Consider the following 115,343-nt stretch of genomic DNA (forward strand, 5'->3'; position numbering starts at 1 on the left):
TTTGGCACTTAATCGAGCTTAGGGAGCCGTGTTTTCTTACCATGATATAACCCCCGCTAATTCTGATGTGCTTAGATATAGGGGCTGGTTATTTTCGGTGGCGCGCTAGCGAAAAAATGGACGTAAAGTTGGCTTCAATTCTTCTCGCTCTGATGAATCGATAACAGCGTAAGTGGTAGAATATTGCTGTCCTAAACCGATGTAGATTGAGCTGAGAAATAACATGAGTGAATTCGAAAAGATGCTTGCAGGCGAATGCTTTGATGGAGGCGATACGAGTATTATCCAAGTCCGCCAGAATGCTTCAAATTTATTGCAGGTCATTAACCAAAACACAGATGATTCTCAACGCTGTGAACTACTGAAGCAGCTAATGGGCGAGATATCTGATTCAAGTATCGTTCGCTCGCCATTCTATTGTGAGTTCGGTAAAACCATTTCGATTGGCGACAATACGTTTATCAATATGAATGTGACGATGCTAGATGGCGCTAAAATTTGCATCGGCAATAACGTGTTGATTGGCCCGAACACGCAGCTCTACTGCGCAAGTCATGATTTGAATTATCTTAAACGCCGTAATTGGGAAACAATTTGTGGGCCGATAACCATTGAAGATGATGTCTGGATTGGTGGCAATGTTGTGATTAACCAAGGTGTCACTGTTGGAACCCGCTCGGTTATTGCTGCTAATTCAGTCGTGAATACAGATGTGCCGCCAGATTCATTGTATGGCGGTACACCCGCCAAGTTAATCAGGGTGATTCATGAAAATGAGTTGGAGAAAGGGCAGGAGACTGAGTCATAAAATCCGGTAGTCCGTAGTGCTGTTTACGGCAGTGATAGCGCTATGTAAGGCTCACATTTACGTGATGTGGTAAATCACTGCAGAATAGCTTCGCTATTCTGTCATTGATGCAATACGTTACGAGCGTGTTTGATGAGCCATTACGATAGGTTTAGTTCCATATCGATTCGATGCATCCCTGGTCCCCATCCATTTTCGATCTTACAAATTTCAATTGCTCCGTATTTCGCGAAAAATGGGGCAGATAAATGACTCGCTGCAATTTTTATTTGTTCTATGTTCAAGCGTTCAGCAGTATTAATTGCTCGGGTCATGAACTTGCTACCAACTCCCATGCCTTGAACGTTTTGGTCAATTAGAATCCAATTTAAATCTCGAAACCTTTGAGCACTTCCGCATAGGCCAAAAGCCCCAACTATATCCCCATTTCCGATACAGACCTCATATCCAACAGGATTGCCGTCCAGAAAGTCTTCGTAGTCCTTTCTTTCATTTTCAGCAAAGTATAAAGGGCAATTGTTGTCAAAAATGCGAAGGCAGGATTCTTTGTCGCTTGGTGAATAGGCTCTGAAACGAATAGAGTTCGGCATTGTTTTTCCCTACAAATTTTAGCGGTTGTTAAAGATGACTCGATACTAACAAATCTATTCTCGTTTCCTGCTTAACATATGTTAACCCTTACTAAAGTTCGTAAAGAAGGTAATTCCCACTCTCTCGTTTACATTATCTCATGCTGAATTTCGTCTACTTGTTAGCTTGGTTAGATAGTAATTGTTATGTTATAACATCTCATAAATGAGTTGCCATCGAATACTGTAACCGTCAAACCTCCTATTCGTGGGTTTGAGAATCGGTGGTAAGAAGCAAGGTTTCCGTTATTAGCAAGGAGAGTAGATATGAGTGAAGTGTTAACTGAATCGTTGGAAGTAAATGTTGATAAAGAGATTGATTTAGATCGATCGATTAGTTCCGGTAGTGAGCCGACAGCTCTTGCGGATATATATGAAAACAATGTCAATATCGCTATCTGGCACCGGACTTTTAGCGAAGCACTCACGAATGAAATAAGCCAGTTTATTGCCTTGAATCCGACTTTCAGTAAGTCAGTGACGGTTACACCGGAAACGACATACCAAAAATTGGAGTACTCTACCGATGGAACGGCGTCGAAAGCATTATTAGAGAGCATGGCGGAGCTTGTTGACATGTTTTGCTGTCTCTTCGACCTTGAGGAGGTCGGATTACGGTTAGCGGTATTAGAAGATGGAATGTGTCCTCGTTTTCATTGCGACCAAGTCCCTTGCCGTTTAGTCACGACTTACCAGGGGGGGGCAACACAGTGGCTACCTAATTATGCGGTCGATCGTTCTAAACTAGGGCATGGAAGTAATGGGCAACCAGACTCAACTTCTGGCTTGTATAGTCATGAGAGTGACGTGCAGCAGCTCGCCGCTGGTGATGTTGCATTGCTTAAAGGCGGCCGCTGGGATGGAAATGAGAATAGGGCGCTTGTCCATCGTTCACCTGTCACTTCAAACAATGAACCACGGCTGTTACTGACATTAGATTTTGCCTAAAAACTTTCTTTCTAAACTTACTCTGATACGGGAAAACAGCAGAAAATACTTAGCCGTGATTAGGGCCGGGTTTTGGCCTGCGACGGCTTTGCTGCTTTTGCTACTTACTTAGTGATTGATAAGCAATTAATACAATAATCTAAGTTGAGCAGTAATGACTCATTGTTGAGAATAATATTAAACCAAGTGACTGATTTGATTGAAAATGGTGGCCGATATCTAAATTACTGCAAAAATAGTCATTTAGACTATTATCTCAATAGTGAGACTGTATTTGGTTTTATGTTCTGTTTACTGCCTAATTGTTAGTGGTTCTTTAGATAAACGAGCAGTTTATACTCATAGTTATCTATCTGATTATTAAGATTTTTGTACTTGGTTAAATAAAAAAGTTGGCGAAAATCAGAAGCTTGGCATACACTTTCTGTGTTAGAGCCGATATGTTGTTGAATTGGCTAGGCGAAATGCTTTGGCGCTACTGTTTTGGTAGCAATAATAAACTAGCTTTGAGGAAAGTTTTATGGCGCTCACAAAGGCCGATTTGGCTGAGAACCTGTTTGAAAAGCTCGGATACAGCAAACGGGATGCCAAGGAAACGGTTGAAGTGTTTTTTGAAGAAGTTCGTAAAGCACTCGAAAACGGTGAACAGGTTAAACTGTCTGGTTTCGGTAACTTTGATCTTCGTGAGAAAAACGAAAGACCAGGCCGCAACCCGAAAACCGGTGAAGACATTCCAATTACTGCACGTCGTGTAGTGACCTTTAGGCCAGGGCAAAAATTGAAAGCCCGTGTCGAGAATATTAAAGTCGACAAATAAGCCAAGCAATAGACCACGCTAAGCGTGGTCTTTTCATTTTTGGCTTGCATGCAATACTGCTAGCGGTATTGTTATCTCTATCTCTATCTCTATCTCTATCTCTATCTCTATCTCTATCTCTATCTCTATCTCTATCTCTATCTCTATCTCTATCTCTATCTCTATCTCTATCTCTATCTCTATCTCCCAAAACTAACAACTTCCATCTTTCGTTCAGATTTTCTTAACGGCAGTTAATTCTAATTGAATTTTATTTATCCAATTAATTTGCTGTAATTCGCGCAATTAATAATCGAACTAACTGGTTTGTTGTTCCAGAACTAAGGAGAAGCTGTGCGGAAAACTGCGCTAGTTTTGGCATTACTATTGATACCAACACTCGGCTATACAGCCGAATACGAGCAAATTGCCAACATGTGTGTTGCTTGTCATGGCAGTACTAACGACACCGCGTTCCCTTCTATTCCCAACTTGAAGTGGCAGAACAAAGTCTACTTAACGGAGCAGCTCTCAGATTTCAAAAGCGGAAAGCGTACTGATAAAACGATGTCAAAAGTCGCTCAGTTACTTTCGGAAGATGATATAGAAAAACTCGCCAGCTACTTTTACAAATTGAATCATAAGGGGTCATCTCAATGAGCTTAGATAGAAGACAATTTCTTAAGGCTGCCTTATCGGCTACCGCAGTGTCGGCGTTACCTGTTTCTTGGGTGTTTGCAGCAAACCGCCCTGAAGGGCTGACCGCCTTAGATATCAATGCGCTGACTTGGGCCAAAGCAGAAGATCTTCCAGACTACTACACGGTTTTAAATACGAACCCGCTTAACGCGTATCCGCCGGAAAGTATGTTGGCTCCAGCGGTCACTCCTGCTGATGTCCCGTTTGTTCGTTGGAATGGCTTAATGCCTGATTTTACTAAAATGGACCCTGATAGCTGGGTGTTTGAGGTTAAAGGGGAATCCGTTAAGCAAAGTAAGTCTTATACCATCGCAGAGTTAAAATCGAAGTTTAAACACCATACCCAAAGCTTAGTGCTGGAGTGTGGTGGTAACAGCCGTAACAACTTTTATCCAAGTACTAAAGGGAATCAGTGGAACAATGCTGGTGTGTACTGCTCTGAATGGACAGGGGTTTTACTTAGCGATGTTCTAAAAGATTGCGGGATTAAAGATGATGCAGTCTACGTTGGTAACCACGGCTTTGATAAGCATTTAAGTGGTAAAGGTGAAGCGATTTCACGCGGTGTACCAATTGAAGCCGCGATGACAGATAACGCCTTAATTGCGTGGGAAATGAATGGCGAACCCATTCCATACTTACATGGTTATCCGCTGCGCACTGTTTTTGGTGGCAGACCAGCCTCTGTCTCACAGAAGTGTACGACTGGGATCAGTGTTCGTAACAAAATTCACGATGGCCACAAAATGGCGGCTCCGGCGTACCAAGTACCAATCCACCCGATAGCACCCGGCGAGAAGGTGGATAATAAAGATTTTAGAATCATTGAAGAAATGATCGTTAAATCACTCATCACTTCTCCAAAAAGTGGTACTGAATTTACGCTTGGCAAAAAAGTGATAGTGAGCGGCCACGCTTGGGCGGGGCTAAGAAGTGTCGAAAAGCTTCAAGTGAGTTATGACTACGGGACCACTTGGCATGATGCAAACCTAAAAAAACCAGTTAACCAAGGCGCATGGCAACAGTGGGAAGTTGAATTAGCGCTTCCAATGACAGGCTACTACGAGATCTGGGCGAAAGCGACAGACAGTGAAGGGGATAGCCAACCTGTCGTTCAGCCGCAATGGAACCCTAAAGGGTACTTGTTTAATGGCTGTCATCGTATTGCAATCCGAGTGTCGTGAGGGGCTAGATGTCAGGTAAAACCCTAATTAGCCAATTATATTTGGCGCAAGGCAAGCGTATTAAGCCAAGGCTTACCACTTTATACACTAAGCACACTCGCTCTATTCAACATTTAACAACTTGCAGCATTTTAAGGGCGGTGTTGGTAGTTAGCTTACTTATTTCCACAATGGCTCATGCTGATGAGGTGCCAAGTAACCCGAAAGAATATTATGGCGTCGACAAAGCGTCGGGTTTGATTATGGCTCCGGGTTGGGAGTTAGTGAAAGGCCAGTGTAATGCTTGTCACACTAGCTTGATTGTCGCCCAGAACAGTGGCAACCGAGAGCAATGGCGAGAAACCATTCAATGGATGGTTGATACCCAAGGCCTGTGGGATCTTAACGATACGTGGGATCCAGTACTGAATTATTTGAGTACTTATTATCAAGATAAAGGCATTGATATGAATAAGTATCGCCGTAAGCCGATCGATAGTGCGTTAATGCCGCCGATGCCCGGAGGTGACTCATGATGATCAAGCCGGTAATGAAGATTTGCGGGTTCGGTATGATTGCTGCGGTAGTTTTGTCATTGTCGGCTTGCTCTGATGAAGTGTCTCCTTCTGAAGAACGGAAAATAGCCTTAGCAGCCCCGACATTGAGCGTGGATGGTACGCAAGACGGACAGCTGAGAGAAGAAGAGTACATGCCAAGCTTGGCTGGTGGAGAACGTTTGGTAAACAATTTATGTAGCCAGTGCCATGGCGATAAAGTCATTCCGTTTGTGCAGTCGTATCCGAATATCAAAGGGCAAAAGGCGAGTTATATTCTCAAGCAGCTACGTGATTTTAAAAGTGATCAGAGACAAGATCTGTACATGCAGTCGGTAGTAAAGCCGCTAACTGATCAAGATTTACAAGATGCCGCGGCGTATTACAGTACATTAACGCCGCTAGACTTATATCAACGTAATAAAGAGTACTACCACCCATAGCCACAGCTACAAAAAGTATGGCTTGCTCTAAAGGTATTGGTGATAGAGAAGATGTAAAAAAGGCTGCGACTGCAGCCTTTTTTGTGTTTGTTGATTGGCAATTACGCCGCTTTAATATGGGTTGTGATGTAGGGTTGCCATGCATCCTGATATAGCTCTAGAGATTGTCTGCGTAAGCTAGTGATTTGAGCAGATTCAATATCATTTAACTCGCGGTTTTCTGCAATCGCATGTCGCTCAATGCCTTGGATGATTTCATACAGTTCATGCTCTGGGCCGCTTTTCACATCTGCAATTGCTCTCAAGTGAAGTTGTACTTCCGCAACTACGTTGGTTTTGGGTAATCGAACCAACAAGTTTAGGTCACGATAGCCAGATGCTGCTGGTGTCTTGAACTTATTTTTCACCTTAACCACGTCTGCTTCGCGGCTAATCGCTTCGTATACTTCTACCAAGCTTTCAACATCTTCAGCGATGATGGTTGCGCGCGCTAAGTCGGTAATACGAGTAACGTCACCATCTAGCTCTAAGTTGATTTTTTCCTGTGCTCGTTTTTCAGATTTCACTCCGGCGAATAAAGCATTGGATTGGGTAAGTAGGGCAGTACTTTTACAGATAGTTTCTAGCTCAGCCTGAGCTTGGTGAGCTTTGCTGTAAAGGATATCGAAGTCGCTGTAAGGTTGTTGAGGTTCTGAATCGAAAGCTTTAATACCGTAAAGGCCGCTTAAGCTATGTTTGAAGACTTTTGATGAAACTTGATTTTGAGCAGGGCTTCGAGATTGCTCTGTTGAACTCGTTGATACAGTGGCTGCAAACGCAGGCGCACGGCTTAATACCAATAGCATTAAGGCTGTTGTACGAAGAAAAAGACTCATTCACACTCCCTTTATACAAGGTTACTAAAAGATGAACTTAAAGGTGGTAACCAAATAATTTAACTAGAGTAAAATGTCCTGCTTAATAAGATATTGGGTCTGATTTAGCAGAAAACAACCATAGCTTTTTGCCTTTGAGTAAAACGTGAACCGTTAGACACTTTAAGCACTATGGCCGCAGACAAATTGTATAGCTTTGTTACTTACATGGTTTTGTCTGCTTTTACGATCATGTACCCTTGCATTATGACTAGTTAAGATGAATTAGAGATGAACGATCCTGAATTTTGGCACAATAAATGGGCTGCTAACCAAATTGGGTTTCATTTAGAAGATGTAAACCCACTACTTACAACCTACTGGAAACATACTAAGCCAACTTATGAGAGCAAAGTTTTTGTTCCTCTGTGTGGTAAAAGTGAAGATTTAGTCTGGTTGGCTTCCAAACACGAAGATGTGCAAGGTGTCGAGCTGAGTAAGATTGCGGTTCGCTCGTTTTTTGCTGAGCACTTTTACACGCCATTAGTGACGCCTGTGAGTGGCCAACACGAATTGTATCAGTTCGATGAGCTGAGCATTTATGCGGGAGACTATTTCACTGCGCCAATTCAAGCGGTAGACATTATTTACGACAGAGCTTCTCTTGTCGCGCTACCAAGTGATATGCGCTTATCTTATGTAGAAAGACTCAAGTCACTGCTAAAGCCTGGCGGACGGATTCTTCTGGTGACGTTGGATTACATTCAAGAAGAGATGTCTGGTCCTCCTTTCAGTATTCCGCCAAGTGAGGTTCACCAGCTATTTGAAGGTTATAAAATTACCCTGTTGAATCGAGACGATGCTGGCGATGATCACCCTAAGATCACGAAGAAAGGACTATCGCGCTTTGCTGAAGAAGTGTATTTGATAGAACAGATGTAGAGTCGTCTATGACGTATTTGTGCTCAAGGTGATGTATTTAGCCAAGTACGGCGAGAACGAAAAAGGCAGCGAGTGCTGCCTTTTGTGTATCTAGCGATCAGTTGCGTCAAATGATTAGTAAATCACTTTTATCTTGCTCGCACTTTCAATCGCGTCTTCAATCGCCGTTTCAACGGTGTCACGGCGAGTTAACGCGACACCTAATCGGCGGCGGCCGTCAATATCCGGTTTACCGAATAAGCGGACCTGTGTTTGAGGCGAACTTAGCGCTTCACCAAGGCCTTCAAATCGGATGTTAGTCGATGTACCTTGGCCAAGTACCACTGCAGATGCACAAGCGCCATATTGTGTGATTGACTGAATTGGCATGCCCGTGAATGCTCGAACATGCAGCGCAAACTCAGAGTTATCTTGAGACACAAGTGTGACTAAACCCGTATCGTGAGGGCGAGGGGAAACCTCATTGAAGATCACTTTATCGCCTTTGATGAATAGTTCTACGCCAAAAATGCCGTAACCACCAAGCGCATTTACAACTTGGCCTGCTGCGTGCTGTGCTGCTTTTAATGCATCATCAGACATCACTTGAGGCTGCCAAGACTCACGGTAGTCACCATCTTCCTGACGGTGTCCAATTGGAGCGCAGAAGTGAACGCCATCAACAGCGCGGACGGTCAGAAGAGTGATTTCATAATCGAAATCGATAAAGCCTTCAACGATAACTCGCCCAGCGCCAGTGCGGCCACCTTCTTGTGCGTAGCCCCATGCTTGTTGAATGGCTTCAGGAGTTTTGATAACGCTTTGCCCTTTACCTGATGAGCTCATAACTGGCTTAACCACACAAGGCAGACCGACAAATTCAACCGCAGCAGCAAAGTCTTCATAGGTATCAGCGAAGCGGTATGGAGAGGTGTTTAATCCAAGCTCTTCTGCGGCTAAGCGGCGAATACCTTCTCGATTCATGGTCAGCTTAGTCGCCTTTGCCGTTGGTACCACATTTAAGCCTTTGGCTTCTAATTCAACAAGTTTGTCTGTCGCAATTGCTTCAATTTCTGGTACCACATAGTCTGGCTTTTCAAGCTCAATAATCGCTTGTAATGCATCACCATCTAGCATATCTAATACGTGACTACGATGAGCGACTTGCATGGCAGGAGCGTCTGCGTAGCGGTCACAGGCAATGACTTCTAATCCAAGGCGCTGACATTCAATAGCGACTTCTTTACCTAGTTCACCAGAGCCGAGAAGTAGAACGCGTGTAGCATTTTCACGAGTAGCGGTACCAAACATAAGAATTCCTTTAGAGGGTTTGAACAGTAAACGCAGCGGATCATACCGCTTTTTAGTACTAAAGCAAACGTTTGCGTAGGGCGGCTAGGTAATATTAGATACAAAAAAGAGCAGTGATAAATAACTATCGCTGCTCTTTAAATCTATGTTAATTCGATGTTTTTAGATTGCTAAGTAAGACACTGGAATGTCTGGGTTGATAGCTTCAAGTGTCGATTGTGTATCTGCAAGGTGGCTAATCGAACCTTCAGACATTTCCACTAGTGCTGCACTTTCGATTTCCGAGAAATCATGGCCAGATAGCTTAAGTTGAATTAACGCTACTTGTAGCGGAGGTAGGCTTGGGTTAAATGCTGCATTTTCAGCATAAGAGCCAATGAAGCTTCTACCGTTGGAAAGTTGTAGCGCAACACCGCTTAGGTTTTTAGTGTAAGGCGCATGGCTGATGTTCAAACCAGAAAGCGCTTTAATTACCAGTGGGTTGTTGTCATCAGAGTGATATTGGTGATCCAATTTTGACATCAAGCCAATATCAATTCCAAGGTCAGCAGGGCCAAAAGACTCTGGTAGGTATTCTTGTAGCGTTTTTTCAGCTCGCTCTGGTAACTGAACTTTCAGCTCTTTAGCTGTAGTCAACTCGTTCATGAACTGACGGCAGTGACCACAAGGGCTGAAGTTGATCGTAATATCAGAAATGCCTTCTTCGCCTTTCATCCATGCGTGGCTAATAGCGGATTGCTCTGCGTGAACGGTTTGACCGAGTTGAGCACCAGATACCTCTAGGTTTGCACCAAAGTATAGGCGGCCACTTAAACCTCGAACGATGGCACCCACATAAAAGTTAGAAATTGGCGCATATGAGTAGGCCGCAGCAAAAGGTAGGAGTGCTACACGAAGTTCATTGTCAGATAAACCACTTTCATTCAGTAACTGTTCAAATTGCTCTGGGGAAAGAGTGGCGTCAAAGTCTTCATCAAGAATGATCTTGCGAAGAGATGCTTGGATCGTTTGCGGTGCACTTTCTAGCGCTTGCTCAATATGGCTGTTCATTTCGAATCCTTGTTTAACCTTGGAATTCAATTCTAGGCACTCACACAAACATTACTGAGACTTTGATCACGCAAATGAATTGTTTGTTTCATTCCATTTCATAATTAGAGTGAGCTCACACATGCAATCGATTTCAACTTCGAATTCGGTTATAAGGCTCGCAAATATTTTGGGGGAATCAAAGATTCTCTGGGTCAATAGAGGCTAAACGCCCATTAGTTGGTATACCCAAACTACGGCTGCGAACACGCTCGGTGCGATTATTGAGGTGATTACACCGCAAAGCACAAGCGCTAATGAGCTAAATGCTGCGTCCTGTGGTTTCTTTTCAGCGCTAGTCGCTGTGCCTAGTGCATGAGACACGGTACCCATTGCGAGGCCGCGTGCAATTGGGCTCTTTATCCCGATCAAATTATAGATAGGGTAGGCGCATATCGCTCCAAATAGACCCACAATTAGGACCAAGATGGCAGCGATGGCCGCTTCTCCCCCAAGGTGGCTAGAGATTTCCATTGCGATTGGAGTCGTAACAGACTTGCCTAGCAGACTAGCGATTAGGCTTAGCTCAGCCTTGAATAGCACGGCGATAATCGAGGCAGTAAGCATCGACATAACGCTGCCTAACGAGCAGGCTAGGGTGATGATTTTCCAGTTGGCTCGGATCTGAGGTAGCTGTTCATACAACGGGTAGGCAAGCGCGACTACTGCTGGTTGCAACAAGAAGCTGATCCATTGGTTGTCTGCGTAATAGGTTTCGAACGGTACCTTTAAGTACGTTAACACTGGAATCAGGATAGCGATGCTGATCAATAACGGGTTAAACAGTGGGGAGTTGATTTTTTGGCTAACCCAGCGCGCAAATAAGAAAACGACTATTGTGACGAGTAACCACATTATGACTCCCCTTTAGTAGAGTGTTCTTTTGAAAGGCGGCGATCAAGGAACCAAGATAGAGACACAAGCACGATCAATGAACCACCGACGGCACTTGCCATAATTGGTAACGCATTTTCTATGAGCATATCAGCGTGTTCCATCAAACCTACACTGATAGGAACAAACAGTAAGATCATGTATCGAATGATTAGATTGGCGCTGGGTTTTACCCACTCGACCGGGATGACGCGTAGGCAAAGCAAGCCAAATAAAATGAGCATGCCGAAAATACTGCCTGGAATTGAAGTTCCTAACAGATGTTGAATGCCATTACCGATCCAGAGGGCTGCCAAAATGAGCCCAAAAGAGACCAAGTAACGTAACGCTGTCATTAAAGATTGTTTCAAGTATACCTACCCAAAAGTGGTTGGGCTCTGACAGAGCCCAGATAAGACTATTCGATATAAATAAAAAGTAACACTGTCACTTTTGTTATGACGCTAACTTCTCCACGTATTGATAAACGGCTTTGAGAATCGCCATTTTCTTTTCGTCCGCTTCATGTTCGTGAGCCAAATTCTCTAGATTAAGCATGTACTCTTCGAGTTGTGATTCATACGTTTCGCGACAATGGTTTGCCCAGCGTAGTTGTTCTTGTTCGTCTAGCGTCCACGGGAAGTGACGAGCACGATAGCGGAATAGAAGCGGCTTAATGCGGTCGTCGCTAAAGCTAATATCTAGTGCGGCAAGATTATTTGGATCAGTTTGGCGAATAATATCCATCGCCGTTTTATCTGATGGAGAGAAGAAGCCATCGTAAAGCATGGTGTCTACGTTATCACTTTTCTCGTATTCACGTTCAACAGAATACAAACCAATGAGTTTCTCTCTGATTTCAGGGTTCTCGCGTAGTTTGGCTAAGTTCTCCAAACATTGTTCGCGGTTTATGCCTATGGTTTGTGCATTCTCAGCGGTCAGCGTTTTGGCTGGTGCAAGAATAGGGCACTTATTGAGGTGAACCAGCTTAATTGGAACGGGAAGTTCATCTTCTGAAAGTTCAGAACGTTTAGTGTATAGACGAGTGTGTAGTTGCTCGGCATCTAAATCGAAGAGCGGACTAGGATCCTTCGCTAAGTCGACTACGATAACTGCATTTTGGTTGGTCGGGTGCCAAGCGACAGGAACAATCCAGCTCGTGTAATTGCAATCTCTACCGAACATGCCTGAAACGTGCATAAGTGGTGTCATGTTGACGATATCGACCAAATCATTAAGTTTGCGCTTATGGCGCATGTTATACAGGTAGTCGAACATTTTTGGCTGAGCAGCCTTAAGTTTCTTAGCAATTTCAATGGTGGCAATTACATCGGCCATCGCATCGTGCGCGTTTTCGTGTTCAATACCGTTGGCTACAGAAAGGTGCTCTAACTTAAAGCTTGGGAAGCCTTCGTCGTTTTCTGGCCATACAATGCCATCTGGGCGCAGTGCGTGGACAGCACGCATCACATCTAATAGATCCCAACGAGAGTTACCGTTTTGCCAGCTCCATGCGTATGGGTCGATAAAGTTACGGTAACAAGTATAACGCGTGACTTCATCATCAAAGCGAATGCTGTTATAGCCTAAGCTTGTTGTATTTGGTTTTGCGAGCTCAGCGTGGATCTTCGCAATAAACTCTGGTTCTGGTAGGCCTTGGCTTGCGGCTTTTTGTGGCGTAATGCCGGTAATCAACGCAGCTTCAGGTGAAGGCAGGTAATCTGCTGGTGGCTGGCAATAAATCACCAAAGGTTCGCCGATGATATTGAAATCTTGATCCGTTCTGACACCTGCAAATTGACTAGGTCGGTCTTTTGCTGGGCTGGTTCCCCAAGTCTCGTAATCGAAGAAAAAAAAGGTCGGCTGTGTATTTGAACTCATTGATGATTCCTGATCAGTGCATGAACATGCACCGCTTATCTATATGGATAGGCTAAGTATCTGATAGGAGGCAGGTGCCACGCAAGCAAGCAACGAAAATAATTGGAAATATTAATCGCTTGATTAAGGTCTATACACAATTACAAGTGAACTTTGGCAGTAACGGGCTCTAGTCAGTGGGCACCAATTGCTGTAGCCACAATTTGACTGTGGAATAATTGATTTTATAAATGCAATCCTAGAAACTAAGGCGGTTAATTATACTATTGTTATTAATAACTCTCATAAGAAAGGACTTGAGAATGAAAGTGTTACTTCCGTTAATCGCTTGCCTCTTTTCTGCACCTATTTTTGCAGCATCGATTACTGTTTCTTGGGACGGTTCAGACAAAGAACCGATTGTTTTTGAGTTTGATGAAATTTCGGCTTTGCCACAAGTGACCTATAAAACCACGTTACCTTGGATAGAGGGGAAGGGCGAGTTTACTGGTGTTACCCTGCAAGCGTTACTGGGATCTAGAAATATTGAAATGACCGAAGAAATAACGGTTCGAGCACTCAATGACTATTCTGTTGAGGTGTCTAAGGCGGATATTGAAGCCTATAAGCCAATCATTGCGTACCTGCAAAATGGAGAGAGGATGCGCGTGCGAGACAAAGGGCCGTTTTGGCTTATTTTTTCATTAAGTGATCACCCAAAGCTTAATAACAATGTGTACCACTCCCAAATGGTTTGGCAGTTAGATAGGATTCAGATGATCCCGAATGAAAAGTAAATCGGTTCATACCCAATACCCGCACCTGAGACTAGCAAAAGTGTTATTGCTGGCGACTTCGGCTGTGTTGTTGATTGCCAATATTGTGTTAATGAAAGACACACGAACCTTGGCAGAATCTTATACAGAACAACAAAATCAAGCCACTTGGTTTTTGTTTCAATTGACCAAAGAGCTCTCTGAGTTGGTGTCGGAGTCGAGCCATATCGGTGATGGCGATGATCACCTTAGCTCAGTGTTGCTTAAATATGACTTAGCATGGAGCCGCTTTGACTTAATTCTATCGAGTAAAGAATCTGATAGCTTTATGACAATCCCGGATGCGCGACGATTTTTTGAAAGCTTGTTTAAAGACTTCCAAGCTCTTGAGCCCATAGTTAATCAGATAAAAGGGAATGAAGCCGTTAAGGGAGAAGAGTTTCATGGAGCGATCCAAGGCTTATATCTAGACATGATCGATTACGTGAACCGTAATTTTCGAGTGAAAAGTCCGTTGTATGAAGCCAGGCAAACCAAAGCGCGAACTTTGCAATCACTTCAGCTGCAATTGTTAGTAGGTTTTATGTTCTGCTTGGTGCTTATCAGCGTTGTGTTCTACAAAGAATCACGTTATCACCAAAAGCTTGCCATGACAGATACCTTAACCGATTTAGGTAATCGCCTCGCTATGTTCACTAAAATGGAACGCTACCACCAAACTAATAAGCCGTTCACTTTGTATTTGCTGGATTTAGATGGCTTTAAAGCCATCAATGATAAGTTTGGTCACCAAGAAGGGGACAGAGTGTTAGTGGACTTCGCCCACCATATAAAAGGGTTTGAATGCGAAGATTATAAAGCCTATCGTATGGGCGGTGATGAGTTCGCTATTTTACACAGCGATTGCTCTTTAGAAAGTGAACATCAAGTGTTGGACTACATTGACTTACTGTATTCAAATGAAGAGCTCTGTTTCAAAGTAGAAGAGCATTTAGGCGTTAGTGTTGGTGTTGCGAATTACCCTGACGATGCTACAGATATCGATGAGCTGGTAGGCGTAGCAGACAAACGCATGTATCAGATGAAGTTTTGTAATAAGCAGGATAAACAGGAAGTAAAAAAACAGGTATGATACGGCAGTTTTTAAATCCTGAGTTGGAAAGGTCATGGCAAAGTTAACATTACAAGAGCAAATGCTAAAAGCTGGCTTGGTAAATGAAAAGAAATTAAAGAAGGCGAAAAAAGGCTCTAAAAAGTCTCGCGTTCAAGCAAGAGAAGCAAAAGCCGCTGCTGAAGCGAATAAAGCAGCACAGCAGGAGCGCGATAAAGAATTGAATAATCAGCTGAAAGAGAAGCAACTGAGCAAAGAGATCAAAGCTCAAGTAAAACAGCTGATTCAGATGAACAAAATTGACCAGAAGAACGGCGAAATTAAATACAACTTCACTGACGGTACTTTAGTTAAATACCTATACGTTGAAGAGATGACTCAAAAACAATTGAGTAACGGTATTTTAAGCATTGCTCGTCAAGATGACGGTTATGTTGTAATCCCAACAAGCGTAGCGAATAAGATCGCAATGCGTGATGAAGAATCAATTGTGGATACCCAAACTTCTACAAGCGATGAGCTTGATGAAGATGATCCGTACAAAGATTTCGTGATCCCTGATGACCTAATGTGGTAATCAAATTTAATTACAGTCTATATAAAAAAACCGATGCTATTGGCATCGGTTTTTTGTTTTGAGTCTTTCAGAAACTTAAGCGTTCGCGCTTTCCAATTCGACTTGATCTTCTTTCTTCTTACCTAAGATGCGGCTAGTTATAGTACCGGCCGTCATTGCGCCAGAAACGTTCAATGCGGTACGTGCCATGTCGATAAGAGGCTCGATTGAAATCAATAGCGCTGCAATCGTGACAGGAAGCCCCATAGCAGGTAGTACGATTAGCGCTGCAAACGTTGCGCCGCCACCAACCCCTGCAATACCGAATGAACTTACAGTGATAATTGCAATTAGCGAAAGGATAAAGTTGATGTCCATTGGGTCAATACCCACCGTCGGCGCTACCATTACAGCAAGCATTGCTGGGTAGATACCTGCGCAGCCGTTTTGACCGATAGTTGCGCCAAATGATGCAGAAAGGTTTGCGATTGCTGGTGGTACATTCAACTTAGTGATCTGTGCTTCTACGTTCAATGGAATAGTGGCAGCAGAGCTACGAGACGTGAACGCAAAAGTCAGTACTGGCCAAATCTTTGTGAAGTATTCTTTCGGGTTTACGCCAACAAAAGACACAAGCACGCCGTGAACAACAAACATCAATAAGATTGCAACATAAGAAGCGACGATGAAACCTAGTAAGCTTAAGATGTCTGACGCGCTAGAAGTCGCAACCACTTTTGCCATTAACGCTGCGATACCAAATGGAGTCAGTGCCATGATCATTTTAACAAGGCGCATCACAACCGATTGTGTCGCTTCAACGAAAGTACGAATTGGAGATTCTAGTTCTTCTTTTTCGGCCATCACTTTACGGGCAGCGATACCCAGTAATACACCAAAAATGACCACCGCAATGATAGACGTTGAACGTGCGCCTGTTAGATCGGCAAATGGGTTTGTCGGAATAAAGCTAACTAACATCTGAGGAATAGTGAGATCGGAAACATGATCGATACGACTTTCTAGTACCGAGATTCGGGCTGTTTCGCGAGCGCCTTCGACTAAACCTTCAGCTGACAAACCAAACGCTTGAGTTACTGCAATACCAACAATCGCAGAAATTGCAGTAGTCGCTAATAAAACAGAAATGGTTAGGCCAGAAATCTTACCTAGTGAACCGCCTTTTTCTAGCTTAACAACGGCAGCAATCATTGAAACTAGAACCAATGGCATGATGACCATTTTAAGTAAGCCGACATAGCCGCGACCTACCACATTAACCCAATCGAGTGTTTCTTTGATAACCGGACTACCTTCACCAAAGATAAGTTGAAGGCCAAGGCCAAAGGCACTACCAAAAACTAAACCGAGTAAAACTAGGCGAGAAAGCGTGTTTTCTTTTTTCTGCTGTCCGTAGAGGAAAAAGAGAATACCGGCGAATACCGCTAACGAAGCGATAGCTGAGAATGACATTATACATCCTTATGGATCGTGATTAATTAATAAAACTTCATGATATATGGGCATGAATACTGTTAGATAAAGTAACGTTCTGTATGAAAACGTAAAATAAGTAAAAGGAATTTATTAGAACGAATTGATATAGGATTGTGGTGGTATGGAGAGTATTTAGACGAGTTGCTTCAAAGGTGAGCAGACTTACTGATATTTCGATAGCAAAGCCAGCATTTTAGGAGAATCGAAAACTTCAGTCGGATGATATTTTTTAGTAAATAATTTGAATAGCGCTGCTTTGGCAACGTCTGAAGCTTGAATTGGAATCAAGCTTTTGAGTTTTCCAAACATAAGTGGACGTGCAACTTTCAGAATCGACTGGAGCCATTTTTCATCAGTTCGGGGAATGTTTCTCACGCCAACTAAAGGACCAGGCCTTAAAATCAATAATTGTTCAAACCCCATACGAGTTAAAGTTTGTTCCATATGACCTTTACATCTGAGGTAATGAGAAGGGGACTGCGGATCGGCTCCATAGCTAGAGACTACCGCAAGGCGTTGAACTCCAAGTAGTTGCATCGTTTGTGCAGCGTGACACACCAGCTCAAAATCAACTTTTTCTAGGGCTTCTTTTGAACCCGCTTGCTTGATAGTCGTACCTAAACAGATCAAACCTAAAGTGGGTGTAGGAAGAGCCTCATTCCATTCGTTCACTTGTAGATCTTGATTTACTAGGTTGGTGATTTTATCTGCGTTTCCATGTTCTAAGGTCAGTGGCCGGCGCCCTAACGCGTAAATGCGAGAAACGGCAGCTTCATCTAACATGAGGTTGATGGCATGCGATCCAACTAGCCCTGTGCCACCTGCAATCATTACAACGGTATTGTCACCTGCAATATTCATGTTAGTCCTTAATCATTCACCTTCTTTAAAGCTTACCCTTTGTTTACGAAGCAGTCTGCTAGTTAGATCAACTATGTTTATGATGAGCTACCTTTATCAGAAGCCTGAAACATACGGAGTACTAAAATGTAGCAGGCTAGGTCGCACTTAATTGGCGTCTTATTGTGGTCTCGCGGCCAGCATGATACACAATGTAATCCTGCCCTTTATAGGTGAATGGAATAGGATTTTCTGCGCTGTGTTCTGTTGGTTGTTAGCCTTTTAAGCAAAGCATGCAATTTTGAATGCTGATAGGGGACAGGGGAAATCACGAAAAATAATACACTTGATTCATGTTATACCGCTGAATAAAGCACGTAATTCCTTCACATGCGCGCGATATTTGCTATTACAGATTCGCACAAGCGTTTCCTATAAGCTGCAAAATTTGGTGTTTGGCCGTATCCCTACCACAATCTATTAATGAACTTGTTGATAAGTCATGCGCATTCTCTAGTGGGGGGATGTGCAAAAGGTTTATGAATGGTGACATTAATATTTATAGGGACAAAAAGAGATGAGAAACCTAGGTTTTAAAAAATTATTGCTCATTTCCATTATTGCGCTGGTGGTTGTATCAGTATCTGTTTCTAGTTACGTAGCTTATGTGAAACAGGAAGCGACGCTGGTCGAATTGATTACTGCTTCAAACCAGGGCTACGTGAAAGGGCAGGCACAAAAGATTGCTGATCAGCTAGCGGAAAAAGTGGGTGGTTTGGAGAAACTGGGTAAGCACTTTGAAAATAAAGAAATCACGGGGACATCCGATGATTTTATTGAGCTCACACATATAATCGCCAATGCGACCAACTTAAATAGCTCTGTGGTTGCATTTACTAACGGTGATGCGTATTGGAACCAAGAAGCAAGCACTTGGCCTAATCACAAGCTCGATGGGGATGTAACGACTCGTGGCTGGTATCAGGCTGGGCGACAAAGCATAACGACGTCGGTGACTGAGCCCTATGAGGGGAGCGAAGGTACTGAATACTGGGTATCGATTGTACGTAAAACTATGAGCGGCATGATTTCTGTTGATATGCAGTTAGGCTTCCTCAACGAGATTGCTAAGAGCGCGAATAATATTCCAGGGGCAGTTGCGGTGATATTGAACAGCGATACCACAATTTTAGCTTCTTCAATGGACGAAGTAGAGGCTGGAAACAAGACTGATAAATATCCTTGGCTCAATACAGTTGCCAACCAGGCCATCGGCCAAGTTGATGTTGTCTATGATGATAACGAAAGTGCCACTAAAAAATTGTTCTTTTCTCATGAAATCAATATTGCAGATAAGAAGTGGTACTTTGTTGTTGGGTTAGACAAAGATATCGCGTTTGCCGACCTGGCTTCAGCTAAGCAAGCTGCCATTCTAACCGCGGTGATTGCCACCATCATCAGTATCATTGTCGCTCTGATTGTAATGCAAGCACTTTACCGACCAATTTTGGTGCTTAAAGATACCATTGCAGGCCTGAGTGAAGGTAATGGTGACTTAACTCAGCGCATCACTGTCACGACTAACGATGATTTAGGCCAAATATCGGAAGGCGTGAACAAATTCATCGCTAGCTTACAATCAATGATGTTGGAAATCAGTGAGGCGACCAATCAGCTGAATGGGAATGTTGATCGAATGCGTGACCAGAGCCAGAGAAACTCATCAATCCTTCAAAACCACGTGCAGGAAACGGAACAAGTTGTAACAGCGATCGAAGAAATGAACTCAACCGCTGAAGCAATGGCGACAGACGCCGCGAATACCGCTCAGCTGACGCATAAAGCTAACGAAGCTGGCACAGCGTCAAAAGTAACGGTGACACAGGCGCAGGCGAATGTGCAGGATCTAGTGGATGATGTCAGTGTCGCTTCTGAAAACGTTAACAAGATGGCTGCAGAAACGGACGGTATTAATACCATTTTGGGCGTCATTGGTGATATCGCAGAGCAAACAAACCTGCTGGCACTAAACGCTGCCATTGAAGCTGCTCGCGCTGGTGAACAGGGGCGAGGATTTGCGGTAGTGGCGGACGAAGTTCGTAACTTGGCAAGTCGTACTAAAGACAGTACCGAAGAGATTGAATCTGCTTTGGCAAGCTTGCTTCGAGGTAGTCAATCTGTAGTGGATTCGATGGACTCTACAAAAGACAAATGTGGTCAGACGGCTCAAGGGGCTGGTGAAGTCGCTGAAAGCCTTGATGTTATGACGGACTTTGTCATGCAGATTAATGATTTGAGTACACAAATAGCTACCGCAGCGGAAGAACAAAGTAGTGTTACTCAGGAGCTGAGCCGTAATATGAGTGCGATTAATGATATAGTGGGAGAACTTGACGGGAATGGCAGGCAAGCTCTCGAAGAAGCTCATAATATAGCTGATGTAAATGTTCATCTATCAAGTATCGTGAATCGGTTCAAGCTTTCCTAATTAAAGCAAGTCAGCAGGGTTACCTGCACAACCAGTTTTGGATGCCAATAAGTGAGCTGTTCAAAATGGCGTAGAAAAGCTGAATATTACGAAGGCCTAGCAAGAGCTAGGCCTTTTAGTCATTAAAGTTACTTAATACGAAGTATATTGTTGTCTGTTTACTATCAAATTCGATGTGCGCGTATACAATAGAATGACTTAAATGAATAAAATCTGTTGAATAGTATGAATGCTTATAAATTGTTTTTGTTGAGTTTTACACTTGTTGCTCTAACACTTCCAGCAAGCGCCAATGACGAGTCCATTGAAAGGTGTACTCGCTTTTTACCGGAAGGACAGAAGTTCGAAATTACGATTACTGGCATCTCAGATAGCACCAAAGGTGAGCCAAATTTTGAAGGCTCGTTTTCTGTTGATGGGGGAACGGAAGACATCAACAGTTTCGATATTGGTGACTTTGTTGAATGCGTCGGGCCTTTGATAAAAATGCCAGAACCAACGAATGCTAATTAAATGCTCTAAACATGTAAGAGGCCCCTTTATTGGGGCCTTTTCGTAGAGAGAAATGAGGTTAATGCCTTGTGGCTATTGAAAGTCAGGTAAATGAGAGTGGCACTTTCTTAGTACTTTTTTGAGAGTTACGTTTTTTGTCCTGGTTTTTTCTTTTACTTTGATTAGCAAACATAGTCACCTCCAAGTGATACTGCTACGTCCGTACCATTGAGTTGAAGCATTAACGATGCCAATTTATAAGCATATGATTACTAAAGAGACAAATGAGTACGGAATGGTTTACTCGCGAAATGATTCTTTTTTTGACGCTTTTCTGCTAAGAATTGGTTAAATGTTTTTCACCTAACTCCAAATTTGTCAGTTAGGGATAGATAGCATATAGCTTAGCGAGTAGACTGCTGTCATAAGCATAGACCAAGGAAGCGCTATGAACCTAAAACTTGATACACTTTCTCCTACACACATCTACCACTTGATGACTCAAACCATTGTTCCTCGCCCCGTTGCATGGGCATTAACGGACTCTGGTGAGCAGAATTTTAACCTCGCGCCTTTCTCTTATTTTACGCCAGTTTCCAGTAATCCACCTTTGCTCATGTTATCGGTGGGAAAAAAGCCATCGGGTGAAATAAAAGATACCACTCGCAATGTTCTGGAAACGGGTGAAATGGTTATTCATATTGCGGGCACTCGCTCCGCTGAAGTGATGACTCAATCAGCCGCGACGCTCGACCACGGTGAATCTGAAGTGTTAGCGAACAATATTGAATTGACCGATTTTGAAGGCTTTTCGCTGCCAAGGCTTTCTGAATGTGACATAGCGTTTGGATGTTCATTGTTTGAAGTAAAAGAAATCGGCGAGACACCACAAAGCCTAATTTTTGCGCAAGTCGAGCAGGTATATATTTCACCTAATGTTATCGATGGTTCCAGTGAACGACTGAAAATCGACGCCAAATCGCTAGACCCTATTTCCCGTTTAGGTGGTGGAGAGTTCGCGTCATTAGGAGGCGTGTTTTCTGTAGCAAGACCTAAGTAATATTTTCATGCCGGTAGCTCATCTGGTGGCTGGCTTTTCAGAACTCTATCGAAATATAGCATTATGTTAGACACAAAATACTCTCAAGAAATTCAGCATCGTATCGATCAAAAAACTAAGCCATTGGGCGCTCTTGGCCAATTAGAGAATGTCGCACATCAACTTGCATTGATTCAAAGCCAAGGCCTCAACAAAGCCACTCAGAAGATTGAATTAAAGCAGCCGAGTATTGTCATTTTCGCTGGCGATCACGGTATTGCCGATGAAGGTGTCAGCATTGCACCGAGTGCCGTTACCCAACAGATGGTATTGAACTTCTTACATGGCGGCGCTGCTATTAATTGTTTTTGCGACATTAATGATATAGACCTCACGGTAGTGGATACCGGTATCTTGCTTGAAGTAGAGACAGACAATGCCAAATTGGTTCGACAGCGCTTAGGAACGAGAACGGAAAATTTCGCTAAGCAAGCCGCAATGCAAATCGCGCAAGTTGATGAAGGCATTAAGTTGGGTAAACACATCGTGTCTCAGCGCATCGAACAGGGGTCAAATATCGTCATGTTTGGCGAAATGGGAATCGGCAATACAAGCAGTGCCGCAGCATTGCTGGCTGCTTTATCGAAGCGAAGTGTTGAGGAGTGTGTCGGTTTAGGTACCGGAATTACCTCTGAACAGTTGGCATTGAAAACTGAGTTGATTCAGCAAGGTGTTGGTCGCTGCCAAGGGCACGACACGTTGGAAATACTGGCTGAAGTTGGCGGTTTTGAGATCGTACAAATGGTCGGCGGCTTCCTTGCATGCTTGGAACAGAAAACTCCCGTTGTTGTCGACGGGTTTATCGTTTCTGTGGCGGCGTACATCGCGACGTTGATTGAACCTGAGGCTCGTGAGTACATGATCTTTGCTCATAAATCGGAAGAGTCTGGGCACCAGATCCTACTTGAGCTATTAGAAGCTAAACCGTTACTTGACCTTGGCTTACGCTTAGGAGAGGGCACGGGCGCTGCCCTAGCATTGCCTATGATCAAAGCTGCCGCGCAGTTCTACAACCATATGGCGAGCTTTGAAAGCGCTGGAGTAACGGTGTAATGATCGCTTGGGTTAAATACCAGCTGGAACTTTTTGCACTCGCAGTAAGCTTTTTCTCACGATTGCCGGTACCAGAAAAAACGCCTTACTCAGATGATCGGATGAATCGCGCAGGGCGTTATTTTTCTCTAGTTGGCGTTGTGTTAGCGGGCTTGTGCAGTGGTGTTTATTGGCTCTTCTCACAAGTTTTCTCACCCGAGATTTCTGTGTTTGTCATGATGGTATTTAGCCTAATGCTCACTGGAGCATTTCATGAGGATGGCCTAACGGATATGGCTGATGGTATTGGCGGTGGAATGACAAACGAACGCCGCCTGACCATTATGAAAGACAGCCGTATTGGAACATATGGCGCATCAGCATTAATGATGGCGTTACTTGGAAAGTGGTTGCTTCTTACTGAACTGAGCTCACTTTCTTCAATGGCTTACGTTCTATTTGTGGGCTACGCGTTAAGTCGCGCGGTAGCAGCGTCACTAATTTATGACATGCCTTACGTCAGTGATATTGATACCAGTAAAAGTAAACCTCTCGCAAATAAACAAACCTTACCTGAACTGATTACGCTCATGGTCGTTGGCTTAGTGCCAGCGCTGATGATGGGGTTAGGCGTATTTTTCGTTTTGGTACTGCTATCGCTTGTATTTCGAATCGCCTTTAAACGTTGGCTAATGTCGCGCCTCGGTGGATTCACGGGAGATTGTTTAGGCGCAGCTCAACAGTTGATGGAGCTTCTGATTTATTTGGCTCTAATAGCCATATTCGAGCATCATTTTATTACGACAAGCTTTGATAAATGGTAACCATGACGATTAAGCATCATTTGATTTTGGGAGGCGCCCGTTCAGGAAAGTCTTCTTTCGCAGAGCAGCAAGCTAAGCACTTTGCTGAACACCACTCTAGCTCTACGCTGAATTACGTTGCGACCGCCATTTGTTTTGATGAAGAAATGCACGAGCGAGTTGCTCATCACCAAGCGAGACGTGGAGAGGAGTGGTGCGAGCATGAAGTACCGACTCGATTACCAGAAGCGTTAGCCAAGTTTGGCGACAATGATGTCGTGTTGGTTGATTGTTTAACGTTGTGGCTGAACAACATCATTTTTGAACTTGGTGACGATGCAACAAATAGTCAAGTTGAAGAGGCCATAGATAATCTAGCTCGCGCCCTGCAGGGCTGTAAGGCTCATGTTGTTATGGTCTCGAACGAAGTTGGGCTTGGCGTAGTTCCTATGGGAAAGGTGTCACGCTTATTTGTCGATAACGCAGGTAGAATGAATCAAGTGCTTGCACGTCTTTGTGCAAGGGTCACTTTTGTCACTGCGGGGTTACCAATGGAATTGAAAAACATCGGCAATGAAGGGTGACACAGGGCCGATGAAAACCAAAAATATTTATTTGCTACGCCACGGACAAACGTTGGGGCGCGCAGCGTTAAACGGCAAAACCAATGTGCTGGTGGATGAAACTATCCAACAGTCTATTTCTGATGCCTTGCAATCAAGATTAATAGTGGACGCTGTTGTTACATCACCTTTACGACGTTGTTCTGATTTAGCCGAGCTTTACGCTAATCAACGGAGCTTACCGTGTACTTCCGTTTCTGAACTGCAAGAAATGGATTTTGGTGAAGTCGATGGCATCGCGTTTGACGATCTTAAAACACAGTGGTCGATGCTCGAATCATTTTGGCAAGATCCTGCAAACCATCAGCTATCTGGTGCAGAAAGTTTACACTCGTTCAAAAATCGAGTTATTAGTGGTTGGTCGCACGTTGTGAAATCTGACCATGACAATTTATTAGTGGTTACGCATGGTGGCGTGATCAGAGTGCTGTTAGCGCACCTCTTGAATGTGGATTGGCGAAACCCTAGCTGGTACTCCAATTTAGCGATTGCGAACGCGTCTATCTCACACATACAAATAACCCAAGCGAATCAAGATTTCGTTAGCGTGAAATCTATTGGGTCGACAATTATTTAAAAGGTCAGCAGCGATCAAAGCTGGCTCAGAAGGAATTCACATGACTGCTCCTAGTTGGGATTTAAGTATCGCTTACAGCGATTTAGGTGATAGCAAAATTGAGCAAGACATTGCGCTTATTCAACAATGCATCGATTTACTGCACCTACATACAGAAAAACGTGCAACGATTATTGCTATGCAAAATGCTATTCAAACCTCTGAAGCTGCAGGTACTTTGTTAGCCACAATTAACACGTACGCGACTTGTCATGCCTCTGTAGACGCAACTCATCAAGAAGCGAAAGCGTTAATTGGCCGTGTTGCTAAATTGAGTTCTGAAATGTCTCAAGCGTTTAGCCCTTATGAAAATACGCTTATTCACGCTGAACAAGAATTCATTGATGCCGTGTTAAAGCACGATAGCCCAGATGTTGCTGGACAAGGCTTCCTCATTGATAGCTCTAGAAAACTTGCCGATACACGGCTCAGTGTTGCTGAAGAGCAGTTGCTTTCGGCAATGGAAGTGGATGGGCGTGATGCGTGGGGACGTTTATATGACAACCTGACAGGTTCTTTAAAACTAACGCTTAAGTTTGAAGATAGTGATGAAGAGCTAGGTTTCTCGCAGGCAGCGAGCCTACTTTACGGCAGCGACTTTGATAAGCAAGAGCCAGCTTGGCGCGCGATACAAGCGGCAATGAAAACTCACCAAGAGTCATTCGCTGCGATTCTGAATGCGATAGCGGGTTGGCGATTAACGGAGAACCAAAAGCGTTCAACGCTAAAAGATGTACATTTCTTAGAACCGAGTTTGCATGGCAGCCGCATTGTACCTGAAACGTTAGACGCAATGATGAAGGTAGCGAAAGCAAACCGCAGCGTTGGTCAAAAAGCCGGGAAGCTGATGGCACGTGTTCATGGTTTAGAGGAAATGAAGCCTTGGAATCACTTGGCAGCGATGCCTCCATTTGGAGATGCGGAAGCAAAAGTTTACCCGTTTGATGAAGCCATTGACCTCATTAAAACAGCGTTTGCGGAAGTTGACGAAGAAATGGCTCAGTTTGTTGAGCTAATGGTAGAAAATGGATGGATAGATGCTGCGCCTACCGCGAACAAGCGTCTTGGTGCTTACTGCACTAAATTTGCGGCAACCCGAACTCCGTTGGTATTCATGACGTGGAGCGGCAGCCGTTCAGATCTTATGACACTGGCTCACGAACTAGGGCACGCTTTCCACAACTGGGTGATGCGCGACATGCCTTTATGTCAAACGCGCTACCCGATGACATTGGCTGAAACTGCCTCTATTTTTGCCGAGAACATCGTTCGTGATTACTTGCTCAAGCAAGCGACGACCAAAACTGAGAAATTAGAAATGCTGTGGGAAGAGTTATCTTCATCCCTTGCGCTAATGGTGAACATCCCAGTTCGTTTTGAATTTGAAAAAGCATTTTATGAGCAGCGTCAGCAGGGCGAATTGTCCGCAGAGCAGTTGTGCTCCTTGATGGAAACGACATGGAAAGATTGGTACGGCGAAGCGATGACTGAAGCCGACCCTTATTTTTGGGCGAGTAAACTTCACTTCAGTATTTCAGAAGTAAGCTTTTATAACTATCCATATTTGTTTGGATATTTATTCAGTAAAGGGGTTTACGCTCAGCGTGATGCCAAAGGCGATCAGTTCTATTCTGATTATGTTTCCCTTCTTCGTGATACGGGTAGCATGATGGCAGAAGAGGTCGTAGCCAAGCACTTAGGCATGGATTTAACTCAGGTCGATTTCTGGCAACAAAGCATCGATATGGTCAAAGCGCAGGTGGATGAATTCGAAAGATTGCTGGATCAATAGCTTTCATTGATCTTGCTCGGATAAGCGGGATTTGGAGCTGTGTTAGTTTACATGGCTTCAAAATCATCCTGAAAACTCAAAGAGTTGTAGAGTACAATGCACACCGCCAAAGCCAATGGAGAGATATTTGTGATTGAAAATGGTATTTCTATCGATAAGTGCGATCCTTGCTGCAAAAATAACATGTACAATTTATTAACATACGGCCGTGCAATTAAGGAGTAGCGCATGACGAAATCCCTCTTTCGCCAATCATTTCTTTTTGACAGCCTAGATCTTGAACAGGAAATGCTTGCAGGACAACGTGTCCTTTCCAATGGAGTCCAACTCACGGTTCACCAACGCGGTGTATTAGAGGTTGTTCCTGCAAATTACACAGAGAAAAGTAAGAATGTCATTTTCTCTTGTGGTATCCATGGTGATGAAACTTCGCCAATGGAGTTAGTCGATAAACTTATCGAAGATATTGAAACTGGTTTCCAAAAAGTAGAAGCCCGTTGTTTATTCATTATTGCTCACCCAGAAGCAACGATTGCGCATACTCGATTTTTAGACGAAAACTTGAACCGTCTGTTTGACGATAAGCCACGTGAATCAAACCGCGAAGTAGTTATTGCCGATCAGCTTAAAACGATTGTGACTGATTTCTATAAAGAGACGGCAGCTGAGACTCGCTGGCACTTAGATCTTCACTGTGCAATTCGTCTGTCGAAGCACTATTCGTTTGCCGTAAGCCCGAAAGTAAGACATGCCGTCCGTAGTAAAGAACTGATCGAGTTCATTAATAGCGGGCATGTTGAAGCTGTACTGCTATCTAATTCTCCGACTAGCACTTTCAGCTGGTACAGCGCAGAGCATTTTGGAGCACAGGCTTTAACTATGGAGCTTGGCCAAGTTGCGCGCATTGGTGACAACCAATTAGATAAGTTAACAGCATTTGATTTGGCAATGCGTAATTTGGTCGCAGAAGCTAAACCGGAACATTTGCCGAAAAAGTCTATCATTTACCGTGTTAGCCGAACTATCGTGCGTTTGCACGACGACTTTGACTTTATGTTTGCCGATAACGTGGAAAACTTCACGAGCTTCAAGCATGGTGAAGTGTTTGGGCACGATGGTGACAAGCCATTAATGGCCAAGAATGAGAATGAAGCGGTGGTTTTCCCGAATCGTCATGTCGCAATAGGTCAACGAGCTGCGTTAATGGTATGCGAAGTTGAAACCCGTTTCGAGCATGATCAACTCGTATACGATTAATCGTAATCGAATCATCTCAAGCCCCTGATTTTCAAGGTTTGCAGCTTGCTGTGAACCTTGAAGTTGTTTTGGGATACAGGTAAGGTTACGCCATCATCGTTAAAGTAGCCTGATATGGATTTCCAACAACTCATTGTTAAGAAACAAACTCGCTGGAAGCATGCTATCTATGCCATGAGTGCAACACTTGTGGTGCTAAGTGGCATATATCTAATGGTCGGTGATTTGTTTATTTCCCCTTTCAATACGCTTTCCACATTAGAAGAAAAGCTACTGCTTGATTTACGTCTTCCTAGATTACTTGCAGCGATTGCAATTGGTTCGGCTTTGGCTGTCTCTGGCGCAAGTTTGCAAGTATTACTCGGTAACGTACTCGCAGAACCGGGCGTACTTGGTATTTCTGGCGGAGCAAGCTTGGCAATGGTTATCGTCTTGTTCTTCTTGCCGTTCGCGCCAACCCCAGAGTTGTTCATGGTCGCTTCTGTCATCGGTTCACTCTGTTTTACCTTAATACTCGTTAGCATGGCGCGGGCAATGCGCTTAACCACGACTCGATTACTGTTGGTTGGGGTCGCATTAGGAATTTTGTCGGGCGCTATGGTGACGTGGGCATTTTATTTCAGCGACGACTTAAGCTTACGTTTACTTATGTATTGGCTGATGGGGAGCTTAGGTGGCGTAACTTGGTATCAGCACTCTTTGACTTTAGTGATGCTGCCAGTTGTGATTTGGTTGTGTTTACAAGGCAGTAAACTCGATAAGTTAATGATAGGGGAGACACATGCAGCGCAGCTTGGCGTCGATGTAGCTTCTTTACGTTGGAAACTTATTTTTGCGGTTTCTATTCTTGTTGGTTGTGCGGTTGCGCTTGGTGGCGTTATTAGCTTTGTCGGGCTTGTTGTTCCTCATCTTTTACGCTTAGCCATTGGCACTGATAATCGATTTCTATTGCCGTTATCGGCGATTGCAGGAGCAGCGCTATTAGTGTTCTCTGATATTTTTGCTCGCACATTGTTAGATTCTGCCGAATTACCTTTAGGTGTGATGACGACCAGTATCGGTGCGCCGATCTTTATTTGGATGTTGGTGAAAAGCCATGATACGCGTTAAAAGTATTCACGTTGGTGAGCGATTATTACCTTTGTCATTCAATTTGGCACCCGGCACCATTACGCATGTGATTGGGCCTAATGGAAGCGGAAAAAGCACATTGTTGTCTTCGCTGTCTGGGGTAGGGGCTGAATACAAAGGCCAGGTACAATTTGATGACGTTGACTTGGCTAATATTAGTGTGACCGATTTAGCTCTTTACCGAGCTTACCTAAGTCAAAATGCGCGGCCAGCTTTTAATCTAGAAGTCTTCCAATTTCTATCTTTGTCGATTCCTGCATGTGCGAAAGAAAACGACCCTGCGATTCAACAAGCGCTTGATGACATTACCAGTATGCTAGAGATTTCCGACAAGCTTCATCGTTCGATTCAAGCTTTGTCTGGGGGAGAGTGGCAGCGAGTGAGGTTGGCGGCAATGTGTTTGCAAGTTTGGCCTTCGTTAAATCCTTATGCGCAGTTATTGATCTTAGATGAACCTGGTGCACCGCTGGATATCGCACAGGAAGCATTGCTTTATCAGCTCATTGATCGGGTCTCAGAACTTGGGATCACGGTGATCATGGCAAACCACGATCTTAACAAAACTCTAAGGCATGCAGACCAAGTGCTCTTGTTAGACAAGGGCGTACTACAAAGCTGTGGCAATGCAGCAGACGTTCTGACTCCTGATAACTTAGAAAAAGTATTCAAGACCAAAGTGAGAAGCGTGTCTGTAGAAGGCGATGACTATTTATTGTTTGGTTAGCCACCAAGGCTCTAAACTAAGGGCACTGAGATGGTGTTAAGTGCTGTGTCATTCATGGCATTTTTAGCCTGAAAAAACCAACAATAGAATTGTTGCGACCGCAAATACGAGAACAATAGATTCAATGATCCACTCTTTGTCTTCTTCCCAGCCGAGGTGTTTGATTTCGGTTTGTGATAGATCGAAGTCAACTTGATCGCAGTAGTGCTTGATTTCATTCATAAACGCTTCTCCTTAATTTGATAACTTTATTTTAATTGGAGAAGGGCGTTCAGAATATCTAGTCCTTTTTAACCTACGTTAAGTCAATCTAAACAAAGCGAGCAATATTAATTTGGGCGTTATTTCGAAATCAGTGGGTCTAAAAAAAGAGGCGCTGAATTTTCATTCAGCGCCTTCTGATTTGACATATTTAATTAAGGATTAGCTAGCTTCAACTTTACCGAGTTTCAACCAAGTATCGACTACCGTATCTGGGTTTAGCGATACTGAGCTGATCCCTTGTTCCATCAACCATTCAGCGAAGTCGTCGTGATCTGATGGGCCTTGGCCACAAATACCGACGTATTTGCCTGCGCTCGTTGCTGCGTCAATCGCCATTTTAAGCATGGCTTTCACTGCAGGGTTACGCTCGTCAAACAGATGGGCGACATCGCCAGAGTCTCGGTCTAAACCAAGTGTTAGCTGTGTCATGTCGTTTGAGCCAATTGAGAAGCCGTCGAAGTACTTCAAGAACTCTTCGGCTAGAACCGCGTTGGACGGAAGCTCACACATCATGATGACTTTGAGGCCATCTTGACCACGTCGTAGATCGAACTTAGCAAGCAAATCGATAACCGATGCCGCTTCGCTAGGAGTGCGAACAAATGGGATCATAATTTCAACGTTCTTCAAGCCCATCTCATTACGTACACGTTTGATAGCTTGAGTTTCCAGTTCGAAACAATCTTCAAATGTACTAGAGATATAACGAGAAGCACCACGGAAGCCTAACATTGGGTTTTCTTCGTGTGGTTCGAACTCTTGGCCGCCTACAAGGTTGCTGTATTCGTTCGATTTGAAATCAGACATGCGCACGATAACGCGTTTTGGCCAGAAGGCCGCTCCAATGGTAGCAATGCCTTCTGTCAGTTTGCTTACGTAGAAATCGATAGGATCTTTGTAGCCCTTGATTCGTTCTGTGATTTCAGCTTTCAGCTCATCCGATTGAGCGTCGAAGTTGAGCAAAGCTTTCGGGTGAATACCGATCATCTTGTTGATGATGAATTCTAAACGCGCTAGGCCAACCCCTTCATTTGGAAGCTGAGCGAAATCGAAAGCACGATCCGGGTTACCCACGTTCATCATGACTTTTGTTGGAAGCAAAGGCAGTTCATCAACAGCTGATTGACGAATTTCAAAGTTCAGTTCACCTTCGTAAACAAAACCGGTTTCACCTTCAGCACAAGACACCGTTACAGTCTGGTCAGAAGTCAGTTTTGCTGTTGCATCACCACAGCCGACAATTGCAGGAATACCCAGTTCACGAGCAATGATAGCGGCGTGACAGGTACGGCCGCCGCGGTTTGTTACAATCGCAGAGGCTTTCTTCATGACTGGTTCCCAATCTGGGTCGGTCATGTCTGTAACAAGTACATCGCCTTCTTTTACTAAAGACATTTCATCAAGAGACGACACTAAGCGTACGGGGCCTGTACCTATACGCTGACCGATAGCGCGGCCTTCAATCAGCACATCTGCTTTAGAGTTCAACTGGAAGCGTTCTACAACGTTTTTGTCGCTTTGAGAACATACAGTTTCTGGACGAGCTTGAACGATGTATAGCTTGCCATCGATGCCGTCTTTAGCCCACTCAATGTCCATCGGACGTTGGTAGTGACGTTCAATGATCAGCGCTTGGTGTGCCAATTGCTCGATCTCTGAATCCGTTAGAGAGAATTGGTTTCTTTCTTCAGTATCAGTATCGATGATCTCAACTTGTTTACCGATTTCTTGGCTGTTCGCATAAATCATCTTGATTTGCTTTGAACCAAAAGTGCGTTTCACAATTGAGTGATTACCAGCTTCAAGAGATGGCTTATGTACGTAGAACTCATCTGGGTTTACTGCGCCTTGCACAACCATTTCGCCCAGACCCCATGAAGAGGTAATGAATACGACTTGGTCAAAACCTGACTCTGTATCCAGGGTAAACATAACACCCGATGACGCCTTATCAGAGCGAACCATGCGCTGGATGCCAGCTGAAAGTGCAATACCTTCATGGTCAAACCCTTGGTGTACACGGTAAGAAATAGCGCGGTCGTTAAACAAAGAAGCGTAAACATGCTTGGTCGCTTCTAACACGGCATCAATACCTTTCACGTTCAAGAACGTTTCTTGCTGGCCAGCAAATGAAGCATCTGGTAAGTCTTCCGCTGTTGCAGATGAGCGAACTGCAACAGATAGCTCTTCGTTATCTTCAACAAGCGTTGAATATAGAGAACGAATATCTTCTTCTAGTTCTGCTGGGAAAGGGGCGTCTAAGATCCATTGGCGAATAGTCGCGCCAGTTTCACGAAGTGCATCGATATCTTCGACGTCTAGTTTATTTAGCAGGGCGTAAATGCGATCGTTTAACTGTTCAAATTCTAGGAATTGGTGAAAAGCAAACGAAGTTGTCGCGAATCCATTAGGAACAGAAACACCAGCGTTAGATAGATTTGAAACCATCTCGCCTAGTGAAGCATTCTTTCCGCCGACTTTGTCGACATCGTTCATGGACAGGGTGTTGAACCAAAGGGTGTACTTTTGCATGTTAATCTCCGGAAACATTGCAGCAAGTTTGTAGGGTTGAGCAAACGTTTACGTATCAACTTAAAAAAAACGAAAGTATTTTTTAAAGCTGTGGGGAACGTAGTGGAATGCCCTAGTAGGTTATCGGTATTATTGTTTAGCTATCCTACTCAAAAAAATTTTAAAAATTAAATAATATATGCAAACTAATATTCAAAGTCGTGATGTATTCTACGTTTCTGACGGAACAGCCATCACCTGTGAGACTCTCGGCCATACGGTATTGGCGCAATTTCCGTTTCGAGCCAACGAAAAGACCTTTCCATTTATTGAAAGCGAAGACAAGCTTGATGAATTGATCAAACAAATAGAAGCTTCCTACATTGCAACGGGAATTTTACCGTTAGTATTTTTTTCGATCGTTATTCCTGAGATCAAAGCGAGATTGCTGCAAGCCAATGGACACTTTTACGACGTTCTCGAAAGCTTAGTGAAGTCGGTTCAAGATGATTTGAAGTTAGAGGCTAAACCTCAACTACAACGCTCTCATAGCGTTGGTAAGGATTCTGAAGGGTATTTCGACCGTATTGCTGCTATCGAGTACACGTTGGCTCATGATGATGGTGTGTCACTAAAAGATTTAGATAAGGCCGACGTCATTTTATTGGGTGTTTCTCGTAGTGGTAAAACACCTACAAGTTTGTATATGGCGATGCAATTTGGCTTGCGAGTCGTCAACTATCCGTTTATCGATGACGATATTAAGAAACTTCGCTTACTTCCTGAGTTTGAAATCCATCGCCATAAACTATTTGGTTTGACGATCGATCCCGAGCGATTGACCGAAATCCGCAGTAACCGCTTAGCCGACAGTGACTACGCGAGCTCAGAGCAGTGCATTACAGAACTCGTGAGCGTGGAAGCGCTATTTAGGCGTGAAGCGATTCCCTATATCAATACTTCTCGCATGTCGGTGGAAGAGATTTCGACTCGTATTCTAGAAAGAACCGGACTGAAACGTCGTTTGTTCTAGTTTTTATTGACGAGGTTGAAGTTAGCCCCGTGCAATGAAAAACGCCCTTTGATTGTGAGAATCAAAGGGCGTTTTACTATTCTTATTTCGCTAATGGTAAGCGAATGAGACTTAAAGCACTAAGCACTAAGCACTAAGTATTAAGCGTTAAGTGCAGCCAAATCTGCAGGGCGGTAGTAAACCGACTTCAATACTTTACCTTGGCGGATCGTTTTGCCTTGGTCTACAACATCTTCTGCACATTTAGCGATGATGTAGTCGCCTTTTTGAACCGCCATTAGCTTGATATTTTGCTTAGCGTAGTGTGCTTCAGTGTCGGCGTATTCTTGTTCGTTACGACATACTTTACTCATGTTACTTGAGTGTACTTCGTCCCAGCACGGTAGGAAGTCAATGGCACGATTTTTGGCAACGTTTAACAGAAGATCGATCAAGTAGCTAATCGCTAGGTTGTCTTCTACCTTGCTGTGACCTAGGTGCACTAAACGTCCCATCAGCACATAAACAGTATCAACAATAGCGTCTGCTTGTTCGGTTTTGCAGTCTGCTTCGGCTAGCTCAGTTAATTCTTCAATCGCAAGCGATGTGTGCAGCGTATCGGCTTTTTCGTCTAAGGTTTCTGGCGACGCGACTGGAAGGTCAAACGTGCTACGAAACTCTTCGATATCTTTGTATAGGTGATTGAAAATTTCTTGATTTAACTGAGACAGGTTCATGAAAGTGTCCATTAATAATTGTTAGGTCGCTATTTTATCAAAGCTACGTAGGTGTTGAAAGCTGCGCTTTAAATGCGTTTTTAGCTAAACAGGTAAGGAAAAAGCTTGCGGCGTTCTTCAGATGTTAAAGATTCTACACGAGCGATATTCGTATCTGGAATAGCCTCTGGGTTTGGATAGTGCTTAAGCACTTTTTCCATACTCGCTTCACGAATTAGGTGATAGACAGGATAAGGAGAACGATTGGTGAGGTTTTCGTCATCTTCAGGCTCTGCGCCGCCGAAACAGTAATCTGGATGAAAGGTAGCGACTTGGTAAACACCCTCCCAGTCCTGTTGCTTGATCAATGCATCGATCCAGTCGATAAACATATTGTAATCGAAGAAGTCTTCCAACATGTTTGGTACTACGACTAGGGTGGTTTCAAGTTCAGCCACTGGCGTGTTATCCAACTCAACAAAATGAGCCATGATATCTTCGAGCAATGTTTCCTCTGTTTCCGCTAGGCTTACAAAAATTTTGATTTGTTTATTGCGCTGAGGCTTAGCAGCAAACGGGCAAAGGTTAAGCCCAATCACCACATCATCAAGCCATTGTTTAACTTGATCGTGAATTTCTTGAATGTCGGTCGAGTGTTGAGAAGCCATGAAAAGTTCCAATATCAAAATTTCGCGTAAGGATATCAGAATGCTCGCAAATCGAAACTGATTAATGGCTACTCGTCGCGGTTTCCAAAGATATATTGGTCAGACGATAAAGAGAGTGGAGTAATAGGAATATTGCAGTATAGAACAGCATTCCTCCCCAAATAACGCCTTCCCATTGAAATGCCTGCCAGCAATAGAGCAGAACAAAGCCACCGAGACTGCCGCCGACATAATAATGCACTAAGTATAAGGCGGTTGCCGTTGCTTTAGCGGTGGTTGCTTTTTGGCTAACCCAAGCATAAGCGAGCGTATGAGTAAAAAAAGCGCCGAAGCTGATTAAAATTAAGCCGAGTAACATGGTTGGCATGTACTCAAAGGCAGACACCCACATACCAAACATACTGATCACACTGCCAAGTGCCATTCCCAATAATGGATTGTGTTTTTTAGCCCAGAAGCCACTGAGCTTCGAACTCAATGTTCCCGCCAAGTAACAAAGAAATATCAATGAAGCGAGCGCAACCGGAAGATTATGTGGTTGTGCAACGAGCCTGAATCCCATAACCGAATACAAGTTCACAAATAACGCAAAGTTGGCTCCACCTATCAGCATCGCGAGCCAAATGTTTTTGTTGGCAATGTGTTTGAGCACGGCGCGGTTATGGTGGAAGAAAAGTCCTTTTTGAGGTTTGAAATGGCGCTGTTCTGGCAACTTGAAAAGAACAAATAGTGCGCCAGAAAAAGAGAATAAGACAAAGAATAACACCGCAGCTTTCCAGCTAAAATAATCGGTTAATATCCCTCCCGCGACTCGGCCGAAAATACCACCTAGTGAGTTAGCCGCAATATAGCCTCCGATCGCCATAGAAAAAGCTTGAGGTGTCAATTCTTCAACCATATAAGCCACAGCGACGGCAGCAAAAGCGGCAATCGCAACGCCCATTACTGCTCGAGCAGCGACGAGCATCAAGAGTGAATCTGTTAATAGCATGGTTATGCCGACCACGGGAATGGCAAACATACCGAACAAAATGACAGGTTTTCTTCCAAAGCTTTCAGAAGAGACGGCCCACGGGACTAGGCTTAATGAAAGTGCGAGTGTAGTGCTCGCAAATAACCAGTTGATTTGAGTTTCGCTTACTTGAAAGTGCTCTGCCATATGAGGAAGAATTGGCTGAAATAAATACAAGTTACAGAAAATGATAAATGAGCCTATGGCAAGAGAGTAAGTGACTTGTTTGTACTTTGATGAGCCTAGTTCAATCATGTTGGGTGTCCGTGCTAATTTGTGAACAAAGTATCAATATCCTCGAAATATAAGAAATATATTAAAGCTATCATCGTGATATTTTTTTTATATGGCTAGCTATGCTTGAATCGAAACCCTTAAGACATTTTTTGGCGGTCGCCGAACATGGCAATTTTACACAGGCTGCAAAGGCGTTACACATTGCTCAACCTGCATTAAGCATTTCAATCAAAAAGCTGGAACAAAGCTTAGAGCTGACGTTATTTCGGCGTGGAGAAAAACAGGTCACGTTAACTAACGAGGGGCAGGTGCTGTTCGCTCACGCTAAGCGCATTGCCCAGCAATTCCACGATACTCAACTGGCGATGAATGAGCTGAAAGGGTTAGAGAAGGGCGAAGTGCGTTTAGGTGCGCCTAGTATGATGGGCAGTTATTTCTTCCCGCAGGTTCTGATGGCTTTTAAAAGTCAGTATCCGAATTTGAAGTTGACTCTAATTGATGCGGGTACCGAGTCAATCAGAGAAATGTTGTTGAATGGAGAGCTAGATATCGGCGTTATTAATGATGCCGACGTTCCAGACGATCTTGAAACGGACCATCTGTTGGATTCTGAAATGATGGCTGTCGTCGGTACGACCCATGAGTTTTCCAAGAAAACATCGTTAACGTTTGAAGAATTTTTTCAAGAAGAGCTCATTTTATTCAAGCCAGGTTATTTTCATCGAGACTTCATTGATAGCGTTCATCAAGAACATGGGTTCGATATGAACATCGCATTTGAGAGTAACCTATTACCAATGATTCTTTCGATTTTAAAACAAGAGTTCGCTATCACTGCATTGTTAGAGTTAGTGACCCAGCATGAAAAGGATGTGGTTGGCGTACCGTTCGACCCACCAGTAAAGCTTAAACTTGCCTTGGCTTGGAGAAAAGAAGGCTATTTGTCTAAAGCAGACCGAACGTTCATTGATTTTGTGAAGCGGTATGTGTGATTCCGTTATGAAGAGCGAGTCTACAGGAGCTGTATTATTGAGGGTTGTTTTTCTCAAACTCGACTTTGAGCTGCTCAGCCTCTGAATATAGATTATTAACGGCTTTTTCTACTTTCGAACAATAGCTGTTGCCGTGTTGGTCAAAAAGGGCACCTGTTCTTGATTCAATTTCTCCTACGATCACTTCTTGTGGAATATAAAACATCAAGCCGACCATTGATTGGCCAACTTTAGCCTTAACTGCATCATTATTAACGTCGCAGTGTTCTAGCCCATAATTGGCGATACCAGCCATACGAAAGGAGATATCGGTGACAGAGTCCATATAATCTAGGAAGTCACTTGGCACTTTATCTTGGTAGTAAGGGCGCAGATGATCAATATTTGCCGACGCGGTGAAGCTAACTAGCGCGAATAGTCCTAGAAGGGAAGCTTTGTTCATGGCTAACTCTCATTATACGGTTCGGTGTTTTGATTGTTATTGTGAGAGGAAGAAGGTTCGAAGTCAAATTTTAAACAGGAAGGTATTCTTTTATGAGTAGCTGTTCACTGCTTAATCGAAAAGGATCAAGCAGTGAAAAGAAAAGGGGGATTAGGTGTTTTTCGAATTGTACATTTTATCGAAGTTTTTCTGATTCCAACCAACCATCACTTGATCGCCGATTTTCAATACTGGAATAGAACGCGCGCCCATTGCTTGCAATTCTTTGCGGCCACGTTGCATCTTTGCATTAGTAAGGCGGTAAGCAATCTTTTTTGAATCTAAGTATTTTTGGGCATCTTTACAGTGGGGGCATTTATCTGCCACGTATAGTACTACACGTTTCATTGTCTTATATCTCTTGGTGTATCTTGCGCGAAGTGTAACGAATCTTTGATGATTAGAAAAGCGTGATCAGGTACACTGTGCGCCTTTAAAATTTCCTCATTTTCGAAATGCACCCATCATTACGTTACATCCAAGGCTACCCTGAACATATTGTTAGCCAAGTGAATCAACTTGTTGAAAGCGGAAAGCTTCTCCCGTGGTTTGAATCGCGCTATCCAGAAAACCACAATATCAAAAACGAGAAAGCGTTGTTTGACTATGCGATTGAAATTAAAAATCGCTATATGAAGAAAACACCCCCTATCAGCAAAGTTATCTACGATAATAAAATTCACTTAATTAATAATGCGCTTGGGCTCCACAGTTATGTAGCGAAAAATCATGGTGGGAAGATCAAATCGAAAAATGAAATTCGCATAGCGAGCATTTTCAAGAATGCGCCAGAACCTTTGCTACGCATGTTAGTGGTTCATGAATTAGCGCATATCAAAGAGAAAGAGCATGACAAATCTTTCTACCAGCTTTGTTGCCATATGGAACCGGATTATCACCAACTTGAACTGGATGCTCGATTATTCATGATTTATTTAGAATTAAAGAAGTAACTGATGAGCCAAGAACAGAACCCAAAAAAGAAAACGCTCACGTTGGCGAAGAAGAAATCTAAGCCTAGTTCAAAGAAAACAGCACGAACTACAAGTTCTGTTGTGCGTTCAAACAAAGCGACTAAAAAAAATCAAAATAACAAGTCAGATAAAGCATCGCCAAAAACCAAGAAGAGTGGGCTGCATCCTCGCAATCAACATTCTGGCCGTTATGATTTCGAATTGTTAACTAAAGCGCTACCTGAGCTGTCGCAATTAGTTATTAAAAACCCTGTTGGAGAAAGTACTGTTAACTTCTCTGATCCTGAAGCCGTAAAGGTTCTTAATAGAGCATTGCTCGCACACCATTACGGAGTGAAGCACTGGGATATTCCACCTGGCTATTTGTGCCCGCCAATTCCTGGCCGCGCGGATTACATTCACAGGGTTGCGGATTTGCTGAACGCAGAATCTCAAGGTCAACCATATAATCATAAGGCGGTGAACGCGTTAGATATTGGCGTCGGCGCAAACTGTATTTATCCGATTATCGGTGCCACGGAGTATGGCTGGAAAGTCCAAGGTAGTGATGTTGATCCGCTGTCTATTAAAGCGGCTAACTTCATCGCGCAAGCGAACCCAGTCCTTAAAGGCAAGATTCGTTGTAAGCTACAAAGTAACGCCGACTTCATTTTTAAGGGGATCATTGGTGACAATGAACGTTACGATGTCACAACATGTAACCCACCTTTCCATAAGTCTCTTGAAGAAGCGCAAAAAGGTACGCAGCGTAAACTAGATAACTTAGCCGCTAATAGAAACAAGAAACAGGGTAAGTCAAAGGCTGCTGCATCTGCGGCTTCTAAAGAGCCAACTCTGAATTTTGGTGGGCAAAAGGCTGAACTTTGGTGTGATGGTGGTGAAGCTGCGTTTGTCTCTAAAATGGCGAAAGAGAGCAAAGCATTCTCGACTCAGGTTCTGTGGTTCACGACTTTGCTTTCTAAGAAAGAAAACGTTCCAACGTTGCGTCAGTCTTTGGAGAAGTTGGGAGCCAAACAGATCAAAGTGGTCGAAATGAGCCAAGGCCAAAAGATTAGTCGTTTTGTCGCTTGGAGCTTTATGGACAAAGCGGAGCGCGCGAGTTGGGTTGCGCTTAAGTAAGCTAAACTTAACAATATGTAACGCGCATATTGAACAAATGAGATAGGGGAGGTGATATGGAAATTGAGATATACCTCCCTTGTCGCCCGGACATTGTCTGCGAAGGGTTAGAGGTTATCTTCGCGACACTATTCGTAATTGGTATATTGGTGTTTATCGTTGTCTTATACCGAGAGCATAAGCAGATCAATAAGCCTCTGTCTAAGCGGAAAAACCCTTCAAAAAAGAGAACTCACAAGCCCTAGAGTGTTCGTACTTTTTTGTGAGCTTTTTACTTAACTGCTAACTGATATTTCTCAAACTTTTCCTAATAGTCCATCGAGTTTCGACTGGTACTTTTCCTCAAGCGCGCTATTCCCAGCTTTGGACTCTAGTTCTATCAGTATTTTTAAAGAAGGGATCTGGTAGCCATACATTTGGTGGAATTTCATTAAGCGAATTCGAGCATTAGTAAATTGCTCTTTCTGAACTTCTAATTGAGACAGTTGAAGTATAGAGCGAGCCCTGATTGGGTCGTGATCTAATGCGCGGGTGAAATAGTACTGAGCTTTATCATCGTCACCTGCTTTGAGTGCGCAGAGCGCTGCGTTTTCATAACTGGCAGAAACCAAATAATAGTAGGGCTGCTCAATTGCTTTGTTAAAGTATTGGTCTGCTTTTTTGTACTCACCTTGTTTACATAGAAAGGTCCCGTAATTGTTAAGCACGTTGCCGTTTCGAGGATCTTGTCTTAATGCTTTTTGGTAAGTCTTTCGCGCTTCTTCACTTTCACCCACTTGCTCGTAATAATGCGCCATTGAGATTTGGGCGCGGTAGTAATTTGGGGCATGCTGAATCGCTAACTCAAGATTTTCTCTGGCGCGTACCATATTGCCTTTTTCTAAATATCCTAACCCCAGAGCAATTCTGGACTCTGCCATTTCTTTGGGCTTGGCTTCGACTTTAGGTGGTCCATCGGTCACAGTAACGCAGGCTGAAAGCGTCGCAATTGCTGCGAGGTTAATGAGTATGTGTGTGGGTTTTATTGGCATGATTCGATTCCTTGATAGTGTGGCTCTATCATATGAAATCGTGTTGTATCAGCGGGTTACAGAAAGAATAGAATGCGAGTGAGGATGCACAAAAAACGCCTGTATTTCATTGATGAATACAGGCGTTGAGAAAGGTATTGGGCTAGTCGTCTTTAGTGAAATTCTCTTCACTGAATTTGTCTAAGTCGTACGGCGTTTGTTGGTAAACGCAGTAGTTCAGCCAATTTGAAAATAGTAGATGACCATGGCTGCGCCAACTTGCGACTGGCTTGTTGTCTGGATTGTTGTTTGGATAGTAATTAATTGGAATGACTGGCTCCATTCCTTCGCCCAAATCACGAATGTACTCATTGTGTAATGTGTGTGAATCGTATTCAGGGTGCCCAGTAACAAACACATTTCGCTTGTCTTTGGTCGCCGCTAAGTACACGCCTGCTACATCGGAAGTGGCAAGAATATCGAGGTCAGTATGCTCAGTAAGATATTCAGAAGAAAAATCAGCGTAACGAGAGTGAGGCGCTAAGAAAGTATCATCGAAGCCGCGCAGAATTGGGTTATATGGCTGGTGTATTTCATGATTATACACCCCAGATAGCTTCTCTTTACGGGTACGTTTTGGTAAATCGTAAAGCAGCTTTAAACCGGCTTGTGCAGCCCAACACACGTAAAGTGTTGAGGTTACATGTTTATTTGCCCAGTTCATGATGGTTTGTAGGTGATCCCAGTAGATCACATCTTCAAACTGAACCAGACCAAGTGGCGCACCTGTGATAATAAGGCCATCGAAGTTGCGGTCTTTGACCATCTCAAATTGGCGGTAGAAATTATCTAAATGCTCTGTTGGTGTGTTTTTACTTGGACGATCATCAATGCGCAATAGTTCAACGTCGACTTGCAACGGACTATTGGAAAGTAAGCGTAAAAACTGAGTTTCCGTCTCAATCTTTTTTGGCATGAGGTTGAGGATCAACACACGTAGCGGACGAATCTCCTGCGTGGAGGCTCTTGATAACGGCATGATGAAAATGTTTTCTTCGCGAAGAACATTGGATGCTGGCAGTTGATCTGGAATACGAATAGGCACAGCTTTCTCCCTAAGCTAGATATTTAGACGTCTATACATCTGAACTTAACTTATAATGATACGGTTGTCGATACAGAATGTGACTCTGGGATAAAATTCCTTGTCCTCGTCGCCTAAGTAAGAAAAGTCGCGGCAAATGTTATAGCATGTGGCGAGAACCATCTTAAGTAGCAAATAATTTGAAATTAATACTCATTCGAGGGCTACCTGGCTCAGGGAAGTCCACGAAAGCAAAAACCTATGATGCGCAGCATCTTGAAGCGGATATGTACTTCGTCGATTCCGTGGGTAAATATCGGTTTGATCCAAGCAAATTGCCATCAGCGCACGCTTGGTGTCAGCAGCAAACGGAAGATTGGCTGAAGCAAGGTAAAGATGTTGTGGTATCAAACACCTTTATTAAGCAGTGGGAAATGGATTTCTATCGTAAGTTAGCGGTTCAATATCAAGCTGAGTTGATCATCGAAGTATGTCGAGAGCAGTACCAAAATATTCATGGTGTTGGGGTGGCGACGCTTAAGCGCATGAAGCGAGATTGGCAAGAAGAATAAGAAGCAATCATTATGGCAAAACGTTCAGTTGTCGTGGATATGACCTCTTACGGTATCTACTCCACGTGGGATTCAAAGTCGAAACAACTACCCAAAATACAAGAGTTTACCACGCAGGTTCCTGCGGATATCGATATAGAGTTTGGTTATATCGTAAACATAAAAAAGGCCAAGGGAGAGAAGATTCGTTATTGTATCTATCACCCGAATATTACAACGGACAAAGGTGAAGTCCTTGAACCTTTCGATGGCGAAGAATATGTAGGCAGCAACGATTGGGATTTTTATTTAGGCGACACGATTTGGGAACCTGCAGATAATAAAACCGGAAAGTGGCGTATGACTATCGAGTTAAAGGGGCAAATTATCGCAGATAAGACTTTTGACCTGTTTGCCCGTGATGAAGGTCAATTTTGGAAGCGTAGGGGATTTTAATTACTTTCTTATTGTTGTTTTTCAAGCATTTGTGATCTCCGACCCAGAAAATACATTACGGCGTTCTATTCTGTAATTATTGTGGTGAAAGGAGTATGCTTATGTTGACATCGACTGAGAAAATAAACATCACGACGCGCATTGTCGAGCTTGAGAAAGAGTTATCAAGGCCTGTAGACGACGAAAGACGAGCGAAACTGGAATCTGAGGCTCTGAGCCTTGAAAGTTGGCTGTACGCCAGCAGTGAGAATAAAAGAACTAAGCCGGAACATCCTAATTAAATCAGGTGTGCCGGCTTTTTGTTATCAGCGAAGCGCTGCTATGTGATTAATCTGCAGTGACGTATTGCATGACAAATTCAGTGATAGTAACCATGTCTTTAACAGCAATGAATTCTTCCGTAGTGTGAACTTTAGCCATTCCGGTTGATAGGTTAACCGTTGTTAACCCTTTTGCGTTGAAGTTGTTTGCATCACTGCCACCGCCCGTACGTTTGGTATTGGCGGTTACTCCTAGTTTTTCAAACGCAGATTTGATCGAATTGATGTGTGGGTGGTCATCAGCGATAACGAATGCGTTGTACGCTCGTGTCGATTCGATTTCTACTTCAGCGCCAAATTGCTCTGCACTTGTTTTGAATGTATCGATCATGTGCTCAACCTGCTTAGCCAGCTTCTCATCATTTAGAGAGCGCGCTTCAGCGACCACTTTAAGCTCAGGCATAACAATGTTTGTTGCTTGTCCGCCTTCTACAATACCAATGTTTGCCGTGGTTTCTTCGTCGATACGTAGTAGGTTCATTTTAGTGATTGCGTCGGCAGCTACTTGAATAGCGCTAATGCCTTCTTGCGGAGCTAAACCTGCATGAGCTGGTCGGCCTTTAATTGTAGCGACGATCTTTTGTTGGCCAGGTGCAGCATTGACGATCGTGCCGATAGGACCACCTGTATCAAGAACGATAGCGTGCTCAGATTGAATATAAGACATATCAAAGTTTAAAGAACCGAAAAGCCCACCTTCTTCATATACCGTGAAAGCAATTTCAATTGTTTGGTGTGCAAGTTCTTGTGCTTGAATGCAGCGCACCGCTTCTAGAATCGCGGCGATCCCTGATTTGTCGTCACCGCCTAGAATGGTATTTCCTTTTGAGCGGATAATGCCATCTTCGATTATTGGCTCAATACCGATACCTGGGGTAACTGTGTCCATATGGCAGCTAAATACCGTGCTTCCTTCGAGTGTACCTTCCAGTTTCGCGTAGATATTAAAACCGTTAGACACTTCTTCTGGCACTGGCAGTTTATGCACTTCGAAACCTAACTCACCGAGCTGCTCAGCAAGAGTTTCAGCAATCACTTTTTCGTTACGAGATTCACTGTCGATTTTGACAAGTTGGCAAAAGTGTTCGACTAAACGTTGTTCATTAATTGTGGTCATTTATAACTTCTCATTATTGGTTGAAGCGCTGAATGTTCTGCGTTCAACAGTAGGAACAGGAAAGACACTATAGCCTTGGGTGGTAGATAGATTGTCTGAGCTAAATCAAAATATCGTTCGGATTCAGGGTAAAAATCTCAAAATCTATATTGATATGAATATGAACAAACGTAGCAATTCAAAATTCTTATGGTATGATGTTCTGATTTGAGTTGCATATGTTGAAGCTTTGGTCTGAATGTTAAATTGGTTGTATATAAATGAACAAAAACAATAATCTGCGATCGATTTTACTTTTGTTGTTGGGAAGTACTTTACTGTTCTTTTATATATTCAGGCCGTTACATTTGACGGATGCTGAACCGACAGAGCTCCCCAAGTTGGAAGTTTTCGACCCTGAAATTCAACTGACTAAAACAGCGTATGGTACTCAGCTATTAAGAATTCTAAACGAATCGCGTAGCGATCCTTCTCAAGCAGAACACTCCTTATCATTGCTTCATGGGAAGCAACCTTTAGCGGTCAAGCCTATTTATTCTGCGTATCGCTTAATGATTTTGTCGAACATCGCCCAGCACAGTCAGTTAGGTGATGAAGTGATTCGTTATTCTGAACAGATCAAGCGTTTGGCTGAAGAAGAAAATTTATTGTGGCTGCAGGCCAGCTCGACAGTTGAACTCGCTATTCAATACGCCAAACGAGGGGAACTAAAGAAGTCTGAGCAAGAGGTTCTTAAGGGAATCGCAATTGCAGAATCGATTCGATATGAGCAACTCCTTGTAAAAGCTTACAACACAGCCGGGGTAGTCTTTAATATTCGAAGCGATCTGGTGAGCGCTCAGTACTATTTTCATAAGGGGCTTGAGCTAGGAAAGAAATACCCTTTGCATATCTACAACAGCAAGATCACTTCAAATATGGCGTTACTCTATATCTACCTAGAGGAATGGCACAAAGCGTTGGAATTGATTGAGCAGGGTAAAACCTTGTATGAGCGTAGTAATTTGCTTGAAAATGTGGCGCTGGGCTTGCTGTATACCAATGAAGCGTTTGTCTATTTAAAGTTGGAAGACGCTAAAAAGTCGCGGGCCGCCTTTGAAGTCGCAAAGCAACTTGGAAAAGGCAATGTGACTGAACGTTTTAAAGTCATTTTGATGAAGAGTGAGAGTGAAATATTGCTTTTGGAAGGGAAGGCGAAGCAAGCACTGGCGGTAAGTCAGGCATGCTTAGATTTTCCTTCAATTGATGATTACACTTTGGAAAAAGGTCATTGTTATAAGAAACGCGCGTTGGCCAAGTTGGCACTTCAGGAAAAGCTGACAGACAGCGAGTCCATTCGCGATGACTTATACCAAGCATTAGCGCTTTATCAATCGGTCGGTAGCCGCAATTGGATCATTGCAGGGCAGCGAAGCCTCGCCAATTATTTTGAAGCCGTCGGAGACTCGCTGAATGCACTTAAGTATTTCAAACTCTATTATCAGGGCAACAAGTCGCTATTGTTCGACCGCCGACAGAGCGAAGTATTTGTACTCGAACAAAGCTATAAAACCCATTCTATTCAGCAAGATAATGAACTATTGAATACAGAGAAAGAATTAGCGGATGCACTACTTGAAAAGCAAAAGCTACGAACCCGAATTGTATCGTCTTTGGTATTTGCAGTGATCGTCGGCTTCTTTTTTGTCGTAAGGCGCAGCCATTTGGTCGAAAAAGAAAACCAGAAGCTCATTGAGCAAAATACAACTTGTTCGCTTACCGGATTATATAACCGACGTTACTTAGAAAAATGTTTAAAGCAGGGCCATCAAGTCTCACCAAGTGAGTATGGGACGACGATCGCTATTCTGGATTTGGACTACTTTAAGCAAGTGAATGATACTCATGGCCACGACGTAGGCGATGAGGTACTGGTCGAAGTGGCGAAGCGCTTGTCGAGTAGCCTTCAAGAAGGCGATATTATTGGTCGATGGGGCGGAGAAGAGTTCGTTTGTATTCTTGATGGTTCTATGTGCCCAGACGAACAGTTAGAAAGTATCCGTCAATCAATATGCGATGTACCTATTCAGTCAAGAGCTGGGCGGCTGAACATCAGTACGTCCATTGGCGCGCATTCGGGAATAGGCCATCATTCTTTGTTTTATTCTTATCAAAAATCGTTAAAGAAAGCAGATAACGCTTTGTATCGAGCCAAGCAACTTGGCCGAAATAGGGTAGTGTTTAGCGCGGATATTTGAAGTAATTAGAAGGTATTAGAGAGGGATGACACCTTTCTAATACCCACTGAAGCAAGTTGGCGTACTTTAAGTTAACTTGGCAGAACAGGAAATAATGACCTTAATTATTGCGCTCTTGCCATCTCAATTAATGTGATGCCAATTAGCCATTCCACCTTTTTCTCCGCTCCGTCACCTAAGTTGTGCGAGACAATTTTCTTAATCGTATCAATAAATCGCTGTGAGAAAGAGCGGTCATCATCACACACGATAGAGTGATGAAATACCAAACGGAAGACAGACATGAACTGTTCGCTATTTAGCGCAATCCGCCAGCTTTTCTCAAAAGGTTCTAAGCTAGATTCGCAATCAAGATGATCGATAACCATTTTAACGAAGCGACCTTCCAGTGCTGTAGTGAAATCGGTTTTTCTCGAGAAGTGATGACTGATCCCTGTACGCGAGATGCCAGTTTCTTTACTCAAGGTGGTATAAGACATTTTATCGTAACCTAGCTCTAGAAGCTGGCGAGCAGCGGTGTCTAGTATGGTGTTGATAGTGACAATGGTGTCTTCTTTACTGCGCTTTGGCATTCTCTTTATACCGTATCTAATTCGAATTCCGTGAATTGTACTGGCTAATAGTACAAGATGCCATACCATGTAAGTGAGAATGCCTGCTATTTGACCTATATCAAGTAATTGACGTTAGTCTGACAAGCTGAAATCAGTTTTAACTTAGCCAGCTGGTGTATTTACAGCGAAAAATTCTGATGTAACTGTGTTTGTACACCGCGTTATCTTTGTAACTAGTTGAATATAAAATGAAAAAACCAAGGTTAATTAAATGTTAATTTTGTGTATTTTTTGTTTTACATTTATCTGTTAACTATCCCTATCTCTCTATATTTTAAGAATATTTCCATCTCTGTTCGTTTTGATCCAAGTTAAAAGTAGTTCGGTAAATAACCAACCGAACGGACATTCACGTAAAGATAAAATCTAAGGGAGTAGAGCATGTCGACTGTATTTAACCCACTCGGTACGGATGGTTTTGAATTTGTAGAATATACCGCTGCAAATACAGAAGGGATCGCACAGCTTAAAGCACTTTTTAGTTCGTTAGGATTTGCTGAGATTGCCAAGCATCGCTCCAAAGAAGCGTGGTTGTATCGTCAAGGGGACATCAATTTTATTGTAAATGCTGAACCGCACAGTCAAGCCGAGAAGTTTGCAAGTATTCATGGGCCTTCAGTATGTGGAATGGCTTTTCGTGTCAAAGACGCTAAGGCTGCGCTAGAGCACGCTAAGGCAAATGGTGGAGAAGAATACCAGACCCAAATAGGCCCAATGGAACTAAGTATTCCTGCGATTTATGGTATTGGTGAAAGCCTTCTGTACTTTGTGGATCGTTATGGTTCACGTGACATTTATGATGTCGACTTCTGTTTTTATGATGACGTTGATCAGCGCTTGTCCGACAAAGATGTAGGTTTGTTCGAAATTGATCACTTAACCCACAATGTTAAGCAAGGCCATATGGATCTTTGGTCTGGTTTTTATGAACGCATTGGTAATTTCCGCGAGATCCGATATTTTGATATCGAAGGTAAACTGACTGGCCTTGTGAGCCGAGCGATGACAGCGCCATGCGGGAAGATCCGAATTCCTATCAATGAATCTTCAGATGATAAATCTCAAATTGAAGAGTTCATTCGCGAGTACAAAGGCGAAGGCATTCAACACATCGCGCTTTCCACCGATGATATTTATCAAACTGTTAGAACCCTCCGTGAACGAGGTATGGATTTCATGCCGACTCCTGATACGTATTACGAGAAGGTAGATCAACGAGTACCGGGCCACACTGAAAGTTGTGATGAATTAAAAGCACTGCGCATCTTGATCGACGGCGCGCCAATGAAAGATGGCATTTTATTGCAAATCTTCACCCAAACCGTAATTGGCCCTGTGTTCTTTGAAATTATTCAGCGTAAAGGGAACGAAGGGTTTGGAGAGGGCAATTTCAAAGCCTTGTTTGAATCTATCGAAGAAGACCAAATTCGCCGAGGGGTATTAGACGATGCATAAGCCTATTTCTTATCCCCATAAGGAAGGTATTTGCTCAAAACAGGCGCATGCCGATTTTCCTGAAGGGGGAATCTATGAACGTGAAGCAGGCCGAAGTGGATTCTTTGGCCCCGCTGCCCACTTTCATCATCAGCATGCGCCAACAGGTTGGAGTGAATGGGAAGGTGAATTAAGACCAAGAGCTTTTGACTTCACCTTAGTTGAAGAGGCAAAGCAGGAGCTTCCTTGGTCTGTGCCTAATTTGCTACACAACAATGAGTGTAAGGTGAAAGTGTGGAAAACGAACCAAAGCATGGAAGGTTTGGTTCGTAATGCTGATGGCGATGAGTTGTTATTTGTCCATCAAGGTTCGGCAGAACTATTTTGTGACTACGGCCATCTGAGTATTTCAGAGGGGGATTACGTGATGATTCCTCGCTCAACGTCATGGCGCTTAGAAGTAAAAGAGCCTTTATTTTTACTCATGATTGAAAATACCGATGCTGCTTATTCTTTGCCAGAGAAAGGGCTGGTAGGAAATCATGCGATATTTGACCCCGCGGTACTGGAAGTTCCAAGGATTGATGATGCGTTTAAAGCGCAATATTCGGAAGAGACTACCCGAGTATTTGTGAAGCGTCATGACGACGTTAGCGTGATCACTTATCCATTCAACCCGCTAGATGCGATTGGTTGGCATGGCGATCTATCCGTTGTGAAACTTAACTGGCGTGATATCAGGCCGCTGATGTCTCATCGATACCACTTGCCGCCCTCCGCGCACACCACTTTTGTTGGTGCCGGCTTTGTTGTGTGTACTTTTGTTCCTAGGCCAATTGAAAGCGATCCTGGGGCGCTAAAGGTACCGTTTTATCACAATAACGATGATTACGACGAAGTGCTGTTTTATCACGCAGGTGACTTCTTCAGCCGAGACAATATCGAAGCGGGGATGGTGACCTTTCATCCAGCAGGTTTTAGTCATGGCCCACACCCGAAAGCGTTTAAAGCTGGCAGAGAGTACAAGAAGAAGTTTACCGATGAAGTTGCTGTGATGATCGATACTCGCCATGCATTGAAATTTAGCGACGAAGCGAAAAAAGTGGAAAACGAAGAATACGTGTATAGCTGGCGAGAGCAGCCATCAAAATAAGAACGGAAGTATTGGAAGGGAAGGGTTAACGGATGAAATTAGCCACAATGAAAAACTCATCACGCGACGGGCGTTTGGTCGTGGTGTCTCGTGATTTAACTAAGTGTGTGACGGTTGAACACATCAGCCAAACAATGCAATCGGCTCTCGAAAACTGGGAGCAAGTGAGCGGGCAACTGGAAGAAGTGTATCAAGCCCTTAATGTCGGTGAAGTCGCCAATGCTGTGACATTCCAACAATCCGATTGTCATTCACCGTTACCACGTGCTTACCAGTGGGCAGACGGTTCAGCCTATGTGAACCATGTGGAGCTGGTGAGAAGAGCGCGTGGTGCGGAAATTCCAGAAAGTTTTTGGCATGATCCTTTGATGTATCAAGGTGGTTCTGATGCCTTTATTGGGCCTTGCGATGATATCCCGTTAGGCAGTGAAGAATGGGGCATCGACTTTGAAGGTGAAGTTGCTGTCGTGACTGGTGATGTACCGATGGGAGCGGGTTCGGAAGCTGCCGCAAAACACATTCGCTTATTAATGTTGCTGAACGATGTTTCACTGCGTGGCTTGATCCCTGGTGAACTGGCAAAAGGTTTTGGCTTTTTCCAGTCCAAGCCGTCTTCTGTGTTCTCTCCCGTTGCGGTGACTCCCGATGAACTCGGCGAATATTGGAAGGAATCAAAAGTACATTTGCCATTGGTTTCGACGTATAACAACCAGTTATTTGGTAAACCAAATGCAGGGGTTGATATGACCTTCGGTTTTGGTCAGCTGGTGGCTCATGCAGCCAAAACACGGCCTTTAGGGGCTGGGGCAATCATTGGTTCGGGCACGGTTTCCAATAAACAAGGTACGGACTTTGGTACATCCATTGACGAAGGGGGCGTGGGGTATTCGTGTATTGCTGAAATCCGAATGATCGAAACTATTCGCGACGGTAAACCTTCGACCAGCTTTATGAAGTTTGGCGATACTATAAAAATTGAAATGTTTGATGACAAGGGCGACTCGATTTTCGGTGCCATCGACCAAACTATTGTGCGTTATCACGCTGAATAAGAGGAAAGTAAATGTCTTCTGATAATGGTGAAATCACACTGTATGGGTATTGGCGTTCGTCAGCGGCGTATCGTGTTCGTATCGTCCTCAACCTGAAGCAGATCCCTTATCATTCACGTTCAGTCCATTTGGTGCGCGATGGTGGGGAGCAACACAGTGATGATTACCATGTGTTAAATCCTGCAGAGTTGGTGCCAACACTTGTTCACAATGATTTGGTGCTAAACCAGTCTTTAGCGATCATTGATTACTTAGAAGACATTTCCCCTCAATCTAGCGTCTATCCGGATGGAACGATGAAATATTTCGCAAAATCAATCGCCCAAGATGTCGCGATTGATATCCATCCGATTAACAACCTGAGAATTCTTCAATATTTGAAAGGAGAATTAGGTTGTAGCGAAGAAAGTACAAAAGCTTGGTACCAGCATTGGATAGAAATTGGGTTTGATAGTGTGGAGGAGAAACTGTCAAAATTGAGAGGCGTAACAAGCGGCAAGTTCGCGCTCGGTGATCACCCAAGTATCGTTGACGTTTGCTTGGTTCCTCAAGTTTACAACGCCCTCCGATTTGAAGTCGACATGACACGTTTCCCGATCATCCAGTCGATCTGGGTGCATGCTAAAACCCACCAAGCTTTTATCGATGCCGCTCCTGAAAATCAAAGTGACGCAGCTGTATAAGGCTGCCTGCTAAGTTTTACACCGATTAATCAGCAAGGGCGACAAAGTTTCGCCCCGCCTTTTTCGCTTTATAAAGGGCACCATCTGCGATATCTATTAACTCAACAGCTTTGTCACCTGTTTGAGGAACCTTTCCAGAAACACCGACGCTTATTGTGACATATTCACAACATGTCGAGTAAGCGTGGGGGATCTTTGCTTCTTCGACCGCTGTTCTTAATTCGTCTGCGTAGTTGGCTGCTTGAAATGAATCACAGCAAGGGATGAGTGCTAAGAATTCTTCACCGCCTACTCTTGATAACGTGGTAGTTGCCGATGGTGGGGTTACTGATTTTAAGATCTTAGCAACCTGTTTAAGGGCTTCGTCTCCCGCTATGTGTCCGTAGTTGTCGTTATACGGTTTGAAAAAATCGATGTCTAACAATACAACGCAAAGGTACTGTTCTTTTTCTATCGCTTGTGCCCAAATCTTAGATAAATAGTGATTGAAAAAAGTCCGGTTATGTACCCCAGTGAGCGCGTCAGTTTCCGACATTCTTTTGATTTTGTCGTTGGCAATAGAAAGTTCGGTAATCAGGGTTTCTCGTTCGACAGTTTCTTGAATCCACTGAATAGACCGTAGATGAAGTTTGCCAGCATAAAAAAAGAGATAAATGAGGCCTGTAATAATGATGGTCGCACCCGCTAAATATTGCTGTTGTCCGACAATCAAATAAAGGGAAATTGGCCCCATTAGCGCCCAAAAATAAGAGTGGAAAGCAGGGCGAAAATTGATGTGGTAGATAATGCCCCCAAAAGCAAGGCCAGAGGAGATCAGTACCACAGGTAGTTGTGCGTCCGCTTGCTCAGTTTGAAGTGTCAGGATAGCGCCTACGGCCCATACAAAACCAATAGCGGAAGACGACAAGGTATAACATACAAAGGTGGACCGAGAGCTCGCCGTTTTTGTGATCTTTCGGCTTAAATGGCGAATGTAGAAAAAACGCAGTGCTAACACGCAGGCAAGTGATAAGTACCACACGATCGCTTTTATCGAAGAATCAAATAAAACCTGAGCGAACACACAACACAGTAACCCGACAATGAGGTGATTGAGCGCGATAAAAGGGTAGCCATCAAACGCAGACTGATAAGCCGATTGCAGGGTTTTATGGGACAGAGATGAAGAGTTCACTCGAAGATTCTAATATACAGTTTATTATGCTGTTACTATAAATATATTGAATGAGTTTGCAATAATATTGTCAGCAAAGCTTTTCGCTAGAGCCCCTCTAGGTAAGACAACTTTTTCTAGTAAATCACGCGCATATAAATATCATTCCTTTTCCTTATTGATATATCGATAGATAAATCCTGAGTTTAGCTAGACGTAGCCCCAATTGACTCCTAACTTTACATTATGTCCGATTAAACTCGTGGGTAGGCAATGATGCAGTTAGCTAAACTATGTGCGATTTTGTTAGTGGCGTATTCAGTGTCAGCAATGAGCCAAACCTTGAATTCATTGACTTATTTAACCGAAGAATATCCGCCCTACAATTTTAGTGAAGAAGGCAAGATTACCGGTATCGCAGTGGATCTTTTACTCAAAGCTTCAGAGGAAGTGGGTGAGCAAATCTTGTGGGAAGATATTGCACTTCAGCCTTGGGCTAGGGCGTACCGCTCCACTCTAATTAAGCCAGACACCGTGCTTTTTTCAACAACTAGAACCACGCTACGAGAAAACCTGTTTTATTGGGTGGGGCCCATTTCTGAAACGCGGATTGTGATCCTAGCGAAGAAAAGTCATCAAATAAAAATTGAAGGACCAATGGATCTGGCTCAGTACCGTATAGGCGTCATTAGAGATGATGTGGGTGAACAGTTATTACTGGAAGCCGGAGTGCCGAGAGATTCTATTCAAGAAAATTCATATGCAGAAAACATTGCGCAGCAGATTCAAAAGGACAGAATTGACTTGTGGGCCTATGAAGAAAATGTGGCTAAATGGTGGATAGCAACTGCAGGCTTTAAAACGTCCGATTACGAAGTGGTGCATATACTACAAGAAGGCGAACTCTATTATGCCTTTAACAAAAACACGGATGTGAAAGTCATAAAACTATTGCAAAAAGGCGTGGATATGGTCAAAGAGACAGCCGATGAAAACGGGGTGAATAAATTCGATTCAATCTTGAACTTATACCGATAATTGCGTCAGATAATCAGAAGTATTTAAGCTAAAAGAAGCTACCTGTAGGCAGCTTCTTTTCATTTTCACTTATTGCATAAGGCCTTGTAGCATAGAAACCAGCTCATTTTCAGTTTGAGGCTCTTTGCTTAACTCAAACTCTGCTGACGCGCCTCCTTTGAGCATGTAGGCAGTTGTGCCGCAGTGATCATAGTGAAACCACTTACCGTTTACACATACGTCCGTGTAACATCTTGGGTCTTGTTTCAATTCCATATGACTCTCCATAAAATAACATTTGCCTAACAAGTTTTAATCTAGTTGATTACATAAGTCTCAAAATTGATTTAGATCAAAGTGAGTATCATTGTTTTTATTGTGGATATTAATTTAAGACTAAAGTGGTATGAATAATTTGGCTATAACGAATACAGGAAGCATACCTAAGAAAGATAGAACTTGATTGATACTCCAATCCCACATACGCTTTCTGGCTATAATTAGGCTTAACAGCTTGTTTTCTATGAAGTGACCAATAATGACCAATATTTTTATCGTCGTCGTTCTACTTGTTGTGTTTTTTTACTTTATCCAAAAGTATGTAATCAAACATGATGATACGAAAGACCACGCGTACCACAAAAAAAGTAGCCTAATGACGATGCAAGAAGCTGCTTTTTATAATGCGTTAAAGGCTGCGGTTGGGGAACATGGCGCGGTGTTTTCTAAGGTGAACATGGCTAACGTTCTAGCACCAGCCAAGTCCAACAATAAGAAAAACTGGTTTATCGCAAGCAGCAAAATTTCCAGAAGCTATTTCGATTTTGTGGTGTGTGACCCAAGAACGCTTGAAGTTAGGGTTATCGTCGAGTTTGATAATGGGAAAGAGCTAGATAAAGGCAAAGTAGAGCGCGAAAAGCTACTGATGCACGTGTGCAAATCAGCAGGTGTGCCTTTGATTGGTGCTTCAGTAAAACACAGTTATCAAGTAAGCCGCCTAAAACGTTTGTTAGCAGCGCATATTGATCTTATTGAGCCTTCGAAAGAAGTGCGCTTTTGTCGTAAATGCGGCAGCCCAATGGTTATTAAGATTGCCAGCCAAGGTGATTTCAAAGGCCGTCGATTCTTCACATGTAGCCGTCAACCTAACTGTACTTATACTGAAAATTACAACGTAGTCTTCGAAACTGAAGATGAATAGTGAATAAATTCATCACCGAATTTCTCTATAACACCTATAGTTAGCTATAGGTGTTAGCAAGAAGGGTGGCTGAATGAGATATCTAACTTTATTTCTTTGTTTATTCTGTACTATTTCTTACGCAGACCCTCATTCGATCACGCTTAAACTTCCCGCCGTAAAAGACAATATTCACCTGTACTACCATGAGTTACTCCAGCGTTCGCTAGCACTGATAGGGGTTGAACTGGTTATTGAGATACCAACAGAACACATCCCTCAGAAACGCATGGTCAAAATGGTTGAGAAAGATCAGCTATCTCTTATCTGGTTAATTCAAACTGATGAACGAGACAAAAAATATGGGTATATTGATGTTCCGTTAACCAATGGTCTAATTGGTCACCGCGTATTACTTATCCCTAAAGGCTCACAACGCTATTACCAAAGTATTTCAGATTTGTCTGAATTACAAAAAAGTGGCTTAGTGGGTGGGTTAGGTATGAATTGGTATGATGAAAAAGTCTGGAAAGCCAATGACCTGCCTGTTTATATTCAAGACGGAGAGTGGCGAGCGCTCTATGAAATGTTGTCAGGTTCTGGAGAAGTGAATTACTTCCCGAGAGGAGTGACAGAAGTGGTTAATGAAGCCTTGTTTAACCCGCAGTTAGAGATAGAGAAAAGTCTTTTACTTGTTTACGAACGTGATTTCCGTTTTTACTTGAGCGAAAGTGCAACACGCTACCAGCCCGTTTTAGAGCGAGCGTTACAGCATGCAAGAAAGACAGGCCTAATAGACGAGATGGTGGCAAAGTACTGGCGTAACGATTTTGAAGAACTACAAATTGACAGCCGTACTCGTATTGAGCTTCGTTCGCCATAGTAGAGTCACTTTTCTTAGAATATTGATATCGCTAATACTGTGATATTGCTCAAGTTATTAGGCTCGGTGGTGTTTAAATTATATTCGTATTGGTGCTAATAAGAGCAAACGGTCACTTTCACATAAATTTGTACTTGCACGTCTCTAATTCAGTCGTTAATATCCTCCTCGTTCTAAAGGAATGCGTCCGTAGCTCAGTTGGTTAGAGTACCGCCTTGACATGGCGGGGGTCGGTGATTCGAGTTCACTCGGACGCACCATTCCTTCTGTTGTTTTTGTCAAGCAACAACGATTGATTTAGTCACAATTCGTTTGATAGAAGATTTAGAACATAGTGCGTCCGTAGCTCAGTTGGTTAGAGTACCGCCTTGACATGGCGGGGGTCGGTGATTCGAGTTCACTCGGACGCACCATTATTCGTTCTTTATGAACAAACAAAAAAGCCCGCTTTTATAGCGGGCTTTTTTGTGTCTGTAATATTATGCTTCATATGAGGTTTGTCTAATTCTGGGTGTCTAAGAGTTGAATTGTTCTCTTTCGATTGGAAGTGACACTATATTTGAAGCTGATATGGCTAAGAATATTTAGAAGGCTTTTTTGCTAACAGTACCAGGTTAGTAAACGATTTAGCTTAACCTGGCATTTAGAGAGGTACACAGCAAGCACCTAATAGGGAAAAGCGCTGCTACAACTGTATTCTTTTAGGAATGAAGATACTTGGGACTTCAGAGATACCTTCCTTTTCAGCCATGGCGGCTAGCGCAACTTCAGAAGCAAGGCGAATGTGCTCAGTACATGCGTTATGTGCTGCTTCACAATCACGTTTGAGTATCGCATCAACGATAGCACTCATTTCTTGAATGCTCTGCATGTAGCGGTTTTCTTGGGAGATCGACGTCGCGCGAAGTAGGTTTATACGAGCCTGTTGTTGGCGCAATAGCTTGGCAGCTGTCTGGTTCCCACAGCCTTCATAAAGTAACTCATAGAAATCATTCACGCTGTCGAGAATGTTTGCCACATTATTTTGTGTGAGTCGGCGGGTAAGTAAATGAAGTGTTGTTTCAAGCATCTGTAGTTGTTTGTCGGTCGCGTTGAGCGTATATAACTGAACAACCAAGCTTTCTAAACTCACACGTAACTCGTATATCTCTTTCGCGGTTTCCAGCGTCAGCCGTGTAACTATTGGACCTTTGTTCTCAAGGTAGTCAACCAGTCCTTCTGACTCTAAGTGCCTGAGCGCTTCACGAACTGAACTGCGGCTCACGCCAAGCAAGTCACAAAGATCACGTTCAACTAGACGGTCTCCAGGCATAAGTTGGAAGTTCATGATCGCGCTTCTAAGAGTTCTAAGCACTTGTTCGCGTAAAGGAATACGATTGTTGTCAATCTTGGTTAATTGCGAAGCTTGCCTAATCATGTTTTATTCTCACTACTTTTGAGCATTTCATTGCGGAATTACGATGAAGCTAAGTAAATTCTGGGTTTGTACTATTTTTAATAAGTGATTTAGCACTCGAGTTTTCGATTATAAGTGATTGTTAATACCAATGTTAATCTATTTTATATTGATGTTGTTATACAGCTAGAATACGAATGGAACTTTATTCTGCACCTTCTACAATGACGACCTCTGCTGTCGCTACGCCCTGGCGGTGTATTGCTGCTTGTTGGTAAGCGTCTGAATGATAACAATTAAGAGCATCATTGAATGATGAAAACTCAATAACAACATGACGATGTCGCTCATTGCCTTCTAGCTGTTGATACCGCCCCCCGCGAGCTAACATTTTTACCTTATAAGGCGCAAAAGCCTTGGGAGCGAGATCGGTGTAATTTTTATACTTATCGATATCATGAACGGTAACGTGAGCTATCCAATATCCTTTCATAATGTACTCCTAATTACGTAATGTGATGGAAAGGGAAAAATGCCCCACGTTAATGGGGCGCTTTGGATGAAGAGGGAACTAAATTATGTGTGGCTCTTACTTAAATTCCGGCATGACTTTGTCAATAAACAACTGTAGCGATTTTTTCTTTTCTTCAAAACTTAAGCTGTTGTCAGCCCAATAGCTGTATTGGCTGATGCCTAATGTCTCGTAGTACTTAAGGCGAGCAACCATGTCCTCTGGCGTACCAATCGCAAGATTGTTGCGGAGCGTTTCTTTACTAAAGCTCTCACCTAAATCCTCACTACTTAAGTGTTGAACAAACCCGTCATTTGGAGTCTGGTTGTTTCGAGCCCATGCCATGAACATGGAATACCAACGATGCAAAGCGTCTGTTCCAGCTGCTAAATCTTGCTCGTTTTCACCAACAAAAGTATGACGTAGTAGCATGATGTCAGGTCGGTCAACTTGAGGGTTATTAGAGCAGGCTTCATTGAATTTGTTCATTAAGTCTTGGACTTCTTCATCATTCTTTTGCAACGGTGTCACCATTACGTTACAGCCATTACTGATAGCAAAGTTATGCGAGTCTGGATCTCGTGCTGCTACCCACATTGGCGGATAAGGTTGTTGAAGAGGCTTGGGAACACTTGTCGTTGTAGGGAATTGAAATAGCGCGCCTTCATGTGCGTAGTCACCAGCCCATAGCTTTTGGAGGGCTGGTACCATTTCTCGCAAATACTTACCGCCGTCAGCTGCAGGCATGCCATTCATCAAGCGGTCGAATTCAGCTTGGTAAGCTCCACGTGCAATACCAAACTCTAAACGTCCATCACACATGATATCAGCAAGGGCGGCTTCTCCAGCCAGTTTTACTGGGTGCCAAAACGGTGCGATAAACGTACCGGCGCCTAGGCGTATAGTACTGGTTTTGTTTGCAAGGTACGTGATGTAGTTAATCGGGTTTGGAGCAATAGTGAATTCCATTCCATGATGCTCACCAACCCAAGCCATCTCAAAGCCACCTTGTTCAGCGATCTGCACTAGTTCAGTAAGTTCCGCTAGTGATTCTTTATGAGTTTTATTGTCGTCGTAGCGTTCCATGTGCAGAAAAAGCGAAAATTTCATAGAAGTATCCTTTCAGTTATGTTTTGAAAGAGGCTTTGTAGGAAGCCTCTATGTTTCAAGCTATTGAATTTATTTAGTAAGAGCTGACGTTGGCTCTAATGATTTAATCGGTGTTTTACTTAATGGTTGTGGTGTGGCTTGGTATTCGGTGCTTATGTACAGATCTTTCATAAAGCAGTAAGCCATAATGATTAAGACAACTGAGAACGGTAGTGCTGCTGCAATTGAAGCCGCTTGTAGTCCTTCCAGCCCGCCAGCCATGAGCAATATGCCAGCCACAATACCTAATCCAGCTCCCCATATAACGCGCATCTTGATTGGTGGGTGATTACCGCCCATCGACAAAATAGTACATATTACTAGCGTTGCGGAATCCGCAGAGGTCACAAACCAAGAAATAATCATAAGGGTCGCGAGCGCTGCCATTGGCCATGTTAGCCATTGAACATTCAGTGCTTCGATTGTGCTGTATAGCACCATGGTTAGGTTTTCGTTAACGACTGAAGTAAGGTCGCTCGCGGTATACAACTCTATGTAAGTTGCTGTTCCGCCCATAATGGTTATCCATGTAAAGGCTCCAAGTGTACTTGCCAGCACTCCACCTAACATTAGCTCACGAATAGTTCGTCCTTTTGAGATACGAGCAATGAAAATACCTACATATGGACCCCAACTTAACCACCATGCCCAATAGAAAACAGTCCACCATCCTTGCCATTGACGTTCAGGTTGAGGATCGACCCAAAGAGACATGCCAATGAAGCTCGCTAAGTAGTCACCCATATTGGTAAAGAAAGTGCTAAATAGATAAACGGTAGGGCCTGCAATTAGGAAAAAACCGAATAACACGCAGCTAATTCTTACATTCCATTGGCTAAGAAGTTTTATGCCTTTCTGCAAACCTGATACAGCAGAGAAGGTCGCAATTGATCCTACAACAACAATTAAAATCAATTGGTTAACTGAGTTGATCTCAATGTCAAACAAGTAGTTAAGTCCGGCATTCATTTGTGAAACACCAAGGCCTAGCGTTGTCGCGGTACCAAATAAAGTACTGAATATCGCGAGCAGATCGACCGCGTGTCCAATTGGCCCATAAATACGGTCACCTAATATTGGGTAAAGCGCAGAACGGATAGTAAGAGGTAGACCTTTTCTATAAGCGAAATACGCTAAAATTAATCCGACTAATACGTACACACTCCAAGCATTTAGGCCCCAATGAAAAATGGTTATACGCATTCCTATCTGGGCTGCTTCTGCTGTGCTTGCACCAACATTAGCCATTTCCGCAAAGGGGTTACCTTGGATATAAGTCAATGGCTCGGCAATACTCCAAAACATGAGTCCAGTACCTACGGCTGCGCTGAACAACATGGCAAACCAAGTAAAGTTATTGAATTCAGGTCTATCCGAATCTTTGCCTAAACGTACCTTACCGAATTGACTGAACGCTACCCATACGGAGAATACGAATATGACTGCAACGGCTCCGATGTAGTACCAACCAAGGTTGGTTGTTATCCAACTTTTCACACCACTATAGACAGTATTGGCTAAGTCTATCTGTAGTACTGAAAAGAGAACGAATGCTGAAACCATTGCTAACGAGGCAATGGTCATAGTTTGGTTAACCCCTTGAAATATTCCCTGGTTGTTAACCATGTTACGGTTGGAATTCATAGCAGGATTGCTCCTTTACACGCTGTATGTTTGCATCTTGGATAAACAACAGCAGCCCTCAGACTACATTACCTCTAGACACCCTTTTTTATATCGCCGACCAATTCCTTGGCTGACTCGTTATGTGATTTCTTGGTATACCATAGCATTTTAAATACACACATCAATTGCTGTTATTAACATTGAGTTAACAATTGTATTCATTTAAGTTGTTGAAATTAAAGGTTAATATTTTGTATTTCTGGTTTTTTAACAAATTCAAATAATTTTAGGAATGTTATGTTTTGTGATCGTTGTTGATATTTTAAACAAAACAATTCCGGTTGGAATTAGAGTTGATTGTGTTTTAAGTTATTGTTTTATGGTTATTAATTCTTGTTTTTTCTAATTCTCGCTTTCAACTATTAGACTAAAGTCATTTCTTTTTATGTGAAAACTTTGGTATACCATAATACAGGTTGAGCGATAACACCGTTTCTATCGCTTAGAGGCATATATGTAAAAAGGAAAAATCAATGGCGTTTAATATCCGAAAGATCTGCACTTATATTGAAGAAACTCGCATAGAAGGCGGCAAAGTAGGCGATAAACCGGTAAAGATGGCAGCAGTTGCAGTCGTTATTGAAAACCCTTGGCATGGGAGAGGGTTTGTTGAAAACCTACGCCCAGAAGTGACTGAGCATTGTTCTGATTTGGGTGCTCTTATCGTAGACAAGCTAGTTGGAGTTATGGGTGGAGCTGAAAATATTGAAGCTTATGGAAAGGCTGCGGTTGTCGGTATGGAAGGTGAAATCGAACATGCTTCAGCGGTAATCCACACACTGCGTTTCGGTAATCATTATCGTGAGGCGGTTGAAGCTAAAAGCTATTTGAGCTTTACCAACAAACGTGGCGCGGGTGGTACATCTATTCAAATTCCAATGATGCACAAAGATGATGAAGGGCTTCGATCTCACTACGTTACGCTTGAAATGAAAATTGAGGATGCGCCTGCAGCGAATGAAATTGTTGTGGTTCTTGGTGCTTCTGATGGAGGGCGCGTACACCCTCGTATTGGCAATCGATATATTGATCTTGAAGAGCTTGCTCAAGAGAAAGCCGCTGAAAAGTCAAAATAAGGAATCGATATGGAGAGCATGAAATTAGTTGATGGAACCAGCTACTTTTCATGTGGAGATGGCGAAACAGTCATCTTCATTCATGGTGTAGGTTTGGACAAGTCAATGTGGGGTGGCCAAATAGTTGGCCTTGCTAAGCAGTATCGCATTATTAGTTATGACATGTTGGGTCATGGTGAGAGTCCTGAGCCTCAAAGTGGAGATACAGTCGAAGCTTATGCAGAGCAGCTCGAACGCTTAATTAAGGAACTTAAAATTGAGAGTCCAGTAACAGTGGTGGGCTTCTCGATGGGAGGTTTAGTTGCTCGTGCTTTTGCGCTGAAATATTCGCATAGAGTCGACAGGCTCGTTGTACTTAATAGCGTCTTCAATCGCACTGAAGAGCAACGTAAAAATGTACTTTTACGATGCAAAGATGTTGAGAAGTTCGGACCTGGAGCAAATGTTGATGCGGCTATTGAGCGTTGGTTTAGCATGGAGTATCGCGGAGCCAACCCTGCCCAGATAGCAGCCTTTGCTGAGCGTATTATCACAAATAGTAAAAATGGCTATTTACACACCTACAAGTTGTTTGGGGAGAGTGATAATTATGGCATTTCGAAATTACACAAGTTGGATGTTCCTACTTTGGTGGCGACTGGAGAACTTGATATAGGTTCTACGCCGGAAATGGCTCATGGCTTGGCGCTGCACTTGCCACAAGCAAAAGTCATTGTACTTGAACAGCAACGTCACATGATGCCCGTCGAGTCACCACAAATAGTGAACAAGATGCTTCTTCGTTTTTTTGAAGAGCAGAAGATAAATGGGCCCAAAGAAAAGGTGTTACAGGAGGTTATAAATGGCGCTTGAACAGTTTCAAATGTTAATTCACGGAGAGTGGGTTTCAGCAAATGCGGGTAAGACGTTCGAAAGTATTAACCCTGCAAATGAACAACCTTGGGCATCGTTTCCCTATGCTGATGAGCAGGATGTAGACCAAGCGGTTCGCTCAGCTCATCAGACATTTGAGTCGGAAAGCTGGTCTTCAACCACTCCTGCTCAACGAGGCAAACTTCTTCGTCGTCTTGGGGATTTAATAGCGGAAAACAAAGAACATTTGGCGCAATTAGAGAGCCGAGATAACGGAAAGTTGATCCGAGAAACCTTAGGTCAAGTCAGTTATTTACCTGAGTTTTTCTATTATTTTGCTGGTTTAGCAGACAAAGTCGAAGGCGAAACATTGGCTCTCGATAAGTCTGACATGTTTGCTTATACCGTTCGTGAACCATTGGGTGTCATTGCTGGAATTATCCCTTGGAACTCTCCGTTGTACCTGACAGCCATTAAGATAGCGCCAGCACTTGCAGCAGGTAATACGGTAGTACTTAAGCCTTCAGAACATGCGTCAGCAACATTGTTAGAGCTTGGCCGACTGGTGCTTGAGGCGGGTTTCCCTCCGGGTGCTGTCAACGTCATTACTGGGTTCGGTTTACCTTGTGGATCTGCGTTAACTCGCCATCCACTGGTTCGCAAGATTGCATTTACTGGCGGTAGCGAAAGTTCAAAGCATGTAATTAGAAACTCAGCAGAAAATTACGCCAAACTATCGCTGGAGCTAGGCGGAAAATCGCCGAATATCATCTTCAACGATGCCAATATCGACAGTGCTGTGAATGGTGCCGTAGCAGGTATTTTTGCCGCCGCAGGTCAAAGCTGTGTCTCTGGCTCTCGTTTATTAGTCCAGCAAGATATTTATGAAGAGTTTGTGGCTAAGTTGGCTGCTCGCGCCGAACGAATTGTGATAGGCGACCCATCGAAAGTGGAAACGGAAATGGGCCCTATGGCTACCCAAGCTCAGCTCGAAATTGTAGAACGCTATGTCGATATAGCGCTAACGGAAGGCGCTAAACTGCGCACTGGCGGCAAGCGTCCCGACATTACTCCTGGATGGTATTACACACCAACCATTTTAGAGTGTACCGATCATAACGCGACAGTTGTTCAGGAAGAAATTTTTGGTCCTGTTGCTACGGTCATTCCATTTTCTGATGAAGCTGAAGCATTGAAACTCGCCAATGACAGTAAATACGGACTGGCTGCAGGCATCTGGACTGAAAACTTAGCTAAAGCTCACCGAATGATCAAAGGCATCCGTTCAGGAATTGTCTGGGTAAACACTTATAGAGCAATCTCCGCTTCCGCTCCAATTGGTGGTTATGGTCAAAGTGGCTATGGAAGAGAATGTGGCAGCGATTCTATCAATGAGTTCACTCAACTGAAATCGGTTTGGATCAATACCTCCTCAGAGCCGATGGCTGACCCATTTACTATGCGTTAAGAAAGGAATCAACATGACAACACAACAACAAATCGACCAAGCCGTTTCGCCTGAATTGTATAAAAACATCATGGGTCAGTTTCCAACAGGCGTGACTGTTATTACGGCATATAACGATCTTGGTGACGTGGTAGGTTTTACTGCCAGTGCGTTTAGCGCGCTATCTATGGATCCTGCTTTGGTTTTGGTTTGCCCTAGCTACACCTCGGATTCCTATCCGGTTATTCGTGATACTCAAAAATTTGCAATCCACATATTGGCTGATGATCAACAGGGCGTTGCTTATCAGTTTGCCAAAAAGGGTATTGATAAATCCGAAGGGTTGAACATCAAACAAAGCAAACATGGTGTACCTGTTATTGAAGGTGCCTTGGCTGTCCTGGAATGTACCTTGTGGAATGACTACCCAGGAGGGGACCATGCCATTTTGGTTGGTCAAGTCGTGAATGCTGAACTCGCAAATACAGAACAAACTCATCCTTTACTTTACTGCCGTAGCAAAATGAGCTCATTGCCCAATATGAACGAATAGAGGAGTTATGTGGCCTCGATAAATATTCCAGAGAAGCAATGCACGTAGAGATTAAATTGAAATAGGCAGTGGGAGATTTTTGGTGAAATTATTGGACTCAAGCTTACTGAAGCAGACTTGCTACGTTGCTGGACAATGGGTAGCAGCAGAAGATGGCGCCACGGCACCTGTGTATAACCCATCCACCGGCGACATAGTCGCTTATGTCCCTGAACTAGGTCAGAAAGAGACATTGTCAGCGATTGAGGCGGCAGAGCAAGCGCAAAAGTTATGGAAGAAAAAAACGGCTAAAGAGCGCTCAGTCGTCCTGAAAAGTTGGTATCAACTGATTATCGATAATAGAGACGATCTTGCGTCGATTTTAACCACTGAGCAAGGTAAGCCATTTACGGAAGCAAAAGGTGAAATCGCATACGCGGCGAGTTTCATTGAGTGGTTTGCAGAAGAAGCAAAGCGCAGCTATGGCGAGGTCATTCCAAGCCACAAACCTAACTCGCGTCTTGTAGTCAGTAAGGAGCCAATTGGCGTTGTGGGTGCAATCACACCATGGAATTTCCCTGCTGCCATGATTACAAGAAAGTGCGGGCCTGCTTTCGCTGCGGGTTGCGCAGTAGTGTTGAAGCCAGCACCTGAAACACCACTTACTGCATTTGCACTTGCGGTACTTGCAGAAAGGGCAGGGATACCATCAGGTTTGTTTAACGTGATTACAGGCAACCCTGTTGAGATCGGGGGTGCACTGACTAAAAGTAAAGTCGTTAAGAAGATTTCATTCACAGGGTCTACCGCAATAGGCAAGTTATTGATGGAGCAATCAGCTTCAACGGTAAAGAAAATGTCACTAGAGCTGGGTGGTAATGCCCCATTTATTGTTTTTGATGATGCAGATCTAGATGCCGCGGTAGATGGCGTAATGATCGCAAAATTTAGAAATGCGGGTCAAACCTGCGTGTGTGCTAACCGTTTGTATGTACATGACACGGTTTACGAGGAGTTTGCAGAAAAGTTGATTTCGCGAGTTGCTGAGTTACGCGTAGCGGATGGTTTTTCCTCCGGGGCAACGATGGGCCCGTTAATAAATCAGGCTGCAGTACAGAAAATGCAAAGGCATATTGATGACGCCATCTCCAAAGGTGCAAAACAAGCCTTTGGTCAAGCTCAGCCTGCCGGGACCAATTTCTTTCCTCCCCAAGTGTTAACTGAAGTTAATGACGACATGCTGGTGGCTCGAGAAGAAACTTTTGGCCCGCTAGCAGCTCTGTTTAGATTCAAGTCTGATGATGAAGTTATTGCCCGTGCTAACGATACCGATTCAGGTCTAGCGGCCTACGCCTACACCGGTTCATTACAGCGTGCATGGCGAGTGAGCGAGGAGCTTGAATCAGGCATGGTGGGAATTAACGAGGGGCTTATCTCAACTGAGGTTGCACCTTTTGGCGGAGTAAAAGAGTCTGGCCTTGGCCGAGAAGGAGCACGCCAAGGGCTTGATGATTACTTAGAAACGAAATACGTCATGATGGGCGGCTTATAGGCCCTAAAGGCTACATAGAATTAGAAATTTAAAGGAAAAGGTAATGAGCGATAAATTCGAAGAAGGTTTAGCTATACGTCGTCAGGTGCTTGGCGCTGAGTATGTTGATTCGTCTATTGAGAATGCTACGGATTTTACAATGCCAATGCAGGAGTTAGTCACTAAGTACTGCTGGGGAGAAGTATGGGGGCGTGACACGTTACCCCTTAAAACCCGAAGTATGATTAACCTCGCAATGATCACTGCATTGAATCGTCCACACGAGTTGAAATTGCACGTTCGTGGCGCTTTGAACAACGGCTGTACTACAGAAGAAATTCGAGAAGTATTGTTACAAACCGCCATTTATTGTGGCGTCCCTGCGGCTATCGACGCCTTCCGTACAGCAAAAGAAGTGATTGATGAGTACGAGCGCTAAGGCTTACTAGCGTGGTTTAAGGGTTTTAGACAGTAGTAAATAGGAATATCGCATAAAGGAGTAAGGTATGTTGCATAAAAAGATTAACTTTTGTTCACAGTGCGGAGGTGACAAGGTCCTAATGCAGGTACCTCCTGGCGATACACATCAACGACCGGTGTGTCAGGACTGCTCTCATGTGGTATATCAAAACCCGACGGTAATAGCAGGTTGTATCATCGAGCACGAAGGTAAGTTTTTGCTCGGAAAAAGGGCGATTCAACCGATGAAAGGGAAATGGAGTATCCCTGCAGGCTTTATGGAGAACGATGAGACTGTAGAGCAAGCTGCTGTTCGAGAAGTGCTTGAAGAAACAGGTGCAACGGTTGATGTGCTAGGGCCTTATTCGATTTTTAGCGTACCGCAAATGAACCAAGTTTATATTATCTTCCGCGCGAGGTTTGTGAGCTTTTCACAACCATTTGGTGATGAAACTGAAGAAGTGGACTTTGTTGCTAAAGAAGAAGTGCCTTGGGGAGAGCTGACTTATCCGGCGATAGGTCAAATATTAAGTCGGTATATCAACGAAGAAGATTACGGCCAATTTGGCTTATACATGGGGTGTTATGAACAAGGACTCGTGCACCCATTTGGTAATGCTAGCCCTTGCTTGAATTAGATTACACATAGAACAAACGCAAAACAGATCAGAGGACATAACATGGCGATTAGTGATATCGAAGCGATCATTGAAGATATTCGATTAGGAAAAATGGTTATCTTGATGGATGATGAAGGTCGAGAAAATGAAGGCGATCTTGTTATGGCTGCCGAGTGTGTAACACCTGAACACATAAATTTTATGGCGCGGAAAGGCTGTGGTCTGATTTGTTTAACATTAACCGCTGAGCGCTGTGCCCAACTTGAATTACCTATGATGGTTGAAAACAGTACTGACCCTCAAGGTACTGGGTTTACTGTGTCAATTGAAGCTGCAGAAGGTGTGACTACCGGTATATCGGCTCATGATCGCGCCCATACGGTTCTTACCGCAATTCGTAAGAATGCTAAGCCGTTAGACTTAACTCGCCCTGGGCATATCTTTCCTTTAAAAGCGCGCGACGGAGGTGTACTTGTAAGAGAAGGGCATACAGAAGCTGGGTGCGACTTAGCGCGCCTCGCGGGGTTTGAACCTGCTAGTGTGATTGTCGAGATTATGAATGAAGACGGCACAATGGCAAGGCGACCTGATCTAGAAGTTTATGCTCAAGAGCACGGGTTAAAACTTGGGCTGATTTCTGACTTGGTGGAGTATAGAAAACGTATCGAAAAACCAGTCTCGCTCCATACAAATAGGTGGCTTGACCTAGATAGCGTTGCAAGTTGATGACTTATTGTCTTGATCTCTTATAGAAACTGCCTATTTGTCCCAATGGAGTGCCCGAATCGATAGAGTCTTATATTCAATCTGACGCCATTATATTTGGGATGTATATTGTTATTGTTAATCTCGAGTTTAGGTTAACTAGATGGCAATAAGTGGTGCTCGATTTATAGCATCACCATCCTTATTGTTTGGCCCTATATAGCTAGTCAGGCTTTTGTCTAAGTATGTTGTCGAACTGTCGATTTGTAATAGTTAGTCGTCGATAACAACATTGCTAATTCAATACTTCACATAGCAAAATGTTAAACAACTTTGGTATTGTTCTAGATATTGATATTGGCAGTGTATGGTGTCCAAGCTGTGCCCTGATAGGTTTAGTTTGATGTTGCTGGTAAACGTAAGCGCGTGGTTATCAATATCAATCAGTGATACTGAATGAAAGTCCAAAAGACTCGTTGTTTTATTAGAAATGGCTTTGTATATGGACTCTTTAGCCGAGAACAGTAACGTGATCGCGAGTTCTTCTGCTAACCCAAATGCTCTCATCAAATGAAGTTCTTCATCGTCAGCTACCATTGCCTTAATATCCTTGACTACAGACTCATCAATTTTGTGTTGAACATCGATTCCTAGTTCCATTGGGTCATCTGGCAATACGCCGCATGCGACCGCTAGGTTTTTGGAGTGGGAAATGGAGCCTGTGAATTGACTAGGCCACTTTGGGCGGCGATCTGCATTTATCGGAAGTCGAGGCCTGCCAAGTCCATGTTTATCCATCACTTTACCCGCCAAGTGTCGGCCTGCTAAAAATTCGGCTTTTCTCTGAGTTACTGCCACTTTGATAGAGTCAGGTAGATGTATGTCAAATGCTTCAAATAACTCATCAAAATAGTGGTTTGGGTTGAACTCTACTAATAGGGCTTCAATACAATTTCCCTCTATGAGTAAAGGCACGCTAATTGGTGCTTTTACAAACTCGCGACTGTTGTTAGAAAGAGGGGAGTTACTTTTCATTTTTGTTTTCTCTGATTGCTTTATAAATTGATGCTATCGCGTAAATGCCATATTTGTAGATTGATTTAGCCTAACCCTCTAAATAGTAAGGAAAAACCAGAACGCTGTACATGATAATCTAAATGAAAATTGTTTGCATTTGGTAAGTTGCAAGTGTATAACAACTTTCTGTTAATGATTTAGTGAATATGTATCTCATCCATTAAAGTTTAGTGAATGATATGTTTTTAAGGTTTTCGATATGCTAGCGGCAAAGGATCTGGGTTTTAAAGTGGGCGATAAAGCGTTGCTCAGTAAGTTCAACGCTTCATTTGAACAAGGGAAGATCTACGCTTTAGTGGGCCATAATGGTTCTGGTAAATCTACGTTACTCAAGCTTTTGGCGAAACAGCAATCACCCTCTGAAGGAACAATATCTTTATCGGATAAAGATATCGCAAAGTGGAATGATAAAGACTTTGCTCAGCACATTGCTTATTTACCTCAGCACCTTCCTCCGACAGACAGCCTTTCCGGGCGTGACTTAGTTAGCTTTGGGCGTTATCCGTGGCATGGCTTATTAGGGCGTTTATCCAAACAAGATCAAGAATACGTAGATCAAGCTCTGGAACATACTGGCACTTCGAAATACTCAGATCGTCTTGTGGATACACTTTCTGGAGGAGAACGCCAAAGAGTCTGGCTAGCGATGCTGTTGGCTCAGCGCACTAAGTATTTGCTTTTAGATGAACCTTTATCTGCATTGGACATCGGCCATCAAATAGAAATGCTTACACTCATAAAAACGCTCAGTCAGTCACTAAATCTAGGCGTAATTATCGTCATCCACGATATCAATATGGCCGCACGCTTTTGTGACCATATTATCGCGATGCATTCTGGAGAGTTGCTTGTAGAAGGGACGGTAGAGGCTGTTTTTAAAGAAGAGCAGCTGAAGAATATTTACGGGATTCCAATGCATATTACTCAGCACCCTGCTGGGTACCCTGTTGCTATGCCTGGCGATGTGGAGCCAGCTTAATGTTTGATTCCATTCTAAAAAAAGTACTGTACGCAGGAACTTTACTTTGTGCGCTCCCTATAAATGCCGATACTCAATTAAATGAAAATCAGCCACTTGAGCAGCCGATGCCTCGCGTGATGTCTATTGACTGGACACAAACCGAGACGCTGTTGGCTTTGGGAATTGAGCCTGTGGCTGTTGCCCAGATTGCGGACTACAACGCATGGGTAAAATCGCCACTTATTCCAGATAGTGTTCCAGACGTGGGTTTACGAACTCAACCAAATTTGGAGCGTATTTTCGAACTTAAGCCGGAAAAAATTTTCATCTCTCCAATGTTTTCGTCGTTGGAACCTCAACTTAGTAAAATTGCCCCAGTGACAAGCATCGGGCTTTACCGTGATGGTGATATTGATTGGCAAGCGTTAGTTAAAAATGCGCGTGCTATAGCCAAAGAGGTCGGTCGCGAAGAGCAAGCTGATGTTCTGATTCAAGATGCTCAAAGTGAAATTGCCGAGCTAAAAAAGGTGTTGCCTAGTGATGTGCCGCCTTTGTTGATGGTGCAGTTTATGGATTCCAACCACGTTCGTGTGTTTGGAAAAAACAGTTTGTATAAAACTTCGATCAATCAGCTAGGAATTGAAAGTGCATGGCCAGGAATAACAAACGCATGGGGTTATAGCCTAGTCGGTATTGATAAACTGATCGGAATTGAAGGACAGATAGTAATTATTGAGCCTTTGCCAGCAGGTACCAGTGAACAGTTAGCTAACAATCAATTTTGGCAGTATGTGGTTACAGAATCAGGATACGAGGCCGTAAGAGTTCCACCGGTATGGAGCTTTGGTTCTATTCCTTCTGCAACGCGATTTGCTCGCTTTATTACCGAAGCGCTTGGTAGTGAGGCCCAGTTATGAGAATACTAACATTTGGCGTTTTTGCATTACTTGTAGCGAGCAGTTTGGGGTTGATCGCGGGGCACCTGTCCTCAAACCAAGCTGATTTCGTGAACGCGTTTAGCTTATGGTCTGCAGATTTTTCATCACCAGAGTCAGTTAAATTACATTTGTCTTGGTGGCCACGCCTTTTCACCACACTGCTCTCGGGTGCCGCGCTAGCCGTGGCTGGTGTGTTGATGCAACAGGTACTAAGAAACCCGTTGGCGTCACCTTCTACGCTTGGTGTTGCAAGTGGTTCAAGTTTTGCGTTGATGCTAGCAACATTGTATGCCCCATGGTTACTGGAATGGTCATACTCTTTGGTTGCATTGGTCGGCGGTATCGCCACTATCGGGCTTGTGTTTGCTTTGTCGTGGAGACGCGCGCTATCGCCAACCGTTGTGATTGTGTCTGGTTTAGTCGTGAATCTGTACTGTGGTGCTGTAAGCACCGTTTTACTAATGATGAATCAAGATAAGTTAAGTGGGCTGATGATATGGGGCGCGGGTTCACTGGTTCAAAGTGGCTGGGATGATGTCCAGTATTTGGCGCCACGTGTTGCAATCGCAGTGGCTATTGCGTTCTTGTTTGTAAAACCGCTTAGTTTGTTACAGCTGTCGGAGCAAGGGGCGAAAAGTTTAGGTGTGTCATTACCTAAACTGAGAGTGGTTTGCCTTGGGCTGGCGGTAATGCTAACGGCTTGGGTGGTAAGCGCCGTTGGTATTATAGGTTTTGTTGGGTTAGCAGCCCCGGCTCTTGCTCGCTTGATGGGAGTTCATCGTTTAGTACCAAAATTATTGGTATCTATGCTACTCGGCGGCTTGTTATTAAGCGTGACAGATTTGGTTATCCAGCAATTGCCTGGCTTGATGTCGATGTTTATCCCGACTGGCGCAGCAACCGCAGCGTTAGGTGCCCCATTGCTTCTGTGGTTGCTACCTAAGTTATCGATGAAAAGCCAAGCTCAGACGCAAACTGTACTTACTCGTCATTCAGAAACAGCGCCACGATTAAGCAAAAACTCGGTAGGGTTGGCGTTAACGTTGATTACGTTATCACTGATTATATTTAGCCTGTTTTCGATACAAACCGAAGGGTGGAGTTGGTTATTCATCTCTAATGATTGGGTGCTTCTAGAGTGGCGCTTACCTAGATTAGTCGCGGCGGCATTAGCTGGTGGCATGTTAGCGGTGGCAGGAACCATAGTTCAAAGGCTAAGTGGCAACCCAATGGCAAGCCCAGAGGTAATCGGCATTAGTTCTGGTACTGCATTGGGTTTGATTATTGCGATCTTCACTGGCCTAGGGTCAAGCGTTATCGGGTTATATATAGGCGGGCTTGTTGGGGCTGTTTGTACGCTGGGAATCATCGTTTTACTTAACCAAAAATCTGGCTTTCAACCTGAGCGAGTCCTGTTAACCGGTGTCGCAATAACGGCGTTGATGAATGCGGTTCAAAGCTTTGTGATGGCAGGCGGTGATCCTCGTAGCTATCAAGTATTGGCATGGCTGTCAGGGTCGACTTATTACGTTACTGAACAAACGTTACTTCCTTTGTTGGTTTCGTCGGTGGTGTTTATCTCATTAGGCTTTGTTTGTGCGCGTTGGCTGGATGTATTGCCGCTAGGGCAATCGAGCGCTAAGTCTTTAGGTATTAATGTCCCTCGCTCGCGAATTCTGCTTCTCGTATTAGTCGCCTGTTTAACAGTTAGTGCCACTTTGGTGGTTGGGCCGATAAGTTTCATCGGCTTAATGGCACCTCACTTGGCGAGATTGTTTGGGTACAGTCGTGCCAAAGAGCATCTGATTTGTGCTTCTTTGATAGGGATGGGGCTGATGCTGTTCTCAGATTGGCTCGGTAGACAGTGGCTCTACCCCCAAGAGATTCCAGCCGGTCTGGTCGCATCCATAATCGGTGGTATGTATCTGATGTGGGGCCTAAGAAGGCTTTAGTACGTTAAGACAAAAGATTAGATACAGAAAAATAGGGGTAGGGAGTTCGCTTCCTACATTAAGATTGTTCGTTTCTTTATTGATAATGATAATCACAATTAAAATTATTCATATGGTGTTATCAGGATGGGATTAATCCTATTACTGGCAGAGAAGCAAAAAAAGGCTCTGTCGTTTGTGATTTTATTGAGTGTAACCAGTGCTTTTTTGAGTGTAGGGGTAATTGCTTTTATCCAACATAAATTGTTGGATGGAGCCAATTCATTAGTCGGCACTTTAGTTGAATTCAGCTTGCTGTTATTAGCGTTGCTCGTGAGTGCAACGATCGCACAAGTATCTTTGCATAAGCTTGGGCATAAGTTCGTCTATAACAAGCGACGTGAATTGGTTGCGCAGTTACTTAATACTGATATTGAACAAGTCGAAAAGGTGGGGAGTGCGGGAGTTCTGGCTTCTCTGAATACGGATGTAAGAAACATCACCATTGCGTTCGTCCACCTACCAGAATTGGTGTATGGCTTGGTCCTTACTTTTGTTGCACTTGCTTACTTGGCAATTTTGTCGGCATCACTGTTTTTCGTGAGTGTACTGATGTTGTCGTTAACTGGTGTGATTGGCTACGTGTTGGTGACTAAAATTACTAAGCATGTAAAGCAAGTTAGAGAATACGACGATAAGCTTTATTACGACTACCAATCATTGATTGAAGGGCGTAAAGAATTATCTTTGAACCCGTTCAGAGCTAAGCGCTATTTCGACGAAGAGTTTTCAGTCAATGCTGAAGGTTATCGAAATGAAGTGACCAAAGCCGATATTTTGAATGGCTTTGCGGCGAATATGGCCAATACCGTAGTACTTGCATTGATAGGCTTAAACTTTTATCTCGCGACGGGCCTTGGTTGGGCGAGCATTGAAGTAGCGTCTACGTTTGCGTTGGTCGTTTTGTTCATGCGTACTCCTTTAATGTCTGCTGTGGGTTCGATTCCAACGCTAGTCACCGCCAATATCTCTATTAAGAAGCTTAATTCTTTATCGTTAAGTGAAAGCCGCTCATTAGAACCGAAGTCCGCTCAAAACCAGTCGTTTGATTCGTTAGCTTTGAAACAAGTAACGTATCGCTATCAAGCTGATGGAGACGACGAGTCATTCGCTGTTGGCCCTATAGATTTTGATATCAAACGCGGTGAACACATTTTTATTATTGGAGGAAATGGCAGCGGTAAATCGACATTCGCACGTTTATTAACGGGTTTATATCGACCACATTCGGGAGCGGTATTCGTTGATGATAGCGAAGTATTACAGTCAAGTTGGCAGGATTACCGACATCAGTTTTCTTCAGTTTTTAGCGACTTCCATTTATTCCACCAGATAGTTGACGGCGAGGGACAAGATATCTCGGATGTTGAGATAAATGAGTGGATGGTGCGCCTTGAAATGTCGCACAAAGTACAACATGACAACGGCAAGTTAAGTGATGTCCGTTATTCCCAAGGTCAGCGAAAACGTCTTGCATTACTGATGGCTGTTATCGAAAAGCGTGGCTGTATTTTACTCGATGAGTGGGCCGCGGATCAGGATCCAAGATTCCGAAAATTATTTTATCGTCAATTATTACCTTTACTTAAAGAGCGAGGCGTTACCGTTATCGCTATCACTCATGATGATGCTTATTTTGATGCCGCAGATCGGATTTTCAAAATGAATACAGGTCAATTGATTGAGTTGAGTAAAGGGGATTTATCTCAAGCGCATCAAGCACTCGAAAGTGTCGTCGCTTAGATCGTATATAAAAAACAAAATAAAAAGAAAGTTAGTTGAGGAACCCATGAGTATAGATAGCCCAAATACAGAGTTTACCGTTGTTCTTAATGCTCAAGAGCAATACAGCATTTGGCCAACATACCACCCAGTACCAAACGGATGGAGTGAAGTTGGTGTTAAAGGTAATAAAGAACTTTGCTTAGAGCACATTCGAAAGGTTTGGACAGATATGCGCCCTAAAAGTTTAAGAGACGCATTAGAAGCGCTACCAAACTAAACACTTTTCCCTTTATAGCTTGCACCTCCCTGTTCATATATCGCGTATGAGCAGAGGTTTTCTGCACTCTAAATTTGTCTCTAGGTAACAAAATGTCAGTGGATGATCATCAAATTCAGGATTCCAAAAATCAATGGAATCCGCTTTCATACTCTCAACAGCGTTTATGGCTTTTCCAGCAACTGCAACCTCACAGCCTTGCTTACAACGTTGGCGGCGTACTTTGGTTCGAAGGAGAGGGAGTCAGTGCCGAAAAGCTCAATCATGCTCTCAATTCGGTTATTGAGCTTTTCCCATCACTAAGAACTCAATTTTCCGAAGTGAACGGTAAACCTGTTCAGAAAATACTGCCGTTTCAACAGCAGCATTTCGAAGTGTGTGACTATCGAAATGTGCCGAATGCGACTGAACTAGTTACTGAAGATGCGAAACAGCGCTGGAGGACACCGTTTGATTTGAACCAAGGCCAGTTGGCAAGAAGCTGCATTTATCAGACTGACGAGAGCAGGTTTGGTCTTCTGCTATCAACGCATCATATTGTGACAGATGCGTGGTCATTGCAGATCATTATCAAAGCTTTAGTTGATAGTGTCTCTGGAAAAGAACGCCGTGTTCGCCCTGCGCAAAGTTACTTAGATTATTCAGCTCAACAAGCAGGCGATGACAGTACCGAAGCGTTTAAGCAACAGGCTGCGTTGTGGCAGCAGCAACACTTTATCGGGCCCGAAGTGGTTGCGCTACCTAGTTTGATGGATCAAGAGCAAGATGCTTATACCGCGAGGCATGAACTATACCAACTTCCCGAATGTTGGGATGAAGGTGTTAAGGCTTTTGCAAGTAATGCTGGCGCAACTAAGTTTGAAGTCTTGGCCTCTGCAATGCTTCTTACACTGCGTCAGTACACTTCAAATATTCACCCTTCGATTTGTGTTCCTGCGCTGAACCGCAACGCCAAAAACCGTCGAACAGTCGGGTTTTATGTAAACAGTGCTGTAGTGGGCTTTGATGTTGAGGCGAACCAGTCACTGGCTCAAGTTGTATCTAAATCGAAAGCAGCACTAAAAAGTGCTTTAGAGTTTGAACATATTCCCCTTGAAGTTTTACTTGGTGAGCAAGCTTCTCCTACCATGGCGATCAACTTCCGCAATCATGGTGACAAGCTGTCAATCCAAGCTGGTGATTTCGAATGTTGCTTCGACGAATTCCCGGTACTTGAAACACCGTTTGAATTGGTCTTAGATGTCGTAAATAAAGGAAATGCACCGTTACGGTTTGTTTACGCGAAAGAGAAGTTTACTCGACCATTCATTAGAAAGTTCATTGGCAGCTTTGTTAGTAACTTAACATCGATTTGCCAAACCCCAGACGCTCATGTTGCCTCGCTGTCTTCCTTATCTGAGGAAGATAAAGAAGTGGTACAGGATTATTCGGGTACAGACCATCAATGGCAATACTCGTCATTCACTCAGCTAGTTACAGAACAGGTAAACAGAACACCTGACGCGATTGCGCTAAAACACCAGCATTCGTCTGTGACATATCAAGAGCTAGACTCTCGCTCAGATTGCATTGCCCAATTTTTACTCGATCAAGACCTAACTGATAAATCGCCGATTGGTGTATTGATGGATCGAAGCGTCGATATGATTGTCGCGATGATGGCGGTATTAAAATCTGGGTCTCCTTTCTTACCGCTAGATCCGGATTATCCCGTAGAACGCCTTAGCTATATGCTGCAAGACAGTAAAGCGGAACTTGTGCTGTGTCGTTCTGGGTCAACAGAGCGCGCTGACATAGTACTTGCCGACGTGCCAGCAGCTTTGAGTATTAATATTGAGTCTATAGACGCGTTGAACTCGTTGGATAAAGCGTCGTTGCCTACACCGCACCCTCAAGACTTGGCTTACATTATTTATACGTCTGGTTCTACGGGGAAACCTAAAGGGGTGACGGTCTCGCACCAAGGCTTGAGCATGCATGTCCAAACTATCGGTCAGCGTTACGGTATGACAGAAAAGGACGTTGAGCTTCATTTCGCATCGATCAGTTTTGATGGAGCCGTTGAGCGCTGGACCGTGCCGCTCGCATTTGGCTCTAAGTTAGTGATTCGTGAGCAAGAGTTATGGACGGCCGAGCAAACTTGTCAGGTATTGCAAGAAGAAGCAGTCACCATCGCGTGCTTTCCACCAAGTTACGTAGGTCCATTGCTAGATTGGATTGAACAAACGCAGCCGGTACTGTCTTTGCGCTCAATAACCCTGGGTGGTGAAGCCTTTACCCGTGATACGTTCGAGCGAATTCAACAAGTTATTAAGCCACCAAGAATCATTAATGGTTATGGGCCTACCGAGACGGTCATTACGCCAATGATTTGGGAAGCGTATCCGAACGACACCATGGATAGCGCCTACGCACCAATCGGAACTGCTGTTGGTGAAAGAACGCTTTATGTTCTTGATTCTGAGTTAAACCGAGTGCCTTTAGGGTGCTCAGGTGAGCTATACATAGGTTCAGAAGTCAGCCTTGCACAAGGCTATTTGGAACGTCCTGATCTGACATCAGAAAGGTTCATCCCAGACCCATTTGCTAATAATGGCGAACGCATGTATCGCACTGGCGATTTAGTTCGTTGGCGCGACGATGGTGTGATGGAATATCTAGGTCGAGTCGATCAACAAGTCAAAATCCGCGGATTCAGAATAGAACTTGGGGAAATCGAGTCGCAGCTTCAAGCGTTAACAAAAGCCGAGTTTTGTGCAGTAGCGGTTCATGAATCCCCTACGGGTAAGAAGTTAGTCGGCTATGTGCAATCGACAGAGGCGTCCGGCGGAGAGGAAATCACCTGGCTTAATCAGTTGAGCCAACTACTGCCAGATTACATGGTGCCGACAAAAATCGTGGTGCAGGAGAAATTACCACTCACGCCTGCTGGCAAGATAGATCGTAATCAGCTTGAAGCTCCATCTTGGAGTGAGGTATCAGAAGCTCTAGGTGAAGTTACTTCGGCAGAGCAACAGGTATTGGCTGAGCTTTGGTGTGAGTTACTAAAAATCGACCAAGTAGGATCAGAGAACCACTTTTTTGCCTTGGGTGGTGATTCCATTATGGCTCTCCAACTGGTGGGTAAATTACGACAAAACGGTTGGTTGCTGGCACCCAAGCAAGTATTTGACTCCCCGAAACTATTTGCGATGGCTGAGCAATTGACAAGAGCCGAATTTATTCAGGCCGAACAGTCAAAATTGAGTGGCAGTGCCGAGCTATTGCCAATCCAAACGCGATTTATTGAACATTACCAATTAAGCGCTTGTAATCAGTACGTACATTTTCGTTGGCCGTTTAGTAGCGACTTCCAGATACTCTCTAATGCGTTTGCTAAGCTGGTGTCACATCACGACGCGCTTCGCTTAGTCTTCACACCAAGCATGGCGGCTAAGTACGGCGAACAAATTACCTATGAAATTCAAGAAGTAGGGGCTGATTCCGATTTAGCGAGTATTCAGCATGCTATTGACTTGGAAAAAGGCATTTCATCATCAATCGGATTCCGTAATCTAGAACAAGGTTCGGAAGTGGTGATTTCGATCCATCACCTAGTTGTAGACGCACTATCGTGGCCAGTTCTCGTCGAGGATTTCGCCAAGCTTTACCAAGCAGAACTCGCACAAACCGCTGGTGAACTTTCTGCCAAAACGCATCACCAAAATGATTGGCATAAAGCTCTAACTGATCTCAGGTTATCAGAGAAACAGAAAGCGTACTGGCAGCATCAAACAAGCCCCAATCTGTACCCGAAAGTACGTAGTACCCCGAATAAGTTGCAATTGAGCTTACCTATGCTTGAAGTCGACGCTTTAGCTCAGAGTGGTAAGCGATACGCGCGTTTGACTCAGGAACAGAGCCTATACGTCTCAGCGTGTCTGGCGGTAAGTTCATTGAATGGAAATCGTGCTTTCACACTGCATCGAGAATCGCATGGACGTTACCCTCAAGATTCTGGTTTGGATCTTAGCCGCACGGTCGGTTGGTACACTGCTCTGTACCCACAGCGAGTACCGCAACTTGATCAATTAGCAGACTTTGTTAAGACGTTAAAAGACGAGTTCAGCGCAGATCAGGTCGGTGGCACCACCTTTAACGCGGGTGTCGCTCAAGGGTTATGGTCTCATGTCGAACATATGGATGTTCTATTCAACTATCTAGGTACGGCAGGTCAGCAGTTATCAAGTGATATCGATGTGCTAGGTTCAGGGCTATGGCGTGAACCAAATAGCACTGCTGATGCTGCTATTGTCTTAAACCTCTCCGTTAATGAAGACCAATTGCAATGTGATATTGAATTGGACAGTGCATGTTTTGATTTGGCAGGTGGGGATGAATTCGTGCTTGCCTTTAGGTCTAGTATTGAACGCTTAACAGATTTCTTTACCACTCAGACACCTGTTCTGACAAGGTCTGACAGCCCACTAGCAAACTTAACTCAAAGTCAGCTAGATGTACTGTTTGAGTCTCAACAAGCAGGACTGGCTCAAGTCCTTCCTAAGACTCTGTTACCGCTTTCAACGCTTCAGCAAGGTTTATATTTCCACGCTAAGCTGTCGGAAAGTAATGATACATATGTAAACCAAATCACGTTACCACTTCATAATGTTGATGCAGAGCGAATGGTGGATGCATGGCAGAAGGTGATGAAAAGGCACCAAATGCTGCGTTCAACCGTGTTTACCGTAGAAGGAAGTGCATACCTAGCGGAATGGTCAGATCTGGAATTGGAGTACAGTCTGCTTGATGTTCGCCAGAGAACCAGTTTTGATTTACAGGCTCACAAGCAAAGCCTTGTTCAACAGGGGTTTACGTTAGAACAGACATTAGAACATGGCAAAGTAGAGCCTTTGTGGCGCGTCGATTTAGTGCAAACTGGTGAGCGTGAATTACAGTGTATTTTCACCATTCACCACTTGTTGATGGACGGTTGGAGTACAGGAGTTCTGCTAAGTGACTTATTTGGTTATTACCAAGATCTAGCCGTTGACAGCGTTAAAGCTGAATTTTCGGACTATCTGACTTGGGTAGAAGGTCAAGATTTAGAACAAGCGAACACTTACTGGAAAGAATACTTAGCAGGCGTAGAAGCTCCAACTCGCTTGGTCGAAGCGTATGGTTCTGAAACCACGTCGAGTGAAGGTTTTGTTCGTTTTAATGATGACGTTTCAGTACAAGAACTAGCGGATTGGCAATCGCGACTTAAACAAAGTGGCGTCACGTTAAACACATTAACGCAGGCCGCGTGGCTATTGACGCTGCAACAGTTTACGGGGCAGCAATCCCCAATGTTTGGTAATACCGTGGCCGGTCGTCCTACTCAGCTAGCGCACAGCGATTCCATGGTTGGCCTGTTCATCAATACGTTACCAATTACAAGTAGCATTGATTTAGCGAAACCGACTGAGCAATGGTTACTCGAGCTGCAAAATGCTTCTAGCGAACAACGGGAATACAGTTATTCGTCGCTTTCGGACATTCAGAGCCAAACAGGCTGGGCTGGAGAGAACCTATTCGATACTTTGGTTGTGTTTGAAAACTACCCGTTAGATGAAACGTTATTGAGTGGTAACGGTGATTTTAAAATTGGTGAGCCAGAGAGTTATGAATTCACGCATTATCCGCTTACGTTGGCGATTTTGCCTAGTGATTCATTGCGTATCGTTTTTGCCTACGACACAAGCAAATTTACACCGCTTCAAATCGAGAGGTTAGCCCAAGCTAACCGTCATCACCTTGAACAATTGGTCACGAACTTATCGAAGCCACTTAGCCAAGTATCAAGTTTGGCAGAGGCTCAGCTGGATGTTTTAGCACGCTATCAAAGAAACTCTGAAGAATGGAGTTTTGTCCCGTTTACTGATTTAGTTGGCCAGCAGGCGTTAACGCACCCGAAAGCAGAAGCGCTGGCCGCTCATGTGGAAGCGAATAATGGGCGTGATCGCGTAGCATTAAACTATCAAGAACTGGTCGAGCAAAGTGACGCAATTGCTCAGCAGCTTATCCAGAAAGGGGTTAAGCGTGATGAAATTGTAGGCGTACTGTTTGAACGTAGCTGCGAGATGTTAGTGGTTATGATGGGCGTGATGAAAGCTGGTGGAGCATTCTTACCTCTTGATCCGTCATACCCAGAAGATCGATTGGCGTACATGCTAGAGGATAGTTCAGCGCGCTTCTTAGTCCATGATGCTTCAAGTGAAGGGTTGGCGAAGTCCATTCAAGCAACGACTCAACGGTTTGGTTTTGATTCATTTGACCTTACCGTCGCCTTAACCACTTCACCGGCGATACTCCCAGAGCAGCTTGCCTACGTGATTTATACGTCGGGTTCGACAGGTAAACCGAAAGGCGTTTGCGTTTCCCACCACGGATTAAGCATGCATGTTCAAACCATTGGGCAACGCTATGGAATGACGGTTGATGATGTTGAACTGCATTTCGCATCTATCAGCTTTGACGGGGCGATTGAACGCTGGACTGTGCCATTGGCATTTGGTTCACGATTAGTCATTCGAGACCAGAGTTTGTGGAGTGCCCAGCAAACCTGTGAAGTATTAGAGCGCGAGCATGTCACCATAGCGTGTTTCCCACCCAGTTATGTGATGCCGCTTTTAGAATGGATAGAAGGAGCTAGTCCGGATCTTAATGTGCGTTCTTGGACACTCGGTGGTGAAGCGTTTACCCGAGAAACCTATTTCAAACTTCAACAAGTATTGAATCCTAAACGTATTATCAATGGTTATGGTCCGACAGAAACAGTCGTCACACCAATGATTTGGGAAGCGTATTCGGATACGGGATTAGAAAGTGCGTACGCTCCAATCGGTACTTCTGTAGGCAGTCGTTCTCTTTACGTTCTTGATGCGCAATTAAACCTCGTGCCGCCAGGTGTTGTGGGTGAGCTTTACATCGGGGAAGAAGTGGGTCTTGCGCGAGGCTACCTTGAACGACCGAACTTAACTTCAGAACGTTTTCTACCCGATCCATTTTCGAAAAATGGTGAGCGAATGTACCGTACTGGCGACCTCGTAAAGTGGCGTGAAGACGGCGTTATGGAATATCTGGGGAGAAGCGACGAGCAAGTTAAAATTCGAGGCTTCCGAATTGAACTAGGAGAAATTGAGTCGCGAATCCAAACGTTATCCGGATCTGAGCAGTGCGCGGTCATAGCGTGTGACACGACAGTTGGAAAACAGTTAGTGGCTTATATTCAAACTGACCAAGGTGCATGCGATACGGACGCCGTATTAAGAGAGTTAGCGCTTGCACTGCCTGATTACATGGTGCCTAGCCAGTTGATAGCACTGGAAAAAATGCCATTAACTCCTGCGAGTAAAGTTGATAAAAAGCGTTTACCAGAACCAAGCTGGATGGTGAGTAGCGAGCAAGAATACGTAGCACCTGTCGGAGCGCTAGAAATAGCACTCGCAAATCAGTGGCAGGCTATTTTCAATATTGACAAGGCGAGCCGTTACGACGATTTCTTTGCGCTAGGCGGGCAGTCTCTGCTCGCAACACAACTTGTGGGGCGCTTGAAGCAACAAGACAATATTCGATTGTCACTACAAGCGGTGTTTGATACCCCGGTACTTAGTGACCTTGCTAAACGATGCGAGCATGAACAAAAGCCAGTGAGCGAGATTGAACCTGTCGCTAGGTTAGAACGAATGCCTGCTTCAGCCGTACAAAAACGTTTGTGGTTTGTACAACAACTTTTACCAAATAGCTCGGCTTACCATATGCCTCTGGGCCTCGCGTTTAAGGGAAATGTTGACCTAGAAGCCTTGAAAGCGGCGATTGAATCGGTCACAGCCCAGCATGAGATATTCAGAACGAACTTCGAACAAGTTGACGGCGAGCTGATGCAAATCATAAATCAGCGCGCTGATGTGACTCTCAATGTCGTCGAAATGCCAGCTGAAAATGAGGCTAAAGAGCGTCTGCGATTAGAACTGATCGCTAAGCCATTTGATTTTGCCAATGATGCTTTGCTCCGATTTGACTGGATGCATGGCGAAAACCAAACCAGTGAAGGTGAACTTTTGATCACCGCGCATCACATTGTTTCTGATGGCGTATCGATGCAGTTGTTGTTGTCTGAAATTGCACATCGCTATAACGCGCAGTGTGGTGGGGAACTCTTGGCTGACCACGCCGAAGGTACTTCATCACTTCAATACGCTGATTACGCAAATTGGCAGCAGGGTTGGCTATTATCTGAAGAAGCAGAAGATCAGAAAAGCTGGTGGTTGAATGCGCTTCAGCATGACATAGACCCGTTAGTTCTACACAGTGAGGTCGCGAGAGATAATCAAGAGACATCCGGTAATAGGCTTCACTTTGATTTAACGAAACAGCAAATCAGCAAAATACATGCGATTTCTGCTGTTCACAAAACGACACCCTATAACGTCATGTTAGTGCTTTGGCAGTTACTAATGCATAAGTACTCTGGCAATGAGCAAATCCGAGTAGGGGTGCCTGTTGCTGGGCGCAGCCAGCTTGCGACGCATAACATGCAGGGTTGTTTCATTAACAGCATGGTGATTCCGGCTCAGATTCGTGCTGATGAATCATTCTCTGAGTTGTTGAGTCAGGTTAAGCGATTTAACGAGCAAGCATTACAGAGACAAGATTACCCGTTTGAGATGTTAGTGGAGTCGCTTGGCATTACGGGCAATCTACAACATCATCCGCTTTACCAGACGAGCTTTAACTTCCAGCAGTTTGACCAAGAAGCGCTCTTTGATTGGAGTGGGTTAGAAGTCGCAGCGTTCGATCCCGGTGTCGTTAACGCTCAGCTAGAAATCAGTATGGACATTCAGAAGCTTTCTGACGAAAGTTGGAAAGGCTTTATTAGCTATGTCTCTCCAATCTTCGATGAAGAAGTCGTTCAATCGATGCTCAAACATTGGTTGCAGATGCTTAATGAAATTTCGGAAAACACGAATGTACTCGTTAGCCAAATCGGTTTGGTTGATGAGCAAAGTGCACTTGAAATCGAGCGCTTCAATAAAACAGAGTTGAATTGGGGCGAGTTCTTGGCTCCGCCTGTTGCTATTCAAGAGCAAGCGTTACGTACACCTGATTTAATCGCATTGTCGATGCAGGGCGAATCAATGACTTACGCCGAATTCGATGAAGCGGTGAATCGTCTGGCAAATTGGTTGAGAAAGAATGGTGTTAATGCCGAAACACGAGTTGGCCTAGGTTTAGAGCGTTCGTTCGAGTTAGTCATCGCGTTACATGCGATTACACGTGCTGGTGGCGCTTATGTTCCTTTAGATCCTAGTTATCCATCAGAGCGTCTTAACTATATTCTCGAATCTGCGGATATTGAGTTACTGCTTACGGATTCAAAGTCATCCACGCTGTGGCCGGAAAATGGTAATTGTCAGTACGTGGACGTATCGCAGTTAGACGTGAGTTCCTACTCGACGGTTGCGCCCGTGGTGAACTGGCAAGAACAACAATCGCTTTACGTCATTTTCACCTCTGGCTCGACTGGTCTACCAAAAGGCGTAGTCAACACTCAGTCCGCGCTACAGAACCGCCTGAATTGGATGCAGGCTGAATACCGACTAAATACCAGTGATTGTGTGCTTCAAAAAACACCATTTAGTTTTGATGTTTCCGTTTGGGAGTTCTTCTGGCCATTAATGACGGGCGCAAGGCTTGCTATCGCGCCACCAGATTCGCATCGCCAGCCAAGTTTGCTCTCAACCGTGATTCAACAAGAGTCGGTGACCACTATTCACTTCGTTCCTTCAATGCTCAATGCGTTTTCGGTCGAAACAGAGATAGAACAGTGCCAATCCTTGAAGCGAATCATCTGTAGTGGCGAAGCTCTACCTGCGGATCTTGTTGAGCAAGTGCTTAACCAATCGCATGTTGAAGTTCATAACTTATATGGCCCTACGGAAGCGGCAATTGATGTTACTTACTGGCAGTGTGAATTACCGATAGGTAAGCGAATTCCTATCGGTAATGCGATCAGCAACACCCAACTTCATGTATTGGATGATAACTGGAACCCTGTCCCTATTGGGGTTCCAGGTGAATTGTATTTGGCGGGTGATGGCTTAGCCCGTGAATATTTGTCTCGTCCTGATCTCACTGCTGACCGGTTTGTGCCAAACCCATGGGGCGCGTCGGGTAGCCGCATGTATCGCACGGGAGATCAAGTTGTTCGAATGGCAGATGGTCGACTTGAGTACCTTGGTCGTTTAGATAACCAGGTGAAGATCCGTGGTCTACGTATCGAGCTGGAAGAAATTGAGAATGTGATCAACCAATTGGAGTGGGTAGAAGAGTCCGCCGTGATTGCCTTTAGCCATCAAACAGGCGATCAGCTCGTTGCTTATATCGTTGATTCAACGTGGGATTCAGAAAAAGAACAACAAGTTAAGGATCACTTAGCAGGCCATCTTCCTGATTACATGGTGCCGAGCGTATTGATTGGCTTGGCGTCTATGCCTCTCTCTCCTAACGGAAAACGTGACCGTAAAGCGTTACCAGCACCCGAGTGGCAATCGATCGAATATCGCGCGCCAGAAAGCGAGTTAGAAGTTTGGTTTGCGAAGACTTGGTCCGAGGTACTTGGTATCGAGAAGGTTGGTCTTGACGACAACTTCTTTGCATTGGGTGGGCATTCTCTCCTGGCGACACGAGTTGTTGCAAAAGCGCACCAAGAACTAGGTATTGAAGTCGTGCTGAAAGATTTCTTCGATGCCAATAGCTTGCAGGTTTTAACAGACAAGCTGCAACCTTTATATCAAACACAAAATGAACAAGAACAAGATGAATTCGATGCCATGGCAGCATTGATGGATGAATTGGAGCTGCTATGAGTACGGCAAAAATAGACAAACATGCGTTAGCTAAGCGCTTTCTACAACTGGGAAAACCAGAACAAGTAAAGTTTATCGAATTGCTGCAGAGCAAAGGGTTAGACTTTGAGAAACTACCGATTGTTGCTGGTGCAGAGGGGGAGAAGGCGCCGCTTTCACCAGCGCAGAAACGATTGTGGGACATTTACTGCCTTGATCAAGGCAACAGTGCTTACCATATGTCGGGGGCTTTCAATGTTGTTGGCCAGCTGGATAAAGTGAAGTTAGAGAGCGTTATTAATCAAGTTCTCCAGCGCCATCAAGTTTTGCGAACCCGCTTTATTACAGAGCAAGATGGAGAAACTTACCAGCACGTGGACCTTAATAGTGTATTGGTACCTCAATACACGAATGGCCTTGGCTGGTCGACATTACAAATTGAGGAGCATCAACGCTCATTTGTAGTTGCTCCGTTTGATTTAGCGACCAATTTGCCGATCCGACTGCAGTGTATTCAAACAGAAGAGCATCGCTTTAAGTTACAAATCGTGATGCATCATATTGTTTCTGACGGTTGGTCCATTGGCGTGTTTCTAGAAGAACTGATAGCGCTTTATCAGGGCTCGGACCTTCCAAAGTTAGATATTCAATATCGAGATTATTCAAACTGGCAAACGGCTTTGCTGAATGCGGGTAAAGGACAGCAGCACATTGAATACTGGAAACAAACGCTTGGTGAAGTGACACCAGAGAAGCTGTTTCCATGGTCGGGAGAAATTAAGCCAAACCAACGACGCCGAGCTGAATCAATTAGTTATGACTTAAGTAGCGTTCAGACTCAAAAATTGAACCAGATAGCACGTCAGCTATCCATGACTTCTTCCAGCCTTTGGCTAGGGTTATGGCAAGTGGCTTTAGCTAAAGTGACATTGCGCTCTGACATTTCAGTGGGTGTTCCGATGGCGAATCGCTCTCGTCATGAAGTGTCAAACTTGATCGGGTTCTTTGTTAATACCATGGTGGTTAAGCAAAGTGTTGAGCCTAGTTCGACGGTTGCGGACGTATTGAAGTCTTCGCACGATAAAGTCATTCAGGCGCAAGAACACCAACTCTTACCGTTTGACCAACTGGTGAATGCGTTAGCGATCAAGCGAGAGGCTGGGGAGACGCCACTATTTCAAGTGTTGTTCAATCACCAAAAAGAACTCGCAGGTGACATCCAGCTCGGAAATTCGTTGACGCTATCTGCTGAAGAACAAAAAGGTCAGTTTGCTTTATTCGATGTGGCGCTGGATATACGTGAGAGTGAAAGCAAAACTCGTGTAGTGCTGACGTATGCAGAGGATCGAATCGATACTTCAATGATGGAACGGCTTAATGCAGCGCTTGAATTGTTGGTTGAATCTTTAGATCGTCAGTTAAATTCAGGCGTTGCACAAGTTGAACGATTATCGCAAAGCGAAATCACTCAGCTTTCCAGCCTTGCCGAGCCAGAAGGCGATTGGCAGTTTATGTCAATCGTCGATTTGATAGCGAAACAAGCAGAATCACAGCCAAACGCAGTCTCGCTTAAACACCAGAACAACACGTTGAGTTATGCACAACTTGAACTGGCCTCTAACAAGCTTGCCCATCAATTGATTGAAACAGGCGTGAAACGTGATGAACCAATAGGTGTCATGTTTGAAAGAAGCTGTGAAATGATTGTTGCGATGATCGCAGTCATGAAGGCGGGTGGGGCGTTTTTACCTTTGGATCCGGATTATCCAACGGAACGTTTGGCTTACATGATTCAAGATTCGAAAGCAAAGCTCGTCATCTCTCAAGCCGATTTGGCATCACGTTGGCAAAGAGTGGAAGGCGAGTTTGAGAGCGCTGAGATCATCCCTCGACCATTTTGGTATGAGGAGCAAATGCGTTTAGGCACTTCAGAGGACGCTGTCGATATCGATTTGTTCGCCGAGCAGTTGGCTTACATTATTTATACGTCTGGCTCTACAGGTAAACCGAAAGGTGTGATGATCAACCACGAAGGTTTGAGTATGCATGTTCAAACTATCGGTCATCAATATGGAATGACACCTCAAGATACGGAGTTACATTTTGCTTCTATTAGTTTTGATGGAGCGGTCGAGCGTTGGACGGTACCGTTAGCATTTGGTTCTAAGCTGGTGATCCGAGATCAGGGTTTATGGAGCGCAGAGAAAACGTGCGAAGTCCTTCAATCAGAGAGTATTTCTATTGCTTGTTTCCCACCAAGCTATGTGGGGCCATTACTCGATTGGATAGAACAATCTTCGACTGTATTGAGTGTCCGCTCGTGGACCTTAGGCGGCGAAGCATTTACCGCAGAAACTTACCAGCGATTGCGATCGGTTGTAAATCCACCTCGCATTATCAATGGTTATGGTCCGACGGAAACAGTGGTCACCCCAATGATCTGGCGTGCTTACCCTGATGACATTCTGGAGAGCGCTTATGCGCCGATTGGTAGTCCTGTTGGTGAACGTCGACTTTACGTGTTAGACAATCAACTTAATAAAGTTGGCTTAGGGGATACCGGCGAGCTATACATAGGGGCCGAAGTAGGATTGGCGAGAGGCTATTTAGAACAAGCGTCACTCACGGCAGATCGCTTTGTTCCAGACCCTTTCGTAGGTAACGGTGAACGAATGTACCGTACTGGCGATCTTGTTCGCTGGAATGATAACGGCGTAATGGAATACATAGGTCGCGCCGACCAACAAATAAAAATTCGTGGATTTAGAGTCGAACTTGGTGAAATCGAAACACAATTGCAAGCCGTTACTCAAGTTGAACATTGTGTTGTGGCGGCCCATCAAGTCGGCAGTCAAAAGCAGTTGTTTGGATATTTGCAAAGTAGTACGCCAGAGCGGTTTAATCTTGACCAAATCAAAGCTGAGCTTGCTTTGGGCCTACCAGACTACATGGTACCAAGCCAGATAGTGGTGTTGGATAAACTTCCTTTAACACCAGCCGGAAAAATTGATAGAAAAGGATTACCGCTACCGAATGCGTCTCAAACTCGCCACAGCGAAGTCGTGGTACCACAAACTTCTCAGGAGCAGCTACTCGCGACTATTTGGTGTGAGTTACTTAGCATTAATGAAGTCAGTTGTACGGACAACTTCTTTGCTCTAGGGGGCGACTCAATTTTGTGTCTGCAAATGGTGAGCAAGGTACGTGTTGCTGGCTTCAATATGACGCCGCAACAGGTATTTGATTCTAAAAACTTAAGTGAACTGGCTAAGCGTTTAGATATTCATCAGCAAACGATCAATAAAGCACTGACCACAGAAGCATTTGACTTAATGCCTATCCAAGCGCACTTCTTTGCACAAGATTTTGCCGAGCCAAATCATTGGAATCAGCATGTTTGTGTTGAGCTGAAACAGGCAATGGATACAAAGTGTTTAGCATTGGCAATCCAAGCGTTGGTCGAGCACCATCCGAGTTTAAGATTGTCGTTTGAACATAGTGGTGAGAAATGGCAGCAGCGATACACCTCATTTGAAACGCGTGAATACCTATGGCAAACCTCTGTTGAAAGTGATGAGGAGTTTCAGGCTTTTGCTCAAGAAGTCCACCAAAGCATGGATATTGAAAAAGGCCGTTTGATCCAGGCCGGCTACGCGGAAGTGAAGGGGGAGCCTAGCCGTCTAATATTGGCGATTCATCACTTAGCTGTGGATGGTGTTTCATGGCGCATTTTATTAGATGACTTATGGAAGGCGTATCAACAAGCGTCTGCTGATCAATCTATTCAATTGCTGCCGATCTCATCAACGTTAGATGAGACAGTTGAAGCTCTAAGCACCTGGTGTGAGTTACGTGAAAATTTATCGATTCAAGACACTTGGCATTTTGATGTGCTAAGCGAGCCTTTGGCAGAACCCGCTTTGTACCGAGATAAACGTACCTATACGAGCGAGTTGTCAAATTCGTTAACACAAAAGCTGCTGAGAAGTACTTTACCGAATTTGGGAGTCGATATTCAGGACGTGTTGATTAGTACTCTTACTTCGGTAATGACGACAGCTGATTCACCAAACCTGCACCTTTATCTCGAAGGACATGGGCGTGAGCATTCCGTCTTCCCAGAGCTAGATCTTTCTCGAATGGTAGGTTGGACAACCAGCTTGTTCCCGGTGAATACCCAATTTGAATCAGACGCTAAAACATTACTTAACCAAACTGCGGAACGCCTGTCACGCATCAAACCAGATGGTGGCATAAGCTATGGCACGAGATACACAAACGATGATTGGAAAGCGTCTGACTTTGCTCAGTTGACCTTCAATTATTTAGGCCAGTATTCCGACGACAGCTTTGCCCACTGGTGCACTCCTATCGAAAATGGCGGTAGCGCACAATCACCAATGAACACTATGTTGACCCCATTAGTAGTGAACGCTCAAATTGTGTCTGGGAAGCTGAGCTTATCGTGGGAATTTGCGAGCACTCATTATGGTGATGGGGATATAGAACAACTCGCTGATAGATATTTAGAGTCGTTATCGGACTTTATTAGTGCTCAAAGCGCGAGCAAAGAAGTGCATGCGGATCCCAAGTTAGTCGAACTCATGAATCAAAACGTAACTCAGTATGACCCTGTGTTTTGTATCCACCCAGTAACAGGTCGTGTAACGGGGTATCAAAAGTTAGCGCAGAAGCTCTCTGGGGAGCGAGCGGTTTACGGCATACAGTCGAAAAGCTTTGTATATGACAATGTATTTGATGAGTCATTTAGCCAGATGGCGGATGTTTATTTCAAAACAATTAAGCAGATTCAACCTAAAGGGCCTTACTCGCTTGTCGGCTGGTCATTAGGTGGGGCACTTGTACAAGAGCTAGTCGCGCGTTTTGAGCAGGCTGGCGATAGAGTCGCGTTTGCTGGCTTACTGGATTGTTATGTTCCCGGAACGGAGATAGCAGAAGACCAATGGGACTCACCAGATGCGAAAGCGAAATTGTTAGAGCACCTTTCTATGCTGTTAGGGGATCTGTCTACTGAACAAGGTGACAGCTGCCTTGAGCTCTTGAATGCAGCGTCTCCACCTCATTGGCCGTCGGCATTTAATGCATGGCTCGATCAAAATAACTTTGATTCCTATATGGCGGAAAATGCGAAGCAGATGCTGTTCAGTTGGGCGGTAGAGCAGCACATGCGTGCTTTGTGCAAAGGGTACCAATTACCGAAGGTCAATACTGAACTTTATGCATGGTGGGCAGGACAGCCAGTTGGTCGTAGCAACTTGTTATCTTCTGAGCTAACTAAAATTAACACACTTCAAGTGTCGGCGACGATCGATACGGATCATTTAGGGATTGTCCAAAATTCCGAAGTTATTGAATTTCTAAATCAATATTTAGCTAATCAATAATTTATATATAAATACTCATTAACGAAATGTTTCATTTTTGAAATAACATTGGTAGACTTCGTTAATGAATAAATGGCAATGATAACTATTATCGTTGTCATTATTATTTTTATTATAAAAGGTTCATAGCCGAACGAAGGAGAATTATATGAATCGGCACTTTATGCGTACCCCAACAGCCTTGGCGGTCGCTTTAGTTTTGGCGTCGGGATTTGCCCAAGCAAATGAAGAAGAAACAGTAGTAGTGGTTGGTCAACAGCTAGAAGATAGCTCAGTAGGGCCTGATTTTAGTTACCTTGGTCAGAAGAGTCGTACGGCTACCAAGACAGATGTGGCGATCAGTGAGACTCCTCGTGCGGTATCAATTGTTACTCGTGAACAAATGGACGATCGCGCCTCAATTAGTATTGCAGATGCGCTGCAGTACACACCAAGTATTCAAGCGAATTACTTCGGTGAAGATAACAAACAAGATTGGTTTGTTATTCGTGGTTTTAAGCAAGCGAATAGTGGCTTGTATCAAGATGGTACAAGACTGTACTCTTCAGGCTTTTATAGCTGGCAGATCGACCCATTCGGTCTTGAACGTGTAGAAATCCTTCGTGGTCCTGGCTCTGCTTTGTATGGTCAAACTCCTCCGGGCGGCGTAATCAATGTCGTCAGCAAACGCCCTCAATTTGATGGTGGTTCAGGTCAGTTCTCAGCCGAGTTTGGCACTGATGATCGTAAACAGATTAGCTTAGATGTGAATTCTGAAGTTAATGAAAAAATGGCGTTTCGATTGCAGGCGCTCGGTCGTAAAAATGGTAGCCGTGTAGATGGCGTAGAAGCTGAGCGTATCTTCATTGCACCTTCTTTAGCATACAAGTTTACCGATGATACAAAAGTCACGTTACTAACAAGCTACCAAAAAGACGATTCCGATCCTTACCTGCAATTCCTACCGATGGAAGGGACGCTAACTTCAAACGAAAATGGCAAGATTAGCGACAGTACTGCGGTGGGTAATCCTGATTGGGAAACGTTTGAGCGTGAGCAACTTTCTTTAGGTTATGAGTTTGAACATCACTTTAGTGACCGTACCTACTTCATGCAGAATGCTCGTTACAGCAAGATGGATATTAACCTTCGCCAAATCTATTCTCTTGGTTATGCGAAGGACAATGGTTTGGGCGCATATGATCCGAATAATACATCTATCGTTCGTGGTGCATCCACAGAAGAAGGAACGTCTGATGCATTCAATATTGACAATCGAGTCGTGCATAACTTCAAAACGGGTGTCGTTGAACATACGCTATTAACTGGCTTTGATTACCAAAGTATTGATATTGATAGTAAAGACTTTGCATCTGATCCTCTTGTTGCTGATGGAAATAGCACGATTACCCATCCACTTCTAGGTAACATACCTAATCCACTGTTTGACGTTTTTAACCCGACCTATACAAATAATATTGTATTGCTCGATTCAAGCTTTAGCGTTGTAGATGATTCAGATCGCCAAACCACCAAGACTAAAAACAATCAGCTAGGCTTGTACGTTCAAGACCAAATGATGATTGCTCGCAAGTGGGCAGTACAAGTCGGTGTACGTTACGACGATTCAACGAATGAAACGCATAACACTTCAACTGATGCTAAAACTAAAGTTGATAATGAAGAATGGACGACGAATCTAGGTGTAGCTTACCTAATGGACAGTGGTTTCACTCCTTACGCAAGTTATGCTCAGTCTTTTAACCCAATTATTCAATTAGATCAGAATGGCGATCCAGCTAAACCGGAACGTGGTGAGCAATTTGAGGTTGGCTTGAAATACCAGCCGCGCAGCTTTGATGGTTATTTTAACGTCGCAGCATTTGAAGTTTCGAAAGAGAACTTAGCTCGTACTGTTGGTAATGAACTGACTCAAATTGGCGAAGTGCGCAACCGTGGTCTTGAACTTGAAGCCGTAGCTAATGTTTCAGAGGCGTTAACATTGATCGGTAACGTGTCATTTATTGATTCAGAAATTACTGCAGATTCAACAAGTGAAAACGTGGGTAATACTCCGTCACAAATTGCGGACCAACTTGCATCGGCATGGGCAAATTACCGCTTCTTTGATGGTGCGCTTGATGGCCTAACAATTGGTGCAGGCGCTCGTTATGTGGGTGAATCATACGCCGACAACACAGAGACTAACGTTGTTCCTTCTTACACTTTATTTGACGCAACCGTGAGCTACAGAATCGAAGATTACAAGTTCCAAGTTGCTGCTAAGAACTTAGCGGATAAAGAATACGTGGCTACGTGTGATTTCTACTGTTTCTATGGCGATCGTCGTAACGTTATCGCGAGCGTAACTTATGACTGGTAGCAACCAGCCAACGAACACTCTGCCTCATGGGCAGAGTGTTAATCACTCCTATAACCAAGATATCTATAGTGTCGAAATTGGTTCGGGTACGGCTGAAATTACTCGCGACACTGATCAATACTGGCAGCTCACTCAATTTACCGTTTCTTCTCAAGATGCTTTATCTGCCTTGGCTTTGCTGTTTACGGCTAATAAGTCGATTCGCACTATTGAAGTCGGCCAATTGGAATGTGATGCGCTTGCTCCGCTTGTTTACCTTTCATCTGAAGGTCTACGTGTTATTTGGCGAGAGACCTTAATGCAGGTTCCTGAGTTATGGTTGAAAACCAAACCCAAAAGCATTTTCCCTCATAAGCAAATTCTCGATCAGGCTGGGTATCATCCTGCTCGTTCGCAGCCATTACAAGGCGAACTTTATCGTCGCTATATTCCAGAGCTAAACGCTGAAATCTCGTTACTGGGATTAGAAGTGGATAAGCATCTAGAGTATTTCAATAAATGGCAAAACAACGAACGAGTCGCGCTTTTTTGGGAACAAAAAGGGTCTTTAGAAGAGCATAAAGCGTACTTAGAAGAGCAGGTTAAAAACAACAAGAATCAATTACTGATTGTGTGTTTGGACAATCAGCCTTTTGCGTATATCGAAGTGTATTGGACCAAAGAGGATCGTATTGCTCCCTATTACTTTGCAGGGGATTACGATCGCGGTATTCATATGTTGGTTGGCGAAGAAAGTCATCGTGGAGCACATAAAGTTGACGCTTGGTTACCGTCCGTTTGTCACTTTATTTATTTGTCGGACCCAAGAACTGAAAAAATCGTAAGTGAGCCGAGAGCTGACAACGACAAGATGATCGGATACCTAAAAAAATACGGCTTTGCCAAAATTAAAGAGTTTGAGTTTCCCCATAAACGGGCTGCTCTAATGTGTCAGTTGAAAGATAGTTTTTTCAGTAACGAGTTCTGAGAAGACGTGTCGGAATAGGGTGCCTTGCATCTAAAATATAATAATGAGGTTAAAAATGACGGAACAAATTAAGGAATATGATGTTCTCGGAGTAGGTTTTGGGCCTGCGAACTTATCAATAGCTATCGCACTTGAAGAGCAAGCTCAAGACCAAGGACTGAGTTATTGCTTTTTGGAGCAAAAGTCCCACTTTGAATGGCACGGTGGAATGCTACTTGATGGCACAAGAATGCAGATTTCATGTCTTAAAGATCTTGTGACATTAAGAAATCCAACGAGTCCGTATTCTTTTGTGAATTACTTACATACAAATGACCGACTCAGTGCATTTATCAACCTAGGTAGCATGAACCCATCGCGCGTTGAGTTTAATGATTACCTTACTTGGGTAGCAAACCAGTTTTCGTCTCATGTTAATTACGGCCAACGAGTAATCAATATTGAGCCAATTGAAGAAAATGGTAAGAGCTCTAAGGTGAAAGTGACTTCAACGGATATCGAAGGCAACAAAACAATCCGTATTGCAAAAAATCTTATTGTTGGAATGGGCGGAATGCCGAAACTGCCAAAACAATTTGAAGGTCATGATAACGAGAAAATTATTCACTCGTCTAAATACAAAGTGTGGCGCGAGACTTTCAATCAATCTCAAGAGCCAAAAATTGCGATTGTTGGAGCTGGTCAAAGTGCAGCTGAAATCTTTGTTGATCTAACTAATCGTTACGCAAATAGTGAAATCCATATGGTTAACCGCCGCTTTGCATTACACCCAGCGGATGATAGCCCGTTCGTAAACGAGGTCTTCGACCCTGAGTTTACCGATCACATGTACCAAAGCTCTCAGCAAGAACGAGATCACATCTTGTCTCGTTTCAGCGCAACTAACTATTCAGTCGTCGATACTGAAGAGCTCAATGCGATTTATGAATTGCTGTACCTTCAAAAAGTGACGGGCGAAGGCAACCACCAGCATTTACGTTGCCATGACATTCAAGAAGTCGCGGTGAAAGAAAACAAAGTGTCTCTTCGCCTCAATGACACGATCAATAAAGCGCAGTTCTGGAACGAATATGACGCGATCATTCTTGCGACTGGTTACCGTTACGATGAATTCAACCAAATGCTAAGCTCGCTAGAGCCGATGATGGAAGGAAAAAGCGTAGAACGCTCTTATCAGCTTCCAATGAAGCCTAACTGCGAAGTGAAGGTTTTCTTGCAAGGGTGTTGTGAATCGTCACATGGTTTAAGCGATACTCTGCTATCTGTTTTAGCCGTTCGCTCTGAAGAAATCGTGGGAGCGCTTTTAAAGCCTAGCCACTCAAAGGCTGAACTGGTCGACGCGTAAAAGTTGATTACATTCAAGTGTCCTGAGTTTTGATGGCGCTTACTGATTTTAAATGCCCGCTGTGATGCGGGCATTTTTGTATCTAGAGGCATGAGAAATTGCGTTATGTCGTGAGGTGCAATCGGAACATTTTGAGTGTTTTTCGTTGGTTAGAGTGATGTCAGATACTCAAAACATGCGCTCAGTAGAATAGCGTGCTGATGATAGATGGGGTTTTAGGTACTAAAATACAGCTATGTACTACGCGAGGCGGTCTATGAATAGTGAATATTTGATCGACATTATTATTTTGCTATCTGCGGCAATTCTAATTGTCCCTATATTCCAGTTCCTCGGAGTTGGCGCCATCTCAGGCTTTTTGGTAGCAGGGATCGCGCTGGGGCCATCTGGCTTAGGCTATATTCAAGATTACGATGAAATCGCACGTTTTGCTGAACTTGGTGTGATTTTTTTATTGTTTGTGATTGGGATAGAGATAAACCCCTCCCGATTTTGGAAGATGAGAAAGTTTGTTCTGGGGCTAGGGACGCTCCAGGTTCTTATCACTGGTGGCTTGATCACCGTGATTACGCATTTGTTCCTTGGGGTAAACTGGGAGCTATCTCTTTTAATCGGCCTGGCGTTAGCGTTGTCTTCAACCGCTTTTGTGTTGCAGCTGCTTACAGAGCGCAAAGCGCTTTCGTCAAAATATGGTAAGCCAGCGTTGGCTGTATTGTTATTGCAAGATCTTGCCGTTGTTCCTTTACTCGCCTTTGTTTCGTTTCTGAATAATCCCGATCTGTCTATTTTTGAAGATGTGTTATTCGCGTTGGGTGAGGCGGTAGTCATCCTTATCCTTATCATTGCGGTCGCCCGTTATATTCTTAACCCTATACTGAACATACTGGCGCGTTTTGGCTCACCAGAAATCTTTACTGCTTCCGCTTTATTGCTAGTTTTAGGTTCTGCTCAAGCAATGGAGTTGATTGGCCTATCGATGGCGATGGGTGCATTTATCGCTGGTCTATTGATTGCCGATTCATTGTATCGCCACGAAATCATGGCTGAAGTACTGCCGTTTAGAGGCTTATTACTTGGCTTGTTCTTTATGTCGATGGGAATGTCGCTCAATATCAGCGTGTTTTTAGACAACGTTGAATGGTTCTTAGGGGCGACCCTAGCCTTAATAGCGATTAAGTTTTTCACACTTTGGCCTTTGGCTAAGGCTTTTGGCGTAAAGAAGAAGCCAGCCATGTCAGTGGCACTGTTACTGGCACAGAGCGGTGAGTTTGCGTTAATACTGTTTGCACTCGCAAAAAGTATTGGATTGTTAGAAGAGGCGCTTTTCCAACAACTACTGATTTTAGTTTTGCTGAGTATGTTTGCGACACCATTGCTGGATTACTTAGCGAATCGAGTGTTTATTTCGTCGATAAAAAACAAGGGAGTTGTCAGTCAAAATATCACAGCGAAAAAACAGGCAGAGCAACCTGCAATCCTTGCTGGTTATGGACGTATGGGGCACAGAATCGGCCATATTTTGGAGTTGATGAATATTCGCTATGTGGCGATTGATATAGATCCTGATGTGGTTACTAGAGAAAGGCTAAACGGCAAACCAGTGTATTGTGGCGATGTACAACAGCTCGACGTATTGAAGGGATTTGGGGCTGAAAACGCACCATTTGTCATTGTGTCGATTGATGATGTTGAAGTGGCTGAGCTGGTGGTGTCTTCATTGCATACTCAGTTTCCCGAAGTGCCCATTTTCGCAAGAGGACATGACTTAGCTACTTGTCGTGATTTAAAAGTGAAAGGCGCACATTTTACAGCGTCGGAAACTTTAGAAGCCAGTGCGGAGCTAGCACGCAAAGCATTACTGCATAACGGTGCGGAGGAGCCCGAAGTGAACATCGTCTTAAACCAATTCCGTAAAGATTATTACGGGCGAATTAAGCAAGGCGCTTACGACAAAGAATAAGGTAATAATTTAGCTAAATGTCAGTGGCTAAAGTAAAGAACAGGAAGGGATATGGAAATCACGCTCAACCATACTATTGTCCCTACGCACGACAATGTACAGTCTGCTCAGTTTTATGAATCCATCTTTGGCTTTGAGTTTATTAAAGTGTGGGGCAGCTTTGCTGTGGTAAAGGTGAATAACACGCTAACTTTAGATTTTATGAACGATAGCGAATTTTCTCGCTTACATTACGCGTTTAAAGTGAGTGAAGACCAGTTCGATCAAATATTTAAACGCATTCAGCAGCAAGGTTTAGTATTCGGCAGTGGCCCTTCTTCAGTAAATGACGGGAAAATTAACCATAACGACGGTGGAAGAGGTGTCTATTTTCCCGATCCAAATGGTCATATCCTCGAAATAATCACCCGTGACTACGTGTTGGACTAGCAGACAAACATTTCACCGAGTGAAACTGTCTGCCTTATGCCCCTTGGTTTGAACTGCTTAAATTACTGAGATGCGATTAAGGTGTATTAGCAACAAACGGAAGTGTGCCATACCAATCCGACTTATCGATCACATCGACCATGAAGTGAGCCAATTGCTGGCGTTCCACCTTAGTCCCTTTCATTTTCTCATTACTCGCAGTGAATTGACCTTTGGCACTGTCTGCAATCACAGGCGGCCTTACGATGGTGTAATCAAGGTTACTTAAACGTAAGCGTTCGATTTCTAACTCTTTCGCCGGGGTGATCACAGGTACCGTCATTTTCATAAGCCAGCGTATTAGGTGACGGGATAACTGAATGTTTTCTCCTTGGTAGGTCGCGCTTGCACCGGCGACATTAACGATTCGAGATACTCCCTTTTGCTCCATCAGTGTGATCAAACTGTCCATTGCGGCTTGGTACTGATGGGGTTGAGGGCTGCCTTTGGTAACGGTCGGTGGGCCGATAGTACTGACAACGGCATCAACGTATTGCAAGGCTTTCTCTTGATCGAGCGGGTTAAAATAGTCACCTTGAATGACTTCGATATCACTTGAATCGACCGCTAACTTTTTAGGGTTTCGTACCAGTGCTTTAACTTCATGGCCGTGAGCGAGCAGTTGTTTGATAACGTCCTGGCCAAGTAAACCTGTTGCGCCGAATAATGCTACTTTCATCGTGATTTCCTTCATACCTTAGATACCAAAAGTATCTCGCATTCAAAAATGACTGTGAACTGGCTATAATTGCAACTCACCGTTCCAAAATTGCACCACCTTGGCTTGTAGCTTAACTAAACAGGATAATTATGAAGAACTTTGAGTGGGATGACTTACGAGTGTTTCTGGCGGTTTATCGAGGCAAATCGGTACGAGCGGCTGCCAAGCTTATGGGGGTTAGTCATTCTACTATTTCTAGGCGCTTGGCCAGCATGGAGGAGCAATTAGGAACCACCTTGTTTATTCGGCAAGCAGACGGATTTTCGCTGACTGAAGTGGGTGACGCGATTGTCGAACGGGCCGAGCGGGTTGAGTCTGAAATCCAAGGTATGCAAAGGGAAGTATTCGGGCGTAGTGCAAGCTTAGCTGGACAAATTAGGGTGTCGGCTATCCCTCATATCGTGCAACACCTATTAATGCCAATAGTGTACGATTTTACTCGCCAATACCCTGAAGTTGATGTAATCGTAGAATCATCTTATCAAGTGGCTAATTTAAGCAAACACGATGCGGATGTCGCTATCAGGATTCAAGAAAGCCCTGATGAACACCTTATTGGGCATCGGCTGCCGAGTATAGCGAGTGCGGTATACGCCTCGCCAGAATACATCGCACAACATAACTTTACCGGGAAGACGCCATCTGCAGAGTGGGTTGGCTGGATCGCTAACTCTAAAGAGATGAAAAAGTGGCATGATGAAACGCAATTTTCCGGCTGCAAACTAAAGCACAGTGTGTACGACCCAACAGCGCATCTACAAGCGGTGAAATTGGGATTAGGGTGCTCGATTTTGTTTTGTTTTATCGGTGATAATGAACCAGCGGTTGAGCGTCTGCCTGAACAAGTTAATCTAAAACTTAATTCGAGCTGGGTCCTGTCGCATCCAGACGTATTTAAAACAGAGCGTATAAGAGTGTTTGTACGCTTTCTGCGGGATGAAATGTATAAGATAGAGCAAGCACTAGCGGGGCAGATCTAGAGCGCTCTGAGAGTCGTGTATCTAACAGGAATAAAATTTACTAAATGGTGAGGGTAACCAAGTACGAAATGAACTTAATGTCTTGTAAATATTGACTACGCTAGCTCTATTTGCAAAACGAGTGCATTATCAGAATTCTTCAAAAAGTTTAGCCTACATACATAGATACAGATGTTGGTTTACATCGTTAGTTCGAATGAGGGAACCATGCTAGTTATAGAAAAATACAGTGTCGCTCGGGAAAGTGAAGCGGCAGGGCTTAGTGTAAAACCCGAACAAGCTCAGTTCACAGTGAATGATGTTGGGCAGTATGTCGCTCAGTTGAGTGAGCAAGAACACCCACATTTGATCATCTTTAACCAGCAAGTTGTTGGCTTTTTTTTATTGGATCTTGGTTATGCCAGTAAATACGATTTTTGCAGTGAAGGTACGATAGGCATTCGAGGCTTATTAGTCGACCAAAGGTTTCAAGGAAAGGGCATCGCCAAGCAGTTTATCGCAAAGCTACCAAGCTACGTACAACACTATTATCCTCATTGCGATCTCTTACAGCTCACTGTTAACTGTCGAAATAAAGCGGCATTTGATTGTTATTTGAAAGGCGGGTTTGAAGATACAGGCGAACTGTATTTAGGAGGGCCAGTAGGCCCGCAGCACATCATGAAAAAATCTATTTAAAGTGCTAAGTTGATTCACAAGGCTTGGTGTTTAAAGGCGAAGTTTATTGTCGCTTAGTAATGACAATTGCGGTTTACTTCCTATATCGATATTGAAATGTAATGAGGGGAACGAATCACATGATCAGACTTGCCACAATGAATGATTTGCAGGGTGTGCAACGCTTATACAAAGAACTGCGCCCCTTTGATCCAGAATTAACCGAAGAAACAGCAAAGGTAAAGTGGGCCGAGTTAATTAGTGATTCACAAACATATATTGTGGTCGCAGAAGTTGATGGCGAATTAGCCTCAACATGCGCATTAAGCGTGAATAAAAGTATCGCGAATGGCGCACGTCCATTTGGTCTCATTGAGCACGTAATTACATCTAAACATTTTCGTCGCCAAGGGCTAAGTCGCCAGGTATTGGAGCACGCGCTTTCAATCGCTTGGGAAAAAGATTGCTGTAAAGTCATGCTGCTTTCAGGTGAACAACTGAAAGGGGCTCATTCAGTTTATGAATCCGTTGGTTTCAAAGCGGGCATTGAAAAAGGTTTTGTGATTAAGCACGCTGAGTTGTAAACCTGAGATTGGATACTTAGATGTATTCTTGGGTTGGGCAATGGTTTTGTTTGAGATAGCAGGAGGACTACATGGAAGTTGTTGAGGCAAGCCTTGAGCTTCGTGAACAAATCCGAGAGTATGCTAGTGAGTGTTTTAAAGGCGGAATGCTGAGGTACGCTACGGCAGTAGAAGACTTAGATGCGTTTGTTGAAGAGGTTATGACGCGCTCGCAGGCTACCGTCGAACCAGATAATGATGTACTGCCGAGTACGACTTATTACTGCTTAAAAGATAACGAAATTCTAGGTTCTATAAGAGTCAGGCGAGGAACCAACGCTCGCGTTGAAAATGTCATCGGTCATGTTGGTTATGATACTAAGCCAAGTGCACGAGGGAAGGGGGTAGCCACATACCTTCTTGGTTGGGTAAAAGATAATGTGCTGACACAACCAGCGATAGTGACGTGCTCAATCCACAACCCGGCATCACGCAACGTTATAGAATCATGTGGCGGCGTTTTTCTTGGCGGTTATCATGATTCGGTGGAAGGCGAGCTTAGGCGTTATCAATTAGGTAAAGTGCAAAATTAAAAAAGGACAGTATTTATGATCACGTGTTACGTCAGGTATGTAATCGATCCTAAGAAGGTTAAGGCGTTCGAGCAATATGCAAAAATGTGGATTCCGCTCGTAGAGAAATTTGGTGGTCAGCATAATGGGTACTATCTGCCCTCGGAAGGAGCCAACAATATTGCGTTGGCGCTGTTCTCTTTTGAAAGTCTAACTGCGTATGAAGCATACCGGATTAAGTCGTTTGAAGACGAAGAGTGCATAAAAGCGTTTCAATTCGCAGAACAAGAAGATTTTGTAATCAGTATCGAGCGTAGCTTTTTTAGACCGGTATTCGAATAGTGCAGCTAGATTAAGCGGGTGAAGAGTGATCACAGTTTGCTTTCATTGGGTGCTTGCGTTTATTTACTGGGATCTTCCAAGCCTATAGTGCTTTTCAATTAGACAAACAGCCCTTATCTCAATGAGAAGGGCTGTTTTTACATCGCGATTTTAAAAAAGGCGCTCGTATGGCGATGTGAATTACAGAACTTTTTTGATGGCTGCTTCTGCGCACTCTACATCTAAGTGACCACCAGGTGCGCCGCCTACACCAATCGCTCCGACAATTTGGTTATTGATTTTAAGTGGGATACCACCAGCAAGTAGCAGTAGGTTGTCGTCCATATCTTTAAGTGGTTGCAGGATTGGTTTTTCCGCGATGGTTTTCATCAGGTTTGCCGTTGGTTGCTTCATGCTGACTGCCGTAAACGCTTTTTGTCTGGAACTCTCTAAAGTGTGTGGCCCAGCATTGTTAGCTCTTAGTTGTGCTAAGACGCGGCCAGAAGTATCCACTACCGTAGTCGTCACGTTATAACCTTTGGTAAGACATTGGTTAACAGACTCTTGCGCTAGGTTGAACGCGGTTTGTGAGGCCAGGTTTGTCACAGTCGTAGTTTTGTTTTCGTTCGCTGCAACGTTAGTGCTCAGAGCGCTTGCAGTGATGAATGCAGCAATAGCAAAAGATGATTTGATTTTCATTGTTCTCTCCATGATGTTGAATCGTTGTTTAGTTGACCCATTCATCATACGAGGGTTCGAATTGCCAGATAGTTTCACCAAGATTACAAAACTGTAATGTTCAAGTTTTCGTCTGAAAAACTGATAGAATTTGACCTCAAGGACAAGGTTAGAAGGAAAGGTGCGTGAGAGTATTACTAATTGAAGACGACAGTTTTATTGCTGATTTTATTGTTCAAGGGCTAGAGCAGGAAGGGTATTGTGTTACGCATACAACCGATGGCTTGGATGGTGCCTATTTAGCCCAGAATGAGGCTTTTGATATAGTGATACTCGACATTATGTTACCGAATAAAGATGGTTTTGAGATTCTATCCGAACTTAGAGGTATGGGGCATTCAATCCCGGTAATCATCTTGAGTGCCAAACATTCGGTTGAAGAACGAGTACAAGGCTTAAAGGCCGGTGCGGATGACTACTTAGTTAAACCTTTTGCATTTAGTGAACTACTGGTTCGTTGCCAAACGCTTTTGCGCCGTATGTCGGTTTCTTCGACTCAATCGAGCACATTAAAATACTTAGATATTGAATTAGATCCGCTTAAACGCTCGCTAGCCAGAGGCGGCCAATCCATCACTCTCAACCAACGTGAATATGCGCTGGCTTACCTTTTCCTACAAAACCCTGAAGTGGTGCTCTCAAAAACTAACATTCTTGAATCTATTTGGGGGTACCAATTTGACCCTCAAACCAATGTAGTGGATGTCTTAGTGTGCCGTCTGCGCGCCAAACTCGATAAAGGGTTTGAACACTCGTTGATTCACACGATTCGTGGAGTAGGTTATGTCCTCAAATCAGAATATTGAAGTCGCATTACAACAGGCAAAGAAAACCCTCTTTGCGCGCTTTATGGTGCTGCTGCTTGGCGGGCTTGTTGGAATCATGTTTATGATTGGCATTGTATTTCTTTATGATTCCTACAAAGAGGAGAAGAAGTACCTACATAGTTTGTCGTCTGAATATCAAAGGATCTTGACCTATGAATCGGATGACAAGCTGATCCATGTGATTGAATCCAATCAAGAACGCCTCTACGAAAATCACATAGCGGTCTACTTTGCGCAAAATAGCCAAGCGTATGAGTACCTTGCAGGTGAAGAGTTTGAAGCAGTAGGCTTAGAAAACATGGTCACAAGTTGGGATGAACAAGGGTTCGCTTACTTTCTTTCTAAGCCTCATTTAATACTGCAATTAGAAGGAAAAACGCATGATTTCCGGATCGTCGTAGATCTTGATTCACGTTATCTAATCGCCTTTAAAAATTGGCTGATCACCAGCTTTTCGATTGTTCTCTTAACACTCATTACGGCATTTTTGGTCCATCGATTGTTATCGAACACATTACTGCCACTGTTTAACTTGGCAGAAGATATCAATCGATTAGAGAATGGCAGCTTAAAAGAAATGTCACAGCCAGCCGAAGAGAAATTGGCAGGAGGGTTTGGCATGCTTCATAGCGGTGTTCATCGCATTTTAAGTAAACTGACCATGTGCTTAACCACATTAGACAAGACATTAGACGCGATTGCTCATGATTTAAGAACGCCGCTAACCCGGATTCATCTTACGGCTGAAAAGACGTTGTCGAATCCAAACTCAGATCCTGTGGAGTTAAAAAAAGCACTCAGTGATTGTGCTGAAAACTCTGCCCAGGCGACCAACTTATTAACAGCACTGATGAAACTAAACGATGAACTGACAGGTAAGAAACCTACTCGGTTAAGTGTTATCGAACCCAACCAAATCGTTGAAGATGTCGTGAGCTGGTACGAAGAAATTGCTGAAATGAATGGCGTGACATTAAGGTTAGACTTGACTACTGAGGAACGAGTGAACGCAGATGCGGCTAAATTAACGCAAATTATCGTGAATTTGGTGGATAACGCGCTCAAATATACGCCCGAAGGCGGAGAGGTCGTGTTGTCGACTTCAGTGAGCCAGCAGGGGCGCTATGTAATTGCCATATCTGATAATGGGATTGGGATAGATCCTCAGTATCATGAGTTGATATTCAAGCGTCTCTTTCGTGTCGATGAAAGCCGCAATCTTACTCCTGGTTATGGGTTAGGTCTGTCACTGACTAAGGCGATGGTAGACAGTTTGAATGGCGCTATTTCTGTTCAATCCGAGTTAAATAAAGGCAGCTGCTTTGAGATTGAGTTAGAAAGGAGCCTAGTTTGAGGCTTTCAAATACAGCGACTTGATTTATAAGATAAAAAGGCCAGCGCAAGCGCTGGCAAATATTACAAACACAACGGTTGGAAGGGCGATTGCGAAATGGTTATTGCGTGATAGGCTGAGTGGCTTGTTTCAGCCATGCTCGTTCGTCTTCGCTTAAGTCTGCGGCTAAGAAGTTCATACATTGCTGGTGGTAGTCGTTTAGCCAGTCGATTTCTTCGCTTGAAAGCATATCGACGTTAAGCATGTTGGTCGCAATAGGCGCGAGCGTTATGGTTTCAAAACCGTAGAAAGTGCCAAATTCGTTCTCTTCGATTTCAACCACCTGCATGATGTTCTCAATACGAATACCATATTCACCTTCACGATAGACTCCGGGCTCATTCGTTATCACCATTCCCGGTTGCAGCGCGACTTCAGCAGGGTTTTGAGAGAAGTTCAGCGGGCCTTCATGGACGTTTAAACACATGCCTACACCGTGGCCTGTCCCGCATTTGTAATCGATGCCATATTGCCAAAGTACGCCGCGCGCCATGATATCCAGGTTTGCTCCTGTCGCTCCTTTTAAGAAATGACTTTGTGTGAGTCTAATTACGGCTTTGAGTACCAATGTGTAGTCGCGGCGCTCTTTATCACTTGGATTACCAAAGTGAAAAGTACGTGTAATGTCTGTGGTTCCACCCAAGAATTGGCCGCCAGAATCGACTAAGAAGAACTCACTTTCATTTATGCTGACATTGCTATTCTCGCTTGCTGCGTAATGCATTTTTGCGCCATGTTCGCCAAACCCTGCAATGGTTCGGAAACTATCGCTGATGTAGCCAGGTTGCTGTTGTCGAAAGCCCATTAAGCACGCCTCTGCCGATAGTTCAGATACTTGGCCACTCGGAACTTGCTGCTCTAGCCAGTACATGAATTTGACCATAGCGACGCCGTCACAACGTAGCGTCTCTTTCATATTAGTGAGTTCGGTTGAATTCTTAATTGCTTTTAATTGGGTCACCACGCAAGGCAATGCGATGAGGCTAATTTCCGCTTTAATGCTATTAATCAGCAAACTGTCGGTACTTTTGGCGTTGTAGATGACCTTGCTGTCATTTTCGAGCAAATTAAGCGCAGCGGTCACGTGCTCGTACTGGTGCAAACTCACGCCATGTTTGAGCAGCTTGTCAGCGACGATTGAGTCGAGTTTGGCGTTATCAATAAACAGTCGGCAATTGTCTTGTGAGACGAACAAATAAGCTTCGCTAACTGGGCTATAATCCGTATCGCCTCCACGAATATTGAGTGTCCACATTACGTCATCAAGGGTAGAGACAAGTATGGCTTGGGCTTGTTGTTCATTTAAGTACTCGCGTAATGTCTGTACCTTTTCACTGGTACTGATGCCCGCGTACTTAAGGTCATGGTTAAACACTTTGGCATTTGGGCGAGCTGGGCGGTTATGCCAAATGGGTGAAATGAGGTCGTGCTCAAGAACGATCTCTATTCCTTTCTCTGAAAAAGCGGCCTGCAGTTCTAAATAGAATTCTTGATTAATACTACGCCCATCGACACCGACACGCGCTTGTTTTGGTAGGGTAGACGCAAGCCATTGTGGAATGCTTGGCGTTTCTGCCAGCTTGGCTTTAAACAAATTCAACCCAGAACCTTGAAGTTGTTCTTCGGCTTGAATGTAATAACGCCCGTCTGTCCATAAGCCTCCACCGTTATGAGTGACCACGGCCGTACCTGCTGAGCCAGTAAAACCTGAGATCCATTGGCGAGCGAGCCAATGGTCTGCAGAATATTCGCTTGTGTGCGGGTCATAATTGGTCACGATATAAGCATCAATGTGTTGTGTTGTCATTGCTTCGCGTAGAGCTGACAGGCGGTCAGCGACAGAATTGTTGATCATTTATAGGCTTCCTAACTGGTTATGAGAACAAAAGATTTGGTGTTGTAGATTGCCACTTCTAATGGGTGGCTGATTCGCGCATATTTCACTTGATTTAGGGCAGCGCGTTCTGAACACGCAGCCACTTGGCGGATTGAGCGGCGAGGGTAGATCGCCGGGCAATAATTGAATCTCTCGGTTTCTTGCTTGAGTGGGATTAGCAATAGGCACAGCAGAAAGCAGTGCTTGGGTATAAGGATGCTGAGCGTTATCAAATACTTGGTTGTAGACGCCAAGTTCCATCGGTTTCCCAAGGTACATTACCATCACTCGGTCACTAATATGACGGACGACGCTGAGGTCGTGGGCGATCATCACTAAGGTTAAGCCCATTTCTTGCTTGAGATCGTCCAGCAGATTTATCACTTGAGCTTGAATCGATACGTCTAAGGCGCTGACAGGTTCATCGCAGACGACCAAATCTGGTTTCAAAATTAACGCTCGTGCAATACCCACACGCTGACACTGCCCACCCGAAAATTCATGCGGATAGCGATTACGTTGGCTAGCCAGTAAACCGACTTTGTCCATCATCTGCATGACACGTTGTTCAACCTCTTTACGGTTCAAGTGCGGTTCATGAGTACGCAACGGTTCTGCAATGCATTCTGAAATCGTTAAACGTGGATTCAAGCTAGCTGAGGGATCTTGAAAGATCATCTGGAACTCGCGGCGGCGACTCGCTAGCTCACGCTTATCAAAGGCGCGCATGTTCTCACCACGCCAGGTTAGGCAGCCGTCAGTTGGTTCAATGAGCCTTAAAAGGGCACGAGCGAGAGTCGACTTACCGCAGCCAGATTCTCCAACAATGCCAAGCGTTTCACCTCGGTAAACATTTAAATCTATGCCATCGACGGCTTTTACCACCTTACGTTTACTTGGCAGTATGTGTTTATTGATGGCGAAATGTACTTTCAACCCTTGTGCGGAAAGCAGAATTTCAGGAGCGTCTATCTGCGAGTTTTGGTTCTGTTGATTATTCATTTTTGGCTCCTATGCACTGCGACTGATTGGAGTCACGGTTTCGGTTTGATTAACATGGCAGGCAAGCGCTTGAGTGCGAGATATTGACCTAAACGGCGGCATCACAGCGCTGCATTCGGCGCGGTATTCACTGCAACGTTCACGGAAAGGGCAGCCTTTTCTATCGACTAACGCGCTTGGTGGGTTACCCGGAATCGTAGGAAGTCTGTCCATGTCTTCAGTGATTGACGGAATGGCTTGTAGTAATCCTCGGGTGTAGGGGTGAGCAGGGTTAGCAAATAGGCTGTCCGTATCGGCTTGCTCCATTTTTCTTCCGCCATACATGACTAATACGCGGTCACAGCTTTCCGCTACTACGCCCATATCATGGGTGATCAACAAAATCGCAGTATCAAACTCGGCTTGCAGCTCGCGCAGCAGTGCAAGAATTTGCGCCTGGACGGTGACATCTAATGCTGTGGTTGGCTCGTCGGCAATCAAGAGTTCTGGGCGACACAGTAAAGCCATTGCAATCATGACGCGTTGGCGCATTCCGCCGGACAACTCGTGAGGGTACTGATTCATCCGAGTGGCAGCAGAAGGAATGCGTACCGCGTCGAGCATACGAATCGCTTGTTGATCGGCTTCGGCTCTGCTCATGCTTTTGTGAATCATTAACACTTCCGCCAGCTGCTTACCAATTTTCATGAACGGGTTAAGCGAGGTCATGGGATCCTGAAAAATCATGCCTATCTTTTCAGCCCGAATGTGGTTGAGCTGCTTTTTCGACATCGTCAGCAGATTCTCACCGTGAAAATTAGCCGTGCCAGATACGATGCCGTTATCAGCGGTTAACCCCATTAGTGCAAATACAGATTGGCTTTTGCCAGAGCCAGATTCGCCTACGATACCTAAGGTTTCGCCTTTATTGATGCTGTAAGACAGATCAGAGACGGCTTGGACGACACCATCTGGGGTGTTAAAGCGAACATTCATGTTTTCAATCGATAAAATACTCATCACTGCTCCTTAGCGATCTTTCGGGTCAAGGGCGTCGCGCAAGCCGTCACCGATGAAGTTAAAACAAAACAATGTGGCTACAAGAAAAGCCGATGGAAACAGCAGTTGCCATAAAGCAACGTCAATGGTTTTTGCCCCTTCTGAAATTAATATTCCCCAGCTTGTATCGGGCGGCTGAACCCCCAGTCCTAAAAAGCTCAAGAACGATTCAAACATAATGAAACCAGGCACCATGAGAGAGGAATACACCATCACGATACCGAGTACGTTGGGCAACACATGGCGACGAACGATGGTAAAACGAGACACACCAATCGAGTGGGCAGCTTCAATGAACTCGCGCTTTTTAATACTAAAGGTGACGCCCCTTACGACGCGGGCGATCCCTAGCCACGACACCATGCCGATGACCACGAAAATCAGGTAAATATTGTTGCCAAATAGGGTCACAAATAAGATCACCATGAACATGAAAGGCACAGAGTCGAGCACTTCGATAATGCGCATCATGACGCTATCGACCATGCCGCCTAAATAGCCCGATAAGCTGCCCCAAAGTGTGCCGATGACGACGGCAACTAACGCGCCCATGAATCCGACCATGATGGATAGTCGACCACCTTGCATGGTACGAGCAAAGATATCTTGGCCGAGGTCGTCAGTGCCAAAGTAATGGCCTGAACTGATTGACGGTTTACCAAGCTCATAAGGATCGACGACCACATTCCAGTCAATTTCGTCATGGCTAAAAGACGCCAAACTTGGCCCGAAAGTGATACATAACACAATGAACATTAAGACATAAACAGAGGTCATGGCGGCGCGGTTTTGTTTGAATCGTCCCCACGCGTCTTGCCATAGGCTTCGGCCTTCAACGGCTTCAATGTGATCGCTCATCGAGTCTGAAAAGCTCTGAGCATCAATTTTTTTGGTTAACATAAGCCTATATCCCTATACGCGAATACGAGGGTCGATGACGGTGTAAAGCAAGTCGACCACGAGATTGAAGAAGATGGTGAGTGACGCCACGATTAGAGTAATGCCCATGACGAGTCCGTAGTCACGGTTAAGCGCGCCAGAAACAAAGTGTTGGCCCATTCCCCCGGTACTGAAGAAAATATCGATGATGACTGAACCCGTAACGACCGCAACAAAGCTCGGGCCAAGCATGGCGATGATAGGAATCAAAGATGGACGAAGCGCGTGATGAAACAAGATATAGCCAGTGGATAATCCTTTTGCTTTTGCAGTACGGATATAGGGCTGGTTAAGCGTTTCAATCATGGCACCACGCATCACACGAGCGATGCTGGCAATAGAGCCGATCGCTAAGCTGAGGACGGGTAAAATAAGAAAACTCAGTTCGCCACCTTCCCAGCCACCTGCAGGCAGTAATCCCAGATGAATGGAAAAGATGGTCACCAGCACTGGTGCGAGTACAAATGCAGGGATCACAACGCCAGTCATTGAAAGCGACATCAAAAGGTAGTCGAGCTTACTGTTACGCTTTAGCGCTGCGATTGTTCCGAGCACCATGCCAGTCGGTACGGAAATACAAAATGAAATTACACCAAGTACAGCGGATACAGGCCAAGACTGAGCGACCAATTGAGTGACGCTAAAGTCCTGATATACAAAACTCGGGCCTAAATCGCCACGTACAAAGTTAGAGATATAAATAAAAAACTGAACGAAGAAAGGTTCGTTAAGGTGAAACTTAGCCTCAATGTTGGCGCGGACGACTTCAGGCATGGGTCTTTCCATATCGAAAGGGCCACCCGGAGCGATGTGCATCAACCAAAATGAAACCAAAGCAATAAATAATAGTGTCGGCACGGCTATGAGTAAGCGGCGCAATATGTACAACAACATGACGTATTCCCTTTATAAGTAACGCTTAGTACCGATTGAATAGCGGTAGAGGTGCGTTTGTTGCTTCCTATGCGCGCCAAACCTCCCTTTTTGTAAAAGGGAGGAGGGCGCTTTTTGATTTAGTGGGCTTTTACGTAGACGTTTTTGCGGTAGTAAGACGATTCTGGGTTAGTTCGTTCATAACCGCCGATGTAAGGCTTAATCAAGTACTGATCGTTGCCGTTGCGGTACATTGGAATGATGGCCATATCGTCAATGAGCAGTTGTTCGGCGGCGATATACTCTTGTGAAGGGTCACTCAGGCTTTTTGACTGGGACATTAATCGATCATACTCAGGGTTGTTGTATAGCGAGTCGTTGTACTCACCGGTAGAAACGAAAATGTCTAACCATGTAGAGGCTTCGTTGTAGTCGGCAGTCCAACCGCCGCGGCTGATGTTGCCTGGATCTTTCAATGCGTAGAACACCTTAGGTTCAAGCTGAGTGATTTCAACTTGTGCGCCTAATACACTTTTCCACATTCCGACCAATGCGGTGGCCATTTTCACGTCCTTAGAAAACGTAGGAACAGTAAAGGTCAGCTTAAGTGGGTTTGCTTTACCGTAACCCGCTTCAGCAAGAAGTTGTTGTGCCTGTTCGTTTCGTTGCTTTTGAGTCCAAGTCGCGAACTCTGGAGTATGCGTTTTGAAGCCATCCGTTTGTGGTGGCACAAGCGTATACATTGGAATGCCACCATTTTTGGCAATGGCTTTTGTAATGATGTTTCGGTCAATGGCATACGACAGTGCTTTACGAACACGAATATCCTTTGTCGGGCCTTTAGCTGTATTGAGGTAATAGAAAGTTGAGCCTAATGACGCGCTGGTGTCGGCCACTTGCTCAGGATGTTTTTTTAGCAGTCTTGATTTTTGAGCTGCTGGAATAGAAAGCGCTTGGTCAATGTCGCCAGCAAGATAGCGGTTAAGCGATACGTTGGCGTCTCCGATTGGTAGCCAAGTGACTTTTTCCATGACCACGTTATCAGCATCCCAATAGTTTGGATTTTTCACCATCACCATTTTCTCGTTTACTTTCCAATCTGAAACGATGAAAGCACCATTGGTGACTATGTATTGAGGTTGAGTCCACTCACTAGCGTGTTTTTCTACTGTGGCTTGGTGTACTGGTGCCAACACTGGGTGGCTTAGTAGTTTAATGAAAAATGGGACAGGCTTTTCAAGCGTGACTTCGAAGGTCAAATCATCAATGGCTTTTACGCCTAACGTATTTGGTGCGGCTTTTCCTGCCATGATGTCAGCTGAGTTTTTAATGCCAGGAATAGCCGCAAACCAAGCGTAAGGGGAAGCGGTTTCTGGGTTGATGAGACGCTGCCAACTGTATACGAAATCTTTAGCGGTGAGTGGTTCACCGTTTGACCAGCGCGATTCACGTAAGGTGAACGTGTACACCGTGTTGTTCTCATTCACTTGCCAACTTTCTGCGATACCAGGAATAGTCTTACCTTGTTTGTCTTGTACCGTTAGGCCTTCGAATAAGTCGCGCCCTAGGTTAAACGCCGGCTCTGCAGCCTGTTTTGCTGGGTCTATTGATGTGACTTCAGCACCATTATTGAGAACGATCTCTTGGACTTTGGCGAGCTCAGTCCCAGCAGGGTATGGTTTTGCAACAACGGCGCTTGTGGTAATAGCCGCGGCTAAAGCTGCGAACAAGGTACTCTTCATGAGAAGTTTATTGGGTTTGAATTTATGTGCTTTCATGGCTTCCTCTGTGCTTTCCTTTTCGGGGATATCCTTTCGGAGTCATGAAAAATGTATATTGTATAAATTCTTTGAACAATCACTTGTTAACATCTCTGTAACAAGGTGGCAGAAATAGAGCCGATGGGTATTAGAAAGTGATACTTGAAGATACGGTCAGATTTTATACGGAAATAGGTTAGCGGTAATTTGTAGGTTCTGAGCTAGAAATACGCGGTGTATGAGGAGGTTTAAATAACAAGATATTGAACAGAAACAGTGGCCGTCAGAACAGAAGTTTAGCCACTCCGAACAGAGTGGCGAGGCTTATTTCGGCAAGGAGAGCAGGCTAACAGCGAGGAAACTGAGCAGAGACCAACTTAAGCAAGTTACCGTCTATTTCTGGTAAATCATCTGAAAAGTGAATTTGTTCGCCGGGTGTGTAGCGGAGCAACACATTGGTGTAATCGCCTGTATTATTGCTGCAATTACTGGCGTGAAATTCATGGAGCTTTTTATCGACTTCCGTTTCAAGCTGCAAACACTGAGCTTGGGTGAGCCGCACACGCCCTTGGCACACTTGTGGTGGCGTATCATGCGCGAGTGATGCTTGTTGAAAGCGTTTTCTAAATAACGAATCGAGTGGTGTACCTTCTTCCATAATGAAACGACGTCCAGAACGGTAAAAGATCTCGTCACCATGCGCCTCTACATAGCCAAGGATCTCGGCAATGCTTAAGTAAAACCGTAGGCTAGTATCGGAAAGTTGATACTTTTCAGCGACTTGCCTTGGAGTAAGGTTTAAAGAAGTCACCATGTAGATAAAGTCGAGCAAATGCGGGTATTCGACAAATAGCGCGTTTTGCTCGTCTGAAACAAACTCTTCGCCGCTATGTTGTAACTGGCTAGCTAGTTGAGAAAGCTCGACCAAATCGGTGTTTACATGGTTGGCATACATCAGGATCTTATCAATGCCTAGCGATGGGTTTCGTAGATGACGTTTGATAGTAGAGAGCGGGATCCCTGTTTTTTCAGACAATTCGCTATAACAGAGGCCTTGTTCTTTTAGCTTCTGTCGAATTGCAGCGAGTAAAAATTTAGGTCCTATATGCATGCTTACTCCAATGTAGTTCACCTAAACTCGGTTGCAACCAAGGCAATATGGTTAAGTGTTCAATATCTTAATGAGCCAGATATCGACAAGTCCGAGTTAAGATTACTTGGTAGCGACCTAAGTATTGGAGGTTCCATCGACCTCTAAATAACTTACAGAGTAATAACTTAGGTCTAAATGAGGTTATGCCGTTGAATTTTGTCTGGCTAACAATAGATCGCGAATCGCAGTACCCGCTTCCAGAATGTGCTTCTTCAACAAGTATTTAGCGCCATCGATATCGCGGTTTTCACACATTTCGAACAGAGCCAAATGTTCCTTTTCTGCCTTTTCAATTCCAGTGGTAAACAACAACTGCAAACGGATATAGCGGTCGCATTTGGTGTTTAGGTTGTAAATCACATCCATGGTTTCTGGCATGTTGGCAGGGGCATAAAGTGCTTTATGGAACTCGTAGTTGTAGTTGCTCCATTCTTCAATTTCAGCACCGCTTTGTAGCACCGCATCAAACTGCTCGCGGATCTGACGCGCATTCTCAAGGTCAGTGTCGGTCATGTTTTGAATCGCACGCTCTAATATATGGCATTCCACCACGGCACGTAATTCAAACAATTCATCGATTTTATCGGGAGAAAGTTCCGTAACAGTGGCGCCTTTATGCGCTTCAAAGCTGACTAAGCCTTGTGCTTCTAACTGAACTAACGCTTCACGAACAGGAATACGGCTAACGTTGAACTCAGCAGCGAGGGCGTCTTGTCTGAGCGGCTGACCAGTTTTTAACTCGCCTTTTAGGATCTGAGTACGGATCGCTTCCTCTACGACTTGAGTTCGAGTTTTAAAAACAGGTTTCTGTGACATCCAGGTCTCCGAGCTTACAAAGGTATTTTATCCAATATACCATTTTTGCCATGGATTGAGCTTACGATCCACAGCCCTAAGAGTGTTTTTGGGAGGTAATCAAAACAAAAAGGCACCAAGTGGTACCTTTTTATACGATCGCTTACGCTACGCCGTCTTTTTCCATAGTCCCATCAATGGCACGCGTGACTTTGAGTGGGTTGGATTGCTTAATAGCCTCTGGAAGTAACTCATCTGGAAGAGACTGATAAGCCACAGGTCGTAGCCAACGCTTGATGGCTTGAGAACCAACAGACGTACTCGCAGGCATGGTAGAGGCTGGGTAAGGGCCACCATGAACCATCGCGTGACTAACCTCGACCCCAGTTGGCCAACCATTAAATACGATTCGGCCAGCGATACTTTCCAGCTGCGGAAGGAGCTGTTTTGCAAGATCGTATTCTTGTTTATCAGCATGCAGGGTAGACGTTAAGCTACCAGATAAATGACGGCTAAGTTCTAACATGTCTTCGAAGCTGTCACAGACAACGATGACCGATTGCGGGCCAAATATCTCATCTTGCCACTCTGGGTTGTTTCGCCAAGCTTGGCTGGTGGTTTCGAATAAGCAGGTTTCGATTCCAAACTCGGGCGTTGATTTAACGCATTGAATAGTGTCGTCCGCGCTACGTAAGTGGGTTTGAGACAAATACTGTTGTTTGATGCCATTGGTGAGCAATACATGACCTTGTTGTTCTCGAACTTTCGCGCGAACGGTAGAAAGGAAGGAATCACAAGCTTCACTCTTGATAACAAAGAGCACGCCAGGCTTGGTACAAAACTGCCCGCAGCCCATGGTCATGGATTGTACGAATTGATCGGCTAAAGCTTCACTGTCGCTCGACAATTTATTCGGCAGAATAAATACAGGGTTAGCAGCGCCTAGCTCACCATAAAATGGGATCGGCTCAGGGCGTGATTGAGCGAGATCGAATAAAGCGCGTCCACCATGAATGGAACCTGTAAAACCAACGGCCTTAATACTTGGATGCTGGACTAAAGATTGGCCCAATTCGTTACTCGTTCCTTGGAGTAAGCTAAATATAGAC

Annotated in this window: 102 protein-coding genes, 2 tRNA genes and 1 pseudogene (1 of these 105 cut by a window edge); 67 read left to right on the top strand and 38 right to left on the bottom strand. The window is 44.1% G+C overall.

Annotated features, from left to right (window positions below; genetic code table 11):
* Window positions 1-223 precede the first annotated feature (223 nt).
* Window positions 224-808 carry a sugar O-acetyltransferase gene (locus tag ELZ11_RS04310; RefSeq protein WP_137356128.1) on the top strand — a complete coding sequence of 195 codons (585 nt, stop codon included), beginning with the start codon at window positions 224-226 and terminating at the stop codon, window positions 806-808.
* 140 nt (window positions 809-948) lie between these two features.
* Here the strand turns inward: ELZ11_RS04310 and ELZ11_RS04315 are convergent, their stop codons facing one another.
* Complete coding sequence (locus ELZ11_RS04315) at window positions 949-1,398, bottom strand: GNAT family N-acetyltransferase (protein ID WP_137356129.1); 450 nt, start codon at window positions 1,396-1,398, stop codon at window positions 949-951.
* Window positions 1,399-1,704: 306 nt separating this feature from the next.
* Between ELZ11_RS04315 and ELZ11_RS04320 the strand changes: the two genes are divergently transcribed.
* From ELZ11_RS04320 to ELZ11_RS04350, 6 genes are all read left to right on the top strand, one after another.
* Entirely contained in the window at window positions 1,705-2,385 is a 681-nt protein-coding gene (locus ELZ11_RS04320) for a DUF1826 domain-containing protein (protein ID WP_137356130.1), read from the top strand.
* Window positions 2,386-2,905: 520 nt separating this feature from the next.
* Window positions 2,906-3,202: an integration host factor subunit alpha gene (gene ihfA / locus ELZ11_RS04325; protein WP_137356131.1), complete on the top strand. Its 297-nt coding sequence runs from the start codon at window positions 2,906-2,908 to the stop codon at window positions 3,200-3,202.
* 333 nt (window positions 3,203-3,535) lie between these two features.
* Window positions 3,536-3,841: a c-type cytochrome gene (locus tag ELZ11_RS04335; protein ID WP_208746678.1), complete on the top strand. Its 306-nt coding sequence runs from the start codon at window positions 3,536-3,538 to the stop codon at window positions 3,839-3,841.
* Window positions 3,838-5,064 carry a molybdopterin-dependent oxidoreductase gene (locus ELZ11_RS04340; protein ID WP_137356133.1) on the top strand — a complete coding sequence of 409 codons (1,227 nt, stop codon included), beginning with the start codon at window positions 3,838-3,840 and terminating at the stop codon, window positions 5,062-5,064. The genes ELZ11_RS04335 and ELZ11_RS04340 overlap by 4 nt, the downstream gene beginning before the upstream one ends.
* A gap of 170 nt (window positions 5,065-5,234) precedes the next feature.
* Window positions 5,235-5,579: a cytochrome C gene (locus tag ELZ11_RS04345; protein ID WP_137356260.1), complete on the top strand. Its 345-nt coding sequence runs from the start codon at window positions 5,235-5,237 to the stop codon at window positions 5,577-5,579.
* Window positions 5,576-6,040, top strand: coding sequence for a c-type cytochrome (locus ELZ11_RS04350; RefSeq protein WP_374939797.1), 465 nt, complete (start codon window positions 5,576-5,578; stop codon window positions 6,038-6,040). Before ELZ11_RS04345 ends, ELZ11_RS04350 begins: the two co-directional genes overlap by 4 nt.
* A 101-nt stretch (window positions 6,041-6,141) precedes the next feature.
* Here the strand turns inward: ELZ11_RS04350 and ELZ11_RS04355 are convergent, their stop codons facing one another.
* Window positions 6,142-6,915: a RelA/SpoT domain-containing protein gene (locus tag ELZ11_RS04355; RefSeq protein ID WP_137356134.1), complete on the bottom strand. Its 774-nt coding sequence runs from the start codon at window positions 6,913-6,915 to the stop codon at window positions 6,142-6,144.
* A 270-nt stretch (window positions 6,916-7,185) separates the two neighbouring features.
* On the opposite strand from ELZ11_RS04355, the gene ELZ11_RS04360 reads away from it, so the two are divergent.
* Window positions 7,186-7,836, top strand: coding sequence for a thiopurine S-methyltransferase (locus ELZ11_RS04360; RefSeq protein WP_137356135.1), 651 nt, complete (start codon window positions 7,186-7,188; stop codon window positions 7,834-7,836).
* A 114-nt stretch (window positions 7,837-7,950) separates the two neighbouring features.
* Here the strand turns inward: ELZ11_RS04360 and purT are convergent, their stop codons facing one another.
* From purT to sbcB, 5 genes are all read right to left on the bottom strand, one after another.
* Window positions 7,951-9,126 (bottom strand): formate-dependent phosphoribosylglycinamide formyltransferase, encoded by a 1,176-nt coding sequence (purT, locus tag ELZ11_RS04365; RefSeq protein ID WP_137356136.1) that lies wholly within the window; start codon window positions 9,124-9,126, stop codon window positions 7,951-7,953.
* 162 nt (window positions 9,127-9,288) lie between these two features.
* Window positions 9,289-10,176, bottom strand: coding sequence for a cytidine deaminase (gene cdd, locus ELZ11_RS04370; protein ID WP_137356137.1), 888 nt, complete (start codon window positions 10,174-10,176; stop codon window positions 9,289-9,291).
* A gap of 204 nt (window positions 10,177-10,380) precedes the next feature.
* Window positions 10,381-11,070: an LrgB family protein gene (locus ELZ11_RS04375; RefSeq protein ID WP_137356138.1), complete on the bottom strand. Its 690-nt coding sequence runs from the start codon at window positions 11,068-11,070 to the stop codon at window positions 10,381-10,383.
* Entirely contained in the window at window positions 11,070-11,444 is a 375-nt protein-coding gene (locus ELZ11_RS04380; RefSeq protein WP_208746688.1) for a CidA/LrgA family protein, read from the bottom strand. The genes ELZ11_RS04375 and ELZ11_RS04380 overlap by 1 nt, the downstream gene beginning before the upstream one ends.
* A gap of 100 nt (window positions 11,445-11,544) precedes the next feature.
* Window positions 11,545-12,969, bottom strand: a complete 1,425-nt coding sequence (gene sbcB / locus ELZ11_RS04385; RefSeq protein ID WP_137356140.1) for an exodeoxyribonuclease I — start codon at window positions 12,967-12,969, stop codon at window positions 11,545-11,547.
* A 302-nt stretch (window positions 12,970-13,271) separates the two neighbouring features.
* On the opposite strand from sbcB, the gene ELZ11_RS04390 reads away from it, so the two are divergent.
* Genes ELZ11_RS04390 through ELZ11_RS04400 form a run of 3 tightly spaced genes read left to right on the top strand, consistent with a single transcriptional unit; the run spans window position 13,272 to window position 15,412 of the window.
* Window positions 13,272-13,745, top strand: coding sequence for a putative pterin-binding protein (locus tag ELZ11_RS04390; protein WP_137356141.1), 474 nt, complete (start codon window positions 13,272-13,274; stop codon window positions 13,743-13,745).
* Window positions 13,735-14,856 carry a GGDEF domain-containing protein gene (locus ELZ11_RS04395; protein ID WP_137356142.1) on the top strand — a complete coding sequence of 374 codons (1,122 nt, stop codon included), beginning with the start codon at window positions 13,735-13,737 and terminating at the stop codon, window positions 14,854-14,856. Before ELZ11_RS04390 ends, ELZ11_RS04395 begins: the two co-directional genes overlap by 11 nt.
* Window positions 14,857-14,890: 34 nt before the next feature.
* A complete protein-coding gene (locus ELZ11_RS04400) occupies window positions 14,891-15,412 on the top strand; it encodes a DUF2058 domain-containing protein (RefSeq protein ID WP_137356143.1) in 522 nt (173 codons plus the stop codon).
* A gap of 75 nt (window positions 15,413-15,487) precedes the next feature.
* Here the strand turns inward: ELZ11_RS04400 and ELZ11_RS04405 are convergent, their stop codons facing one another.
* Together ELZ11_RS04405 and ELZ11_RS04410 are read right to left on the bottom strand one after the other, a co-directional pair.
* The gene (locus ELZ11_RS04405) at window positions 15,488-16,864 is read right to left on the bottom strand and encodes an L-cystine transporter (RefSeq protein ID WP_137356144.1); all 1,377 of its coding nucleotides are present in this window, start codon (window positions 16,862-16,864) and stop codon (window positions 15,488-15,490) included.
* Between the two features lie 186 nt (window positions 16,865-17,050).
* Window positions 17,051-17,749, bottom strand: coding sequence for an NAD(P)H-binding protein (locus tag ELZ11_RS04410; protein ID WP_137356145.1), 699 nt, complete (start codon window positions 17,747-17,749; stop codon window positions 17,051-17,053).
* 556 nt (window positions 17,750-18,305) lie between these two features.
* Here ELZ11_RS04410 and ELZ11_RS04415 point away from each other — a divergent pair.
* The 11 genes from ELZ11_RS04415 to btuD all read left to right on the top strand — a co-directional run bounded on the left by ELZ11_RS04415 (window position 18,306) and on the right by btuD (window position 29,785).
* The gene (locus ELZ11_RS04415; protein WP_137356146.1) at window positions 18,306-20,216 is read left to right on the top strand and encodes a methyl-accepting chemotaxis protein; all 1,911 of its coding nucleotides are present in this window, start codon (window positions 18,306-18,308) and stop codon (window positions 20,214-20,216) included.
* 225 nt (window positions 20,217-20,441) lie between these two features.
* Window positions 20,442-20,729: a hypothetical protein gene (locus ELZ11_RS04420; RefSeq protein WP_137356147.1), complete on the top strand. Its 288-nt coding sequence runs from the start codon at window positions 20,442-20,444 to the stop codon at window positions 20,727-20,729.
* A gap of 427 nt (window positions 20,730-21,156) precedes the next feature.
* Window positions 21,157-21,768 (top strand): flavin reductase family protein, encoded by a 612-nt coding sequence (locus ELZ11_RS04425; protein WP_137356148.1) that lies wholly within the window; start codon window positions 21,157-21,159, stop codon window positions 21,766-21,768.
* A 63-nt stretch (window positions 21,769-21,831) separates the two neighbouring features.
* Entirely contained in the window at window positions 21,832-22,860 is a 1,029-nt protein-coding gene (gene cobT, locus ELZ11_RS04430; RefSeq protein WP_137356149.1) for a nicotinate-nucleotide--dimethylbenzimidazole phosphoribosyltransferase, read from the top strand.
* Entirely contained in the window at window positions 22,860-23,663 is an 804-nt protein-coding gene (locus tag ELZ11_RS04435; protein WP_137356150.1) for an adenosylcobinamide-GDP ribazoletransferase, read from the top strand. The genes cobT and ELZ11_RS04435 overlap by 1 nt, the downstream gene beginning before the upstream one ends.
* A 2-nt stretch (window positions 23,664-23,665) precedes the next feature.
* Window positions 23,666-24,226: a bifunctional adenosylcobinamide kinase/adenosylcobinamide-phosphate guanylyltransferase gene (gene cobU, locus ELZ11_RS04440; protein WP_244291594.1), complete on the top strand. Its 561-nt coding sequence runs from the start codon at window positions 23,666-23,668 to the stop codon at window positions 24,224-24,226.
* A 10-nt stretch (window positions 24,227-24,236) separates the two neighbouring features.
* Window positions 24,237-24,842 (top strand): histidine phosphatase family protein, encoded by a 606-nt coding sequence (locus ELZ11_RS04445; protein WP_137356152.1) that lies wholly within the window; start codon window positions 24,237-24,239, stop codon window positions 24,840-24,842.
* Between the two features lie 40 nt (window positions 24,843-24,882).
* Window positions 24,883-26,673, top strand: coding sequence for a M3 family oligoendopeptidase (locus ELZ11_RS04450; RefSeq protein WP_137356153.1), 1,791 nt, complete (start codon window positions 24,883-24,885; stop codon window positions 26,671-26,673).
* 228 nt (window positions 26,674-26,901) lie between these two features.
* Entirely contained in the window at window positions 26,902-27,930 is a 1,029-nt protein-coding gene (locus tag ELZ11_RS04455; RefSeq protein ID WP_137356154.1) for a succinylglutamate desuccinylase, read from the top strand.
* 114 nt (window positions 27,931-28,044) lie between these two features.
* Window positions 28,045-29,040 (top strand): vitamin B12 ABC transporter permease BtuC, encoded by a 996-nt coding sequence (gene btuC / locus ELZ11_RS04460; protein WP_137356155.1) that lies wholly within the window; start codon window positions 28,045-28,047, stop codon window positions 29,038-29,040.
* Window positions 29,027-29,785 (top strand): vitamin B12 ABC transporter ATP-binding protein BtuD, encoded by a 759-nt coding sequence (gene btuD, locus ELZ11_RS04465; RefSeq protein ID WP_137356156.1) that lies wholly within the window; start codon window positions 29,027-29,029, stop codon window positions 29,783-29,785. The genes btuC and btuD overlap by 14 nt, the downstream gene beginning before the upstream one ends.
* 63 nt (window positions 29,786-29,848) lie before the next feature.
* On the opposite strand, the gene ELZ11_RS23740 is transcribed toward btuD, so the two are convergent.
* A complete protein-coding gene (locus ELZ11_RS23740; protein ID WP_167494621.1) occupies window positions 29,849-30,007 on the bottom strand; it encodes a hypothetical protein in 159 nt (52 codons plus the stop codon).
* A gap of 201 nt (window positions 30,008-30,208) precedes the next feature.
* The gene (gene ppsA, locus ELZ11_RS04470) at window positions 30,209-32,581 is read right to left on the bottom strand and encodes a phosphoenolpyruvate synthase (RefSeq protein WP_137356157.1); all 2,373 of its coding nucleotides are present in this window, start codon (window positions 32,579-32,581) and stop codon (window positions 30,209-30,211) included.
* Between the two features lie 178 nt (window positions 32,582-32,759).
* Here ppsA and ppsR point away from each other — a divergent pair, with 178 nt between their 5' ends.
* Window positions 32,760-33,593 (top strand): posphoenolpyruvate synthetase regulatory kinase/phosphorylase PpsR, encoded by an 834-nt coding sequence (gene ppsR, locus ELZ11_RS04475; RefSeq protein WP_137356158.1) that lies wholly within the window; start codon window positions 32,760-32,762, stop codon window positions 33,591-33,593.
* Window positions 33,594-33,733: 140 nt separating this feature from the next.
* On the opposite strand, the gene ELZ11_RS04480 is transcribed toward ppsR, so the two are convergent.
* From ELZ11_RS04480 to ELZ11_RS04490, 3 genes are all read right to left on the bottom strand, one after another.
* The gene (locus ELZ11_RS04480; protein ID WP_137356159.1) at window positions 33,734-34,309 is read right to left on the bottom strand and encodes a nucleoside triphosphate pyrophosphohydrolase family protein; all 576 of its coding nucleotides are present in this window, start codon (window positions 34,307-34,309) and stop codon (window positions 33,734-33,736) included.
* A gap of 80 nt (window positions 34,310-34,389) precedes the next feature.
* Window positions 34,390-34,956, bottom strand: a complete 567-nt coding sequence (locus ELZ11_RS04485) for a DUF1415 domain-containing protein (RefSeq protein ID WP_137356160.1) — start codon at window positions 34,954-34,956, stop codon at window positions 34,390-34,392.
* Between the two features lie 61 nt (window positions 34,957-35,017).
* The gene (locus ELZ11_RS04490; RefSeq protein WP_137356161.1) at window positions 35,018-36,223 is read right to left on the bottom strand and encodes an MFS transporter; all 1,206 of its coding nucleotides are present in this window, start codon (window positions 36,221-36,223) and stop codon (window positions 35,018-35,020) included.
* A gap of 101 nt (window positions 36,224-36,324) precedes the next feature.
* On the opposite strand from ELZ11_RS04490, the gene ELZ11_RS04495 reads away from it, so the two are divergent.
* Window positions 36,325-37,197 carry a LysR family transcriptional regulator gene (locus ELZ11_RS04495; RefSeq protein WP_137356162.1) on the top strand — a complete coding sequence of 291 codons (873 nt, stop codon included), beginning with the start codon at window positions 36,325-36,327 and terminating at the stop codon, window positions 37,195-37,197.
* 34 nt (window positions 37,198-37,231) lie between these two features.
* Here the strand turns inward: ELZ11_RS04495 and ELZ11_RS04500 are convergent, their stop codons facing one another.
* Window positions 37,232-37,639 carry a hypothetical protein gene (locus ELZ11_RS04500; protein WP_137356163.1) on the bottom strand — a complete coding sequence of 136 codons (408 nt, stop codon included), beginning with the start codon at window positions 37,637-37,639 and terminating at the stop codon, window positions 37,232-37,234.
* Between the two features lie 150 nt (window positions 37,640-37,789).
* Window positions 37,790-38,026, bottom strand: coding sequence for a glutaredoxin family protein (locus ELZ11_RS04505; protein ID WP_137356164.1), 237 nt, complete (start codon window positions 38,024-38,026; stop codon window positions 37,790-37,792).
* A gap of 107 nt (window positions 38,027-38,133) precedes the next feature.
* Between ELZ11_RS04505 and ELZ11_RS04510 the strand changes: the two genes are divergently transcribed.
* Genes ELZ11_RS04510 through ELZ11_RS04520 form a run of 3 tightly spaced genes read left to right on the top strand, consistent with a single transcriptional unit; the run spans window position 38,134 to window position 40,016 of the window.
* Window positions 38,134-38,631 (top strand): YgjP-like metallopeptidase domain-containing protein, encoded by a 498-nt coding sequence (locus ELZ11_RS04510; RefSeq protein WP_137356165.1) that lies wholly within the window; start codon window positions 38,134-38,136, stop codon window positions 38,629-38,631.
* A gap of 3 nt (window positions 38,632-38,634) precedes the next feature.
* Entirely contained in the window at window positions 38,635-39,771 is a 1,137-nt protein-coding gene (gene rlmF, locus ELZ11_RS04515) for a 23S rRNA (adenine(1618)-N(6))-methyltransferase RlmF (protein ID WP_137356166.1), read from the top strand.
* A gap of 56 nt (window positions 39,772-39,827) precedes the next feature.
* Entirely contained in the window at window positions 39,828-40,016 is a 189-nt protein-coding gene (locus ELZ11_RS04520) for a hypothetical protein (RefSeq protein ID WP_137356167.1), read from the top strand.
* 51 nt (window positions 40,017-40,067) lie between these two features.
* Here ELZ11_RS04520 and pilW read toward each other — a convergent pair whose 3' ends face one another.
* Together pilW and metA are read right to left on the bottom strand one after the other, a co-directional pair.
* Window positions 40,068-40,802 carry a type IV pilus biogenesis/stability protein PilW gene (gene pilW, locus ELZ11_RS04525; protein ID WP_137356168.1) on the bottom strand — a complete coding sequence of 245 codons (735 nt, stop codon included), beginning with the start codon at window positions 40,800-40,802 and terminating at the stop codon, window positions 40,068-40,070.
* 142 nt (window positions 40,803-40,944) lie between these two features.
* Window positions 40,945-41,886 (bottom strand): homoserine O-acetyltransferase MetA, encoded by a 942-nt coding sequence (gene metA, locus ELZ11_RS04530; RefSeq protein WP_137356169.1) that lies wholly within the window; start codon window positions 41,884-41,886, stop codon window positions 40,945-40,947.
* 179 nt (window positions 41,887-42,065) lie between these two features.
* Between metA and ELZ11_RS04535 the strand changes: the two genes are divergently transcribed.
* The 3 genes from ELZ11_RS04535 (at window position 42,066) to ELZ11_RS04545 (ending at window position 43,153) form a co-directional block, all read left to right on the top strand.
* Entirely contained in the window at window positions 42,066-42,437 is a 372-nt protein-coding gene (locus ELZ11_RS04535; protein WP_137356170.1) for an AAA family ATPase, read from the top strand.
* Between the two features lie 12 nt (window positions 42,438-42,449).
* A complete protein-coding gene (locus tag ELZ11_RS04540) occupies window positions 42,450-42,872 on the top strand; it encodes a DUF3859 domain-containing protein (RefSeq protein ID WP_137356171.1) in 423 nt (140 codons plus the stop codon).
* Between the two features lie 101 nt (window positions 42,873-42,973).
* Window positions 42,974-43,153, top strand: coding sequence for a hypothetical protein (locus tag ELZ11_RS04545; protein ID WP_137356172.1), 180 nt, complete (start codon window positions 42,974-42,976; stop codon window positions 43,151-43,153).
* 46 nt (window positions 43,154-43,199) lie between these two features.
* On the opposite strand, the gene ELZ11_RS04550 is transcribed toward ELZ11_RS04545, so the two are convergent.
* Window positions 43,200-44,309, bottom strand: a complete 1,110-nt coding sequence (locus ELZ11_RS04550) for a M20/M25/M40 family metallo-hydrolase (protein ID WP_137356173.1) — start codon at window positions 44,307-44,309, stop codon at window positions 43,200-43,202.
* 347 nt (window positions 44,310-44,656) lie between these two features.
* Between ELZ11_RS04550 and ELZ11_RS04555 the strand changes: the two genes are divergently transcribed.
* Window positions 44,657-46,546, top strand: coding sequence for a tetratricopeptide repeat-containing diguanylate cyclase (locus ELZ11_RS04555; protein ID WP_244291595.1), 1,890 nt, complete (start codon window positions 44,657-44,659; stop codon window positions 46,544-46,546).
* Window positions 46,547-46,650: 104 nt separating this feature from the next.
* On the opposite strand, the gene ELZ11_RS04560 is transcribed toward ELZ11_RS04555, so the two are convergent.
* A complete protein-coding gene (locus tag ELZ11_RS04560) occupies window positions 46,651-47,118 on the bottom strand; it encodes a TetR family transcriptional regulator (protein ID WP_137356175.1) in 468 nt (155 codons plus the stop codon).
* Window positions 47,119-47,541: 423 nt separating this feature from the next.
* Here ELZ11_RS04560 and hppD point away from each other — a divergent pair, with 423 nt between their 5' ends.
* From hppD to maiA, 4 genes are read left to right on the top strand one after another with little or no spacing between them, the layout of a single operon-like run.
* Entirely contained in the window at window positions 47,542-48,615 is a 1,074-nt protein-coding gene (hppD, locus tag ELZ11_RS04565) for a 4-hydroxyphenylpyruvate dioxygenase (RefSeq protein ID WP_137356176.1), read from the top strand.
* Window positions 48,608-49,747, top strand: coding sequence for a homogentisate 1,2-dioxygenase (locus ELZ11_RS04570; protein ID WP_137356177.1), 1,140 nt, complete (start codon window positions 48,608-48,610; stop codon window positions 49,745-49,747). Before hppD ends, ELZ11_RS04570 begins: the two co-directional genes overlap by 8 nt.
* A gap of 32 nt (window positions 49,748-49,779) precedes the next feature.
* Window positions 49,780-50,799 (top strand): fumarylacetoacetate hydrolase family protein, encoded by a 1,020-nt coding sequence (locus ELZ11_RS04575; protein ID WP_137356178.1) that lies wholly within the window; start codon window positions 49,780-49,782, stop codon window positions 50,797-50,799.
* A gap of 11 nt (window positions 50,800-50,810) precedes the next feature.
* Window positions 50,811-51,482, top strand: a complete 672-nt coding sequence (gene maiA / locus ELZ11_RS04580; protein ID WP_137356179.1) for a maleylacetoacetate isomerase — start codon at window positions 50,811-50,813, stop codon at window positions 51,480-51,482.
* Window positions 51,483-51,507: 25 nt separating this feature from the next.
* Here maiA and ELZ11_RS04585 read toward each other — a convergent pair whose 3' ends face one another.
* On the bottom strand, window positions 51,508-52,656 hold the full coding sequence (locus ELZ11_RS04585) for a GGDEF domain-containing protein (RefSeq protein ID WP_137356180.1): 1,149 nt from the start codon (window positions 52,654-52,656) through the stop codon (window positions 51,508-51,510).
* A gap of 255 nt (window positions 52,657-52,911) precedes the next feature.
* Between ELZ11_RS04585 and ELZ11_RS04590 the strand changes: the two genes are divergently transcribed.
* A complete protein-coding gene (locus tag ELZ11_RS04590; protein WP_137356262.1) occupies window positions 52,912-53,673 on the top strand; it encodes a substrate-binding periplasmic protein in 762 nt (253 codons plus the stop codon).
* A 69-nt stretch (window positions 53,674-53,742) separates the two neighbouring features.
* On the opposite strand, the gene ELZ11_RS04595 is transcribed toward ELZ11_RS04590, so the two are convergent.
* Window positions 53,743-53,928, bottom strand: coding sequence for a hypothetical protein (locus tag ELZ11_RS04595; protein ID WP_137356181.1), 186 nt, complete (start codon window positions 53,926-53,928; stop codon window positions 53,743-53,745).
* A 262-nt stretch (window positions 53,929-54,190) separates the two neighbouring features.
* Between ELZ11_RS04595 and ELZ11_RS04600 the strand changes: the two genes are divergently transcribed.
* The 4 genes from ELZ11_RS04600 (at window position 54,191) to ELZ11_RS04615 (ending at window position 56,128) form a co-directional block, all read left to right on the top strand.
* A complete protein-coding gene (locus ELZ11_RS04600) occupies window positions 54,191-54,853 on the top strand; it encodes a DUF2726 domain-containing protein (RefSeq protein WP_137356182.1) in 663 nt (220 codons plus the stop codon).
* A gap of 73 nt (window positions 54,854-54,926) precedes the next feature.
* The gene (locus ELZ11_RS04605; protein WP_137356183.1) at window positions 54,927-55,715 is read left to right on the top strand and encodes a hypothetical protein; all 789 of its coding nucleotides are present in this window, start codon (window positions 54,927-54,929) and stop codon (window positions 55,713-55,715) included.
* A gap of 183 nt (window positions 55,716-55,898) precedes the next feature.
* Window positions 55,899-55,975 (top strand) — tRNA-Val (locus ELZ11_RS04610).
* A 76-nt stretch (window positions 55,976-56,051) separates the two neighbouring features.
* Window positions 56,052-56,128: transfer RNA gene (locus tag ELZ11_RS04615), tRNA-Val, on the top strand.
* Window positions 56,129-56,400: 272 nt separating this feature from the next.
* Here the strand turns inward: ELZ11_RS04615 and ELZ11_RS04620 are convergent.
* The 4 genes from ELZ11_RS04620 to ELZ11_RS04635 form a co-directional block, all read right to left on the bottom strand.
* Window positions 56,401-57,132, bottom strand: a complete 732-nt coding sequence (locus tag ELZ11_RS04620) for a GntR family transcriptional regulator (protein WP_137356184.1) — start codon at window positions 57,130-57,132, stop codon at window positions 56,401-56,403.
* Between the two features lie 184 nt (window positions 57,133-57,316).
* Window positions 57,317-57,604, bottom strand: a complete 288-nt coding sequence (locus ELZ11_RS04625) for a DUF1330 domain-containing protein (protein WP_137356185.1) — start codon at window positions 57,602-57,604, stop codon at window positions 57,317-57,319.
* Between the two features lie 96 nt (window positions 57,605-57,700).
* Window positions 57,701-58,732: an LLM class flavin-dependent oxidoreductase gene (locus tag ELZ11_RS04630; protein WP_137356186.1), complete on the bottom strand. Its 1,032-nt coding sequence runs from the start codon at window positions 58,730-58,732 to the stop codon at window positions 57,701-57,703.
* 69 nt (window positions 58,733-58,801) lie between these two features.
* Window positions 58,802-60,415 (bottom strand): BCCT family transporter, encoded by a 1,614-nt coding sequence (locus ELZ11_RS04635; RefSeq protein ID WP_137356187.1) that lies wholly within the window; start codon window positions 60,413-60,415, stop codon window positions 58,802-58,804.
* Between the two features lie 515 nt (window positions 60,416-60,930).
* Between ELZ11_RS04635 and ELZ11_RS04640 the strand changes: the two genes are divergently transcribed.
* The 8 genes and pseudogenes from ELZ11_RS04640 to ribB all read left to right on the top strand — a co-directional run.
* On the top strand, window positions 60,931-61,533 hold the full coding sequence (locus ELZ11_RS04640) for an amino acid synthesis family protein (protein ID WP_137356188.1): 603 nt from the start codon (window positions 60,931-60,933) through the stop codon (window positions 61,531-61,533).
* A 9-nt stretch (window positions 61,534-61,542) separates the two neighbouring features.
* Window positions 61,543-62,385, top strand: coding sequence for an alpha/beta fold hydrolase (locus ELZ11_RS04645; RefSeq protein WP_244291596.1), 843 nt, complete (start codon window positions 61,543-61,545; stop codon window positions 62,383-62,385).
* Complete coding sequence (locus ELZ11_RS04650; RefSeq protein WP_137356189.1) at window positions 62,375-63,853, top strand: aldehyde dehydrogenase; 1,479 nt, start codon at window positions 62,375-62,377, stop codon at window positions 63,851-63,853. The genes ELZ11_RS04645 and ELZ11_RS04650 overlap by 11 nt, the downstream gene beginning before the upstream one ends.
* A gap of 13 nt (window positions 63,854-63,866) precedes the next feature.
* Window positions 63,867-64,385, top strand: a complete 519-nt coding sequence (locus ELZ11_RS04655; RefSeq protein WP_137356190.1) for a flavin reductase family protein — start codon at window positions 63,867-63,869, stop codon at window positions 64,383-64,385.
* A gap of 82 nt (window positions 64,386-64,467) precedes the next feature.
* Entirely contained in the window at window positions 64,468-65,916 is a 1,449-nt protein-coding gene (locus ELZ11_RS04660; protein WP_137356191.1) for an NAD-dependent succinate-semialdehyde dehydrogenase, read from the top strand.
* Window positions 65,917-65,959: 43 nt separating this feature from the next.
* Entirely contained in the window at window positions 65,960-66,334 is a 375-nt protein-coding gene (gene pcaC / locus ELZ11_RS04665; RefSeq protein ID WP_137356192.1) for a 4-carboxymuconolactone decarboxylase, read from the top strand.
* Between the two features lie 67 nt (window positions 66,335-66,401).
* On the top strand, window positions 66,402-66,992 hold the full coding sequence (locus tag ELZ11_RS04670; protein WP_137356193.1) for an NUDIX hydrolase: 591 nt from the start codon (window positions 66,402-66,404) through the stop codon (window positions 66,990-66,992).
* Between the two features lie 42 nt (window positions 66,993-67,034).
* Window positions 67,035-67,652 (top strand): annotated as a pseudogene (ribB, locus tag ELZ11_RS04675) (3,4-dihydroxy-2-butanone-4-phosphate synthase); the annotation flags it as partial.
* Between the two features lie 327 nt (window positions 67,653-67,979).
* Here ribB and ELZ11_RS04680 read toward each other — a convergent pair.
* Window positions 67,980-68,714: a 4'-phosphopantetheinyl transferase family protein gene (locus ELZ11_RS04680; RefSeq protein WP_137356195.1), complete on the bottom strand. Its 735-nt coding sequence runs from the start codon at window positions 68,712-68,714 to the stop codon at window positions 67,980-67,982.
* Between the two features lie 241 nt (window positions 68,715-68,955).
* On the opposite strand from ELZ11_RS04680, the gene ELZ11_RS04685 reads away from it, so the two are divergent.
* From ELZ11_RS04685 to ELZ11_RS04740, 12 genes are all read left to right on the top strand, one after another.
* Window positions 68,956-69,735, top strand: a complete 780-nt coding sequence (locus ELZ11_RS04685; RefSeq protein ID WP_137356196.1) for an ABC transporter ATP-binding protein — start codon at window positions 68,956-68,958, stop codon at window positions 69,733-69,735.
* Complete coding sequence (locus tag ELZ11_RS04690) at window positions 69,735-70,634, top strand: ABC transporter substrate-binding protein (RefSeq protein WP_137356197.1); 900 nt, start codon at window positions 69,735-69,737, stop codon at window positions 70,632-70,634. The genes ELZ11_RS04685 and ELZ11_RS04690 overlap by 1 nt, the downstream gene beginning before the upstream one ends.
* A complete protein-coding gene (gene fhuB, locus ELZ11_RS04695; RefSeq protein ID WP_137356198.1) occupies window positions 70,631-72,607 on the top strand; it encodes a Fe(3+)-hydroxamate ABC transporter permease FhuB in 1,977 nt (658 codons plus the stop codon). The genes ELZ11_RS04690 and fhuB overlap by 4 nt, the downstream gene beginning before the upstream one ends.
* A gap of 126 nt (window positions 72,608-72,733) precedes the next feature.
* Window positions 72,734-74,389 (top strand): multidrug ABC transporter permease/ATP-binding protein, encoded by a 1,656-nt coding sequence (locus ELZ11_RS04700; protein ID WP_137356199.1) that lies wholly within the window; start codon window positions 72,734-72,736, stop codon window positions 74,387-74,389.
* A 46-nt stretch (window positions 74,390-74,435) separates the two neighbouring features.
* Window positions 74,436-74,648, top strand: coding sequence for an MbtH family protein (locus ELZ11_RS04705; RefSeq protein WP_137356200.1), 213 nt, complete (start codon window positions 74,436-74,438; stop codon window positions 74,646-74,648).
* A 92-nt stretch (window positions 74,649-74,740) separates the two neighbouring features.
* The gene (locus ELZ11_RS04710; RefSeq protein ID WP_137356201.1) at window positions 74,741-85,540 is read left to right on the top strand and encodes a non-ribosomal peptide synthetase; all 10,800 of its coding nucleotides are present in this window, start codon (window positions 74,741-74,743) and stop codon (window positions 85,538-85,540) included.
* Window positions 85,537-90,924: a non-ribosomal peptide synthetase gene (locus tag ELZ11_RS04715; protein WP_137356202.1), complete on the top strand. Its 5,388-nt coding sequence runs from the start codon at window positions 85,537-85,539 to the stop codon at window positions 90,922-90,924. Before ELZ11_RS04710 ends, ELZ11_RS04715 begins: the two co-directional genes overlap by 4 nt.
* A 163-nt stretch (window positions 90,925-91,087) precedes the next feature.
* Window positions 91,088-93,286, top strand: a complete 2,199-nt coding sequence (locus tag ELZ11_RS04720) for a TonB-dependent siderophore receptor (protein WP_137356264.1) — start codon at window positions 91,088-91,090, stop codon at window positions 93,284-93,286.
* Entirely contained in the window at window positions 93,276-94,253 is a 978-nt protein-coding gene (locus tag ELZ11_RS04725; RefSeq protein ID WP_137356203.1) for a GNAT family N-acetyltransferase, read from the top strand. Before ELZ11_RS04720 ends, ELZ11_RS04725 begins: the two co-directional genes overlap by 11 nt.
* Window positions 94,254-94,308: 55 nt before the next feature.
* A complete protein-coding gene (locus ELZ11_RS04730; RefSeq protein WP_137356204.1) occupies window positions 94,309-95,598 on the top strand; it encodes a lysine N(6)-hydroxylase/L-ornithine N(5)-oxygenase family protein in 1,290 nt (429 codons plus the stop codon).
* A 256-nt stretch (window positions 95,599-95,854) separates the two neighbouring features.
* The gene (locus ELZ11_RS04735) at window positions 95,855-97,558 is read left to right on the top strand and encodes a monovalent cation:proton antiporter-2 (CPA2) family protein (protein ID WP_167494622.1); all 1,704 of its coding nucleotides are present in this window, start codon (window positions 95,855-95,857) and stop codon (window positions 97,556-97,558) included.
* Window positions 97,559-97,609: 51 nt separating this feature from the next.
* On the top strand, window positions 97,610-97,987 hold the full coding sequence (locus ELZ11_RS04740; RefSeq protein ID WP_137356206.1) for a VOC family protein: 378 nt from the start codon (window positions 97,610-97,612) through the stop codon (window positions 97,985-97,987).
* Between the two features lie 76 nt (window positions 97,988-98,063).
* On the opposite strand, the gene ELZ11_RS04745 is transcribed toward ELZ11_RS04740, so the two are convergent.
* Entirely contained in the window at window positions 98,064-98,705 is a 642-nt protein-coding gene (locus ELZ11_RS04745; RefSeq protein WP_167494623.1) for an NAD(P)-dependent oxidoreductase, read from the bottom strand.
* 131 nt (window positions 98,706-98,836) lie between these two features.
* Here ELZ11_RS04745 and ELZ11_RS04750 point away from each other — a divergent pair, with 131 nt between their 5' ends.
* The 5 genes from ELZ11_RS04750 to ELZ11_RS04770 all read left to right on the top strand — a co-directional run bounded on the left by ELZ11_RS04750 (window position 98,837) and on the right by ELZ11_RS04770 (window position 101,861).
* A complete protein-coding gene (locus ELZ11_RS04750) occupies window positions 98,837-99,727 on the top strand; it encodes a LysR family transcriptional regulator (protein WP_137356208.1) in 891 nt (296 codons plus the stop codon).
* 207 nt (window positions 99,728-99,934) lie between these two features.
* Window positions 99,935-100,405 (top strand): GNAT family N-acetyltransferase, encoded by a 471-nt coding sequence (locus ELZ11_RS04755; RefSeq protein WP_137356209.1) that lies wholly within the window; start codon window positions 99,935-99,937, stop codon window positions 100,403-100,405.
* Window positions 100,406-100,524: 119 nt separating this feature from the next.
* Entirely contained in the window at window positions 100,525-100,968 is a 444-nt protein-coding gene (locus ELZ11_RS04760) for a GNAT family N-acetyltransferase (protein ID WP_137356210.1), read from the top strand.
* A 71-nt stretch (window positions 100,969-101,039) separates the two neighbouring features.
* Entirely contained in the window at window positions 101,040-101,540 is a 501-nt protein-coding gene (locus tag ELZ11_RS04765; protein WP_137356211.1) for a GNAT family N-acetyltransferase, read from the top strand.
* Window positions 101,541-101,555: 15 nt separating this feature from the next.
* A complete protein-coding gene (locus ELZ11_RS04770) occupies window positions 101,556-101,861 on the top strand; it encodes an NIPSNAP family protein (protein WP_137356212.1) in 306 nt (101 codons plus the stop codon).
* 180 nt (window positions 101,862-102,041) lie between these two features.
* Here ELZ11_RS04770 and ELZ11_RS04775 read toward each other — a convergent pair whose 3' ends face one another.
* A complete protein-coding gene (locus ELZ11_RS04775) occupies window positions 102,042-102,539 on the bottom strand; it encodes a GlcG/HbpS family heme-binding protein (protein ID WP_137356213.1) in 498 nt (165 codons plus the stop codon).
* Between the two features lie 164 nt (window positions 102,540-102,703).
* Between ELZ11_RS04775 and ELZ11_RS04780 the strand changes: the two genes are divergently transcribed.
* Together ELZ11_RS04780 and ELZ11_RS04785 are read left to right on the top strand one after the other, a co-directional pair.
* Complete coding sequence (locus tag ELZ11_RS04780) at window positions 102,704-103,384, top strand: response regulator (RefSeq protein ID WP_137356214.1); 681 nt, start codon at window positions 102,704-102,706, stop codon at window positions 103,382-103,384.
* Window positions 103,362-104,759: a sensor histidine kinase gene (locus ELZ11_RS04785; protein WP_137356215.1), complete on the top strand. Its 1,398-nt coding sequence runs from the start codon at window positions 103,362-103,364 to the stop codon at window positions 104,757-104,759. Before ELZ11_RS04780 ends, ELZ11_RS04785 begins: the two co-directional genes overlap by 23 nt.
* 100 nt (window positions 104,760-104,859) lie before the next feature.
* Here ELZ11_RS04785 and ELZ11_RS04790 read toward each other — a convergent pair whose 3' ends face one another.
* The 9 genes from ELZ11_RS04790 to ELZ11_RS04830 form a co-directional block, all read right to left on the bottom strand.
* Window positions 104,860-106,653, bottom strand: coding sequence for an aminopeptidase P family protein (locus ELZ11_RS04790; protein ID WP_137356216.1), 1,794 nt, complete (start codon window positions 106,651-106,653; stop codon window positions 104,860-104,862).
* Window positions 106,654-107,646 (bottom strand): ABC transporter ATP-binding protein, encoded by a 993-nt coding sequence (locus ELZ11_RS04795; protein ID WP_137356265.1) that lies wholly within the window; start codon window positions 107,644-107,646, stop codon window positions 106,654-106,656.
* A gap of 39 nt (window positions 107,647-107,685) precedes the next feature.
* A complete protein-coding gene (locus ELZ11_RS04800; RefSeq protein ID WP_137356217.1) occupies window positions 107,686-108,675 on the bottom strand; it encodes an ABC transporter ATP-binding protein in 990 nt (329 codons plus the stop codon).
* A gap of 9 nt (window positions 108,676-108,684) precedes the next feature.
* Complete coding sequence (locus ELZ11_RS04805) at window positions 108,685-109,614, bottom strand: ABC transporter permease subunit (RefSeq protein WP_137356218.1); 930 nt, start codon at window positions 109,612-109,614, stop codon at window positions 108,685-108,687.
* 12 nt (window positions 109,615-109,626) lie between these two features.
* Complete coding sequence (gene oppB / locus ELZ11_RS04810; RefSeq protein WP_137356219.1) at window positions 109,627-110,547, bottom strand: oligopeptide ABC transporter permease OppB; 921 nt, start codon at window positions 110,545-110,547, stop codon at window positions 109,627-109,629.
* 119 nt (window positions 110,548-110,666) lie between these two features.
* Entirely contained in the window at window positions 110,667-112,268 is a 1,602-nt protein-coding gene (locus ELZ11_RS04815; protein WP_244291606.1) for a peptide ABC transporter substrate-binding protein, read from the bottom strand.
* Between the two features lie 364 nt (window positions 112,269-112,632).
* Window positions 112,633-113,397: a transcriptional regulator gene (locus tag ELZ11_RS04820; protein ID WP_137356221.1), complete on the bottom strand. Its 765-nt coding sequence runs from the start codon at window positions 113,395-113,397 to the stop codon at window positions 112,633-112,635.
* Between the two features lie 183 nt (window positions 113,398-113,580).
* Window positions 113,581-114,255, bottom strand: a complete 675-nt coding sequence (locus ELZ11_RS04825; RefSeq protein WP_137356222.1) for a GntR family transcriptional regulator — start codon at window positions 114,253-114,255, stop codon at window positions 113,581-113,583.
* A 142-nt stretch (window positions 114,256-114,397) separates the two neighbouring features.
* A protein-coding gene (locus ELZ11_RS04830; RefSeq protein ID WP_374939798.1) for an aldehyde dehydrogenase (NADP(+)) crosses the window boundary here: on the bottom strand, window positions 114,398-115,343 show its 3' portion. The gene runs 596 nt beyond the window's last position; only the last 946 of its 1,542 coding nucleotides appear in the window; its start codon lies beyond the right edge, outside the window — the gene reads right to left on this strand; the stop codon is at window positions 114,398-114,400.

Origin of the sequence: Vibrio profundi (assembly GCF_005281835.1) — a bacterium.
GTDB lineage: Bacteria > Pseudomonadota > Gammaproteobacteria > Enterobacterales > Vibrionaceae > Vibrio > Vibrio profundi.

Coding starts and splice junctions, on each gene's coding strand:
- ELZ11_RS04805 (WP_137356218.1), bottom strand. CDS start 109,614: ATGTTAACCAAAAAAATTGATGCTCAGAGCTTTTCAGACTCGATGAGC.
- ELZ11_RS04380 (WP_208746688.1), bottom strand. CDS start 11,444: ATGACAGCGTTACGTTACTTGGTCTCTTTTGGGCTCATTTTGGCAGCC.
- hppD (WP_137356176.1), top strand. CDS start 47,542: ATGTCGACTGTATTTAACCCACTCGGTACGGATGGTTTTGAATTTGTA.
- ELZ11_RS04485 (WP_137356160.1), bottom strand. CDS start 34,956: ATGGCTTCTCAACACTCGACCGACATTCAAGAAATTCACGATCAAGTT.
- ELZ11_RS04495 (WP_137356162.1), top strand. CDS start 36,325: ATGCTTGAATCGAAACCCTTAAGACATTTTTTGGCGGTCGCCGAACAT.
- ELZ11_RS04315 (WP_137356129.1), bottom strand. CDS start 1,398: ATGCCGAACTCTATTCGTTTCAGAGCCTATTCACCAAGCGACAAAGAA.
- ELZ11_RS04620 (WP_137356184.1), bottom strand. CDS start 57,132: ATGATTAGGCAAGCTTCGCAATTAACCAAGATTGACAACAATCGTATT.
- ELZ11_RS04540 (WP_137356171.1), top strand. CDS start 42,450: ATGGCAAAACGTTCAGTTGTCGTGGATATGACCTCTTACGGTATCTAC.
- ELZ11_RS04595 (WP_137356181.1), bottom strand. CDS start 53,928: ATGGAATTGAAACAAGACCCAAGATGTTACACGGACGTATGTGTAAAC.
- ELZ11_RS04395 (WP_137356142.1), top strand. CDS start 13,735: ATGAAAAGTAAATCGGTTCATACCCAATACCCGCACCTGAGACTAGCA.
- ELZ11_RS04400 (WP_137356143.1), top strand. CDS start 14,891: ATGGCAAAGTTAACATTACAAGAGCAAATGCTAAAAGCTGGCTTGGTA.
- rlmF (WP_137356166.1), top strand. CDS start 38,635: ATGAGCCAAGAACAGAACCCAAAAAAGAAAACGCTCACGTTGGCGAAG.
- ELZ11_RS04820 (WP_137356221.1), bottom strand. CDS start 113,397: ATGCATATAGGACCTAAATTTTTACTCGCTGCAATTCGACAGAAGCTA.
- ELZ11_RS04715 (WP_137356202.1), top strand. CDS start 85,537: ATGAGTACGGCAAAAATAGACAAACATGCGTTAGCTAAGCGCTTTCTA.
- sbcB (WP_137356140.1), bottom strand. CDS start 12,969: ATGAGTTCAAATACACAGCCGACCTTTTTTTTCTTCGATTACGAGACT.
- ELZ11_RS04550 (WP_137356173.1), bottom strand. CDS start 44,309: ATGACCACAATTAATGAACAACGTTTAGTCGAACACTTTTGCCAACTT.
- ELZ11_RS04490 (WP_137356161.1), bottom strand. CDS start 36,223: ATGATTGAACTAGGCTCATCAAAGTACAAACAAGTCACTTACTCTCTT.
- ELZ11_RS04800 (WP_137356217.1), bottom strand. CDS start 108,675: ATGAGTATTTTATCGATTGAAAACATGAATGTTCGCTTTAACACCCCA.
- ELZ11_RS04605 (WP_137356183.1), top strand. CDS start 54,927: ATGAGATATCTAACTTTATTTCTTTGTTTATTCTGTACTATTTCTTAC.
- ELZ11_RS04480 (WP_137356159.1), bottom strand. CDS start 34,309: ATGAACCTGTCTCAGTTAAATCAAGAAATTTTCAATCACCTATACAAA.
- ELZ11_RS04560 (WP_137356175.1), bottom strand. CDS start 47,118: ATGCCAAAGCGCAGTAAAGAAGACACCATTGTCACTATCAACACCATA.
- ELZ11_RS04635 (WP_137356187.1), bottom strand. CDS start 60,415: ATGAATTCCAACCGTAACATGGTTAACAACCAGGGAATATTTCAAGGG.
- ELZ11_RS04710 (WP_137356201.1), top strand. CDS start 74,741: ATGTCAGTGGATGATCATCAAATTCAGGATTCCAAAAATCAATGGAAT.
- purT (WP_137356136.1), bottom strand. CDS start 9,126: ATGTTTGGTACCGCTACTCGTGAAAATGCTACACGCGTTCTACTTCTC.
- fhuB (WP_137356198.1), top strand. CDS start 70,631: ATGAGAATACTAACATTTGGCGTTTTTGCATTACTTGTAGCGAGCAGT.
- ELZ11_RS04345 (WP_137356260.1), top strand. CDS start 5,235: ATGGCTCATGCTGATGAGGTGCCAAGTAACCCGAAAGAATATTATGGC.
- ELZ11_RS04455 (WP_137356154.1), top strand. CDS start 26,902: ATGACGAAATCCCTCTTTCGCCAATCATTTCTTTTTGACAGCCTAGAT.
- ELZ11_RS04670 (WP_137356193.1), top strand. CDS start 66,402: ATGTTGCATAAAAAGATTAACTTTTGTTCACAGTGCGGAGGTGACAAG.
- ELZ11_RS04720 (WP_137356264.1), top strand. CDS start 91,088: ATGCGTACCCCAACAGCCTTGGCGGTCGCTTTAGTTTTGGCGTCGGGA.
- ELZ11_RS04765 (WP_137356211.1), top strand. CDS start 101,040: ATGGAAGTTGTTGAGGCAAGCCTTGAGCTTCGTGAACAAATCCGAGAG.
- ELZ11_RS04645 (WP_244291596.1), top strand. CDS start 61,543: ATGGAGAGCATGAAATTAGTTGATGGAACCAGCTACTTTTCATGTGGA.
- ELZ11_RS04730 (WP_137356204.1), top strand. CDS start 94,309: ATGACGGAACAAATTAAGGAATATGATGTTCTCGGAGTAGGTTTTGGG.
- btuD (WP_137356156.1), top strand. CDS start 29,027: ATGATACGCGTTAAAAGTATTCACGTTGGTGAGCGATTATTACCTTTG.
- ELZ11_RS23740 (WP_167494621.1), bottom strand. CDS start 30,007: ATGAATGAAATCAAGCACTACTGCGATCAAGTTGACTTCGATCTATCA.
- ELZ11_RS04545 (WP_137356172.1), top strand. CDS start 42,974: ATGTTGACATCGACTGAGAAAATAAACATCACGACGCGCATTGTCGAG.
- ELZ11_RS04505 (WP_137356164.1), bottom strand. CDS start 38,026: ATGAAACGTGTAGTACTATACGTGGCAGATAAATGCCCCCACTGTAAA.
- ELZ11_RS04435 (WP_137356150.1), top strand. CDS start 22,860: ATGATCGCTTGGGTTAAATACCAGCTGGAACTTTTTGCACTCGCAGTA.
- ELZ11_RS04705 (WP_137356200.1), top strand. CDS start 74,436: ATGAGTATAGATAGCCCAAATACAGAGTTTACCGTTGTTCTTAATGCT.
- ELZ11_RS04640 (WP_137356188.1), top strand. CDS start 60,931: ATGGCGTTTAATATCCGAAAGATCTGCACTTATATTGAAGAAACTCGC.
- ELZ11_RS04700 (WP_137356199.1), top strand. CDS start 72,734: ATGGGATTAATCCTATTACTGGCAGAGAAGCAAAAAAAGGCTCTGTCG.
- ELZ11_RS04740 (WP_137356206.1), top strand. CDS start 97,610: ATGGAAATCACGCTCAACCATACTATTGTCCCTACGCACGACAATGTA.
- ELZ11_RS04425 (WP_137356148.1), top strand. CDS start 21,157: ATGAACCTAAAACTTGATACACTTTCTCCTACACACATCTACCACTTG.
- ELZ11_RS04750 (WP_137356208.1), top strand. CDS start 98,837: ATGAAGAACTTTGAGTGGGATGACTTACGAGTGTTTCTGGCGGTTTAT.
- ELZ11_RS04510 (WP_137356165.1), top strand. CDS start 38,134: ATGCACCCATCATTACGTTACATCCAAGGCTACCCTGAACATATTGTT.
- ELZ11_RS04500 (WP_137356163.1), bottom strand. CDS start 37,639: ATGAACAAAGCTTCCCTTCTAGGACTATTCGCGCTAGTTAGCTTCACC.
- btuC (WP_137356155.1), top strand. CDS start 28,045: ATGGATTTCCAACAACTCATTGTTAAGAAACAAACTCGCTGGAAGCAT.
- ELZ11_RS04355 (WP_137356134.1), bottom strand. CDS start 6,915: ATGAGTCTTTTTCTTCGTACAACAGCCTTAATGCTATTGGTATTAAGC.
- ihfA (WP_137356131.1), top strand. CDS start 2,906: ATGGCGCTCACAAAGGCCGATTTGGCTGAGAACCTGTTTGAAAAGCTC.
- ELZ11_RS04590 (WP_137356262.1), top strand. CDS start 52,912: ATGCAGTTAGCTAAACTATGTGCGATTTTGTTAGTGGCGTATTCAGTG.
- ELZ11_RS04390 (WP_137356141.1), top strand. CDS start 13,272: ATGAAAGTGTTACTTCCGTTAATCGCTTGCCTCTTTTCTGCACCTATT.
- ELZ11_RS04735 (WP_167494622.1), top strand. CDS start 95,855: ATGAATAGTGAATATTTGATCGACATTATTATTTTGCTATCTGCGGCA.
- ppsR (WP_137356158.1), top strand. CDS start 32,760: ATGCAAACTAATATTCAAAGTCGTGATGTATTCTACGTTTCTGACGGA.
- ELZ11_RS04815 (WP_244291606.1), bottom strand. CDS start 112,268: ATGAAGAGTACCTTGTTCGCAGCTTTAGCCGCGGCTATTACCACAAGC.
- ELZ11_RS04340 (WP_137356133.1), top strand. CDS start 3,838: ATGAGCTTAGATAGAAGACAATTTCTTAAGGCTGCCTTATCGGCTACC.
- ELZ11_RS04310 (WP_137356128.1), top strand. CDS start 224: ATGAGTGAATTCGAAAAGATGCTTGCAGGCGAATGCTTTGATGGAGGC.
- cdd (WP_137356137.1), bottom strand. CDS start 10,176: ATGAACAGCCATATTGAGCAAGCGCTAGAAAGTGCACCGCAAACGATC.
- ELZ11_RS04375 (WP_137356138.1), bottom strand. CDS start 11,070: ATGTGGTTACTCGTCACAATAGTCGTTTTCTTATTTGCGCGCTGGGTT.
- ELZ11_RS04680 (WP_137356195.1), bottom strand. CDS start 68,714: ATGAAAAGTAACTCCCCTCTTTCTAACAACAGTCGCGAGTTTGTAAAA.
- ELZ11_RS04825 (WP_137356222.1), bottom strand. CDS start 114,255: ATGTCACAGAAACCTGTTTTTAAAACTCGAACTCAAGTCGTAGAGGAA.
- ELZ11_RS04745 (WP_167494623.1), bottom strand. CDS start 98,705: ATGAAAGTAGCATTATTCGGCGCAACAGGTTTACTTGGCCAGGACGTT.
- ELZ11_RS04420 (WP_137356147.1), top strand. CDS start 20,442: ATGAATGCTTATAAATTGTTTTTGTTGAGTTTTACACTTGTTGCTCTA.
- ELZ11_RS04655 (WP_137356190.1), top strand. CDS start 63,867: ATGACAACACAACAACAAATCGACCAAGCCGTTTCGCCTGAATTGTAT.
- ELZ11_RS04350 (WP_374939797.1), top strand. CDS start 5,576: ATGATGATCAAGCCGGTAATGAAGATTTGCGGGTTCGGTATGATTGCT.
- ELZ11_RS04755 (WP_137356209.1), top strand. CDS start 99,935: ATGCTAGTTATAGAAAAATACAGTGTCGCTCGGGAAAGTGAAGCGGCA.
- pilW (WP_137356168.1), bottom strand. CDS start 40,802: ATGCCAATAAAACCCACACACATACTCATTAACCTCGCAGCAATTGCG.
- ELZ11_RS04775 (WP_137356213.1), bottom strand. CDS start 102,539: ATGAAAATCAAATCATCTTTTGCTATTGCTGCATTCATCACTGCAAGC.
- ELZ11_RS04790 (WP_137356216.1), bottom strand. CDS start 106,653: ATGATCAACAATTCTGTCGCTGACCGCCTGTCAGCTCTACGCGAAGCA.
- ELZ11_RS04725 (WP_137356203.1), top strand. CDS start 93,276: ATGACTGGTAGCAACCAGCCAACGAACACTCTGCCTCATGGGCAGAGT.
- ELZ11_RS04405 (WP_137356144.1), bottom strand. CDS start 16,864: ATGTCATTCTCAGCTATCGCTTCGTTAGCGGTATTCGCCGGTATTCTC.
- maiA (WP_137356179.1), top strand. CDS start 50,811: ATGTCTTCTGATAATGGTGAAATCACACTGTATGGGTATTGGCGTTCG.
- ppsA (WP_137356157.1), bottom strand. CDS start 32,581: ATGCAAAAGTACACCCTTTGGTTCAACACCCTGTCCATGAACGATGTC.
- ELZ11_RS04770 (WP_137356212.1), top strand. CDS start 101,556: ATGATCACGTGTTACGTCAGGTATGTAATCGATCCTAAGAAGGTTAAG.
- ELZ11_RS04410 (WP_137356145.1), bottom strand. CDS start 17,749: ATGAATATTGCAGGTGACAATACCGTTGTAATGATTGCAGGTGGCACA.
- ELZ11_RS04760 (WP_137356210.1), top strand. CDS start 100,525: ATGATCAGACTTGCCACAATGAATGATTTGCAGGGTGTGCAACGCTTA.
- ELZ11_RS04630 (WP_137356186.1), bottom strand. CDS start 58,732: ATGAAATTTTCGCTTTTTCTGCACATGGAACGCTACGACGACAATAAA.
- ELZ11_RS04570 (WP_137356177.1), top strand. CDS start 48,608: ATGCATAAGCCTATTTCTTATCCCCATAAGGAAGGTATTTGCTCAAAA.
- ELZ11_RS04520 (WP_137356167.1), top strand. CDS start 39,828: ATGGAAATTGAGATATACCTCCCTTGTCGCCCGGACATTGTCTGCGAA.
- ELZ11_RS04685 (WP_137356196.1), top strand. CDS start 68,956: ATGCTAGCGGCAAAGGATCTGGGTTTTAAAGTGGGCGATAAAGCGTTG.
- ELZ11_RS04445 (WP_137356152.1), top strand. CDS start 24,237: ATGAAAACCAAAAATATTTATTTGCTACGCCACGGACAAACGTTGGGG.
- ELZ11_RS04575 (WP_137356178.1), top strand. CDS start 49,780: ATGAAATTAGCCACAATGAAAAACTCATCACGCGACGGGCGTTTGGTC.
- oppB (WP_137356219.1), bottom strand. CDS start 110,547: ATGTTGTTGTACATATTGCGCCGCTTACTCATAGCCGTGCCGACACTA.
- ELZ11_RS04650 (WP_137356189.1), top strand. CDS start 62,375: ATGGCGCTTGAACAGTTTCAAATGTTAATTCACGGAGAGTGGGTTTCA.
- ELZ11_RS04785 (WP_137356215.1), top strand. CDS start 103,362: ATGTCCTCAAATCAGAATATTGAAGTCGCATTACAACAGGCAAAGAAA.
- ELZ11_RS04360 (WP_137356135.1), top strand. CDS start 7,186: ATGAACGATCCTGAATTTTGGCACAATAAATGGGCTGCTAACCAAATT.
- ELZ11_RS04320 (WP_137356130.1), top strand. CDS start 1,705: ATGAGTGAAGTGTTAACTGAATCGTTGGAAGTAAATGTTGATAAAGAG.
- ELZ11_RS04600 (WP_137356182.1), top strand. CDS start 54,191: ATGACCAATATTTTTATCGTCGTCGTTCTACTTGTTGTGTTTTTTTAC.
- ELZ11_RS04450 (WP_137356153.1), top strand. CDS start 24,883: ATGACTGCTCCTAGTTGGGATTTAAGTATCGCTTACAGCGATTTAGGT.
- ELZ11_RS04415 (WP_137356146.1), top strand. CDS start 18,306: ATGAGAAACCTAGGTTTTAAAAAATTATTGCTCATTTCCATTATTGCG.
- pcaC (WP_137356192.1), top strand. CDS start 65,960: ATGAGCGATAAATTCGAAGAAGGTTTAGCTATACGTCGTCAGGTGCTT.
- cobU (WP_244291594.1), top strand. CDS start 23,666: ATGACGATTAAGCATCATTTGATTTTGGGAGGCGCCCGTTCAGGAAAG.
- ELZ11_RS04690 (WP_137356197.1), top strand. CDS start 69,735: ATGTTTGATTCCATTCTAAAAAAAGTACTGTACGCAGGAACTTTACTT.
- cobT (WP_137356149.1), top strand. CDS start 21,832: ATGTTAGACACAAAATACTCTCAAGAAATTCAGCATCGTATCGATCAA.
- ELZ11_RS04625 (WP_137356185.1), bottom strand. CDS start 57,604: ATGAAAGGATATTGGATAGCTCACGTTACCGTTCATGATATCGATAAG.